The organism is Streptomyces sp. NPDC001220 (assembly GCF_053597895.1).
In genome coordinates this window covers 1-115,343 of the sequence record NZ_JBSFJE010000002.1, presented here as the reverse complement: position 1 = coordinate 115,343, position 115,343 = coordinate 1, and the positions used below count along the sequence as shown (strand labels likewise).

The following is a 115,343-nucleotide window of genomic DNA, read 5'->3' as shown; positions in this document are numbered from 1 at the left end:
ATCCGTGAGGCGGCCCTGGAGGGCGTCCGCGACGAACTGCCGCACTCCATCGCCGTCGTCGTCGAGGAGATGCTCCCCCGCCCGGACCGCCCCGCCGACAAGCCCCTCCTGGACATCCACGCCAACCTCTACATCGAGCGCCCCAGCCAGAAGGGCATCGTCATCGGCCCCAAGGGCACGCGCCTGAAGGAGGTCGGCATCAAGTCACGCAAGCAGATCGAGGCACTGCTCGGCACGCCGGTCTTCCTGGACCTGCACGTGAAGGTGGCGAAGGACTGGCAGCGGGATCCGAAGCAGTTGCGGCGGCTGGGGTTCTGAGGGCGGCGGGGGGCGGGCGCGGGAACCCCCGCGCCACGGACGGAGGCAGGGTCTCCGGGCCCGGTCACGCCTCCCAGAAAGGGGCGCCGACCCGGATCCGGATCTGCCGGTCGCGGTCCACGTGCATGGCCACGGTCCCCTCCACGGTCTCCCCGACCTCGGGGAGCGGCGCGGGCGGCGCCTCCGGGTCGTTGATCGTGCCGTCGGGGTTGTACGACAGGAGGTCGACGAATCCGTTGACCCCCGGGGCGTCGTCGAGTTCGAGGAACACCCCGAACGGGAACCGGTCCTTCACCCTGCCCCTGGCGGCACCCCCCAGGGGGTAACGCCGCTTCGCCGCTTCCCACATCTCTTCACCGCTCACCTGTGCCGCACCCTCGGATATTGATTCAGATCTTCGACGACGTTGTTCGGTATTTCCAGTTCCTTTTCCGGTCCGCCTTCGTAGTTCCGCTCGTACTTCTCGTACTTGGCGGCGTACTCGGATTTCGGAATCTTTATCTCTATGACGCCCTCACCGTAGGATTTCGCATATTTCTCGGCAACGTGCCGCTCCTTCGCGAAGTGCACCCTACCGTTGGGGTAGCTGTAGTCGGGGGCGTCCGGATCGCCGGGGAAGTCGGCCTCACGGTATCCGTATTTCTCCTGCTGCTCGCCCAGTTTCCGCCCTGGCGCCTTGAAGATGGACTGTGTGCATTCCTCCGGGGAGAGCCCCAGATGGTCGCTCCATGTGTCGGGGTTGGTGACGTAGGCCATCGGGTTGGGGGCCCGGATTCCGGGTCGAAGTACTGACCGGGAAAACGCAGCGGAGTGGTGCGTGTATGTCACCGTGCGGCCGTCGAAGTCCGTCTCCGACACGAGGCGGTCTGCCTGGTCGTAGGCATAACTCCATGTCATGCCGAGGGGGTTGACGACGCCGGTGAGGCGCAGCGAGGAGTCGTAGGCGAACTCGTGCCGGGTGCCGTCGGGAGCGATGCGTGCCGTGAGCAGGTCGAAGTGCGTGTACTCGAAACGGGAGAGGTGACCGGACCGGTCCGTGTGCGAGGTGCAGTTGCCCTCACCGTCGTAGGTCCAGGTCTCGGCCGCGCCGTCCGCCGCGGCCCGCCGGAGCAGCTTGCCTTCCGGGGACCAGGTGAAGCGGGTGGAGTGCCCCGCCTCGTCGACGATCTCCACGGGCCGTCCCACGACGTCGCGGGTCCAGACCACCTCGGCGCCGACGGCGTCCGTGATCCGCAGGGGCAGCCCCGCGGCATCGCACTCGACGGTGGTCGTGTGTCCGAGAGCGTCGACGACCGCGGCGAGATGTCCCGTCTGCGTGTAGACGGCCCGGTCGGCTGCGCCCGTCGGATCGATGATCGCCGTGCAGTTGCCCCGTTCGTCGTACGTGTAGCGCCACGAGGCGCCATCCGGCAGCTCGACGACCGTGGCCAGGTATCGGGTGGGTCAAGTGCGGCTCGGTGTCATGTCCTGCAGGCCCACCACCCGTAGCAGTTGCAGGCGTTCGTGGGAGTCCGTGCCCGGGCGGGCCGTGTGGATGACGAGTTGCTGGTGGGTGTCGGCGTTGAGGAGGACCTCGCAGTCCAGTTCCAGGAGGCCGACCGTGGGGTGCAGGAAGCGCTTGGTGGTCGCGCGCCGCACCGACACCTCGTGTTCGGCCCAGAGGCGGGCGAACTCGTCGCTGCCCGCGAGGAGTTCCGCGACGAGGGCGGCGGGGACCGGGTCGGCGGGGCGGCCCGCGGCCACCGCCCGGAGGCCCGCGACGTGGTCCCGGGTGTGTGCCGGGCGGTCCTCCGGCGGGAACAGGTCGCGGGCCGAAGGGTCCAGGAAGTAGCGGCGGAGCAGGTTGCGTTCGCGCGGCGGCCGGGCCAGGACGTCGCCGCTCAGCGCCCGCGACAGCGCGTTCTGGGCCAGGACCTCGCCGTAGTCGGTCGTCACCAGCGCCGGGGTGTCGTGCAGCCGGTCCAGGACCAGGAGGAGGCCGGGACGGACGTGGGTGCTCGTCGCCTCCCGGCGCGGCGGTTCTTCGCCGGCCAGGTGGAACAGGTGATCGCGTTCGTCCTCCGTCAGGCGCAGCGCGCGGGCCATCGCCGTCAGCATCTGGCGGGAGGGGCGCGGGCCCCGGGACTGTTCGAGGCGGGTGTAGTAGTCCGCCGACATGCCTGCCAGGGACGCCACCTCCTCGCGGCGCAGGCCGGGGGTGCGGCGGCGGGCGCCGGGGGCCAGGCCCACGTCGGCGGGGTCCAGGCGGGTGCGGGCGTGGCGCAGGAAGTCGGCCAGTTCGGGGCGGTTCACCCCTCCAGGGTGGCCCGGGGCGCCCGGCTTATCCAGGGAGTGCCGATCCCCTGATCGGGAGGTCTCTCCCGGCCGTCTCCGAGGAGGCCGAGGCTGGTGGCACCGGCGCGAAGGAAGCGCAGGAAGCGCTAGAGGCGAAGGAGAAGACCGTGATCACTCTTGTCACCGGTACGACGGGGCAGGTCGGACGGCGGTTCGTGCCGCGGCTGCTCACCCAGACCCGGCCCGGGGAGCAGGTGCGGGTGCTCGTGCGGGACGCGGCCCGTGGGGAGCCGTTCGCCGGGCTGGGCGCCGAGGTCGTCGTCGGGGACCTGCGGGACGAGGAGGCGCTCGGCAAGGCCGTCGCCGGGGTGGACGCCGTCGTGAACGTCGCGGCCTCCTTCCGCGGGGTGCCCGACGAGGAGGCCTGGGCCGTCAACCGGGACGCGGCGGTGGCCCTGGGGAGGGCCGCGGTCTCGGCCGGCGTACGACGGTTCGTGCAGGTCAGCACCGGGAACGTGTACGGCATCGGGCGCGGCCGTCCGCTCACCGAGGACGACGAGAGCCGGCCCGGCGGTGAGCTGTGGGGTGCGTACGCGGAGTCCAAGGCGGTCGCGGAGCGGGAACTGCTCGCGCTGGAGGGCGGGATGGAGGTGCGGATCGGGCGGCTGCCGTTCGTCTACGGCGAAGGAGACCCTCACCTCGTCGACGTCCTGCGCTGGGCCGCGAACTGGGCGCCCGCCCAGCGGCTCCAGATGGCCCACCACGCGGATGTCGGCCAGGGCCTGATGCGTCTGCTGTACGCCCCGGCGGTGAACGGCCCGCTCTACAACATCGCCGACGACGCCCCCGTCACGACCGTGGAGCTGTACCGGCTCAACGGCCTTGACGTGCCCGCGGACCTGCACACCCACACCGACCCCGATCCCTGGTTCGGGATCATGTCCAACCAGAAGATCCGCCGGGACCTCGGCTTCCGGCCGATCCACCCGACCGTCTGGACCGCCCGCGACGCCGGAGCCCTGTGAGCGGCCGAGCGGCTAGTCGACTCCCCGGATCCGCCCCACCAGGCCCGCCCCCGCCAGTCCGATCACCGCCGCCGCCAGGTAGAGCACCCGGTAGCCGCCCAGGTACGTCACGATCGGTGCGGCGAGGGCGGGTGCCGCCACCTGGGGCAGGGCGTTGGCCACGTTGATGACGCCGAGGTCCTTGCCGCGGTCCAGGGCCTTCGGCAGGACGTCCGTCATCAGGGCGAAGTCGACCGAGGTGAACACGCCGAAGCCGATGCCCAGGAAGGCCGCCGCGACGATCGCCCCCGGCCAGGTCTGCCATGCCGCCAGCAGCGCCGTCGCCGCCGCCATCAGCATCCCCGACCAGACCACGAACGGCTTGCGCCGCCCCACCCGGTCCGACCAGACCCCGCCGACCACGACCGTCGCCATCAGCGTCAGCCCGTTCACCGCCGTCAGGATCAGCACACCCTGGTCGGGGTCGGAGTAGTGGAGGCGGTCGCGGAGGTAGTAGAGCAGGTACAGCAGGACCAGGGCGTTGCTGAGGTTGATCAGGAACCGGGTCAGCCACGCCCAGCCCAGGTCGGGGTACCGGCGCGGGCTCAGCCAGAACCCGGCGAGAAAGGCCCGCCAGGACCAGGGCGGCCGGTCCTCCGGGGCCAGCCGCAGATCCTGGTACCGGAGCACGTAGGGCAGCACGCCGGCCGTCGTGAACACCGCGCACGCCACATAGCCCGCCCCGACGCCCCCGGCGGCCGTCGCCAGCCCCGTGCCGCCGACCACCCCGAGGATCTGGGCGGCTCCCAGCCAGCCGCCCACCGAACCCCGCTGGCTCCTCGGCACCCGGTCCGGCACGGCCGCCGTGACGGCCGCGAAGGCCGCGTTCAGCGTCAGCTGGACCAGGCACCAGCCCAGCATCATCGTCCCCATGCCGCCGGCGCCCGCGAGCAGCAGCAGCGACAGCGCCCCGCCCGCCGTGCCGGCGACGATCCACGGCGTACGGCGGCCCCAGCGGGACGCCGTACGGTCCGACAGCGCGCCGAAGACCGGGTTCGCAGCCAGCGACACCACCGCGCCCACGGCGGTCACCCACGCCAGCATCGTCTCCTTGGACATCCCGGAGCCGGGTGCGAAGTCCTTGGCCTGGGAGGCCAGGAGGATCTGCAGGGGGCCGTACCAGCCCACCCAGATCGCCCCGTTGGCGAGGGAGAGCGCCGACGTCCAGCCCCGGCCGACCTTCTCGGCCGGTTCCGCCAGCGCGGCCGGCGCCCCCGTCGTCGTCATCCCCGCGCCTGGGATCTCTGCGCCCGGGACCCCTGCGCCTGGCTCTTCTGTGCCCGGAGCAGGTCCCGGAACCAGCCGTACGACGACTTCGGCGTCCGTACCTGGGTGTCGTAGTCCACGTGGACCAGGCCGAAGCGGCGCGCGTACCCCTCCGCCCACTCGAAGTTGTCCAGCAGCGACCAGACGAAGTAGCCGCGCACGTCCACGCCGGCCTCCGCCGCCCGGTGCAGCGCCCGGATGTGACCGTCCAGGTAGGCGATACGCGCCTGGTCGTCGACGCCCTCGTAGGAGCAGCCGTTCTCGGTGATGACGATCGGCGGGAGCCGGTCGCCGTAGCGGTCCCGGAATCCGGTGAGGAGTTCCGTCAGGCCCTCCGGGACCACCGGCCAGCCGAAGTCCGTGACCGGCACGTCCTCGATGTCCTGGACGGAGAAGGGGAGTTCGGCGGGAAGGGTGAGTCCGCCGAACTCGATCTCGGTGCCCTGCGGGGCGCCCACCTTCGTCGGGGCGTAGTAGTTGACGCCGTACCAGTCGAGCGGCTCGGAGATCACCTTCAGGTCCGCGGCGACGTCGCCCGGCATCAGGTCGCCCATGCCCTCCGGGTACTCGCCCAGCAGAACGGGTTCCGCGAACAGGCGGTTGAGGAGGAGGTCGTAGAAGCCGGCCGCCTCCAGGTCCGGTTGCTCCCGGGAGGCCGGCCAGGTGGGGCCGTGGGAGTTGGCGATGCCGATGTCGGCGGCGCCCGCCGCGCGCAGCGCCCGTACGGCCAGGCCGTGGGCGAGGAGCTGGTGGTGGGCGACCGGGAGCGCGTCGAACATCAGCTGCTCGCCGGGGGCGTGGGCGCCCAGGGCGTGGCCGAACAGGGTGTGTTCGGCGGGCTCGTTGAGGGTGATCCACTTCTGCACCCGGTCCCCGAGCCGGTCCGCGACCGTGGAGACGTGGTCGGCGAACCGGGCGGCGGTGTCCCGCTCCAGCCAGCCGCCCGCCTCTTGCAGAGCTGTCGGCAGGTCCCAGTGGAAGAGGGTGGGGACCGGTCGTACGCCCGCCGCGCACAGCTCGTCCACGAGGCGGTCGTAGAAGTCCAGGCCGCCCGCCGAGCGCACCCGCGGCCAGGAGACCGAGAAGCGGTACGCGTCCACGCCGAGGCCGGCCAGCAGGACCACGTCCTCGCGGTGGCGGTGGTAGTGGTCGCAGGCCACCGCCGCCGTCGAGCCGTCCTTGATCCGGCCCGGCTCGGCCGAGAACACGTCCCACACGGAGGGCTCGCGCTCGTCGGCCGCGCCCTCGATCTGGTGGGCCGAGGTCGACACACCCCACAGGAAGTCGTCGGGGAAACCGGGGAAACGGGGTATCGGACGGTCCGCGTCAGTCGCCATGGCCGGGATCATCCTTACCAGCAGTAACAGAAGTCAACGTCCGGACGTGAACTACCCGTTACCGGTGCCGGTTAGGCGCCCTCCTTCAACACCCTTGAGATCAGCTCCCGTTGCTCGGAGGTCAGCCGCGGATCGGCCGCGTACACCGTCCGCCCGTCCACCGTGATCCGGTACGCGAACCCGTCCGGCACCCCGGGCGGCGGCGTGCCCTGGCCGGCCGCGAGCGCGTGCTCGGCCAGGGCCTGCCACTCATGGGCGTCGGGCCGCCCCGAGGTGTCCACCTCGGCCCGCCGCTCGATGCCCGCGAACCCACCCGTACGCCTCACCTGAATACGCATGGGTCCCTGTGTAGTACGGGATCAGCCGGTCTGCACACCCACCTGGGCCCACGCCTTGAGAACCGCCTCGGTCTCCTCGCCCTCCTCGAAGCGGGCCTTGGCCGCCGCCACGGTGAGCTTCGCGAAGTCCGTGAAGCGGGCGTCCGACCCCAGTTCGCCGCCGGTGAGCACGTCGTACCAGATCCACCCGGCCCGCTCCCAGGCGTTGCCGCCGAGGGCGGTGGCGAGCAGGTAGAAGGCGTGGTTGGGAATGCCGGAGTTGATGTGCACCCCGCCGTTGTCCCGGTTGGTCCTGACGTACCCCGCCATGGTCGCGGGCTGCGGGTCCTTGCCGAGGCGGGGGTCGTCGTACGCGGTACCCGGGGCCTTCATCGAGCGCAGGGCCACCCCGCGCACGCCCGGGGCGAGCAGGCCCTCGCCGATCAGCCAGTCCGCCTGGTCGGCGCTCTGGCCGAGGGAGTACTGCTTGATCAGCGAGCCGAAGACGTCCGAGACCGACTCGTTGAGGGCGCCGGACTGGCCGTAGTACTCCAGGTTGGCCGTGTACTGGGTGACGCCGTGCGTGAGCTCGTGGCCGATGACGTCGACGGAGCTGGTGAAGTCGGTGAAGATCTGGCCGTCGCCGTCGCCGAACACCATCTGCTCGCCGTTCCAGAAGGCGTTGTCGTAGTCGCGGTCGTAGTGCACGCTCGCGTCGAGCGCGAGTCCGTTGCCGTCGATGGAGTCGCGCTCGTACGCCTTCAGGTAGAGGTCGAAGGTGGCGCCGAGGCCGGCGTAGGCGCGGTTGACGCTGGCGTCCTGGCCGGGCTCGGAGCCCTCCTCGCGGACCTTGGTGCCGGGCAGGTCGGTGCCGTGCCCGGCGTCGTAGACGGTGCGGCGCGGCGCGCTGTCCGGGGCCGCCGGGGCGGCGACGGCGGTGAGGGTGCGCACGGCGGTGACCCGGCGGCGGGTGCGGGCCGCGGAGTCGTGCTGCAGGGTGCGCAGCGCGGAGTCGGCGAGCGCGCCGTCCTCGTGCTGGGCGAGCTGGTCGAGGATGTGCGGCGGCACGATCCCGCAGAAAACGGGCGTGCGGCGGATGACGGGCTCAGAGCCCCCGTTGGTCGTCATGCACCGCACCCTCGCACTGAGTCACTCGACTGTCACTACTCGCAACCATGATTGGTGAAATACCGCGACAATTGATGACCCTGTGTGAGGGGGAGTGGTATGGCGCACGTTTTGTCCTGTTCGTCCCCACGGTCCCGCATACTGATACGGCGCCCCGCGTTCGAAGGGGCTCGACTAGCATGCGGAGCATCATGCGTTTCGGGCTGCTTCTTCTTAGCTGCCGCGGCGAGGGCCTGTAGTCCAGGTCGACTCCCTCCCCGCGGAGCTTCGTGTTGCGTCGTCGGCCGTCCTTCCGGACATCCTGAGGAGCCCCGCGATCATGGCGAACCGCCAGCAGCCCACCACCATGCCGATCCACAAGTACGGCCGCTACGAGCAGGTCGACATCCCGGACCGCACCTGGCCCCAGCAGCGCATCACCGCCGCTCCCCGCTGGCTCTCCACCGACCTGCGCGACGGCAACCAGTCCCTGATCGACCCGATGTCGCCCGAGCGCAAGCGCCGGATGTTCGACCAGCTGGTGAAGATGGGCTACAAGGAGATCGAGGTCGGCTTCCCCGCCTCCGGCCAGACCGACTTCGACTTCGTACGCTCGATCATCGAGGAAGAGGGCGCGATCCCCGACGACGTCACGATCTCCGTGCTGACCCAGGCCCGCGAGGACCTGATCGAGCGGACCGTGGAGTCGCTGAAGGGCGCCCGGCGGGCCACCGTGCACCTGTACAACGCCACGGCGCCGGTCTTCCGGCGGGTGGTGTTCCGCGGCTCCAAGGACGACATCAGGCAGATCGCCGTCGACGGCACCCGCCTGGTGATGGAGTACGCCGAGAAGCTGCTGGGCCCGGAGACGGAGTTCGGCTACCAGTACTCCCCGGAGATCTTCACCGACACCGAGCTGGACTTCGCGCTGGAGGTCTGCGAGGCGGTCATGGACGTCTACCAGCCGGGTCCGGGCCGCGAGATCATCCTCAACCTGCCGGCCACCGTGGAGCGTTCGACGCCGTCGACGCACGCGGACCGCTTCGAGTGGATGCACCGCAACCTCTCCCGCCGTGAGCACGTCGTGCTGTCCGTCCACCCGCACAACGACCGCGGTACGGCCGTCGCCGCCGCCGAGCTGGCGCTGATGGCCGGCGCCGACCGGGTCGAGGGCTGCCTGTTCGGGCAGGGCGAGCGCACCGGCAACGTCGACCTGGTCACCCTGGGCATGAACCTGTTCTCGCAGGGCGTCGACCCGCAGATCGACTTCTCCGACATCGACGAGATCCGTCGTACGTGGGAGTACTGCAACCAGATGGAGGTCCACCCGCGCCACCCGTACGTGGGCGACCTGGTCTACACGTCCTTCTCCGGCTCCCACCAGGACGCCATCAAGAAGGGCTTCGACGCCATGGAGGCCGACGCGGCCGCGAAGGGCGTCACCGTCGACGACATCGAGTGGGCCGTGCCGTACCTGCCGATCGACCCGAAGGACGTCGGCCGCTCCTACGAGGCGGTCATCCGGGTCAACTCGCAGTCCGGCAAGGGCGGTGTCGCCTACGTCCTGAAGAACGACCACAAGCTGGACCTGCCGCGCCGGATGCAGATCGAGTTCTCCAAGCTCATCCAGGCGAAGACGGACGCCGAGGGCGGCGAGGTCACCGGCTCCGCCATCTGGGCGGTCTTCCAGGACGAGTACCTGCCGAACCCGGAGAACCCCTGGGGCCGTGTCCAGGTGAAGACGGGTCAGTCGACCACCGACACCGACGGGGTGGACACCCTCACCGTCGAGGCCACCGTCGACGGCGAGGACACCGTCCTGACCGGCTCGGGCAACGGCCCGATCTCCGCGTTCTTCGACGCGCTGCAGGGGCTGGGGATCGACGTGCGGCTCCTGGACTACCAGGAGCACACGATGAGCGAGGGTGCCTCCGCGCAGGCCGCCTCCTACATCGAGTGCGCGATCGGCGACAAGGTTCTGTGGGGGATCGGCATCGACGCGAACACGACGCGTGCGTCGCTGAAGGCGGTCGTGTCCGCCGTCAACCGAGCGACGCGATAACCGCTCTGACCGGCGGTTTAGGGGCCCTGATCGTGCAGTACGGCGATCAGGGTCCCGTCGTATACCGGCCATCCGGCCGTGGAGGTCACGGAAAGGTCTCGTACGGGGTACTGACTCCACCTCACCGATGTGGCTAACATCACGCCAGCGGTGGCGATGTTGCCACGGCGTTAAGGAGGTGCGACGTGCTGCCAGTACGGGGACGAGACGGCCGAACCGCCAGGCCTGCCCGCATTCTGGGCACCCGCACCGCATGGACGCCCGTCGGCGACGGCGAGTTCTTCTGCCCCGGCTGTGGAGGCGACCGCAACTACCAGCGGCTCACCGGCCGCCGCCGCTTCACCCTGCTCGGCGTGCCGGTGCTGCCGCGCGGCACCACCGGGCCGGTCGTGGAGTGCGCCGCCTGCCGTCACCACTTCGGCACCGACGTCCTCGACCACCCGACCACCTCACGCTTCTCGGCGATGCTCCGCGATGCCGTGCACACCGTCGCCCTCGCCGTCCTCGCGGCGGGCGGCGCCTGTGCCCGCGCGTCCCTGGAGGCGGCCGCGGCAGCGGTCCGCGCGGCCGGCTTCGAGGACGTCACGGAGGAGCAGCTGAGCGCGCTCGTCGACGCGCTCGCCGCCGACACCGGCCGGGTCTTCGAGCAGCCGGGCGGTGCGAGCCTCGCGATAGAACTGCACGAGGCCCTCGACCCGCTGGCCCCGCACCTCGCCCCGGCCGGCCGCGAGTCCCTGCTCCTCCAGGCCGCCCGGATCGCGCTCGCCGACGGCCCCTACACCAACGCCGAACGCGAGGTCCTCGGCACGGTCGGCGCGGCCCTGACCATCTGCGCCGACGACGTGACCCGCCTGCTGGCGGCGGCCCGCACCCCTTCCTGAGCCCCCGACCGCCCCACGGAAACTGACGGAGTGCCAATCCAGGTGACCCGTTTGGCCGTTGCGGGCGTGCGATGGGGGCGGCGGGGAGGAACATGGAAGGGTGAGCCATGTGTCTCCTGTGACCCGTGTGAGCCGGATCTCCCTCGCCGCCGCCCTGCTGCTGGGGGCGTTCACCGTCGAACCCAGGGCCTGGGCGGCGACCTGCGAGTCCGCCGTGCCGTATGTGTCCGGCGAGGGCGGCTACGCCCAGTACCGCATCCCGGCCGTCGTGCGCACCTGGCACGGCACCCTGCTCGCCTTCGCCGAGGGCCGGCACAGCACCACCGGCGACAGCGGTGACATCGACGTCGTGTTGCGGCGTTCCTCCGACGGCGGCTGCACCTGGAGCCCGCTCCAGGTGGTGGCCGACGGTAAGGGGAACACCCGGGGCAACCCGGCACCCGTGGTCGACCCGCGCACCGGCGACATCGTCCTGGTGACCTCCTACAACGACGGCTCGGTGAGCGAGGCGCAGATCATGCGCGGCCAGGTCACCAAGGAGCAGAGCCGCCGGGTGTTCGTGCAGCGCAGCCGGAGCGACGGCCGGTCCTTCACCGCCCCGCGGGAGATCACGGCGCAGGTGAAACCTTCGGGCTGGCGCTGGTACGCCACCGGTCCCGGCCATGCCGTCGCCGTCACCGAGGGACCGCACCGCGGCCGTCTGGTCGTCGCCGCCGACCACTCCGGAACGCCGCGTCCCGGCTCCTCCGACACCGGCCGGGAGGCCAGGTACTACGGCGGTCACGCGATCTACAGCGACGACGGCGGCCGCAGCTGGCACCTCGGCTTCGTCGACGGCTCCTACACCGGCCGCGACAACCCCAACGAGACCACCGCCGCCCAACTTCCCGACGGCCGCCTCTACTTCAACGCCCGCGACCAGAACGGCAGCAGCCCCGGCAACCGCCTCAACGCCTGGTCGAGCGACGGCGCGGAGACCCTGGACGCGCAGTACACCGTCCAGCCGACCCTGCGCCGGGTCCCGGTGGTCGAAGCCTCGGTCCTCCAACTCCAGGGCTTCGAAGCCCCGTTGCTCTTCTCCGCCCCCTCGATCCCGACGGCCCGCCAGGCCATGGCCCTGTGGACCAGCGCGGACGAGGGCATCAGCTTCGACAAGCTCCTCACCCTGTCCGGCCGGAAGGCGGCCTACTCGGACCTGGTGCAGGTGGACAGGAGCACGGTGGGCGTGCTGTACGAGACGGGGACGCGGACGGCGTACGACACGATCGAGTTCCGGCGGGTCGCGGCACCCCGGGAGTGAGCCGTGGCGGTGAACCGGCCGCCGCTGTGAACCGGTTGTTGCCATGAACGGGGCAACCGAATCCCCCCGGCCGGTGGTCTGGAGGGCGAGGGGGTGGCTGATGCAGGCCGAACTCGAGGCCCAGTTCCAGGAATTCGTCAGAGCACGGTGGTCCCATCTGGTGCGGACCGCCTATCTGCTCACCGGCGACCCGCACCACGCGGAGGACCTCACGCAGACCGCGCTGGCGAAGGCGTACCGGTCGTGGCGCCGGGTCTCCGGCACCGACCGTCCGGAGGCGTACGTCCGCCGCATGCTGGTCAGCTGCAACAGCGACCGGTTCCGCAAACGGCGGGTCACGGAGTCGCTGACCGCCGCGCCGCCCGAGCGCGCGGGGCACGACGACGCGGTCTCCCGGGCCGACGAGCGCGGCACGCTGCTCGCCGCCCTGGCGGAACTGCCGCCCAGGCAGCGCGCGGTGGTGGTGCTGCGGTACTGGGAGGACCTGTCCGAGGCGGAGGTCGCCGACGTGCTCGGCTGCTCCCCGGGCACGGTCAAGAGCCAGGCGTCCAAGGGCCTGGCGAAGTTGCGTACGTTTCCGGGTCTCGCGCAGACCATGAGCCACGCGGGATCCGGGCAGGGAGGCACCAGGTGAGCGGCGAGAAGCAGGGCACACAGGCCGAGCCGGACTTCGAGGAGCGGGTCCGGACGCTGCTGGCGGGGGACGCCTCGGCGCTGCGGCCGTCGCCGGTGCCGTATCCGGAGATCCGGCGGCGGGGGGTGCTGGAGCGACGGCGGCGGCGCCTCGGGGTGACCGGGGTGGCGCTGGCGACCCTGGCGGCGGTGCCGGTCGGCGCGTACGCGATGGGCGGCGGCAGCACCACGACGAGCCCGGCGGGCCCGAGTCCCACCGTGCGGTCCAGCCCGCGCCCGACAGCGACACCGTCGGCCACCCCGACAGGCCCGGCGCGGCCGGTTTCCGCGGGCCGGCTCCTGGACGGGATCACCTTCGAACAGGCCGCCGGCGGACTCGGCAAGTGCCTGGACTACAACAAGGCGCACCGGCTCCCCAAGGACCCGTCCTACATCGACCTCGGCCGACCCGCCGACTACCGGATCATCCTGGCGATGCGCAGCACCGGCGACTCGAACGCCCCCGGCGACGGCTACTTCGTGGTCGCGGTGCGCGAGAAGCCCACGCCGGCCCGGCTCATCTGCGACATCAAGGGCGGCGAGGTCTCCGGGCTGAACACCAGCACCGGGGACCCCTTCGGCGACTCGGCCATGCCGGTGATCCCGGACATCAACAGCGGCAAGCTGTACCAGCAGTCGTACCTCGACAAGGGCAACTGGAAGCTTCCGTTCCGCTGGGGGATCATCGGCAGCTACCGCAGCTCGGTGACCAGGATGACCGTGTCCTACGGCGACAGCACGGGCGAGGCGGTTCTCGACCACGGCTGGTTCGTCGCCGCCGGCACCCTGCACCAGCAGGTCACGAAGTCACCGCACCTCAAGGGGTACGACCGCACCGGCAAGCTCGTCTACGACTCCGACCAGGACGCCTCGTACGAGAAGACGCTGCCCTAGCCTTCGCGGATCGAGGCCAGGGCCTCCACGCCAGGGGGGCAACGGGGGAGGCCGCAGAGGGGGCCGCGGAGGGGGCCGCGGAGGCGGCGGCGGTCGGCGCCGGTCACCGGGGAGGTGACCGGCGCCGGGCGGGCCGTCGGGGAGCGGCCGGCTGGGCGGCCACCGTGGCGCCGTCCAGCCGCACGTATTGGTCCGACCTCTGATGGTTTACGCCATTCGTGTGCGGTGCCTTGACCGCCCCGAAACCCCCTCTTATGGTCGCGCTTACACATGACGTCCGACGTCTCCTCTTCCCCCACGCTGGAGGCACCGTGCGCGACGAGGCGACCCATGGCCGCAGGACGTTCCTGAAACACGCCGGCGCGCTGGGGGCGGCCGCCTCGCTGACGGCCTGCGGACCCAAGTCGACGATCGACCTCGGCGGCAGCGGCTCCGACCGCACCCTGACGGCCGTCATCGGCTACGGCAACGACGGCAGCTGGGACCCGACCCAGACCGCGTCCGCGTTCGCGATGGCCGCCAACAACCACATCTACGAGGGCCTCGCCGACACCGACCCCATCACCCGCGCCCCCTACCCGGCGCTGGCGACCCGGCTGCCCGCCGACCGGGACGCCACCACCTGGCGGTTCACCCTGCGCCCGGGCGCCACCTTCCACGACGGCAGGCCGGTCACCGCCGACGACGTGGTCTTCGTCTTCGACCGGATCCTCGACCCGGGCACCCAGACCCTCGCCAAGGGCTTCTTCGCGAGCTGGCTGAAGGAGGCCCGCAGGATCGACAGCCGGACCGTCGACCTGGTCCTGAGGTTCCCCTTCCCGGACGGGACCGCCCGTCTCACCCTCGCCAAGATCATGCCCAGGCACGTGTTCTCCCGGCCCGGCGCCTGGGACGACGCGATCAAGGGACTCGCGGTGGGCACGGGACCGTACCGGCAGACCGGGCACCACCCGAAGTCGAACACCACCTTCGCCGCGTACGACGGCTACAACGGCCCCCGCAGGGCCGCCTTCCGGCGGATGAACTGGCTGACGATCGTCGACGCGGCCTCACGGGTGGCCAGGATCTCCGGGGTCGGCGCGGGCGCACAGATCTCCGACAACATCCCCTACGCCAACATCCCCCGTCTCCAGCAGGGCGGACTGTCGGTCGGCGGCGGCGCCGGGATGAACAACCTGTTCCTGATGTTCAACACGCGGCACAAACCCTTCGACGACGTCCGGGTCCGCCAGGCCCTGCACTACGCCATCGACAAGGCGAAGATCGTCGAGGTCGCCCTCAAGGGCCACGGAAAACCGGCGAGTTCGTTCCTGAACGAGACCAACCCCGCCTACCGCAGGGCGAAGACGGTCTACGACCACGACCCCGAAAGGGCGAAGGCACTCCTCAGGGCGGCCGGCGTCAGCGGGCTCAGAATCGACATCCTCGCCGTCAACGTGAGCTGGATCGTCGACTGCCTGCCCACCATCAAGTCGTCCTGGGACGCGATCGGCGTCGCCACGACCCTGTCCCCGCAGGAGACCACGGCCGTGTTCACCAAGATGGACCAGAAACAGGACTACCAGGTCGTCGCCGCCGTCTCGAACCCCAACCAGTTCGGTCTCGACGCCGACCTGATCATGCACTACAACTACGGTCCCGAGAACCTCTGGATGGGCTACGCCCGCTGGTCCGACAACACGGTCGCGAAGCGGCTCTTCAGGGACATGGACGCGGCCACCCGCGAACCGGACCCCGAGAAGAAGAAGACGATGATCCAGGACTACGTCGACATCGTCGCCGAACAGGCCGTCCTCTACCCGGTCGTCCACAACGAGCTGATCACCGCCTGGGACCCGCGCAGGCTCACCGGCATAAGGGCCCAGCCCTACCCCGGCATCAACGTCCTGACGGCCAAGTGGGCCTGACGGCATGAACGCCGTCCTGCGCATCCTGCTGCGCCGAATCGTCCTGCTGGTGCCGCTGCTGCTCGGCATCGCCCTGTTCGTGTTCCTGGTGATGCGCTTCTCCGACGTCGACCCGGCGTCCGCGTTCTTCCAGGGCGCCAACCCCACCCCGCGACAGCTCCACGACTTCCGCGAACGCAACGGCCTCCTCGACCCCCTGCCCCTGCGCTACGTCCACTTCGTCGGCGGTCTGCTCCACGGCGACCTCGGCACCAGCGCCCTCACCCGCACCCCGGTCCTCGACCAGGTCGCCACCGCCCTGCCGCTCACCCTCCAGCTGACCTTCCTCGGCCTCGGCATCGCGGTCGTCCTGGCGCTGGCCGGCGGTGTCACCGCGGCCATCCACCGCGACCGCTGGCCGGACCAGGCCATCCGGGTGCTCTCGCTCGTCGGCGTCGCCGCCCCCGCCTTCTGGCTGGCCCTGTTGATGATCCAGTACCTGGCGGTCGACCGGGGCTGGTTCCCCTCCGGCGGCTACATCAACCCGGAGGACTCCGTCACCGGCTGGCTGAAGACCATGGCGCTGCCCGCCCTCGCGCTCTCCCTCCCGGTCGCCGCCCAGCTCACCCGGATCGTCCGCACCTCGGTGGTCGAGGAACTCGACCGGGACTACGTCCGCACGGCGATCGGCAGCGGCCTGCCACCCCATGTCGTGGTCGGCCGCAACGTCCTGCGCAACGCGCTGGTCAACCCCCTGACCGTGCTCGGTCTGCGGGTCGGCTACCTGCTCGGCGGCGCCGTCGTCATCGAGACCATCTTCGCCCTGCCCGGCATGGGCAAGCTGATGATCGACGCCGTGCAGAACGGCGACCCGGCCGTCGTCCAGGGCGTCGTCCTCACCACCGCGACCGGCTTCGTCGTCGTCAACCTCGTCATCGACGTCCTCTACCTGCTGGTCAACCCCCGTCTGAGGGAGGCGACATGACGACGTTCACCCGCGCGGCCCTCACCACCGCCCTGGCCCGTCCCGGCGTACGACTGCGCAGACTGTCCCCGCTGTCCAGGGCGGCCCTCGTCTTCCTGGCCGTGGTCGTCCTGGTGGCGGTGTGCGCGCCCCTGCTCGCCCCCGACGACCCCCTCGCCCAGCAGGCACCCGCCGACGGCACCGGGCACCCCTCCGCCGGCCACTGGATGGGCCAGGACAGCCTCGGCCGGGACATCCTCAGCCGGCTGATGTACGGCGCCCGCTGGTCCCTCGCCATCGGCCTCGGCGCGACCGGCCTCGCCCTGGTCGCCGGCGCGCTGCTCGGCGCGCTCGCGGCCACCTCCCGCAAAGGCGTCGACGAGACCCTGATGCGCTGCCTGGACGTGGTGATGGCGTTCCCGGGCATCGCCCTGGCCGCCGTCCTGGTCGCCGTCTTCGGCGGTGGCATCACGGTCCTGATCTGCGCGATCGCCTTCCTCTTCACCCCGCCCGTGGCCCGCGTGGTCCGGGCGAACGTCCTCGACCAGTACGGCGAGGACTACGTCACCGCGGAACGCGTGATCGGCGCCCGCACCCCGCACATCGTGCTGCGCCACGTGGCCGTCAACTGCGCCGCCCCCGTCCTGGTCTTCTGCACGGTCCAGGTCGCCGAGGCCATCGTCTTCGAGGCGTCCCTGTCCTTCATCGGCGCGGGCGTGCGGCCCCCGGACCCGTCCTGGGGCAGCGTCATCGCGGACGGCAGGAACATGGTGCTGACGGGCGGCTGGTGGGCGACCCTCTTCCCCGGCCTGCTGATCCTGCTCACCGTCCTCTCCCTGAACATCCTCTCCGAGGGCGTCTCGGACGCGTGGGCGTCACCGGCGCCGCGGGAGACGGAGCCGGCAGGGGCCGATCCGGTGGCGACCGTCGAGCGGGGCGAGGTCCTGGAGCTGCCCGGCCTGACGGAGGCGGGAGAGCGGCTCCGCGCCCGCGCCCGGCCCCCCGTTCCGGACGGCCGGCCGGTACTGGCCGTGGAGCGGCTGGCCATCGGCTTCCCCGACCGCCACCGGGGCGTGGACATCGTCGACGGCATCAGCTTCGAGGTGCGTCCGGGTGAGGTACTGGGCCTGGTGGGGGAGTCGGGCTGCGGAAAGTCCCTGACGGCGCTGACGATCATGGGCCTGCAGCCGAGGACGGCACGGGTGACGGGCGAGATTCTTTTCAACGCCGCCGCGTGGAGCGCCCCGTCAGGGGCGCGGGGCGGTATCGAAAATGCGGCTGCCGCCGCGCGGGCGCGACCGGCCCCCACAAACCCGCACCCGCCCATCGACCTCACCACCCCCCACCGCCGCCTCCTCGGCCACGAACTCGCGATGGTCTACCAGGACGCCCTGTCCTCCCTGAACCCCTCCATGACCGTCAACGCCCAGCTCAAGCAGCTCACCCGGCGCGGCGGCCACCGCACCCCCGCCGAACTTCTCGCCCTCGTCGGCCTCGACCCCGGTGGAACGCTCCGCAGCCATCCCCACGAACTCTCCGGCGGCCAACGCCAGCGCGTCCTGATCGCCATGGCCCTCTCCCGCGACCCCCGTCTGATCATCGCCGACGAACCGACCACCGCCCTCGACGTCACCGTCCAGGCCCAGGTGATGGAACTCCTCCTCCGCCTCCGCGAGGAACTCGGCTTCGCGCTGATCCTCGTCTCCCACGACCTGGCCCTCGTCGCGGACGTCACCGACCGGGTGGTGGTGATGTACGGCGGACAGGTCGTCGAGACCGGCGTCACCGCGGAGCTGGTCGCCGCCCCGGCCCACCACTACACGCGCGGCCTGCTCGGCAGCGTGCTGTCGCTGGAGTCCGGGGCCGAGCGGCTGACCCAGATCAGGGGCGTGGTGCCGTCCCCGGCCGACTTCCCGGCGGGCTGCCGCTTCGCGGACCGCTGCCCGGCGGCGAGCGAGGTCTGCCGTACGACGGCACCGGACCTGGCCGGCTCCCGTATCCACACCGCGGCCTGCCACCACCCGGCGGTCGACCTGGCGAGCACCGAGGCGGTGACATGAGCGCGGTGGAGCTGGCCGGCGTCCACGTGGTCCACCGGGCGCGCGGCGGAGGCGTCTTCGGCCGGGACCGGGTGTACGCGCTGACCGGCGCGGATCTCACCGTGGCGCCCGGCGAGACGGTCGGCGTGGTCGGCGAGTCGGGGTGCGGGAAGTCGACGCTGGCGAAGGTGCTGGTCGGCATCCAGCGGCCGACCGCCGGCACGGTATCCGTTCACGGCCGCGACCTGTGGGCGATGCCGGGGGCCGAACGCCGGTCGGCCGTCGGCGCCGGCACCGGCATGATCTTCCAGGACCCGTCGACGGCCCTCAACCGCCGGCTGCCGGTGCGCCGTATCCTCCGCGACCCGCTGGACGTCCACGAGCGCGGCACCCGGGCCGAACGGGAGGACCGGGTGCGGGAGTTGATGGGCCTGGTCGGTCTGCCCCGGGCCCTCGCCGAGGCGCTGCCCGGCCAGCTCTCCGGCGGACAGCGGCAGCGGGTGGCGATCGCCCGGGCGCTCGCCCTGGACCCCGGCCTGGTGGTGGCGGACGAACCGACCAGCGCGCTGGACGTCTCGGTCCGCGCCCAGATCCTCAACCTCCTCCTCGACCTGCGCGAGCGGCTCGGCCTCGCCATGGTCTTCGTCTCCCACGACATCCAGACGGTACGGCGGATGAGCGACCGGGTGATCACCATGTACCTGGGCCGGATCGTCGAGGAGACCCCGGCCGCCGAGATCACCGAGCACGCCCGGCACCCGTACACCAGGGCCCTGTTCTCGGCCGCTCCCGGCCTGCTCCGACCGATCGACCCCATCCCGCTCACCGGTCCGGTCCCCTCGGCCACCCGCCCGCCGTCCGGGTGCCCGTTCCGCACCCGCTGCTGGAAGGCGGACGACGAGTGTGCCGTCCGCATGCCTGACTTCACGGCCGCGTCACGCACCGCTCACCGCTACCGCTGTCACCATCCACTGGAGGAGGACCAGCCGAGCCACAGCCTGCCCAGGGAGCCCTGATGACCCTGCCCACCCCCCACACCCGTGAGCCGAAGGGGCGCGCTCCGGCTTCCAGCGCCCCGGAGGGGAACGGTCAAAAGATGGTGTCCGGTGTCGTACCGCCCGTCTGCACCCCCCTGACCCCGGACCGCGAGGTGGACGTCCCGTCCCTGCGCGGGCTCGTCGACCATCTGGTGGCGGCCGGGGTGGACGGCCTGTTCGTGCTGGGCTCGACGTCGGAGGCGGCGTACCTGACGGACCGCCGGCGCAGGCTGGTCACGGAGACCGTGGTGACGCACGCGGCCGGGCGGCTCCCGGTGCTGGCGGGCGTGATCGACATGACCACGCCCCGGGTCCTGGACCACGTCGAGTCCGTCACCTCCGCCGGCGCGGACGCGATCGTCGTCACCGCGCCCTTCTACACCCGCACCCACCCCGCCGAGATCGCCCGCCACTTCCGGCTGGTCGCCGACCGCTCGCCCGTCCCGGTGATCGCCTACGACATCCCGTCCGCCGTCCACACCAAGCTCCCCGCCGACCTGGTGCTGGAACTGGCCGCCGACGGGGTGCTGGCCGGGCTGAAGGACTCCAGCGGCGACCTGGCGGGCTTCCGCGAGGTCGTCATCGGCAGCCGGAGCCTGCCCCGCTTCAGCGCGCTGACCGGCTCCGAGCTGACCGTCGACTCGGCCCTCGCGCTGGGCGCCGACGGCGCGGTACCGGGACTCGCCAACGTCGACCCGGACGGCTACGTCCGTCTCCACCGGCTCTGCCGGGCCGGTGACTGGGAGCGGGCGCGGGCCGAACAGGAGCGGCTGTGCGCGCTGTTCGCGATGGTCCGGGTCGGCGACGGGCGCCGGATGGGCGGCAGCTCGGCGGCGCTGGGCGCGTTCAAGGCGGCACTGCATCTGCGCGGGGTCATCGCGTCCCCGGTCACCGCGGAGCCGCAGGTGCCGCTGTCGGAGGCGGAGATCGAGTGCGTGGGCAAGCACCTGGCGGCGGCGGGGCTGATGTGAGCCGGCGCCGCAGCGGCCGCGGCCGGACGGCTGTCACCGAGCGCACGGCAGGCGGTCCCGGAGACCCGGGCTCGGGCGGCCGTGCGGGACAGACTCCGGCCGAGTCTAGGCACCCAGCGCCACCCCGGGGATGCGAAGCGTGAAATTCCCGGAGGCGGGGGAGCCAGGTGAGGTGAACGCGAAGAACCTCCCCGTCGGCTCCTGCGCCGTCGACACCCGTACCGGACGGCTGGGCATCGTCATGGGGCACGAGGGCCCCTATGTGCAGCTGAGGCCGTACGGGGGAGGGCGTGAGTGGGACGCCCACCCGGACGCCGTACGGATCGCGACCCAGGCCGAACGGCTCAGCGCGGCCACCGCCCACGCCAACGCCCGCAGCCGCGGCGAGGTGCCTTGAAGGTTCCGGTCCGGACCGGTCCCCTGCCACGGCAGGGCAGAATGGGCCCATGAGCCTGTTCCGCGACGACGGCATCGTGCTGCGCACCCAGAAGCTGGGTGAGGCGGACCGGATCATCACGCTGCTCACCCGTGGACACGGCCGGGTGCGGGCCGTCGCGCGTGGGGTGCGGCGGACCAAGTCGAAGTTCGGGGCGCGGCTCGAGCCGTTCTCCCACGTCGACGTGCAGTTCTTCGCGCGGGGCAGCGAGCTGATCGGACGCGGGCTGCCGCTGTGCACCCAGAGCGAGACCATCGCGCCGTACGGCGGCGGGATCGTCACCGACTACGCCCGGTACACCGCCGGGACGGCCATGCTGGAGACCGCCGAGCGGTTCACGGATCACGAGGGCGAACCCGCGGTGCAGCAGTACCTGCTGCTGGTGGGGGCGCTCAGGACACTCGCCCGCGGCGAGCACGCGCCCCACCTCGTCCTCGACGCCTTCCTGCTGCGCTCCCTCGCCGTCAACGGCTACGCGCCCAGCTTCGACTCCTGCGCCAAGTGCGGGATGCCCGGCCCGAACCGTTTCTTCTCGGTCGCCTCCGGGGGCAGCGTCTGCGTCGACTGCCGGGTGCCCGGCAGCGTCGTACCCTCCCCGCAGACCCTGGTTCTGCTCGGCGCGCTGCTTACGGGAGACTGGGAGACGGCGGACGCGGCCGAGGCACGGCACGTCCGGGAGGGCGGCGGACTGGTGTCCGCCTATCTGCACTGGCACCTGGAGCGGGGGCTGCGCTCGCTCAGGTACGTAGAGAAGAGCTAGAGGGAGACGAGAAGCACATGGTCGTACGCGGGATCCTGGGGGGCCGGCGCCGCGAGTACCGGACGCCGGAGCCACACCCGTCCGGTGCCCGGCCGCCGAAGCTCCCGGGCGAGCTGGTCCCGGGCCATGTGGCCATCGTCATGGACGGCAACGGCCGCTGGGCGAAGGAGCGCGGGCTGCCGCGCACCGAGGGGCACAAGGTCGGCGCCGAGCGCGTCCTCGACGTGCTGCAGGGCTCCATCGAGATCGGTGTCCGGAACATCTCCCTCTACGCCTTCTCCACCGAGAACTGGAAGCGCTCGCCCGAAGAGGTCCGCTTCCTGATGAACTTCAACCGCGACTTCATCCGCAAGACCCGCGACCAGCTCGACGAGCTCGGCATCCGGGTGCGCTGGGCGGGCCGGATGCCCCGGCTGTGGAAGTCGGTCGCCAAGGAGCTCCAGATCGCCCAGGAGCAGACCAAGGGCAACGACCTGCTCACCCTGTACTTCTGCATGAACTACGGCGGCCGGGCCGAGATCGCCGACGCGGTGCAGGCGATCGCCGAGGAGGTCAGGGCGGGCCGGCTCGACCCGTCGAAGGTCTCCGAGAAGACCATCCAGAAGCACATGTACTACGGGGACATGCCGGACGTGGACATGTTCCTGCGGCCCAGCGGCGAGCAGCGCACCTCCAACTTCCTGCTCTGGCAGAGCGCCTACGCCGAGATGGTCTACCAGGACGTCCTGTGGCCCGACTTCGACCGCCGTGACCTGTGGCGCGCGTGCCTCGAATACGCCTCCCGGGACCGCCGGTTCGGCGGCGCCATCCCCAACGAGGAGCTGCTGGCCATGGAGGGCAACCAGCCCGGCGACTGACGGCCACCCGCCGTTCACGAGAGCCGTCCAGGATGCGGGAGATCATGCCAGGCCACCTCCCGGTCTCCCGCCTCTGGAACGGTCCCTCATGAAGCGTGTCACCCCTGTCCTCGCCCTGGGCGCCCTGCTCCTCACCGCGCTGCCCGCGCACGCCACGGACAACGGGCCCGCCCACCGCGACAGTTACGGCACCAAGGCCGTCTACACCCCCGGCCAGAACCCGCGCAGCTACCAGCACGCGCCCGCCGGGTACACCGCCGTGTTCACCGAGAACGTCTCCCGGCACGGTTCCCGCTCGGCCACCGACGGCGAGGACGGCGACACGGTCCTCGCGCTCTGGAACCAGGCCGAGGCCGATGGTCAACTCACCAAGCTGGGCGAGGAGTTCGGCCCGGACGTGCAGGCCCTCGAGGCGGCCATGAGCGCCATCGGGTACGGCAACCTCAGCGGCCGCGGCAAGGACGAACTCCGCGCCACCGCGGTGCGCCTGGAGAAGCGCCTGCCCTCCCTCTTCTCCTCGATCGCCGGGAACGGCGAGAAGATCGACGTCGTCAGCTCGGGCCAGGGCCGCGCGGTGGACAGCGGGACGGTCTTCGCCACCGCCCTCACCGACGCCGACCCGGCGCTCAAGGCCTCGCTCGGCACCGCCCGGGTCGACAAGGACCTGCTCTACTTCCACAAGTCCGCCGGCGGCGCCGACTACCAGAAGTGGCTGGCGAGCGACGAGCGGCTGGCCTCGACCCTGGCGGCGGTCACCGACCAGCCGGCCTCGCACCGGGCCGCCGCCCGGGTCCTCGGCAGGATCTTCGAGCCGGCGTTCGTGCGGCGCGTCGTCGACGGCGAGTTCTCCGCCACGGCCTCCGACATCACCGCCGCCCGGGCCGTCTACAACCTCTACGCCATCGCGCCCGCGATGAGCGAGGAGAGCCCGAACGGCCGGGGCTGGGACTTCGACCGCTACATCGCCCCGCGCGACGCGGCCTGGTTCGGCTACCTCAGCGACGCCGAGGACTTCTACGAGAAGGGTCCGAGCTTCTCGGACAGCGACATCACCTACAAGATGGCCGGTGTACTCCTCGACGACTTCTTCAAGCAGGCCGAGGCCAAGCGGGACGGCACCAGCACGCTGGGCGCCGAACTCCGCTTCACCCACGCCGAGGAGATCATCCCGCTGGCCGCGCTGATGCGGCTGCCGGGCAGCGAGAAGGCGGCGACGCCGGGCCGGACGTACACCTACGCCGACAACCCCTGGCGCGGCGCCGAGGTCGCCTCCCTGGCCTCCAACATCCAGTGGGACGTCTTCCGGAAGGGCGACGACTACCTGGTGCGGATGCTCTACAACGAGAAGGAGACCGCCTTCAAGGCGGGCTGTCACCCGATCAGGAAGAACAGCAAGTTCTACGACCTGAACGAACTGGAACGCTGCTTCGACAGGAGCTGACCGGGGGCGCCCTGCGGCACGCCTGCCCGCAGCTATGTGGCTGACGCGACTGCAGCGCCCCGTAAGGGGCGCGGGGCTGTATCCATTTGCGGCTCCGCCGCGTGGGCGCGAGCAACCCCCACCGGGCCGCGCCCGGACAACCGGCTCACCCCGCGGCGCACCCCGCGCAGTCCGCGCACGTCCCGAAGATCTCGACGGTGTGCGCCACATTCACGTACCCGTGCTCCGCCGCGATCGCCTCCGCCCACTTCTCCACCGCGGGCCCCTCCACCTCCACCGCCTTGCCGCACACGCGGCAGACCAGGTGGTGGTGGTGTTCGCCGGTGGAGCAGCGGCGGTACACCGACTCGCCGTCGGACGTGCGCAGGACGTCCACCTCGCCGGCGTCGGCGAGGTTCTGGAGGGTGCGGTACACCGTGGTGAGGCCCACCGAGTCGCCCTTGTGCTTGAGCATGTCGTGCAGTTCCTGCGCGCTGCGGAACTCCTCGACCTCGTCCAGGGCCGCCGCCACGGCTGCCCGCTGACGGGTCGAGCGGCCCTTCACGGGCGGTCCAGCGGTCGTCACCGGTTGCCTCCTCACATCACTGCTTCTGCCGGGCCATTGTGCCAGCCCGGAGTGTGCGCGGTCAGACGCCGACCTCGTCGGCGCCCTGCCGACCGGCCGGAATCGCGCACTCCGCCGGATCCCCGGCGGGCCGCCGCGAGGCCGCCGCACGGGCGCGTCGCCGGGCCAGCGGTGCGGCCAGCACGCTCAGCACGATGAACGCGGCGATCGTCAGCAGCACGATCGTCGCGCCCGGCGGAACGTACTGGTAGTACGACGTGATCGTGCCCCCGATCGTCACCGTCACCCCGATCGCGACGGCGATCGCGAAGGTGGCCGCGAAGCTCCGGCTCAGCTGCTGGGCCGCGGCCACCGGGACCACCATCAGCGCCGACACCAGCAGCAGCCCCACCACGCGCATCGCGACCGTGACCGTGACCGCCGCCGTGATCGCCGTCAGCAGGTTCAGCGCCCGCACCGGCAGGCCCGTCACCCGTGCGAACTCCTCGTCCTGGCTCACCGCGAACAGCTGCCGGCGCAGACCGAGGGTGACAAGGAGGACGAACGCGGCGAGCACGCAGATCGCGGTCACGTCCGACTCCGACACCGTCGACAGCGAGCCGAAGAGGTACGACATCAGGTTGGCGTTGGAGCCGCCAGGCGCGAGGTTGATCAGCATCACCCCGCCGGCCATCCCGCCGTAGAAGAGCATCGCGAGGGCGATGTCGCCGCGGGTCCTGCCGTACCAGCGGATCAGCTCCATCAGGATCGCGCCGAGGACGGAGACGGCCGTGGCCATCCACACCGGGGAGGTGGAGAGCAGGAAGCCCAGGCCGACGCCCGTCATCGCGACATGGCCGATGCCGTCGCCCATCAGGGCCTGGCGGCGCTGGACCAGGTAGATGCCGACGGCGGGCGCGGTGATGCCGACCAGGACGGCGGCGAGCAGGGCCCGCTGCATGAAGGCGTAGTTCAGGAAGTCCATCAGCTCAGCAGTCCCGTGCGGATCGGCGCGTGTTCGTGGGGGTGGACGTGGTCGTGGCCGGGGAGGGCGTGCTGGCCCACGGCCCGCGGGGGCGGCCCGTCGTGCAGGACGCAGCCGTCGCGCAGCACGACCGCGCGGTCGATCAGCGGCTCCAGCGGGCCCAGTTCGTGCAGGACCAGCAGGACCGTGGTGCCCTGCTCGACCTGCTCGCGCAGGGTCCGCGCGAGGATCTCCTGGCTGGCCAGGTCGACGCCGGCCATCGGCTCGTCCATGATCAGCAGTTCGGGCCGGGCCACCAGGGCGCGGGCGATCAGCACCCGCTGGTGCTGGCCGCCGGAGAGCGCCTCGACGTTGTCCTTGGCCCGGTCGGCCATCCCGACCAGGTCGAGCGCGTCCCGTACGGCCTGGTGGTCGGCCTTGCGGAAGAGGCCGAAGCGGGTGCGGGAGAGCAGACCGGCGGAGACGACCTCGGTGACGGTGGCGGGGACACCGCCCACGGCGGTGGTGCGCTGCGGGACGTAGCCGACCCGGGACCAGTCGCGGAAGGTGCCGCGCGGGGTGCCGAACAGCGTGATCTCGCCGCCGCTGGCCGGCACCTGGCCGATGATCGTACGGATCGCGGTCGACTTGCCGGAGCCGTTCGCGCCGAGCAGCGCGACGACCTCACCGCGGTGCACGCCGAGGTCGATGCCGCGCAGCACGGGGCGCGAGCCCAGCTCGGCGGTGACCCCGCGCAGGGATATGACGGGCTCGCCAGTCATCTTCTCTCCACTCACTTGGCGCCCAGGGCCGTCCGGAGGGCCTTGAGGTTGGCTTCCTGGACCGCGAAGTAGTCCTTGCCGCGGGACTTGCCGGTGATGCCCTCGATCGGGTCGAGGACGTCCGTCTTCAGTCCGGCGTCGGCGGCGATGGTCCTGGCGGTCTTGTCGCTGACGAGCGTCTCGTAGAACACGGTGCTGACGCCGTCGGCCTTGGCCATGGTCTCCAGGTCCTTCACGCGGGCCGCGCTCGGCTCCGACTCCGGGTCGAGGCCGTTGATGGCCTCCTCGGTCAGGCCGTAGCGCTCGGCGAGGTAGCCGAAGGCCGCGTGGGTGGTGATGAAGACCTTGGTCCTCGTGTTCGCCAGGCCGTCCTTGAACTGAGTGTCGAGGGCGTCCAGCTTCTCGACCAGGGCGGCGGTGTTCTTCCGGTAGTCGGCCGCGTGGTCCGGGTCGGCCTTCTCGAAGGCCTTGCCGACGCCTTCGGCGACCTGGGCGTAGCGCACCGGGTCCAGCCAGATGTGGGGGTCGAGCCCGGACAGCTCCTCGTTCTTCGAGGTGTCGTGCGTGGCCGCGTGGCCGCCGACCTCGTTGCCGTGCTGCTCCAGCGAGGTGAGGGAGGCCGCGTCGATCTTCGTCCTCACCGAGGACTGGGCGACGGCGTCGTCGACGGAGGGCTGGAGGTTCTTCAGGTAGAGGACCGCGTCGGACTTCTCGATCCCGATGATCTGCTTGGGGCTGATCTCCAGGTCGTGCGGTTCCTGGCCGGGCGATGTGAGACTGGTGACGTGGACGTGGTTCCCGCCGATCCGGTCGGCGAGGAAGGCCATCGGGTAGAACGACGCGACGACGTCGAACTTGCCGGTCTGGGCCGCCGTGGCGTCACCTCCGCAGGCGGTGAGGGTCGCTATGCCGAGTGCGGTGACGGTGGCCGCGGCGGCCGCGGGTATGAGGCGGCGTCGTACGTTCATGAGAGTCATTTTCAACAAACATGGAAACCGTTGTCAACAACCACCCGTAAGACCTCGGTAAGCCCTGGGCGGTCTGTCCGTCATGGGGGACCGATTTGGTCGAGGGGGAGCCCCCGCCGGTAACCTGAAGCATTCGCTCTGAAGCATCTCGCTTCGTCGCCCGTCGTCGTAATGAAGAGAGCACCGTGGCCGCCGACAAGATCGACACCATCGTCAGCCTGAGCAAGCGCCGTGGCTTCGTATTCCCGTGCAGTGAGATCTACGGCGGCCAGCGTGCCGCCTGGGACTACGGGCCGCTCGGTGTCGAGCTCAAGGAGAACCTGAAGCGCCAGTGGTGGCGCTACATGGTGACGTCGCGCGAGGACGTGGTCGGTCTCGACTCGTCCGTCATCCTGGCCCCGGAGGTCTGGGTGGCCTCCGGTCACGTCGCCACCTTCACGGACCCGCTGACCGAGTGCACCGCCTGCCACAAGCGGTTCCGCGCCGACCACCTGGAGGAGGCCTACGAGGCCAAGCACAACCGCCTCCCGGAGAACGGCCTGGCGGACGTGAACTGCCCGAACTGCGGCAACAAGGGCCAGTTCACCGAGCCCAAGCAGTTCTCGGGTCTGCTGTCGACGCACCTCGGCCCGACCCAGGACAGCGGCTCGGTCGCCTACCTGCGCCCCGAGACCGCGCAGGGCATCTTCACCAACTTCGCCCAGGTGCAGACCACCTCGCGCCGCAAGCCGCCGTTCGGCATCGCGCAGATGGGCAAGTCCTTCCGCAACGAGATCACGCCCGGCAACTTCATCTTCCGCACCCGCGAGTTCGAGCAGATGGAGATGGAGTTCTTCGTCAAGCCGGGCGAGGACGAGAAGTGGCAGGAGTACTGGATGGAGCAGCGCTGGAACTGGTACACCGGCCTGGGCCTGCGCGAGGAGAACATGCGGTGGTACGAGCACCCGAAGGAGAAGCTCTCCCACTACTCCAAGCGCACCGCCGACATCGAGTACCGCTTCCAGTTCGGCGGCAACGAGTGGGGTGAGCTGGAGGGCGTCGCCAACCGCACCGACTACGACCTCGGCGCCCACTCCAAGGCCTCCGGCCAGGACCTCTCCTACTTCGACCAGGAGGCCGGGGAGCGCTGGACGCCGTACGTCATCGAGCCGGCGGCCGGTGTCGGCCGCGCGATGCTCGCGTTCCTGCTCGACGCGTACGTCGAGGACGAGGCGCCGAACGCCAAGGGCAAGCTGGAGAAGCGCACGGTGCTGCGCCTCGACCACCGCCTGGCGCCGGTCAAGGTCGCGGTCCTGCCGCTGTCCCGCAACCCCGAGCTGTCCCCGAAGGCCAAGGGGCTGGCCGCCGCCCTGCGGCAGAACTGGAACATCGAGTTCGACGACGCCGGTGCCATCGGCCGCCGCTACCGCCGTCAGGACGAGATCGGTACGCCGTACTGCGTGACCGTCGACTTCGACACCCTCGAGGACAACGCGGTGACGGTCCGGGAGCGCGACTCGATGAAGCAGGAGCGGATCTCGCTGGACCAGATCGAGGGTTACCTCGCGGGGCGCCTCGTCGGGTGCTAGGAGTTTGAGTGGGCCGGCGTCTGCCCGGCTTGTGTGCGGTGCCGGCTGCGGGTCGTGCGTGGCTGGTCGCGCGGTTCCCCGCGCCCTTCGGGGCGCGGGGAACCGGCGTTTATGGGCTCAGCGGTTGGGCTCAGCGGTGCTGCAGTGCCTTCACGTTGTCGCCGAACGTCCAGTTCTTCGAGCCGTCCCAGTTGAGCGACCAGGTCATCAGGCCCTTGAGGGACGTGCCGTAGTGGTTCCAGGCCTGGGCGACCAGGCTCGGTGACATGTAGCCGCCGCCCGCTCCCGACTGCGCGGGCAGCCCCGGGACCTGCTTGTCGTACGGCACCTTGATCGTCGTACCCTGCACGACCAGGCCCTTGTCGAGGCAGTCGGTCTGGGCGGTGAAGCCGGCCACCGTGCCCGCCGAGTAGGAGTCGCCGGAGCACCCGTACATGCTGCCGTTGTAGTACTGCATGTTGAGCCACCACAGCCGGCCGTTGTCGGCGTACTTCTTGACGATCGGCAGATAGGCGCCCCAGATCGAGCCGTAGGTGATGCTGCCGCCGGTGACGTACGCCGTCTCCGGGGCCATCGTCAGGCCGAAGCCCGCCGGCATCTGGGCGAGGACGCCGTCGATGATGCGGACCAGGTTGGCCTGCGAGGTGGAGAGCTGGGTGATGGACCCGCTGCCCACCAGGCCGGTCTCGATGTCGATGTCGATGCCGTCGAAGTTGTACTTCTTCAGGATCGGGACGATCGTCGCGACGAACCTGTCGGCCACGGCGGACGAGCTCAGGTCGATGCCGGCCGCGGCGCCGCCGATCGACAGCAGGATGGTCTGGCCGGCCGCCTTCGCCGCGCACATCTCCGCGGGCGTCGCCACCTTCACGCCCGCGTCCATGCCGTCCTCCCACAGGGCCGTCCCGTCGGAACGGATCACCGGGAAGGCCGCGTTGATCACGTTGTAGCCGTGCGCGGCGATCCGGGAGTCGGTGATCGGGGTCCAGCCGAAGGGCGGGTGGACGCCGTTGGCGGAGCCGTCCCAGTTCTCCCAGTAGCCCTGCAGGACCTTTCCGGCGGGCCGCGACTTCACCGCGCAGGTGTCGGCGGCGGAGGCGGGAGCGGCGGCGGGGAGCTGGGTGAGCGCGGCGGTCGCCAGGGCGGCGGCGAGCAGGCTGAGGGCGCGGCGGAACATACGGATCCTCCCGGTGGGGGTGCGGCGAGGTGTCGTAGCCATGACAGTGCTCGTGGTCCAGACCTCTCGTCAATAGGTCTGGACCAGAAACGGGCGCACCTGGTACCGGGCGTGACCCGGTACCGGGCGTGAGGGTGGATGCGGGGGGTGGGTGTGACGGCGACCGCGGCGACGGGCGTGAGGGTGGGTGTGGTGACGGGCGTGAGGGCGGGTGCGGCTACGCGTGTGACGGCGACCGCCGCGACGGGTTGGTGACGAGTATGGAATGACAGATATTGAAATCTGTCAGCTGTCATGCCAAGGTGGAGTCATGACGATGCACACCCGTTCCCTCGGAACCACCGGCCCCCGCGTCTCCTCCCTCGGCCTCGGCTGCATGGGCATGTCCGCCCTCTACGGCGAGGCCGACCGCGCCGAGTCGATCGCCACCGTCCACGCCGCCCTCGACGCCGGCGTGACGCTCCTCGACACCGGCGACTTCTACGCCATGGGCCACAACGAGATGCTGGTCGGCGAGGCCCTGCGCACCGCCCCCGCGGCGCTCCGTGAAAAGGCCCTGACCAGCGTCAAGTTCGGCGCCCTGCGTGGCCCGGACGGCAGCTGGCTCGGCCACGACGGCCGCCCGGCCGCGGTGAAGAACTTCGCCGCCTACTCCCTCCAGCGCCTCGGCGTCGACCACATCGACGTCTACCGCATCGCCCGTGTCGACCCGGGCGTGCCGATCGAGGAGACCGTCGGCGCGATCGCCGAACTGGTCGAGCAGGGGTACGTCCGGCACATCGGCCTCAGTGAGGCGTCCGCGGACAACATCCGCCGGGCCGCCGCCACCGCGCCCATCTCCGACCTCCAGATCGAGTACGCGATCATCACCCGCGACATCGAGCGGGAGATCCTGCCCACCACCCGTGAGCTGGGCATCGGCATCACCGCGTACGGCGTGCTGTCCCGGGGGCTGATCTCCGGCCACTTCACCCGCGACCGGCAGCTCGGCGCGGGCGACTTCCGGGCCTTCTCACCCCGCTTCCAGGGCGAGAACCTCCAGCACAACCTCGACCTCGTCGACGCGCTGCGCAAGATCGCCGACGAGAAGGGCGTGACCGTCGCGCAGATCGCCATCGCCTGGGTGCTCTCCCGCGGCGACGACATCGTGCCGCTCGTCGGCGCCCGCACCCGCGAGCGGCTCGCCGAGTCGCTGGGCGCGCTGGACGTCACCCTGGACGCGGCCGACCTGGCGGCGATCGAGGAGGCCGTACCGGCGGACGCGGCGGCGGGCACCCGCTACCCGGCCGAGCAGATGAGCCATCTCGGCACCGAGCACTGACCGCGGCGCCGGGTACCGTCTAGGCCATGGCAGCGACGTCCCCGCCCCCGACCCCGGCCCTGACCGCCGAGCGCATCCTCGAGGCCACCGAGGAGGTGCTGCGCCGGCACGGCCCGGCCAAGGCCACCGTGGTGGACGTGGCCCGCGCGCTCGGCGTCAGCCACGGCAGCGTCTACCGGCACTTCCGGACCAAGGCGGCGCTGCGGGAGGCGGTGACCAAGCGGTGGCTGGACCGCACCTCGCGGGTGCTGTCCGTCATCGTCGCCGAGGACCGCGCTCCGGACGTGCGGCTGCGCGACTGGCTGTGGGCGCTCTTCGAAGCCAAGCGCCGCAAGGCCGGCGACGATCCGGAGCTGTTCGCCACCTACATGGTGCTGGTCGACGAGAACGGCCCGGCGGTCACCGGGCACATAGACGACCTGACCGGGCAGCTCGCCGAGATCCTCCGGGACGGGGTCGGCACGGGAGCCTTCACCGTGTCCGACCCCGCCGCGGCGGCCCGGGTCGTCTTCCAGGCCACCGGCCGCTTCCACGACCCGGGGTACGCGCGCGAGTGGGTGCGGCCGGAGGCCGAGGCGGACTTCGCCTCGTTGGTGGACCTGCTGCTGCGCGGCCTCAGCTCACCTTGACGGTGACCGTGGGGGAGTGGGTCTTGCCGGCCGCGATCCGCAGATGCTGGGTGCCCTTGGTGTTGATCTTCGCGGTCAGTGCGTAGGCGCTGCCGTTCTTGACCTTGACGCTCGCCCGGAGCGGGATCCACTTGCCGTTGTTCTCGTGCTGCAGCACCAGCGGCGTGCCGATCTTCAGGCCCTGGGTGCGACCCGTGAAGGTCACCCCGTCACCACCCTTGACCGAGGTCTTGTTCGCCTTGATCGTGATCGAGCCCATGGCGGACATGGACGGACTCGGCTTCGGCGTGGCGCTGCTGGGCGCGGGGCTCGGCTTGGCCCCCGCGGCGAAAGCGCCGGCGCCACCGGCGGACAGCAGCGCCAGCGAGAGGGCGCCGGCGGCGAGGGCCCGGGACACCGGGCGGTGGATGCGGTGCATGGCAGAGCTCCTGTCGATAGGACGGGGGGACTCCTCCAGGCTTGGCCGGGGCGCGCGCGACGGCGACCCGGGAGGGTGCACGAGCGGTGAGGGCCGCCCCTCGCTCCGGTAAAGTCCGCAGGTGGCGATATGTGCGCTGACCTCGCGATTCTTACCGATGATGTCACCCGAATGCAGTAATGGACGGGCTAGCCGGTGACCCGCCAGAAGTCCCGCATCAGCGAGTTCGGGGTCGGGCCCGTCATGGCCACCTGGGTCAGCAGGACCGTGACCGTGCCGGTGGTGGGGACCAGGTGCGCGGTGGTGCCGGTGCCGCCCACCCAGCCGTAGCGGCCGGGGACGTTCCAGGGGTCGGCCGGGGTGACGTCGACCTGGCCGCCGTAACCCCAGCCCTGACCCTCCAGGAAGAGGGTGGCGCGCTCGCGCTGGGCCGCCGTCAGGTGGTTGGTGGTCATCCGGCTGACCGAGGTCGCCGACAGGAGCCGGCGGCCGTCCGGGGCGACGCCCGCGTTCAGCAGCAGCCGGGCGAACGCCAGCCAGTCGTCGGCCGTGGAGACCAGGCCCCCGCCGCCCGAGGGGAAGCGCGGCAGGCGGCCGTAGTCGCCGTCCGGGGTGTCCGTCAGGCGCAGGGTGCCGTCCTCGGCCGGGGCGTAGGCCGAGGTGAACCGGTCCCGCTTCGAGGCCGGCACCTCGAACGCCGTGTCCCGCATGCCCAGCGGCTCGAAGATCCGCTCCGCCAGGAAGTCGGGGAAGGCACGGCCCGACACCCGGGCGACCAGGATGCCCTGCAGGGCGGACGAGGTGCCGTACAGCCAGGCCTCGCCCGGCTGGTGCAGCATCGGCACCTGGGCGAGCAGGCCCAGCCAGGTGTCCGGGTCCGGCCAGTCCCGGAAGGGGCGGCCGTGGTCCTGCACCGCGAACAGGGCCTGCGCGGCGGGCAGCGCGAAGTCGTCGGGAAGGCCCCAGCCGGCGCGGAAACTGAGCAGGTCCTCCACGGTGACCGGGCGGTCGGCCGGCACGACGTCGTCGACGGGGCTCGTGGGCGTGCGGACCACCGACGGCTTGGCCAGCTCGGGGAGCCACTCGGCCACCGGGTCGCCGAGCCCGATCCGGCCCTCGTCGACCAGCATCAGCACCGCGGCCGCGGTGACCGGCTTGGTGATCGACGCGATCCGGAAGATCGACTCCCGGGTCATCGGCGCGGACCCCTCGGCGTCCAGGTCCCCGACGGTCACGACCTCCACGTCGTCACCCCGGGCGACCAGCCCGACGGCGCCGGGAACCGTTCCGCCGTCGACATGGCGGCGCAGGGTGGCATGGAGCGGGGACACGGTCATCGGTCGTCCTTCCGTCGGGTGCGGTCGGACGTACGACTCCCACCCCGGCGGAAACTCATCGGGAGGGCTGGGCTCCCGCGGGGTCCACGGTGGCCTGGTGGGCCTCGGCCAGATGCTCCTCCGCCTTCAGCCAGGGCAGGAACTGCGCGCTCTGCCGCCAGCCGCAGGTGTCGCACCTGATCGTGCGCTGGATGCCGGTGCGCTGCACCCGCACCGTGTGTTCCCGACCGTGCTGGTCCCAGCGGCTGACCTTGCTCGAGTCGATCTGTGACATGACGCCTCCGAGTCGGTGCCCGATCTGCCGTTCGGCACGTGTCGACGGGAGGAGTGTGCAGCACGACCAACATCAACGGGGATTTCTTCACAGTGAGTTGGCCAAGCCGTGTCCGGGCGGCCGGCATTCCGTCGCTGGACAGGCCGTTCCCGGTGCGGGACCGGGCCACCGGACCAACCCTCGGACCACGAGCCGGACTTGGTGTACCGGCGGAAACCCTGGACACGGCATTGACCAAGGCTCAAGATGAGAGCGACCTTAGCTGAAGCGGCCACCGGCACGGAGAGGCGATGCTGCCGGATCCTCAACGTTTCCTGGCCGTCTCCGGCCGCCGGATCGCTCGCGCCGAGGGCGCGGCCCAGGTCGTCAGGGAGCTGTGCCTGTCGACCGTCCCGGACCTGGCTGACGGGGTGTTCGTCTACCTCGCCGAGCAACGGCAGGACCCGGACGGCCCGTTGCGCCTGCTCCTGGACGGACCGCCGGCCGAACTCGGCGGCCTGATGGGCGGCACGCCCCCGGCCGTCGCCCCGGTGCCCTCCGACGGAGTGCTGGCCGGGTTCCTGCGGTGCGGCAGGGCACGCGGCAGAGGTCCGGACGACATCGAGGAGGCGCTGCGTGAGCTGCTCGGGAGCGCTCCCCGTCTCCCGCAGGGGAACAGGGTCCTGCTCGCCCCGCTGCGCGCGCCCGACGCCGTCGTGGGCGTCGCGGTGTTCCTGCGGCGCATGGACCGGGAGGACTTCGTGGCGGACGACATCGCCCTGGCCGACGCGCTGGCGGCACAGGCCGCGCTCGGCGTGAGCGAGGACACCGACGCCCCGCAGGTCCGGCCCGCCGCCCCCAGGGCCCCGGACGAGGACCGGCTGCGCTACGTCGGCGCCGCCACCCGCCGGATCGCCCGCGGCTTCGACACCGACGAGATCGTGCTCGGCCTGTGCCGGGCCGCCGTACCGACGTACTCGGACGCGGCCCTCGTCTATCTGCGCGACCCGCTGCCGGTCGGCGACGAACGCCCGGCCGGCCCCGCCGTGCTGCGGCTGCGCCGCACCGACCGGATCAAGGGCCCCGGCGCCGAGGGCCTGGTCTGGCCGGCCGAGACCGTCGACGACGAGCAGGACGACCTGGACGCGTCCGACTGGAGCGAGGTGGTGCCCGGCGGCGCGCTCGCCGAGGTGCTGCGCGGGGTCCGGCCGGTGTTCGCCGATGAATCGGCGACCCGGGCCGCGCTGAGCGAACTCGTCGGCGAGGACAGCGCGTTGAACGGCTGGGCCGGTACGCACGCGATCCTCGCCCCGCTGCGCGGCCGCCGCCGGGTCACCGGCGCGGTGGTCTTCCTGCGCCGCCCGGAGCGCCCGGCGTTCGAGCCCGCCGACCTCCTGGTCGCCGCCCAGCTGGCCACCCACACCGCGCTCGGCGTCGACAAGGCCGTGCTGTACAGCCGCGAGGCCTTCATCGCCGACCGGCTGCAGCGCGCGATGCTGCCGCACTCCCTGCCCCGGCCCACCGGCGTCCGGCTGGCCGTCCGCTATCTCCCCGCCGCCGAGACCGCCCGCGTCGGCGGCGACTGGTACGACGCGATCCCGCTGCCCGGCAGCCGGGTGGCCCTCGTCGTCGGCGACGTCATGGGGCACTCCATGACCTCGGCCGCCGTGATGGGCCAGCTGCGCACCACCGCGCTGACCCTGGCCGGCCTCGACCTGCCGCCGCAGGAGGTGCTCCACCACCTCGACGAGCAGGCCCAGCGCCTCGGCACGGACCGCATGGCGACCTGCCTGTACGTCGTCTACGACCCGGTCTCGCACCGCATCACCGTCGCCAACGCCGGCCATCCGCCGCCGATCCTGCTGCACCCCGGCGGCAAGACGGAGGTCCTCGCGGTGCCGCCCGGCGCCCCGATCGGCGTCGGCGGCATCGACTTCGAGGCGGTCGAGCTGGACGCGCCCGCCGGGGCGACCCTGCTCCTCTACACCGACGGCCTGGTCGAGTCCCGGCTGCGCGACGTGTGGACCGGCATCGAGCAGCTGCGCGAACGGCTCGCCGCCACCGCCCAGTTGACCGGCCCCGACCGGCCGCCCCCGCTGGAGGCGCTGTGCGACGAGGTCCTCGACATGCTCGGGCCCGGCGACCGGGACGACGACATCGCGCTGCTCGCCGCCCGCTTCGACGGCATCGCGCCGAGCGACGTGGCCTACTGGACCCTCGAACCGGAGGACAGCAGCCCCGGCCGGGCGCGCCGGCTCACCCGGCAGGCCCTGGCCGGCTGGGGCCTCGACGAACTCACCGACACGGCCGAGCTGCTGGTCAGCGAGATCGTCACCAACGCCGCACGGCACGCCTCCCGGCCGATCAGCCTGCGGCTGCTCCGTACCGACGTGCTGCGCTGCGAGGTCGGCGACGACGTGCCGCAACTGCCCAGACTGCGCCGGGCGTCACCCGAGGAGGAGCACGGCCGGGGCCTGTTCCTGGTGAACCGCCTGGCCCGCCGCTGGGGCACCACCCGACTGGGCACCGGCAAGATCGTCTGGTTCGAACTGGGCGGCACCGGAGCCTGACCGCCCCGAAGGCGCGAGCGGAACCGCACGACCGGCTACCCTGAAGACCTACGAGAACCTCCGCGACCGGCCGCCCTGAAGGTCCACGAGAAACTCCGCGACCGGTCGCCCTGAAGGGGCGCGGGGAACTGCGCGACCGGCCACGACGTCGCTGCAGCCGAACGACGGCGTTTCACGGTGTCCGCCTCCGCCGAAGGTCGCGAGGAACTCCGCGACCGGCCGCCCTGAAGGGGCGCGGGGAACTGCGCGACCGGCCACGACGGCGCCGCGGCCGAACGACGGCGTTTGACGGTGTCCGCGTCCACCGAAGGTTCACGAGAGACTCCGCGACTGGTCGCCCTGAGGGGGCGCGGGGAACTGCGCGACCGGCCACGACGGCGCCGCGGCCGAACGACTAGCCGAACGACGGGCACCTCACGGCGTCCGTGTCCACGTCCGAGGCGCGGTCAGCGCACCGTGCGGGGCAGCCGCAGGCTGAGCAGGCCGGTCAGGACCACCAGGCCCAGTTGCACCAGCAGGGTGACCACCAGGGCGTCCCGGGTGCCCTGGTGCGGGACCAGGGAGAGGAACAGGGTGCCCAGCGTGGCCACACCCAGGGCCAGGGCGGACTGCTGGGTGGTGACCATCACCCCGCTGCCGACGCCGGCCCGCGCGGGCGGCACCTCCGACATGACCAGCCGCAGCACGTTGGGGAGTTGGAGGGCCTGACCGGCCCCGGCGACCGCGACCCCGGGGAGCAGCCCGGTGAAGTCCAGGTGCGGCCAGTCCCGCCAGGCGGCCAGCGCGATCAGGACGATGCCGATCCCCTGGATCACCGAGCCGGCCGACACCACCCGGCTGCCGTACCGCGTGATCAGCCGCGGCCCGGCCAGTGACACGAACAGGAAGACGACGGCCATCGGCGCGAGCGCAAGCCCCGCCGGGACCGGGTCCATCCGCTCCCCGCTCTGCAGGGCCACGGCGATCACGAACATGAACCCGCTGAAGCCGATGGAGAACGGCACCATCAGCACCAGCCCCCGGCGCAGCGAGGTGAGTGCCAACAGGCTCGGCGGGACCAGCGGGGTACGGCCGGCCCGGTCGGCGCGGCGCTCCACGGCGTAGAAGGCGGCGGCCACCCCGGGGAACGCGGCCAGCGACAGCCAGGTCCACAGCGGCCAGCCCGCCGCCCGGCCCTCGGTGAGCGGGGCGAGCAGGGTGAGCAGGGAGAGGGCGAGCAGGACGGTGCCGGGTCCGTCGACGGGTTCGGGCCGCTGCGACCGAGTCTCCGGCACGAACCGCGCACCCAGCACCAGCCCGACGAGCACGACCGGCACGTTGACGAGGAACACGGAGCGCCAGCCGGTGCCGGCGATGTCCGCGGCGACCAGCACCCCGCCGAGGATCTGTCCGGCGACCATGGAGAGGCCGGCGGTGGCGCCGTACAGGCTCATGGCCTTGGCGCGGCGGCCGCCGCTGGTGGCGGTCTGGATGGTGGCGAGGACCTGCGGGAGCATCGCGGCGGCCGCGGCGCCCTGGGCGACCCGCGCGGCCACCAGCGACCAGGCGCCGGGCGCCAGTCCGCAGGCCAGCGAGGTCAGCCCGAAGGCGGCCATGCCGGCGAGGAAGAGGCGGCGGCGCCCGAACAGGTCGCCGAGCCGGCCGCCGAGCACCAGCAGCACGGCGTAGGCGACGCCGTACCCGGCGACGACGAGTTCCAGGACCGCCTCGCTCGCGTGCAGGTCGGTTCCGATGGTGGGCAGGGCGACGTTGACGATGAAGAAGTCGACGAGGGGCAGGGCCGCGGCCAGCAGGACGGTGAACAGCCCGGGCCCGCCGAGCGCGGCGGCCCCGGACGGGGACCGTACGGCCGGAGTGGTGACGGTTTCGGTCATGGTCCTGAGCCTGCGCCGGTGCTCAGCCGGGTACCAGAGTCTTCTTATCCTGGTAGCAGAAGTACCTGGCAACAGGATCGGCGGGGCGGCAGGCTGGAGCCATGACGACCTCGGCCCATGAGACGGTTCGTACGACGACGGCGACGACGTCGAGGGTGACGGCGGCGACGGTGGGGGTGACGGCGGCGACGTCGAGGGTGACGGCGGCGACGGCGGGGGCGGCCGCGCCCGCTCCGGCGCCCCGCAGCGCCGTCGGTATCCGGCGCAGCGAACTGGCCGTGTTCCTGCGCAGCCGACGAGAGCGGATCACCCCGGAGCAGGTGGGGCTGCCGCACGGCGCCCGCCGCCGCACGCCCGGCCTGCGCCGCGAGGAGGTCGCGCACCTCTCCGCGGTCGGCGTCACCTGGTACACGTGGCTGGAGCAGGCCCGGGACATCCAGGTCTCCGTGCAGGTCCTGGACGCCCTCGCGCGCACCCTGCTGCTCGACGGCAGCGAGCGCGCCCACCTCTTCCAGCTGGCCGGTGCCGTCGACCCGACCCCGGCCGCGAGCTGCTCAGGCGTCACCCCGGCACTGCACCAGATGCTGCGCGCCCTGGAACCCCTCCCGGCCTGCATCCAGAACAGCCGCTACGACATCCTTGCCTACAACCGCACCTACGCCCGCCTGATGGGCGACCTGGAGGCGGTCCCGCCCGAGGACCGCAACTGCATGATCCTCGTCTACACCGACCCCGAGTGGCGCCGCTCGATCGTGCACCTGGAGGAGACCCGCCGTGTGATGGCGGCCAAACTCCGTGCCTCGATGGCCGGTCATCTCGGTGAGCCCGCCTGGAAGATGCTGGTCAAGCGGCTGACCGCGGAGTCCCCGGAGTTCCGTGCGAACTGGGAGCGCTACGAGGTGATGGACCTGCGCACCCGGACCAAGCAGTTCCTCAACCCGTACGTCGGCTTCCTGTCCCTGGACCACACGGACCTGTGGCTGACCCGCGAGACCGGGGCACGCCTGGTGACCTACACCCCGACGGACGACGAGTCCCGGGAACGGCTGGAGGAGCTGTACACGCTGGCTGTCTCCGCCGGGCAGGAGCGGGGCTGAGTACGGGTACTCAGGACAGCACGCCGCCGTCGGCAGACCATCAGGGAGGAAGAGCAACCGACGACCGGCCCCGGGGGGATCGACCGATGACAACCGGCCCTGCGCGCACCCTTGTCCGACTGACGCTCGCCAACCGTGTCTCGGTGGCCTATCTCGCCGTGGTCGCCGTCGTCGTCGTCAAGGCCGCGGCGGACTCCCTCGCCGCCGCCGACGGTCCCGCCCAGGACTTCGCCTGGCTCTGGCCGCCCCTGGTCACCTTCCCCGCGTTCCCGCTCGTCGCGGCACTGGGCCGGACGGCATCGGGTACGGCGGAGCTGCCGGCCTGGTCCTTCGCCGCCGTGCTCGTCGTATCGGCGTTACTGCAGTCCCTGGCCCTGGGCACCCTGGGGCAGGCGATACGGACCCGCCACCAGCGGATGCTCGGCTCCTGCTGACCGCCGCCCGTCCTGCCGACGCCGGCGGGGCGGGGGCGGGGGCCGGGGTCACACCCGCTCGCCGGCCCCCACCACCTGGCGTATCTCCGCCGACTCCAGGCGCTGCGCGGCGCGTTCGGCCGTCGCCCGGGCCCAGCGGCCGTTCGTCAGGGCGCCGATGGTGAGGACCGCGAGCCCGCAGGCGGCGAGGATCCACCAGCCGGGGCGGGCGGCGGTCACGAAGGTCTGGCGGTACGGCGACGAGCCGATCCCCGACGCGAGGACCGCGCCGATGACCGCCACGCCCAGGGTCTGGCCCAGCTGCCTGCTGGTGGAGGCGACCGCGGCGGCCACACCCGCCTGGGACCGCGGCATGCCGGAGACCGCCGTGTTGGTGATCGGCGCGTTCACGAAGCCGAAGCCGATACCGAACAGGACGTAGCCGAGGAAGAGGGTGGTGTCGGAGGTCTCCGCCTCGAAGGCCGCGAACAGCACCGCGCTCGCGGTCATCGCGACCCCGGCGATCACCAGCGGCAGCCGTGGACCCCGGCTGCCGACCAGGCGGCCGGCGAGCGGGGCGCACAGGAACATCGGGACGGCCATCGGCAGCATCCACAGGCCGGCGTGCAGGGCGTCAAGACCGCGCACGTTCTGCAGGTACAGGGTGGACAGGAACAGGAAGCCGCCCAGCGACGCGAACGCGCTGATCGCGGTCACGGTGGCCCCGCTGAACGGCGCCGAACGGAAGAACCGCAGGTCGATGAGGGGTTCGGTGCGCCTCGGCTCGTACCAGAGGAGGCCGGCGAGGGCGGCGAGGGCCACCACCGCGAAGGGCACCACCGCGGCCGCGCTCGCCGTCGGCGCCTCGATGATCGAGTACGTCAGCGCGCCGAACAGCGCGATGACCAGCACCTGGCCGACCGGGTCGGGCCGGCGGGCCTTCGGCGCCCGGGACTCCGGCACGAAACGCAGCGTCAGCAGCAGCGCGGCGAGACCGACCGGGAGGTTGACCCAGAAGATCGCGCGCCAGCCGACCGACTCCACCAGCAGGCCGCCGACCAGCGGTCCGGCGGCCATGGATATGCCGACCACCGCACCCCACACGCCGATCGCACGGGCCCGCTCACGGGGGTCGGTGAAGGTGTTGGTGATGATCGACATGGCCACCGGGTTGAGCATCGAGCCGCCCACCGCCTGGAGCATGCGGAACGCGATCAGCGATTCGAGGTTCGGCGCCAGCGAGCAGAGCAGCGAGCCCAGCGAGAAGACGACCAGGCCCGTCATGAAGACCTTCTTGCGGCCGACCCGGTCGCCGGTCGACCCCGCGAGCATCAGCAGCGAGGCCAGGACCAGCGTGTAGGCGTCGATGGTCCACTGCAGGCCGGCCGTCGAGGCGTGCAGTTCACGCTGCATGGACGGCAGGCCGACATTGAGGGCGGTCGTGTCGAGACTCACGATCAGCAGGCTCATGCAGCAGATCGCGAGCACGAGCATGCGTCGGCGGGGGCTCAGCTCGGGCATGCGTTCCATCGTACGCCCGTTTCGATAGTGCGTCTAACTAATGAGTGTTACATGATCATGACGGAGGGTGTCGGATCCGCGGTTGTCCACAGGCCGGCCGAGCACCGCGCGCAGTACGCGACAATGGGGGAATGCCCGAGCCCATGACCCCGCTCCAGATCGGCCCGCACACCGTCCGGCCGCCGGTCGTCCTGGCCCCCATGGCCGGGATCACCAACGCACCCTTCCGGACCCTGTGCAGGCAATTCGCCGGAGGCGGAGGCTTCGCCGGAGGCGAGGCGAAGGACGCGGCCGGCGGGGGCAAGGGGCTGTTCGTCAGCGAGATGATCACGACCCGGGCGCTGGTCGAGCGCAACGAGAAGACCATGCAGTTGATCCGCTTCGACGCGACCGAGAAGCCGCGCTCGATCCAGCTGTACGGCGTCGACCCGGCCACCGTCGGCAAGGCCGTCCGCATGATCGCGGAGGAGGGCCTGGCCGATCACATCGACCTGAACTTCGGCTGCCCGGTCCCGAAGGTCACCCGCAAGGGCGGCGGCTCGGCCCTCCCCTACAAGCGCAACCTGCTCCGCGCGATCCTGCGCGAGGCGGTCAGCGGCGCGGGCGACCTCCCGGTCACCATGAAGATGCGCAAGGGCATCGACGACGACCACATCACCTACCTCGACGCCGGCCGGATCGCGGTCGAGGAGGGTGTCACCTCGATCGCGCTGCACGGCCGTACCGCCGCCCAGCACTACGGCGGCACCGCCGACTGGGAGGCCATCGCCCGCCTCAAGGAGCACGTCCCGGAGATCCCGGTCCTCGGCAACGGCGACATCTGGTCGGCCGAGGACGCGCTCAGGATGGTCCGGGAGACGGGCTGCGACGGAGTGGTCGTCGGACGCGGCTGCCTGGGCCGGCCGTGGCTGTTCGCGGACCTGGTCGCCGCGTTCGAGGGCCGTCACGACGACATCGCGCGTCCGTCCCTGCGCCAGGTCGCCGACGTCATGGTCCGGCACGCCACGCTGCTCGGCGAGTGGCTCGGGGACGAGTCCAGGGGAGTCGTCGACTTCCGCAAGCACGTCGCCTGGTACCTCAAGGGCTTCGCGGTCGGCAGCGAGATGCGCAAGCGCCTCGCCATCACCTCCTCGCTGGCCGAACTCCGCGCGGGCCTGGACGAACTGGACCTCGACCAGCCCTGGCCCACGGGCGCCGACGGCCCCCGCGGCCGTACGTCCGGCAACAACCGGGTGGTGCTGCCGGACGGCTGGCTCAAGGACCCCTACGACTGCGCGGGCATCGGTGAGGACGCGGAGCTGGACACCTCCGGCGGCTGAGGCCGAAGGCGTCCCGTGCGCGTCAGTTCGTCTTCGGGTGCGGCGTGGAGCCGTAGGCCGTCAGGAACCGGTCGCGGAAGGAGCTCATCTTCCACACCGGGGCGTCGTGCGCCGGACGCAGACCGTCGGTCCAGTTCCAGGAGTCGATCGCGTCAAGCACCTTCGGGTCCTTGGCGACGATCGAGATCGGCACGTCACGGCTGGCGTGGTTGCCGCTGACCCGGGCGATCGGCTGGTGGTCGCCGAGGAAGACGAGCACCGTGTCGTCGTTGCCGTAGCGCTCCAGCCACTGGGTGAGCGCGGTCACCGAGTACTGGACCGACTTGCCGTACTCCTGGCGCGACTTGGTGGTGTCGGCGATGACGTCCGACGCCTTGTTGCCGGCCTTCTGGATGGCGTCGAAGACCGAACCGTCGCCCAACTGGTCCCACGGCACCATCTTCGGGATCGGCGCCCACGGCTGGTGGCTGGAGGTCAGGATCAGGAACGACATCCGTGACTTGCCGTCGGCCGGCTGCTTGCTGTGCACCCGGTCCTGGAACTGCTGGAGCGCGTACTGGTCGGGCATCGTCGACCAGCTGAACTTGGGCCCCTTGTACCCGAGCTGGAAGGCGTTGTAGACCTTGTCGAGGCCGTAGTAGCTCTGCTCCGGCCAGCCCTTCTGGATGCCCGGCATCACACCGACCGTGTCGAAGTCACCGGTCTTCTGGAAGGCCTTGGTGATGCTGAGGTGGTCGCTGGCCATGACGGTCCGGTAGCGCTGCTGGTTGCTCACCCACAGCCCCGACATCGTCGTGGAGTGCCCGAGCCAGCTGCTGCCGCCGTAGGTCGCCGACGTCAGCCACCCGCTCTTGGCGGCGAAGCCGGCCTTGGCGAGAGCCTGGGTCTGGGCGTCGAGCGTCTTGTCGACACCGGGCGCCATGATCGGGTCCTCGATGGCGCTCCGGCCGTAGCTCTCGATGAACGTGAAGATCATGTCCTTGCCGCGCAGGTCCGGCACCAGCTGGGCGGCCGGGGTGTTCCCGAAGGCGTCCACCTTGGCGACCTTCCGGAACTCCGCCTCGTCGTGCAGGGTGTCCCGCACCTGACGGGCCTTGATCTCCAGTGCGGTCGCGGTGCGGTCGGAGGCCAGCGGCACGCCGCCGGCGATCTGGAGACCGAAGGAGGAACAGGTGATCCAGACGACACCCGCGATCAGCGTCCCGCGGGTGGCCCGCCCCGGATGCCGGGCCAGCAGATTGCTCAGCCGCACCGTCGCCAGGGCGAGCAGCACGAACAGCAGCAGCACGAGGACGACGGCACCGACGCTGACGGCGACGGTGGCCGTCCTGCCCAGGGTGTCCTCCAGGTACGACTCCGCGTCGCCGAGCAGGCTCCAGTCCAGGATGGCGTTGAAGCTCCGGCCGAGGTACTCGGTGAACCCCATGTCGAGGAAGTTGATCAGGGTCAGCGCACCGAGCACGACGCCGAACACCGCGGCCAGCACGATGCGGGGCCGCCGGGGCAGCGCCAGCGCGACGGCGGCCGCGATGATCCCCTCGGACGGTATCCGCAGGAACTTCACCGGCCCGAGCCCGACGACGGTGTTCGGCATCACCAGGGCGGCGATCACCAGCGCGGCGCACAGCACGGTGACGCCGATGGACAGGGCGGAGGCGGCGCCGGGATGAGCCTCCCGCCAGGCCTCCCGCCGCGCCCGCACCCGCCCACTCCAGGCCGCCCAGCCGCGACGGCGGGGGCCGGCGGAGTCGGGCACGGGGGTATCGCCGACGTCAGGGACATCCGGACCGTCCGAACCGTCCGAACTGCCCGGAACAGAGGCACCGACGGCCTCCCGCTCACCTCCGCCACCGTCCCCGGCTTCGACTTCGGGACCGGCGACGGACTCGGACGCGGCGGCTTCGGAGTCGGACTCGGCGGACCTCGACTCGGGCGCGGCGTCAGTGGATTCGGTGGCGGACGCCGGCTGCTCGGCCGTTCCGGCGGACGCCGGTTCGGATTCGGCCGCGGCGGCGGGTTCCGGCCTGGGATCCGGGGATTCGGCCTCCGGGACGGTGCTCTGCGCGGCCGTCTCCCCGGGCTCCGCGGGCAACGCGTCAGCAGTCGCCTCGGCGGCGGCCCCGGATATCTCGGGAGCCGTTTCCCGCTCGGACGTCAGGGCCTCGGACTCCTCCGGTGCGCCCTCGCGTTCGGACGGCCCCGAGGGCGTGTCCGATGACTGGCGAATGCTCGTGTGCTGAGGCAACCCGGAGGTCCTTCCGTGCGAGACCCGTGAAACGGAGAACGGCGGGCCAATGCCGGGGAGGTCCCGGCCCGCCATCCTCCCGTACGGCTCACCCAAGCCCCCTGTTCAGGGCCAACGGCAAACACCGGGCAAACGCATATCAACCCGCGCCCCAAGCCGGCGCCGCGAAGGGGTGCGCGGCTGCGTCGACACGCGGCTCCGCCGCGTGGGCGTGACAGGCCCCCGCCTTGTCGCGCCCGGCACCCGACCCTACGCCCCGCCCACGGCAGTGAGCAGCGCCAGCGGCGCCGCCGCCGACCGGGACTCCCGCACACACGCGTGCGGATACGGCACCGGTTCCGGATGCGTGTCCCTCCCGTACCCGGCCAGCACCTCCGGCAGCCGGTGCCCGCCCGCCGTCGCCGCGTCCACCAGCCCGTGCGCCACGGCCCGCGCCTCGTCGTGCAGCCCGTACCGTGCCAGGCCCAACGCGATCAGCGCGTTGTCGTGCGGCCACACCGACCCCCGGTGGTACGACAACGGGTGGTACGCCGCCTGCCCCGCGGCCAGCGTCCGTACCCCCCACCCCGAGAAGAAGTCCGGCTCCAGCAACCGCCGCCCGACCTCCTCCCCGTACTCCTTGTCGAGCAGCCCGGACCACAGCAGATGCCCGGCGTCCGAGGCGAGCGCGTCGACCTGCCGGCCCTCCCCGTCCAGGGCCAGCGCGGGGAACCCCGCCCTGTGCATCCAGAAGTCCCGCTGGAACCGGTCCCGCAGATCGGCGGCGGCCTGTTCGAGGAGCGCCGCGTAGGTCTCGTCGGCCCACACCGTCCGCGCCACCCACGCCGTCCGGCGCAGCGCGTCGTACGCGTATCCCTGTGCCCCCGCCGCCATCACGGTCCCCACCGGCCGGCTGCCGTCGGCGGAGCAGATCGCGCCGGGGGAGTCCTTCCAGTTCTGGTTGGCGAGGCCGCCCTTGTCGGCGCGGTAGACGAGATAACCGCGTGAGGTCAGCCCGCCGTGGTCGAGCATCCAGCCGATGGCCGCCCGGGCGTTGCGTTCCAGGCGCCGGGCCATGCCGGTGTCCCCGGTCTGCTCCACATACGCGCCCAGCAGGATCAGGAAGAGCGGGGTGGCGTCGACGGAGCCGTAGTAACGGCCGTACGGCACCTGCCCGAAGTGCGCCAGCTCCCCGTGCCGTACCTCGTGGACGATCTTCCCGGGCTGGGCCACGGAGTGCGCGCCGGCCTCGGTGGCCTGGGTGGCGGCGAGGGCCGGGAGGGTGGCGGCGGCCAGCCGGGGCCGGTAGGGAAGGGCGAAGAGGGAGGTGATCAGGGCGTCGCGGCCGAGCAGGGTGAGGAACCAGGGGGCGCCCGCGGCGGGGACCTTGAGCTCCTCGCCGTCCGGGCCGGTGGCCGGCACCTGGAGCGCGGCGAGGTCGGAGAGGCCGCGGGCGCAGGCCGCCGCCAGCTCGGGCCAGCCGGTCGGGAAGGCCACGCCCTCGACGAACTCACCCTCCAGCGTGAGGAGTTGTTCGTTCAGGGCGGCCGGGTCGCGGGGCACGCGCAGCGCCCGCCGGTCGCCGTGCGGGCGCCCGATGACCCGGACGACCAGCTCGGTGGTGCCGTGCGGCGCGAGGTCCAGCGTCCACACCATCCGCCGGGCGCCGGTCCCGGTCTCCTCGACGCCGTCCGGCGCCGGTTCGGCGGTGATCGTCGTACAGGACCGCCACTCGCCCCGGCGGTAGCCGAACTCCACTCCGTCGTCGAGGACCTGGCGGGAGCGTACGGCGCCGGACTTGGTGTAGGTGCGGTGGTCGGCGCGGAGCTCGAACTGGTCGGTGAAGTCGGCGTCCGCGGTGATCGCGAGCCGGATCGTGGTCGGCACCGCGCGGTTGCTGGTGACCCGCAGGGACTCGGCGAACGAGCCGTCACCGACGGCCTGTTCACGGAAGAGGGTGTGCGCGGGCGGTTCCTGGCGGCCACCGCGCGGGACCAGCACACACCGGGTGCCGTCCCCGCCGGAGACCGGGGTGAGCACCTCGGGCAGCGCCCCGTCGACCGTCAGCTGCCAGCGGCTGAGGTGCCGGGCGTCCCGTACGAATAACCCGTCCGGGGAGCCGCCGCCCCGGACGCCGCTGATGTCTCCGCGGTCGTCCACGGCGGCGAACGTCGCGCCGTGCACGAGCAGATGATGCCGGTCCGTCATCCCCGGTCCCCTCCTTTGTTCCCCAGGTCGAACGTGCGGTGTCCGTGGAAGACACCTCGTTTTGTCAGCTCTTGTCCGCATCTTGACGATTCCGGAGTCCGTGGTGCGGCGCGTGCCGCCGGTGGTGCAGATCGAGCGCGAGCGCCGCCGTCCAGCTGAACCCGGTCGCGCCGCACGCCTCGCCCGTGTACGGGTCGACGTACTCGGCGAACCCGGTCGCGCCGGCCGTCCGTACGACCGCCGCGCCGAGCGCGTCCGCCCGCTCCCGCTCGCCGTGTTCGCGCAGCCCCCGCTCCAGCAGCCAGCCGGTGTTGGCCCAGGCCGGGCCGCGCCAGTACCGGTGCGGGTCGAAGGCCGCGCCGAGCAGGTCGTAGCTGGGGACCAGACGGGTGCCGGTGCCGAAGTGCGGGCCGCTCAGCGTCCGGACGAGCGCGGCGGCGATCTCGCGCGGCAGCTCCGGGAGGATCAGCGGGATCAGGCCCGAGACCCCGCGCTCGGGGATCAGGCCGCCTCGCAGGTCCCGGCAGAGGAAGATCTCCCGCTCCGGGTCCCACAGCCGGTCCACCAGCGCCGCCGTCAACCGCTCCGCGCGCGCGTGCCGCGCCGTCCCGGTGGCCCCCAACTCCTGCGCGATGCGCGCGAGGGCGTGCTCGGAGGCGATGAGCAGGGCGTTGAACGCCGGGTCCTCGACGGCGAACTCGCGCTGCCGGTCCGCGTATTCGGCGTCCCGGTAGTCCGTCGCCAGCCGCACGTACCGCCCGTAGTCCAGATCCGTCGGCCGGTCCTCGGCGGCCCCGTGGTCCAGGTCGGCGCGGTGGAAGGAGCGCGCCGGAGCGGGCGCGACACGGGCCAGCGGGGCGTCCCAGCAGGGGCTGTTGTCCATACCCTGTTCCCAGGGGTGCACGACGGACGCGAGACCGCCGCCGCCGAGGTCCCGCCGGTGCAGCAGATAGCGGTGCCAGGCGGCGAGCCGAGGGTAGGCGGTCGCCAGGAAGCCGCGCGCCCGGGACAGGCCGGGATCGGCGAGGTGCACCAGCCAGGCCGCGAGCGCGTGCACCGGTGGCTGCACGATTCCGGAGGTCTGTACGGTGCGCGGGGCGCCCGCGGCGCGCCCCGCGGTCGAGGAACGCCAGAAGTCGGGGCTCGGGAAGTACGCGTCGAGGGGCACGGAGGGGTTGAACACGATGTGCGGGATCCGCCCGTCGGCCCACTGGGCGGCCAGCAGCGTCTCCAGCTCGGTCTGCGCGCGCAGCGGCGACAGGTGCCTGAGGCCGATCGCGACGAACGCCGAGTCCCAGGACCACTGGTGCGGGTACAGGCTCCGGGACGGCACGGTCGAACTGCCGGTCCAGTTGTCGGTGAGCACACGTGCGGCCCTGACGTGCAGGGACGCCGGGCCGGTGGTGCCGGGGGCGCGCGTGGAGGGTGGATCGTATGCGATCTCGGAAGCGAGCGCATGGGCTGTGAGCTGGGCAGTGCGATCCACTCGGGGCTCCCCGAAGACGTCCGGCCGACCGGGTTCGGCAGTGGCTACCGTAGGGTTACGTCTATTTAACACGCAAAACTCAATATGTAATGCAAGCTTGAGAAACACAAGGGGGTGCGCATGACCGGACGTTCCGGCAGGACGGGCAAGGGCGGCGGACAGGCCAGCTCGGGCGAACTGCTGGAGCTGGTGCGCAGCGGGCGGGCCGTGACGCGCGGCGCCCTCCAGCAGGCCACCGGACTCTCCCGCGCGACCGTCGGCCTGCGCCTGGACCGGCTGTTCCGTGCCGGCTGGCTGCGCGAGGGCGCCGGCGGCCCGGTGGACTCCCCGCTCGGCGGCCGTCCCGCCATCACCCTCGAGTTCGACGACTCGCACGCCGTGGTCCTCGCCGCCGACCTGGAGACCCGCCATGCCAGGGCCGCCGTCCTCTCCCTGACCGGCGAGATCCTGGCCGAACACTCCGGCACGCTGGTCATCCAGGACGGACCGGACGCCGTGCTCACCGAACTCGGCCGCTGGTTCGCCGAGTTGCTGGAGAAGGCCGGCCACCTGGCGACGGAGGTGTGCGGGATCGGCCTCGCGGTACCGGGTCCCGTGGACACCGAGACCGGCCGGGTCGTCCAGCCGCCGATCATGCCCGGCTGGGACGGCTACGACATACGCGGCCGTATGGCCAGGGCGTTCAGCGAGCACACGGGCGCGCCGCCGGGGGTCCCGGTCCTGGTGGACAACGACGCGAACCTGATGGCGTACGGCGAACAGCGCACGACCTGCCCGGACTGCTCGGCGTTCGTGCTGGTGAAGGTCTCGACGGGTATCGGCGCCGGGGTGGTGGTCGACGGCTCGATCTACCGGGGCATCGACGGCGGTGCCGGGGACATCGGCCACATCCGGGTGGGCGCCGAGGCGCAGTGCCGCTGTGGTTCGTACGGCTGTCTCGCCGCCGTCGCGAGCGGTGGCGCGGTGGCCCGGCGGCTGGTGGAGGCCGGGGTTCCGGCGGCCTCCGGCTCAGATGTGCGCGATCTGCTGGCCTCGGGTCATCCGGAGGCGGCGGCACTGGCCAGGGAGGCCGGGCGCCGGGTCGGGGACGTACTGGCGACGGTCGTGACCCTGCTGAACCCGGGCGTGCTGATGATCGCGGGGGATCTGGCGGGCACCTCGTTCCTCACCGGTGTGCGGGAGTTGCTGTACCAGCGGGCGCTGCCCCGTTCCACCGCCCACCTGGACGTCGTCACCTCACGGCTGGGGGACCGGGCCGGGGTGATCGGCGCCGGGGCACTGGTCGTGGAGCACCTGTACGCGCCGGAGCGGGTCGAGGAGCGGTTGCTGGCGCTCGGAATGTGAGGCGGCCGCCGCTGTCGCTGTCCGTGCCGAGACGGCCCGGATGACGCGGTTGTTTCCGTCCGTTTTCCGCGTCCGTTCCATGTCCGCATGGTGAAATCCCGGCGTCTGTGGCAGCGTGATTCTCGCCACCCTTGATAAGGGTTGCGCTCAGATGAGCGGATCATGGGCGACTGCACTTCTCCAAGGGGTGGCACTCGGTGCCACCCCTTGATCGTTCATCGATCGAAATCAGACGTGCAGTCACTCCGCTCATCTGAGCGAAATAGTGCGTCCCTGAGTGGTCTTGCGTTCAAGAAGTGAAAACATCCGCCCGTCTCCGCTTGCCAAGCTTTGACTTTCGATCCGGTGGCGGACGATCGGTTACGGGCGCATGACACGCGAGTAGACGTACCCAGGCGCCTTCGATCTGGGTATGTTCCTCGCCGTCAGGGCAGCCACCGCGTCCTTCAGGGAGTCGAGACCCGTGTCGGAAAACAAAGAACCCCACGTAGCGAAGTTCGTTTACGACTTCACCGAGGGAAACAAGGACCTCAAGGACCTCCTGGGTGGCAAGGGCGCGAACCTCGCCGAGATGACCAACCTCGGGCTCCCCGTCCCCCCGGGCTTCACGATCACGACGGAAGCCTGCAAGGTCTACCTCGACAGCGGCGAGGAACCGGTGGCACTGCGTGACGAGGTGAGTGCGCACCTCGACGCGCTGGAGCAGCGGATGGGCAAGAAGCTCGGCCAGGCCGACAACCCGCTCCTGGTCTCGGTCCGCTCCGGCGCGAAGTTCTCCATGCCCGGCATGATGGACACGGTCCTGAACATCGGCCTCTCCGACAAGTCCGTCCAGGGCCTGGCCAAGCAGGCCGGCGACGACCGCTTCGCGTGGGACTCCTACCGCCGCCTCATCCAGATGTTCGGCAAGACGGTCCTCGGCGTCGACGGCGACCTCTTCGAGGAGGCCCTCGACGCGGCGAAGGACGCCAAGAAGGTCACCGTCGACACGGAGCTGGAGGCGGCCGACCTCAAGAAGCTCGTCACCAAGTTCAAGAAGATCGTCAAGGCGGAGGCCGGCCGGGACTTCCCGCAGGACCCGCGCGAGCAGATGGACCTCGCGATCCGCGCGGTCTTCGACTCCTGGAACACCGACCGCGCCAAGCTCTACCGCCGTCAGGAGCGCATCCCCGGCGACCTCGGCACCGCGGTCAACGTCTGCTCGATGGTCTTCGGCAACCTCGGCCCGGACTCCGGCACCGGCGTCGCCTTCACCCGCGACCCCGCCTCGGGCCACCAGGGCGTCTACGGCGACTACCTCCAGAACGCCCAGGGCGAGGACGTGGTCGCGGGCATCCGCAACACGGTCCCCCTGGCCGAGCTGGAGTCCATCGACAAGAAGTCGTACGACCAGCTGATGCAGATCATGGAGACGCTGGAGAACCACTACAAGGACCTCTGCGACATCGAGTTCACCATCGAGCGCGGTCAGCTGTGGATGCTCCAGACGCGCGTCGGCAAGCGCACCGCCGGCGCCGCCTTCCGGATCGCGACCCAGCTCGTCGACCAGGGCCTGATCGACGAGACGGAGGCGCTCCAGCGCGTCAACGGCGCCCAGCTCGCGCAGCTGATGTTCCCCCGCTTCGACGAGCAGGCCAAGGCGCAGCAGGTCGGCCGGGGCATCGCGGCGTCGCCGGGCGCGGCGGTCGGCAAGGCGGTCTTCGACTCGTACACGGCGGTCAAGTGGTCCCGCTCCGGTGAGAAGGTCATCCTGGTCCGCCGCGAGACCAACCCCGACGACCTCGACGGCATGATCGCGGCGGAGGGCATCCTGACCTCCCGGGGCGGCAAGACCTCCCACGCGGCCGTGGTGGCCCGGGGCATGGGCAAGACATGTGTGTGCGGCGCGGAGGAGCTGGAGGTCGACACCAAGCGCCGGCGGATGACGGTCCCCGGCGGCCACGTGGTCGAGGAGGGCGACGTCATCTCCATCGACGGCTCCTCCGGCAAGGTCTACCTGGGCGAGGTCCCGGTCGTGCCCTCCCCGGTCGTCGAGTACTTCGAGGGCCGCATGCACGCGGGCGCCCACGACGCCGGCGAACTGGTCGAGGCGGTCCACCGCATCATGGCGTTCGCGGACCGCAAGCGCCGGCTGCGGGTGCGCGCCAACGCCGACAACGCCGAGGACGCGCTGCGGGCCCGCCGCTTCGGCGCCCAGGGCATCGGCCTGTGCCGCACCGAGCACATGTTCCTCGGCGACCGCCGTGAGCTGGTGGAACGCCTGATCCTGGCGGACACCGAGGAGGACCGCGAGGAGGCGCTGAGCGCCCTGCTCCCGCTCCAGAAGAAGGACTTCGTCGAACTCCTCTCGGCGATGGACGGCCTCCCGGTGACGGTCCGTCTCCTGGACCCGCCGCTGCACGAGTTCCTCCCGGACATCACGGAACTCTCGGTCCGGGTGGCCCTCGCCGAGTCCCGCCAGGAGCCGCACGAGAACGAACTCCGCCTCCTCCAGGCGGTCCACCGCCTGCACGAGCAGAACCCGATGCTCGGCCTGCGCGGCGTACGCCTGGGCCTGGTCATCCCCGGCCTGTTCACGATGCAGGTCCGCGCCATCGCCGAGGCGGCCGCGGAACGCAAGAACGCCAAGGGCGACCCCCGTGCGGAGATCATGATCCCGCTGGTCGGCACGGTCCAGGAGCTGGAGATCGTCCGCGAGGAGGCCGACCAGGTCATCGCGGAGGTGGAAGCGGCGACGGGCACCAGCCTCAAGCTCTCGATCGGCACGATGATCGAGCTCCCGCGCGCCGCCCTGACGGCGGGCCAGATCGCGGAGGCCGCGGAGTTCTTCTCCTTCGGCACCAACGACCTGACGCAGACGGTCTGGGGCTTCAGCCGGGACGACGTGGAGGCGAGCTTCTTCACCGCCTACCTGGAGAAGGGCATCTTCGGCGTCTCCCCCTTCGAGACGATCGACCGGGACGGCGTCGGCTCCCTGGTGGCGGCGGCGGCCCAGGCCGGCCGCGCGACCCGCCCGGACCTGAAACTGGGCGTCTGCGGCGAGCACGGCGGTGACCCGGAGTCCGTCCACTTCTTCCACGAGGTGGGCCTGGACTACGTCTCCTGCTCCCCGTTCCGGATCCCGGTGGCCCGCCTGGAGGCGGGCCGGGCGGCGACGCAGTCGGAGGGCAGCGACCACCGCTGAGGCCGGCACCGGCCTCCTGCGAACCCCGGGTCCGCCGTCCGTCCCCGACCCTCAAGACCGATGGACGGCGGCCCCGGCACGCAAGAGAGGGGCGGCACCCTGTGCGGGGGTGCCGCCCCTTTGTGCGTCAACTGCGGGGACTGCCAAGCTACGTCGCTGGCCAGGCCAAATGGCGTTGGCCGGCGTTGGGTGCCGTTGAACTCGGCTGAGGCCGTTGTGCCCTCCGTGTGCCCTCTGGGTGCCGCTGGTTGCGATCACGGTTACTCTCACGGTGAGGAGGCGCCAGAACGGGGAGCGGATGGTGCACGAACCGGAGCAATACCCACCGCGAGCACGGCAGCAGAACATTGTCCTCCTGGACGCCATGTTCCAGGCTCACGACCAGGCGTCCTTCGACGCGGCCGGTGGCCAGGTCGTGGAGCGGTTCCATCGCAGCGTGCTGTCGGAGTTCGACTGGATCACGCAGCGGACACCCGTGGACCAGCGGGATACGATCCTCACGCTTGGCGACCACCTAGACGCCCTGGTCGCGGAGCACCATCGCGCGACGCCCAGGACAGCCGACCGGCTCGCGACCATCGTTGAAGCGCTGACGCAGACCGTCCGGTTGGCTCGCGATGCAGTCACCCTCCTGCGCTTCGTCGGCATGCACCTGACCGACGCCCTGCTCGTGCTGCTCGACGACCCGACCACCCGGCGAGCCGCTCGGCGTTTCGCGCAGCGCTGGCGTGCGCTCGGCGGGGAGGCGTATCTACTTGAGATCCGGCGCCCGCTGGCAGAGGAGAGCCCGCCCGGCGACGACTGGACCGGTGGGCTGACCCAGGTCCGGAACCTGGCCCTCAACGAAGAGCTCGAGCCACTGGTGCGGCTCACGGACCACGCGTTGGCGCTGCTCGCGTCGCGAGATCTCAACGCATTGGACGAGTACGAGGGTGACTGGGTGACGGGGGTCGGTCCCTGTGCCAGGTGCGCCATGAGTTTCGCGTCGCGAGTCGTGGCCTGCGTCGACGAGTCCTGCGACTTCGTTGGCAACTTCGGCGCCAAGATGGTATTCGTGCGTGCGGGGCTGAACACGGCGTCCTGCCTCTTCTGTGGCCATCGCGCGAGCCTGGATTCACCGGCGCTGTTCTATTCACCGTCGAGGACCCAGGTCGTCTACTTTGTGCCGAGGCGGGGCGCCATGACCGAAGACGACGCGCTCGCCACTTTCGGGCCGCTCGTCACGACGTCGCGGGAGGGCTACCTCGCTCGGCTGTCGGCCGAGGACGCCAAGCGGTTCGAGGCGGCCGGCGAGCTGATCGCGTGGAGTTGGTCGGAGTTCCTCTATGCCATCCACTTCGGCGAGACCATCGCCGAAGACCACGTGTTCAACCTTGTCCGGTTCAACGCTACGGGCGGCGGACTCCTCATCGACACCGCCAAGGGGTTTATGCGTGAGCTCGGACCGGAAGAGGTAGTCGCCTATCAGACCCTGCCGCACGTGGAAACGGGGCCCTTACTGGCCGAGGGGCTGCGGCAGAGCATGGAGTGGCTGAACGGCCCTGATGCCGTGTCGACTGACAGCATGGACGTCGACGTCCACAGAGCCATGGTCCGGATCCTGCTGGAGTACAGCGAAGCCCTGGGCGGCGAGAACGAAATCGGACAGAGGATGATCGTCCGTGGCTGACGTGCTCGACTTCCTTACGAGCAAGACGGGTGTCGTCCCTGCGCTGGTCGTCCTCGTCGGACTCGTGGCGGCCGTCGTGGGCGCCGTCCGACCCTCCCTGACTGATCGCCGGACCCGCCGCGAGTCGCGGGCTGCGCTCGTGTTCTCCGAGCCGTGGCTCACCGACGTGGCGACGTGGTCGCGATCCTGCGAGCTCCGGTTCATGGTTTCCAACAGTGGCAAGAACACGGTCATTCTCCGGGCTATCCGGCTTGTGGTGCTCAACTGTGAACCGAGCCGGACGCTGCGGCAGACCGAGCCGGCCGCGCCGGTAGTCGTGCACAAGTATCGCGTCGAGCTGCGCCCTGACCGGGACGAGTACGACATCCGCTCCCGCATGTTCGGCCTCTCCGCACAACCGCTGTCCTACGCTCAGGGGGAGACCGAGGCGTTCGTCGTCAAGCTGGTGTCGAGGGAGCCCTACCGGTACGAGCTCCGCCTCGACTTGGAGTGGTTCGACGCCACGACGCCGGCGCGGACTCAAACAGCGTCGTCCGATCCCCTGACCGTGGACTTTCCTGCGGATGAACGAGATCGGACCGCCAACTAGTACTGCAGCCGCGGACTCTGGACGGTTGTGTACAGCGATGAACGAGACGTAAGCGTGCTCGTCTGGAGGCTGCTCAGCAATGCTGCGGGCTCGATCGGTTCGCGGCGAGTTGGTGTGTGGTTCGAGAGGGCGACGCGGATGTGCCCGAGGGCGTGACAGTCTTTCGCGCCCTCGTGCGTGCCTGTTGGCTCATCGCCACTCACACCTGGCCGGCCTCGCTCACGCCCAGGAGAGGGGGGTGCTGTCTTCGATACTGGAACTGGCGCTGCCCCGTCTTATGTAATCGCCTGTGTGACACCTATCGGGCTTCGGCTCAGCAGCACGAACATCACACCCCATGAGGCAACGTCTAAGTGATCGTTTGATTCTCATATCGGGCGGATTAGGGTGATCTCTGGACGCCGGACGCGGACATGAACCCAAGCGATCCGCCCGAAAGATGGCTTCTATGACATTCCCCACCCACACCGATCAGCCGCCATGACCCAACTCGCCGCTATCAACCTCATGACCCGCCGACTCACCCACGAAGCCACCACCAACTGGCACGACACCTAAGCCAAATGAAACAGACAACCGAGAATCAAACGCTCACTAAGCGCAGCAAGGCTCGTTGGGTTTCGGTGCGGCCGTCGTGGAGCGAGGCCCAGACCTCGTCCGAGGCGCCCGGGTCGAGTGCCCGTGAGATCGTGCGCAGTGCGATGGCGAGCCATCTCGCCATGACCGCCTGCTACCGACGGCTGTAGCCACACTGCGGCCCCGCTCTCCTTCGGGGAATTCCAGGGGCCGCTTCCCACATGTCCGTGGCTGGTCACGCCCCAATGGCCTCCAGCGCATGGGCGGTGTCCGACAGATCGTCCAGTACGGTGCTGGCGCCTGCGGCGAGCAGGTCGGCCGCTGGGGTCCGGCCCGTTGCCACGGCGACCACTCGGACGCCGGCCGAGCGTCCGCCGGCGACGTCGGCCAGGGTGTCGCCGAGGAACACTGCGCTGCCGGCTTCCACTCCGGTGCGATCGAGGGCGGTGCGCAGCAGCTCGGGGCGTCCGTCGCCGTCCTCGGCATAGGCGCCGTCGTCCAGGCTGAGGTAGGAGTCGAGGCCGAACACGGCGACCTTTACTTCGGCGGCCGCGCGGACGTTGCCGGTCACGACGGACTGGCGGATGCCACGGTCCGTGAGGGCGGTGAGGATGCTGGCTGCGCCGGGCAGCGCGTGCCCGTACTCGCGCAGTTCGGCTGCCTGCTGGACGTGTTGGGTGCCGAGGGCCTCAGCAAACCGGGTGAACAACTCGTCGCTGTAGGGGATGTCGTGCAGGCGGGCGGTCTCCCGCAGGATCACCCGTTCCGTGGACCCGGTCACGTCGGCCCGCTTCCGCAACGCCACACCTGTCACCTGCTCGAAGGCGGCCGCCCACAGCCGGCCGCCGAGGCCCCCAGTGGCCATCAGCGTATGGTCGATGTCCCACAGCACCAGCTCCGGCACCGACAGCTCCTCTCTGCGAATCCCGCGTCCCTGCCCGTCAGGAACCCTACGCTCGAAGCACATCGGCGAGGAGTGGGCGCATGGTTGCAGCAGACCTCCCCATCGGGGACCGGATCAGGCACTACCGCGGAGGGCGCCGCCAGGACGCAGTGGCCGGCCTCGTCGGGATCGCGCCTGACTACCTGTCCCAGATCGAACGCGGCATCAAGGTCCCCTCCCTGCCGATCCTCTACGCGCTCGCACAGGAGCTGGGGGTACCGGCTGCGGCCCTGCTGTCCGAGCGGGCTCCGGTCGAGGAGGAGACGGCCGATACCGCGGAGGCTGCGGTAGGCCGGGCCCTCCTCGGGTACGGGCCCGCGCGCAGCGCCGAGCCGGTGGCCGCGGCCGTGCTGCGGGACCGGGTGGAGGCGGCGTGGCAGAGCTGGCAGACCACCGGGGACCGGTTCACCCAGGCCGCCGACGTCCTGCCCGTCCTCGTCGCAGATGTCGAGCACGCCGCCCGGGCCACTCGTAGCGGATCGGATGCTGCCGAGCGGCGGGCCGTCCTCCGGGCAGCAGCAGATCTGTACTGCCTGCTCCGCTCGTACCTGCGGCGCACCGGCCGCGTCGACCTTGCCACCCTCGCTGCTGACCGGGCCATGCGCGCCGCCGAGGACGCCGATGACCCGCTCCGCATCGCAGCCGCCCAGTGGAACCTCGGGCACGTACTCCTTGCCGCCGGCCAGCCTGCCGAAGCCGAGGAACTGGCGCTGCGCGCCGCCGAGCAGGTGTCCGCCGCGCAGATCCCGGAGATGGAGAAGGCAGCGATGGGCGGCGCGCTCCAACTCGTCGCGGTCGTCGGGGAAACCCGGCGCCGACGATGGTGGGACGCACGCGAGCGGCTACGGGAGCACGCGGCGCCGGCCGCCCGCAAGGTACCGGACGGCACCAACGTGGCGTGGACGGTGTTCGGGCCCACCAACGTGGCGCTTCACGCCCTGAGTATCGACATGGAGGCCGGTGATACCAGGGAAGCCCTGCACACCGCGGACGCCATCGAGACCAGCCCGCTGCCGTCACTGGAGCGGGAGTTCACGTTCGGCCTGGAAGTCGCCGCCTGCCACAGCCAGCGCCGCGACGACGCTGCCGTTCTGCTGGCGCTGCTGGGGCTGGAGGCCATTGCGGCTGAGGACCTTGCCCGGACACCGCTCGCCCGGCAGTTGGTACTCACCGTCATCCGCCGGGCCCGGGCCATGCACGCCCGCCAGGCGGAACAGCTCGCGGAACGCATCGGGCTCGTCTGACCGAGCGCGTAGGTCACCCGAGCTGACAGTTCGGGTGAGAGTGGTGAGACCTCCCTACGGTCACGTGTATGAGACGGATCACCGTGACCGTAGAGGGGAGACCCATGCCGAGCGACCCTGCGACTAGCGCCGACGCTGGGACGGCAGAGGCGGGCAGCCGCCCCCTGAGCATCCCAGCGATGCGTGCCGGCACCCTGCTTTTGCTCGCCGCCGAGCGGCCCGAGGACCACTTCGAGGGCGCTGAGCTGGAGAGGATCGCGGGCGAGTTCCGTGAGCACATCCGGGCCCTCATCCCCACGGTCCGGGCCAGGGCCTGCGTTCTCCCTCAGACCTTTGCCGACCGCACCGCAGCGCTGGCATGCATCGACGAGGCGCAAGGCCACCTGCACATGGGGGACGGCGACAGCGACGCCGTGCGCGGCGCCGTCGCCGCCCGGCTCGCCCGCTCTGTGAAATCTCTGTGCTGGCACTACGACCGGATGGCCCCGCGATGACGGCCTCGGCTCCCGAGGAGCCCAAGAGCCTGGCCACGCGAGAGGCGGAAGCCGCCAAGTCCGGGGCCCGCGCCGCCGGCTACTGCGCACTGGTCCACCCTGACGGCGGAGCGTCCTGCACCAGGCGGCCGCACGACGACCATCGGCACATGGACTACTACAACGGCCGGAAGAAGCTCGGCGACGCCCACGGCATCGAGTGGGTCGAGTAGGCGTCCGGCCCCGGCGCAGCCGACGTGCCGGGGCCGGAAGAGCGGCCGCACCGACGCCCGGTACCGGGTGGCCGCTCGGTCCGCTGCCGGGTCCTCCCCCGTACCCGGTGGCGGACCGGCGGCAACTGCCGCCAGGCGCGGCCTGAGGTGGCGACGACGATGATCGCGGCCAGGACCGCACGGTCTCACATCGCTGCCGGCCTCCGCCCTGGGCGCGTACCGGCAGCTACGGCGCCACATCCTGGAAGATCTCCCTCAGCCTGTCCGGCACCAGCTGCTCAACTATGTCCATGCCCGGAGACGAGCTACCACCGATCAAGGCGCCGTCTACGCGGGCTGCTTGGGCCCGTGCTTGCCAGGCGAATCGGAATCTGCCGGCGTTCGTTTCACAGCCAGCCGCGTCGGGTGGCGGTGAGGCCCGCCTGGAAGCGGGTGGAGGCGCCGAGCTGGCACATGAGTTGGTGGACGCGACGCTGTGTGGTCCGCTCGCTCCAGCCCTGGGCACGTGCGATGGCCGTGTCGCTGAGGCCGGAGGCGAGCAGGGCGAGCAGGGAACGGGTCTCCTCGGTGGGCTCCGCGTCCTCGGATTCGGCCGTGGTGGTGGCGTCGCCGGGTGGCACGGGGGCGTCCGACAGCGGCATCGCGCGCTCCCACTGCGCCTCGAAGAGCGACTCCAGGGCTACCAGCACGGGCGAGCGGTGGACCAGGTAGGCGACCGACTGGCCCCCGGGTCCGAGGCTGAAGGGGAGGACGGCCGCCCGGTCGTCGCTGATGACGAGCTTGAGGGGCAGCTCGGCGTGGACCCGTGCCTGCTCGCCCGCCTTCATGCTGGGCACGATGTCGTTGTTCAGCCTGCCGGGCCAGGCCACCGCTTCGCGGTCGTAGATCACCCGGTGGATCACACCGCGCCGTTGCTGCTGGAGCTGGCGGTCGAGGTTGCTGCCGGGGCCGTCGACATAGGGCGGGCGGTCGAACGCACGCACCTGGTGGCGGGCGTCGACAGTCAGCCGGTGCACGGCGGCGCTGATGTGCTCACGGCTGGTGAGCAGTTCGACGGCCATGTCGGGATGGCTTATCCGGGCCGCCTCCCGGTGAGTCTCGGCCAACCGCTGTACCAGGGCCCGTGCTTCCTTGAGCTGGTGCTCGCGCCGGTCGATCAGCGCGGTGACGGCGACATCCGGGGGAGTGGCGGTGAACCGTGGCGGGCGTCCGGTGTCCTGCACGGCGAGCCCGCCCTTGACGAGTTTGGACAGCAGCCTTCCCACGGTGGTCGCGGGCATGCCGCAGACGTCGGCCAACTCCGAAGAGGTGCAGCGGGGCTGCCGGACCAGTGCCACGTAGACGTGTTCTGTTTCCTCCGCAAGCCCGAGCACGTCAAATTCCATACCGTCCGCCGATTTCCGTGGCGGCTTCCGCCACCTGGCAGGGATCCGCCAGCCTCGTAACCTTGTCTTCCGTCAGTCGCGGTTGACATCTTTCACGCTGAAGTCGGCGCTGCCCTGTGCATGTTCGAGGGGGCAGAGCCTTCCGGTGTGGATCCGTGCTCGCGGATTCGCTCCCTGAGAAAGGTGTCCCATGACGTATGCCCACACGCGCGGCAGACGGCTTGGTGCCGTCGGTGTCGCGCTCGTGGCCATCACCGCGGCCGTAACGATACCCGCGGCCGCGCTTCCCTCGAGCTTCTCCGGGTCCGGCTCCGCGGCCACCGATTCCGGCCGGTCGCCGGCCGTCAAGGCCCCGCTCGGCAGCGGCTCATCAGCGGCACAGCCCGGTGCGGGGGCCGCGCTGCCCTCCCCGCCCGGATCCTCGGCGCTCGGTCCGTGGCGCTCGTTCCTGAAGCCCACGCCCGCGCGGTCGGCGCAGAACGGCCCTCACCAGGTCCTTGTGGTGCTCGGCTCGGCCACCGAGGTGACGGGCACGTCGCTGGGCAAGCAGCGCAGTCTGCGGGTCCGTACCCCGCTGACCTCGGACACCGCGGTCAACACCGCGCTCCGGCGGGCCCACGCGGTCTCCCTGCGGCCCCTGGTGCCGGAACTGTCGGCCACCCAGGCCCAGCAGTTGCGCTCGGCCGCCCGGGCGAAGCTGGGCTCCGGGGCGATCGACCTGTCCAAGGTCCAGGTCGTCCAGCTCGCCGGTGGCGACACCTCGGCGGCTGCCCGGGCGCTGGCCGCCACCCCCGGCGTCGTCTACGCGGAGCCCGACCAGACCGTCTCCCCCATGAACACCGGCCCCCTGCCGCTGCCGTCCTCGGTGAGCGCCGCGGCGGGGAAGGCCGGCTCGTCGGAGACAGGGCCGCAAGGCGGTGCGACCGGCTCCGACGGCGTGCCCGGCAACGCGGCCCTCGGCACCTCGGCGCAGAGCTTCCTCAACGCCGGCGGCGTCGACGCGACGGGCGCCTTCAGTGTGCTGAAGCAGAAGTTCGGCCAGCTGCCGGGCACCGGTGAGACCATCACCAACGTCTCGGTCGGCGACCTCACCGACGCGGGGACGCCCGGCCTCGCCCCGAGCGGGCCGACGACCGTCGTCCGCAACGGCCGGCGGTACCTGGACATCCCCACGATGCCCTTGATCCCCACCTACACCGCGGATCCGACCGGCGCGCTCGACCCGGCCGGATCCACCCAGGGGCAGGACCCCGCACTGGGCGAGGTGCTGCTGGACTTCTCCGTGATGGCGCCGCTTCCGCACGAGCTGCAGCGGCCGGGCATGCAGGGCAGCGGGTCCTCCGACCTGCTGGGCATCGCCCCGGGCGCCGACTACCGGCTCGTCGTCCCACAGCAGCCGACGTTCAGCCAGATCGCGGTGGCGCTGCTGGCCGCGGCCCGGCAGCAGCCGCGACCCGACGTCATCACCGCCAGCCTCGGCTACGGCACCGACGCCCAGGGGTTCCCCGGCCGCTACCTGGAGGACGACCCGGTCCAGCAGGCCGTCATCGCGTCGATCGTGCAGCAGTACGGCATCACCGTGGTGGTCTCGTCGAACGACGGGACCCGGCTGTTCACCAACGCGGCCGTAGGGCCCGACGGCGGCAGCACCGCGACCGACGTCACGCGCAAGGCCGCCGGCACCACCGGGATCGACGACGACCAGCTGTCGTCCACGCCGAGCCGGGTGCTGGACTCCGGCGCGATCGCCGCGGGCGGCACCACGACCGACGACACGCTGTCCGTCCCTCCGCAGAACGGCGGCGCCGCGTCGGCCAACGGCACCTGGGCGACCACCAGGCTCAACGGTTCCGAGGTCTTCTCCTCGGGATTCGGCACGCGCGTGAACGTCTCGGCACCCAGCGACGGCATCCCCGCCTTCGAACACCAGGGCCAGACCGCGCAGTCGGTCACGGAGGTCCTCAACGGCGGCACTTCGGCGTCCGCGCCCGAGATCGCGGCCGCCGCCGCGGTCGTCCTGCAGGCCTCCCGGCTGACCGGACAGCACCCGTCACCCGACGACGTCCGTTCGCTGCTGGAGCACACCGGCCGGGCCGTGCCCACCCCGCCGCAGATCGACCAGCCGCTGCACGTGGGCCCGCAACTCGACGTCACCGCCGCGCTGCAAGCGGCCCTGGCCAAGGCACACGGCGGCCATGCCCGCACCGGCACGCCCCGCATCGTCCGGCTCTCCGTGGCGCATCGCCGGACCACGGGTGGACTCGGCGGCGCGTACACCGAGGGCACCGACCCCGGCCACATCGACCTGGCCGGACCGGGCACGGGCGCCGGCGCCACCGGGGAGGGCCTGGTGGGACCGGTGACCATCGGCGCCGACGTGACCGGCCTGCCCGACCGGCAGGGCGTCGGCTACGCGCTGCGCATCGGGAAGCACGAGTTCACCTCCGACGTACCGGCGATCCGGCTGACCCCCACGCAGATGCTGACCGCGGCCGGACTGCCGGTCGTCTCCACGACGGACCGCCAGGTCGCGCTCACCTTCGAGGTGCGCCACGGCCACCACGTGCTGGCCTCGGCCACCCACGAGCTGACCTTCGGCCCCACCGACGGCGGCTACGCCGAGTCGCTCGCCCCGGTGGTCCGGCCCGTCGCCGGCGCGGGACACTCCGTACGGGTGCGCTACGACCTCACCGGAGTGCGCAACGTCAGCTCGCCGAAGCTGGTCGTGTCGGGAGTCGGCCACTGGAACCCCGCGGCGGCGCCCATCTTCTCCGCCTCCTACACCGCCCCGCTGACGGCACTGCGCGGCACGGTCACCGTCCCGGCCAAGGCCTTCTCCGCCGGCGGCGGCATCTACGGGATCGGTATCCTCCAGAACCCCACGGCCGGCGCCAAGGGCGGCCCGGCGTACGGCGAGTTCGCCTCGATCCGGATCGACGGCGGTGACCCCTCGCAACGTCCGGCAGCGCCGACCCTGGCCGCGAAGACATCCGGAGACTCCGGTCACCTGCTGGAGATCGACCGGACCGCACCACGGTTCTCGGTGCACTACGACGTATCGGGCGTCAAGGGCGCCACCGGCACACTGCTGGAGTTCTCCGCGCCCGGACCGAACATGTACAACTCGTACAACCTGGTCAGCAACCAGAACGGCACCACCCGCGACCGCAACGGGGTGGACAACCCGGCCACCTTCGACCGCTCGCTGAAGGGCACGCGGGGCACGGCGGCACTCGACGCCCTCGCGCTCAAGCTGCCCTCGTCGATCGCCTACGACCTGCGCGTGTTCGCCGTCGACCGGCACGGCAGGATCGTCGGGCAGGCCTCGCCGACGTCGCTGCTGGCATACGACGACGGACCGGCACCCGAGGGCACCAACCTGACCGACTTCGCGATCGTCCCCGGCGGCACGTCCGTCGCGGCGGTCGAAAGCCCCACCGGTGAGGGCTCGGTGTACGACTACGACGCCGCCACCGGAACCTACGGGCGCAAGTTGACGAGCGACCCCGCGTACGGCTCCATTTACGAGGTGTTCGGCGTCGACTCCGGCCACCACGCGCTGGTCCTGCACAAGCAGACCACGACCGGTGAGCAGTGGCTCGAGACCTACGACACGAGCAGCGGCGACGCGGTCGGCAGCCCCGTCCGGATCGACGACCAGTACGTCGTGACGGGCGGGCGGGTGGACGCCGAGCGGCACCGTGCGGCGGTGCTCGCCTACCGTTCGGGCGACCGTGCGGGCTTCGTCCTGCCCGTGGACACGGCGACCGGCACTCAGGGGACACCGCTCCAGCTCGAGCCCACCCCGAACGGCAGAACCTCGTACGGCCTGCTGGACGTGGACGAGTCGACCGGCGTCTTCACCGCGCAGAAGTCCGGGTCCACCATCAACTGCCTGGCCTCGGCCGGATCCGGCACCACGGCCACGATCGACCTGGACAGCGCGACGGTCACCAACAGCCAGGGGGGAACCCCGTGCGCCACGGACCTCGCCTCCGACCAGAAGGGCAACCTCTACGAGACCTGGTACCACTCGCTCAGCGTCAACTTCGCCGGCACCGGGTACTTCGCGCAGTTGCCCGCCGGGGCCCAGGTGAGTCTCGGCATGGCGCAAGCGCCCCTCGCGCTCGCCGTCGACGGTGAGCACCACCTGGCGCTGTTCGCCTTCCGGCTGCCGGACCTGAAGCCGACGGGCGGCTTTCAGCAGTACGGCTTCGGCGACAACAACGCCACCGGCCGCATCGCCGTCGTCGACCTGAAGACGGGCCGGACGGTGCGCACCGTGACCGGCGTCGAGTACCCGCTGTTCGGGTCCTACAACGGCCGGCTCGAAACCCACCGCGAGCGCGTCATGCAGCTCGACCCGGCAACCCGGACCGGCTGGACGTACGCAGGCGACGGCAGCCAGATCCAGCAGTTCTCCTACTGACCCGACCCGCTGCTCGACCACCCGGGTCCGCGGACGCCACGGCGCCCGCGGACCCGCGGTGTTTGCGCAGGACCGGGGATGACGTGTCGTCAGAGCAGACCGAGGTCGCCGAGTTCCTTGTACAGGTCGGAGCGCGGCTGCGCGGCGTCGCCGGTCACCGCCCGGGGGGTTCCCTCTCCGGTGCCGGCCCGCGGGCGCCGGTCGCGGAAGAGCCAGGCGCCCAGCAGGCCCCCGAGCAGCCCGCCGAGGTGTCCGAGCCAGCTCACCCCCGGCGTGCCGGGCACGGCCACGGTGAGGAGGTACGCGAAGGAGGCGCCCATGACGATCCCGATCAGTGTGTCGATCAGGTGCCGGTCGAAGAGTCCGCGGACGACGACGTAACCGAAGTACCCGAAGATCAGGCCGCTGGCGCCGACCGTCGCCACGTCGCCCTTCTCGAAGAACCAGACCACGACACCGCTGCTCACCGCGATCAGCAGGGTCAGCGCGAGGAACCGCAGCACTCCGCGGTAGGCGGCGAGGAAGCCGAACACGAACAGCGGGCCGGAGTTGCTCTCGATGTGCGCCCAGCTCCAGTGCAGCAGCGGCGCGACCAGAACGTCGGGCAGCGTGCCGACGTCGCCGGAGACCACGGCGTAGTCCCGGGAGAGGGCGTAGTGGTCGGCGAAGTTGGCGAGTTGCACCAGCCAGACGACGGCGAGCAGCGCGAACATCACGAAGAACGCCTTCCGCGCCTCCGCGATCATCTCGTCGGGACTCATCGGCGCCGGATCGGCCCGGTTTCTGTTCGCCGCACCCATGGCAGGCTCCCCCTCCAACGACTCAGCGTCCCCACCACGCCGCACTCTACGACAGCCCACCCCACGGCCGCCGCGCCCCGGGGCGCCGGGGAACGACCGCCGGTCCGCCGTCGACCGGCCGCGGAACACCCGGTGCGGCGCGTACGGGATCTCCCGGTGAACAACAGGCGTACAGCGCGCCGCGAGTTCGCAGGCGCTGCCTGCCACCAGCACCTGACCTGCTATTTTACGCGCGACACGGTAACGGGCCACGGGCCCATGGACGTCGGGTGGTACGCATGAACCGAGCAGGGATAGCCGTTCCAGTGGTCCTGCTTGCGTTGGCCGGCTGCACCCATACGACGTCGACCGACGGGCGGGCGCCCGCGAGTGGGACGCCGGCCGGGACGGCCTCGTCCAGCGTGCCCTCCGTCACCGCTTCGGCCACCGGGGACCCTCGCGTTCCGCCCCAGCTTTCCGACGCGCAGAAGACGTTCGTCAAAACAGGCGGAAAGACCGGGCCGCACTCGTTTCCGGTGATCCCGGAGATCCGGAAGGGAACCCTGGAGGTCGCGGTGATCTGCTCGGGTTCCGGGACCGTCGACGTCAAAGTCGGCTCTCTCGCGAGCTCCACCTCCGTGTGCGCCGACGGCGACCCTGGCCAGTACAACGAAGTCGTTCTCGATCGTGACTACAAGAACGTAGTCGTGTCGGTCACTTCCAGGACGGCTGGAGCCTGGGGCCTGTCGGTGGGGTGGACCAAGGTCGTCAACCCTCCCTCCTGACACCGGTCGTCTCCGTTCACAGCGTCGGCTCCGCCCACAGGTCCGCCGGTACGACGCCGGTGGAGCGGCCGTAGGGGTCCAGAAGGCGGCCGAGGAGTTTGTCGTGGCGCAGGGTGACGACCCGGTCGGCGATGTCCAGGGTCGGGTGGGCCGTGGCCAGTTGGGTCTCCAGGCGGAGGATGTCGGCCAGTGAGTGGAGCGTGGCCTGGAGGACGAGGTTCTGCGGGCCGCTGATCGCCGCGCAGTTGCGGGTCTCGGGGAGGCGGATGAGGGACTGGCCGATGTGCGGGAGGTCGGCGGGCGGCACCTTGGCCCAGAAGGTCACCGCGACCGGCCAGCCGCCCAGCGGGCGGGCGAAGTCGCAGCGGAAGCGGAGCAGACCGCGGCGGGTGAGGTGTTCGATCCGGCGTTTGGCGGTGGAGAGGCTGACGCCCAGGTGCCGGGCCAGGGTCTGGTAGGAGATACGGCCGTCGTGGGCGAGGTGGGTGACCAGGGCGCGGTCGACGGGAGTGGCGCCGGCGGTGAGGGCGGCGGGGGCGGGGGGTGCCGGCGGGGGTGTCAGCCGGGCGCGCTGGGCGGGGGCGAGGGCCGCGATTCGCCAGCGACCGCCCTCGGTGAACATGTGGGTGACGATCCGGGATCGCACGGCTGTGATGCCGGGCAGGTGGGGGAGCCGGTCGAGGGTGTAGCGGGACAGGGCCGGCAGGTCGCGGGTGGCGACCGTGGTGAGGAGGTCGTGGCCGGTGGCCGTGCGTTCGATGGTGACCATGTGGGGGTGGGCGCCGAGGGCCTCGGCGACCCGGGCGGTCGCTCCCGGGGCGCAGTCGATCACGACGTACGCCACGCAGATCTGTTCGAGGAGGCGCGGGCCGGGGGAGAAGCCGACCCAGGCGGTGCCCTGCTCGGAGAGGCGGTGGTAGCGGCGGGCCACGGTGACCGGGTCGACGTCCAGGACCCGCCCGAGTTCGGTCCAGGAGGCGCGCGGGCGCAGCTGCAGGGCGTTGATCAGCGCCAGCTCGTCCTCGCTCAGCAGCGCGGGGACAGCATCCTGCGGCTCGGCGTCCGTGGAGCCAGAATCCTGCGTTTCAGCGCTTTCCCGCGTCACTCTCTCATTGTGGACCCGAGGACCCGCAACCGGCGGGGGAGGCGTGAAGGAGATCTGGACCATGGCTTTCGCCGACTACCAGAACGAGATCTACCTCGACGGGCTGAGCGGGGTGATGCCGCGGTTCCCGATGACGTACGACGACCTGGAACCGTTGGCCCAGGCCGCGATGCCCACCTCGGTGCGGTCGTATGTCGCGGGCGGCGCGGGCGACGAGCGGACCCAGCGGGCCAACGTCAGCGCGTTCGAGGGCTGGGGGCTGGTGCCGCGCATGCTGGTGGGGGCCAGTGAACGGGATCTGTCCGTCGAACTGTTCGGGATGCGACTGGCCGCGCCGCTGTTCATGGCGCCGGTCGGGGTGATCGGGCTGTGCGCGCAGGACGGCCACGGTGATCTCGCCGTCGCGCGGGCCGCCGCCCGTACCGGCGTACCGATGGTCGCCTCCACGCTGACCGTCGACCCGCTGGAGCAGGTCGCCGCGGAGTTCGGCGACACCCCGGGCTTCTTCCAGCTCTACACCCCCACCGACCGGGAGCTGGCCGAGAGTCTGGTGCACCGGGCCGAGCGGGCCGGGTTCAAGGGGATCGTGGTCACCCTGGACACCTGGATCACCGGCTGGCGGCCCCGGGACCTGAGCACCAGCAACTTCCCCCAGCTGCGCGGGAACTGCCTGGCCAACTACACCAGTGACCCCGTCTTCCGCTCCCTGCTCGGCGGCCGGAGTCCCGAGGACGATCCGCAGGCCGCGGTCGCCCTGTGGGCCGGCATCTTCGGCAACCCGCTCACCTGGGACGACCTGCCCTGGCTGCGGTCGATCACCGATCTGCCGCTGATCCTCAAGGGTGTCTGCCACCCCGAGGACGTCCGCCGGGCCAAGGACGCCGGTGTGGACGGCATCTACTGCTCCAACCACGGCGGCCGGCAGGCCAACGGGGGCCTGCCCGCCCTCGACGCGCTGCCCGGCGTGGTCGAGGCCGCCGACGGCCTGCCCGTCCTGTTCGACTCCGGGGTGCGCACGGGAGCCGACATCATCAAGGCCGTGGCCCTCGGCGCGACCGCCGTGGGCGTCGGCCGCCCTTACGCGTACGGTCTCGCCCACGGCGGTGAAGCCGGCCTCGTCCATGTACTGCGGGCCCTGCTGGCCGAGGCCGACCTGATCATGGCCGTCGACGGCTATCCGACGCTCGCCGATCTCACGCCGGAGGCCCTGCGACGCGTCGCCTGACCCGCCCGGCCCGGGGAGTGGTCGCCGGTCGGTGGCGCGACCTCGGCCTTGCCCCTGGGGACGGTCGTCGGTCGGTGGTGCGATCTCGACCTTTGCCCCCGATACGGCCGTCGGCCGGTGGCGCGACCTCGGCCCTCGCCCTCGGGACGGTCGTCAGTCGGTGGCGGCCGTGACCGACTCCCAGCGAGCGTACTCGTCCAGCAGCTCGGCGAAGTGGCCGCGCACCATCTCCAGGCCGGCGGTGGCCACCGCGAGGTGCACCGGGGGCTCCTCGGCGCCGGTGATGTCGGCCACGGCCGCCATGGACCTGGTGAGATCGCCCCGCACCGCCTGCTTGTCGAACTCGGCCATGGTGGCGTAGGAGCCCGCGTAGTCCGGGACGGACCTGGCCGGAAGCCTGGAGCTGGTCCCGAAGTTGGTGTCGAAGCCGGCCGGCTCGACCAGCGTGACGCGGATGCCCAGCGGGGCGAGTTCCCTGGCCAGTCCCTCGGTCAGGTTCTGCACGGCGCTCTTGGAGGCGCAGTACACGGCCATGGTGGGCAGGCTGACGTGGCCGCCCATGGAGCCGATGTTGAGGATGTGGCCGGATCCGCGTTCCCGCATGTGCGGGAGGACGGCCTGGACCACCTGGACTATGCCCACCACGTTGGTCTCGAACTGGTCGCGCACCTGGGCGGGGCTGACCTCCTCGATCGCGCCGACCTGTCCGTAGCCGGCGGCGTTGACGACCGCGTCGACGGCGCCGAAGCGCTCGACGGTCTCCCGCACGGCCTGTTCGACGCTCGCGGCTTCGGTGACGTCGAGGCGCGTGACCAGGACGTTGTCGAGGCCGGCGAAGGCCGGGTTGGCCTTGGCGGGGTCGCGCATGGTGGCGGCGACGTTCCAGCCGCGTGCGACGTACTCGAAGGTGAGGGCCTCGCCCATGCCGGTCGAAGCGCCGGTGATCAGAACGGTCTTGCTCATGATGCTCTCTCTCGATGCTCTCTCGTGTGCCGCGGTCCCCCCGCTTGCGCCTCCACGCTGCTAAACAGAATCGACAAAACATGTATAGCACGCCCAGTCGGTATGGTGTGCATATGACCGCGACCCGAGGGGATCTCCAGCGCCGTGAGCAGGTGCTCGCGGCGGCGCTGAGCGTTTTCGCCACGTTCGGCTTCCGCAAGACGTCGATGGACGCGGTGGCCCGGGCCGCGGACATCTCCCGCCCGGGCCTGTACTTCCTCTTCTCCGGCAAGGAGGAGCTGTTCCGCGAGACCATGCGGCAGGAGCTGGACCGGGCGCTGGGTGATGTCCTTACGGCGCTGGCCGCGCCCGGCACCGATCTCGACGCGCGTCTCGTGGCCGCGCTCGACGCGCACCTGGGCCGGTACGTCGGCACGCACCTCAACGAGGGTGTCGACGAGCTGCTTGAGCACGGCACCGCCCAGCTGCACGGCATGTACGACGACTACCGGGACGCCTTCCGCGACGCGCTCGCCGGGGCGATCGCCGACTCCGGCCGGGAGACCGGGGGCGTCACGCCCCGGCAGATCGCGGAGGTCCTGCAGGCGGCCGGCGAGGGGTGGAAGCACCGGGTCGCGGACCGGGGGGAGTTCGCGGAGAGACTCCGTGTGGCGGTGGCTGTGGTGTCGCGGCCGTAGCGGCTGGGGCGGCCGGGGGCCGGGCCGGGGCTGTGCGGGTGCGGTGGTGTGGTGGCCGGGTGGCCCGCGCCGCGGTCAGAGCGAGGTTCGGGCCGTCGGCGTGGTCGTGACCAGGTCGACGGAGAGCTGCCAGAGGCGGGTCGCGTGCTCGGGGTCCAGGGCGTGGGCGGCCACTCCGCGGCGGATGCCGGGCCGGTGCGGGCCCGCCTCGTTGACGTCCTCGAAGTAGCGTCCGGTCACGCCCTCGACCAGCGGGGAGGCGGCGAGCAGGACCGAGGTCGCGGCACCCTGCTCGATGTTCTTCCAGGACACGTCCGTGCTGGTGGGGTCGAAGGAGGACGGGCTGTTGGAGATGTCGCCGATGTGCCGGCCGAGCCGGGTGCTGGTGATACGGCCGGGGTTGAGGGCGTTGACGGCGATCAGGTCGGCGGCCCAGCGACAGGCGGCTTCGACGGTGAACAGGACATTGGCCGTCTTGGACTGGCTGTAGGCCGCCCACGGGTCGTAGGGGTGCCGCTCGAAGTGGGGGTCGTCGAAGAGGACGTCCCCGTTGACGTGTCCGACCGAGCTCACCGCGACCACGCGCGCGCCCCGGGCCGCCGTGAGGGCGTCGTGCAGGCCGGTCGCGAGGGCGAAATGGCCGAGGTGGTTGGTGGCGAACTGCATCTCCCAGCCCTCCTGCGTCCGCTGGAGCGGGGTGGCCATCACGCCGGCGTTGAGGACGAGGATGTGCAGGGGGCCGTGCCAGGCGTCCACGAAGGCGCGTACGGAGGACTGGTCGGCGAGGTCGAGCAGGGCCGCGCGGACCGTGCCGGGACCGTCGGCCGGGGTGATCTCCTCGGCGGCCTGTGCGCCTGCCGCCAGGTCGCGGACGCCGATGACGACCTCGGCGCCGGCGGCGGCCAGGGCGCGGGCGGTCTCCCGCCCGATGCCGGAGGCTCCGCCGGTGACGACGGCACGCCTGCCGCCGAGGTCGAGACCGAGGAGCACCTCGGCGGCGGTGGTCTGCGCTCCGAAGGGAGTGGTGACGAGGCTGTGGGACATGGCGCTCTCCAGGGAGTGAGGATCGAATCGACCGGGCCGGTACGGGAAAGCCCGGCGGACGGCACGGCATCACCGGCGGTGACATGAATGGCGGGCATGGCACGGCATGGCATGGCGTGGCGGCAGGGGGCGTCGTACGCTCTTATCCGGAACTGGTTCCGTTTCGCTTCTCGAAGGTAAGCGGAACTGGTTCCGCTTGCAAGTGGTGTGGGTGAAGGGAAGCCGAGGGTGACCGGAATCGACGGAGGCGGGGCGACCTCCCGCAAGCCGTTGCGCGCGGATGCGCAGCGCAATGAGGACCGGCTGCTGGAGGCGGCGGCCGAGGCGTTCGCCCGCGAAGGCTCGGGCGCCTCGGTCAAGGACATCGCCCGGCAGGCGGGCGTCGGCGTGGGTACGCTCTACCGCCGGTTCCCCTCCAAGGAACTGCTGATCGAGGCGGTGTACCGGCACGAGGTGCAGCGTCTGTGCGCGGCGGCGGAGGAACTGGCGGCGACGCTGCCGGCGGTGGAGGCGCTGCGGACGTGGATGGAGCGGTTCATCGACTTCATGGCGGCGAAGCAGGGGATGGCCGACGCGCTGCGCGTGATCCTGACGGACGACAGCGAGAAGCTGCACACCCGGACACTGCTGGTCGACGCCATCGCCTGGCTGCTGGACGCCGGGGAGGGGGCGTCGCCGGTGGCGCGACCGGGCGTCGACGCGCGCGATGTGCTGATGGCGCTCGGAGGGATCAGCCTGATGGCGGCGAGCGAGGAACAGCGCGAACTGGCGAGCCGGCTCATCGACTTGCTGCTGTGCGGGGTCGTGCGGAGCTGACGGCACCGCGCGACCCGACAGCGACCTTCTCCGACCGAACCCGCCCGCACCGCTTCGATGCGTTTCGACCGCTGTCCTGTCATGGATCACCTGATGCGGTGGTGATGTCGGCGACTTAAGGTTTCGCCTGGTGATCGAGGCGCTACCTTCTGTAACTCCGGTGGTTGATGGGGCCGTCGGAGTCATGGGAGAGGTGGCATGTGAAGAAGGCACTGGCGAGCGTGGTGGCGGCGGGGATCTTTCTCGGGGGAGCGGGAACGGCGTTCGCCTCGTCCTGGCACAAGTTGCCCGACCTGAAGACCCGGGGTACAGCCTTCGAGCAGGGCTTCTACCGGTTCAACCCCGCTGAGCGGAACCATGGTTCGTTCGAATGGAGCGGCTACCTGATCGACACCGATCCCGCTGACAACCACAACGGGTACGTGCAGGTCCGCGTAGAAGGGCACGACTGGACCCGCTACTACGGAAAGCAGAAGCAGCGGGTCCGTCTGCACCACTCCAACTGGGACGGTGCCCAGAGGTACGCGGACGACGCGTACTTCCGTGTCTGTCTCGACAAGGGCACACTCCGGCCGGACAACTGCTCGTCCGCGCGGCACTACCAATCGCGCCAGGGCTGAGCGGGTTCAACCGTGTCCGAAGTCCTTACGGCCCGGGGAATCGACCTCACCTACGGCTCGTCTCGTGCTGTCCGGGGCGCGAACATCGCTCTCCGTCGGGGGGAGATCGCGGCCATCTCCGGTCCCAGCGGATCGGGGAAGTCGTCCCTTCTGTACTGCCTGGCGGGCGTGCTGCCTGTCTGTGGCGGCGAAGTCCGGTTCGAGGGGCGCCCTTTGGGCGGCCTCGGCGACAGCGAGCTCAGCGCACTGCGCCGCGACCGGTTCGGTTTCGTGTTCCAGTACGGTGAGCTCCTTCCGGAACTCACCGTGGAGGAGAACGCCGCACTGCCCCTGCGGCTGGCCGGGCAGCGCAAGGCGCAGGCGCTGGCGGCCGCCGGGGAGGTCCTCGGCCGACTGGGACTCGAGGAACTTCGGGAACGGCGCCCCTCCCAGGTGTCGGGCGGGCAGAGCCAGCGCGTCGCGGTCGCGCGTGCCCTCGTGCACCGGCCGGCGGTGATCTTCGCCGACGAGCCGACCGGTTCGCTCGACAGCGTCAACGCGCAGGCCGTACTGGAAGAGTTCCTCACGCTGGCACGCTCGCAGGGAGCCGCCGTCGTACTCGTCACGCACGACGCGGACGTCGCGGCGCGAGCGGACACCCGGTACACCATGATCGACGGGGTACTCACCCTTCAGGGGCGGGCGGCCCGGTGAACGAACTCCTCCTGGGGCTGCGGCTGCTCTTCGGCAGCGGGCGCGGCAACCGTGCACGGTTCGCGCTCATGACGGTCGGGGGTTCGATCGGGGTCTGCTGTCTGGCCATCGTGCTCACGATTCCCGGAATCCTCGCCGCACAGGACGGTCGTGTCGGGGGCCGCCAGCCGGTTCCGCCCAGCCGTTCCGCCGCTGGTACAAGCGGGCTGCCGCTGTGGCTGGAGCGGACCGACCCGTACGGTTCGAGGCCTCTCGTCCGGATCTTCCTGGCTCGGGGTGCCCAAGCCGTAGCCCCTCCGCCGGGGCTGAAGGCCATTCCGGATCGCGGCGAGGTCTTCGTCTCCCCGCACCTGCATGAACTGTTGCGTACCGAGTCCGGATTGGCGCAGCGCCTGCCGGGGCGGGAGAAGGGACTGATCGGGTCCGAAGGGCTCGCCCGCCCGGAGGAACTCGTCGCCTATGTCGGCATGAGCCGCGCCGGCCTTCCCGACGGTATGCCGGTGACCCGGTTCGGGAAGGGGGAGGCGCCGATCCCCACGGTGGACCCGTCGACGCTCGACATCCTGCGGTTCACCATGGTCGGCGTCGTCCTGCTGCCCTTGGCGGTGTTCCTCTCGGTGTGCGCCCGTCTCTCTGCCGCGGAGCGGGCCCGCAGACTGGCCGCGCTGCGGCTGCTGGGGATGAGCGTCAAGGAGGTGCAGCGGGTGAACGCCGCTGAGACCGTCGCAGCGGCCGGTCTGGGCGCGCTTCTCGGTCTGGGCGAGTACTGGATCCTGAATCAACTCTTCTCACGGGCCGGACTCCCCGGATTCACGTGGTACCCGGGTGACGGCACGCCGAGTGGTACGACGCTCGTCGTATGTCTCGTGGGATGCCCGGCGCTCGCCTGGTCCGTCGGCCGGGCAGGCGCTCGCAAGGCGGCCGCCAACCCGCTCGCCGTCCGCCGGGCGGCGGTGCAGAAACCCCCGTCGTCCTGGGGGTTCCTGCCACTGATCGCGGGATCGGGTATCGCCGCCGGCTACTGCGCCGCCGGGGTCACCGGCCATGCGCCGCACAGCACGTTCCTGCCCTCGCTGCTCATCCCGTCGGCGATCACTCTGATCGGCGTGGGTCTCGTGACGACCCTCGCACCCCTGTGCCGGATGCTCGCCCAGCGGGTGGCACGGTCCACCCGGTCCCTGGCGCTCGGCCTCGCCATGCGCCGTAACGAGGCCGAACCGGGCGGCACGCTCCGGGTGGCCGCCGGCCTCGTCCTGCTGGTCTTCGCGGCGTCCCTCGCCCAGGGAGTGCTGATCCAACTGGATCAGGCCACCAGGAACCCCTCCCGGATCCAGAGCTACGACATCCCCTACGGGCAGCTCACCCCGACCCAGCGGCAGTCCCTCGAACGACTGCCGGGCACGCATGGCCATGTCGTCGGCATGCAGTCGTCGCTCGTCGGGGCTACCGAGACGGCCTGGTCTCCTCATGTCGTCGTGGCCACCTGCGATCAGCTCCGCGCGGCGGTGTCGTGGACCGGGCGGTGCGTCGACGGACAGCCCATGCGGTTGCGGGGGGTCGGAGGGACCCTGGGCGACGTGCCTCAGCCCGGTGTGAAGTTCACTGTCCGGCTGGAAGGCAGACGGCACATGTTGCCGCTCACGGTGCCGCGATCCACGCTCTCCTATCGCGAGTTCGCGGGGAGCCTGATCATCGACCCGGATTCGGTTCTTCTCCCGCCGTCCGTGGTGCCGCCGGGCAGCCGGCCGGCGAACGCCACGCTCACGCTCGTCAGCGAGTCCGGTCCGGACGTCGTCCGTCGAGTCCTCGACGGCATCGGCCATGTCGCTCCGACCGCCGATGTGCTTCCGCAGGGACTGGACATCACAGGCCTCCAGCAGATCACCGTCATCAAGACGCTCCTCGCCGTCGGCATGGTGCTGGGTCTTGTCATCGGCATCGGTGCGTACCTTGTCGCCGCCACCGATCGAGCCGTCGAACGCCGGTCCCAGGTAACCGCCCTGGCCCTGCTCGGCGCCCGTCCCCGAACCCTGAGGGCTGTTCAGGTCGCCCAGGTCGTACTGCCGTTGGGCGTTGGCCTCCTGCTGGCCGTCGTCGTCGGCAAGACGGCCGAGTCCGGCTATCTGGTCACCGGGGGCGGGGCGATCTTCTGGGACGGCGCCGGGCTGCCCGTCCTGCTGGTCGGCACGCTGGGCGTGATGGTCGTCGCCGCGCTGGGCGCGTTGCCGCTCGTCGGACGGCGGATCGACCCGGAGCTGATCCGGCGGGACTGAAGGACGCCCCCGGCCGCCCGGTCCGTGTGGCGCGACCCCGGCTGCGGCGACCGCCGTTCTCGGCGTAGCCACCCCCGTCGCGGGCACCCGGGGAATCCTGTTGAGATGGCGTGCCGGGGTGCGGGAGGGTCCTCGGACATGGAGTTCTTCTGTTATCACCGTGATCGGGCCGGTGCCCTGGCGTTGCGCCGGGAGCTGGTGGAGGAGCACTGGTCCTACATGGACCGGTACGAGGCGGAGCTGATCGCCCGCGGGCCGGCCTTCGGTGCCGACGGCGAGACGCTCACCGGCAGTGTGCACATCGTCGAGCTGCCGGATCCGGCCGCCGCCCGCGCGTTCGCCTTCGACGAGCCCAACCACCAGGCCGGCGTCTACCGGGACGTGCTGCTGCGCCGGTGGCGCAACCTGCTGGGTCGCACCATGTGGCAGTTCCCCGGCGGCCGGACCGGCGGCAACCGGTACCTGGTGCTCGGCCTGGGCCCGCAGCGGGCCGGCACCGACGCCGATGGCGACGCAGGCACCGCCCCCGGACCCGGCCTGCCGCCCGGTGTCGATCGCGACGAGTTGATCGCCTTCGGCCCGTTGCTGTCCGACGACGCGACCACCTGGCTGGGTACGGCGGCACTGGTCCGGGCGCCGGACCCGGAGCGGGCACGGGCCGTCCTGGCTCCGCACCGGTACGCGGAGACAGAGGTGTACGGGTGGGAGTTCGGCGGCCGACGGTGACGAGCCGGGGTGCCCCCTAAGCGGCGAGCAACTCCGCCAATACGTCGGCGAATTGTGTGATGCGATCGAGTTGGGGGCCGCCGCGTGCGATACGGAAACCGTGCCGGCGGCCCCAGAACGCCGCCTGTACGGCGTGCAACTGCGCCCAGCGTCCGACGCGTTCGCGGTCGAGTTCGGCCGCCTCGGCGAAGACGTCGAGGAGGCGGTGGACCGTCTTGGCCAGGTCGTCGGCCCGCATGAGGGACAGGGCGCGGGACTTGAGCAGCGTGCCGCCGTCGTACGCCGGGTCTCCCGCGTAGCCCTTGGGGTCGACGGCCAGCCACGGTTCCCGGTCCGCCCGCAGAATGTTCCTCGCGTGCAGGTCGCCGTGGACGAGGGTGTCCGGCTGGGCGTGGCCCAGTTCACGCGTGGTGGCGACGGCCGCGTCCACCACGCGGGGCGGCAGCGCGTTCGTCAGTTCCGTCGCGTCCCTGCGCAGCTCCGTCTCCCAGGCGCCGGCCTGGTCCCTCAGCCGGGGCAGCCCCGCCGGCGCCGGGACGGCCAGGCGGTGGTTCAGGCGGCCCGCTACGGTCACCACCGTCTCGTCGTCGGACCGGAGGGCCGCCAGCGTCGACATGCGGGCCCGTTCCAGCAGGAGGGCGAAACGGGCGTCGTCCCGCCGGTGCAGGAGGACCGCTCCCCGTCCCTCCCACGCCTCGAACGCGTCCGGCTCGTGGACGTTGCCGGGGTGCGGGAAGGACACCTTCAGGACGAACCGGCCGCCGGTGGACCGCTGCCGTACCGGGACGATCACCCCTACGCCCCCGTGCGTCACCGCACCGTCGGGTAGGCACTCCCACCGCTCCAGCAGGTCCTCGACGATCGCGGGGAGCCCGGCGATCCAGGCGGCACCGCGGTCACCCTCACGGTCGATCGTGCCGCGCGCCAGCCCCTCCGGAATGCCGATCACCCTGGCACCCTACGCGCCACCGCGCGGTTCGCACGGCGAAAGGCGTGTCCGGCGTACGGCGGTGTGTGGCGTGCGGCGGTGTCCGGCGCGCGCCGTGTCCGGCGTACGGCCTTGTCCGGCGTACGGCCGTGTCCCGTGTCCCGTCGTGGTCCCTCCTCGTAGGCTGGCCGCGACACAGACCCCCACCTGTGGAGGGCGTTCTCATGCGCAGCGGCTGGAGCAGCGGCGACATCCCGGACCTCACCGGCCGTGTCGCCGTCGTCACCGGGGCCAACAGCGGGCTCGGGTACGTCACCGCGCGCGAGCTGGCCCGCAAGGGGGCCCGGGTCGTGCTCGCCTGCCGGAGCGAGGCGCGGGGGCACGAGGCCGGGGACCGGATGGCCGCCGAAGTGCCCGACGCGCACATTGAGTTCGGGCGGCTCGACCTCGCAGACCTGGCCTCGGTGCGGGACTTCGCCGACTCGTTCCCGTACGGCCGGCTCGATCTCCTCGTCAACAACGCCGGGGTGATGGCACCGCCGTACGGGACCACCGCGGACGGGTTCGAGACGCAGTTCGGGGTCAACCACCTCGGGCACTTCGCCCTCACCGGGCTGCTCATGCCCGTGCTGCTGGGCACCCCCGCCGCCCGGGTCGTCACCGTCTCCAGCATGATGCACGTCATCGCCAACGTCGACCTCGACGACGTCAACAGCGCGCGAGGATACCGGCGTTGGGTCGCCTACGGCCGGTCCAAGAGCGCCAACCTGCTCTTCGTCCACGAGCTGGCCCGGCGCGTCGACGCCCACGGCGGCGACCTCGTCGCGGCCGCCGCCCACCCCGGGTACGCGGCCACCAACCTGCAGACCGCCGGGCCCCGTGCCGAAGGGCGGCGCGGGGCCGAGCGGGTGATGGCGGCCGCGAACGTCGTCTTCGCACAGCCCGCCGAGGCCGGCGCGCTGCCCACGCTGTACGCGGCCACCGCCCCCGGCGTACGGCCCGACTCCTTCACCGGGCCCGCGATCGCGATGTGGCGCGGCGCCCCGGCCCCCTCCCGGCGCGCCCCCTGGACCCGCGACGACACCATGGCGCAACGCCTCTGGGACGCCTCGGAGCGGCTCACCGGGGTCTCCTGCGCGGCGGTCCTGAAGGAGATCTGAGGAGCCGACGCACTCGGAGGAATCCGGTGAAATCCCGAGGAGTTCAGAGGAGTTCAGAGGAATTCAGAGGACTTCAGAGGAATTCGGAGGAGCGGGGTGAGGCCCGGGAAACTCCGAGGGGGCCTTCAGCGGCTCGGGGTGTCCTGGGCGCTACCGCGAGCCGCCGCTGTCCACGGCCCGTACCGTGTAGGCGGCCACCCGTACCGTCTCGTCGTCCAGGCACTGGCCGGTCGCCAGGTCGAAGCGCTGCTTCAGCAGGGGGGAGGCGACGAACGGGCGGTCCCCGTGGGTGCCGGTCAGGCCGCGGGAGAGGACCGCCGCGCCGCCGAAGGGGTCGCGGTTGTCGATCGCGTACAGACGGTCGGCGCGGTCCCGGAAGACGGCGACCTGGCGGCCGTCCGGCAGCAGTGCGGCCACCCCCCGCCCCGGGGTCAGCCGGCTCAGGTCGCAGACCGTGAACCAGCCTTCGTCCAGCTGGAGTTGGATCATCAGCTCGGTGGTCTCGGGTGCCAGGGTCATCGCTGGGCGCTTCCTTCCAGAACATCCTCGGCGGGGCGCAGGCCGATCGACAGCAGGGGCAGGTCGGGCTTCATCTGGTCGCGCTCGGGCACGAAGCCGACGACCGGGTCGGGGGTGTCGGGGGCGTTGACGAAGGACACGAACCGGGCGAGCTTGTCGGGGTCGGCGACGGTCGACGCCCACTCGTCGGCGTAGTGGGCCACGTGCGCCGCCATCAGGGACTCCAGCTCCTCGCAGATGCCGAGGGAGTCCTCGACCACCACGTCACGCACGTGGTCCAGGCCGCCCGGGATGCGCTCCAGCCAGGTCGACGTGCGTTCCAGGCGGTCCGCCGTACGGATGTAGAACATCAGGAAGCGGTCGATCAGCCGGACCAGTCCGGCGTCGGTCAGGTCCTGGGCGAGCAGATCCGCGTGGCGCGGAGTGGCTCCGCCGTTGCCGCCGACGTACAGGTTCCAGCCGGTGGCCGTGGCGATGACACCGAAGTCCTTCGACTGGGCCTCGGCGCACTCGCGGGCGCACCCGGAGACCGCCGACTTGAGCTTGTGCGGAGACCGCAGGCCCCGGTAGCGCAGCTCCAGTCCGATCGCCATCCGGACCGAGTCCTGGACGCCGTAACGGCACCAGGTCTGTCCGACGCACGACTTCACCGTCCGCAGCGCCTTGCCGTACGCATGGCCGGACTCGAAACCGGCGTCCACCAACCGTGTCCAGATCAGCGGGAGTTGCTCCACCCGCGCGCCGAACATGTCGATCCGCTGACCGCCGGTGATCTTCGTGTAGAGGCCGAAGTCCCGGGCGATCTCGCCGATCACGATCAGGCCCTCCGGGGTGATCTCACCGCCCGGGATGCGCGGGACGACCGAATACGAGCCGTTCTTCTGGAGGTTGGCGAGGAAGTGGTCGTTGCTGTCCTGGAGCGCCGCCTGTTCGCCGTCCAGGACATAGCCGCTCGCGCCGATCGTCGGGGCGAGGGACGCGATGATCGACGCCACCGCCGGCTTGCAGACCTCGCAGCCGTCGCCGCCCCGGGCGCCGGCCCGGCCGAATCGGTCGAGCAGCTCCTGGTGGGTGTTGACGCGCAGGGCGAGGACGATCTCGTACAGCTCCTCGCGGGTCCGCGCGAAGCAGCCGCACAGCCCCTTGTCGACCTCGACGCCGGACGCCTCCAGCTCGGCCGTGACCAGCTGACCGAGGACCTTGACGCAACTGCCGCAGCCGGTACCGGCCTTGGTGCACTTCTTCACCTCCGGCACGGTGGTGCAGGAGTGCTCGCCCACCGCGCCGCGGATCGTGCCCTTGCTGACGTTGTGGCAGGAGCAGACGACCGCGTCGTCCGGGAGCGCGGACGGGCCGAGCTGGGCGCCGCCGCTCGCGCCCGCCGGCAGGACCAGCGACTCGGGTGAGACCGGCGGCACCGAACCGGTGAAGGCCTTCAGCGTGCCGTACGCGTCCGCGTCGCCGACCAGGATGCCGCCGAGCAGCGTGCCGTCCCGGCCGACGACCAGTTTCTTGTACAGGCCGGAGCGGGCGTCGGAGTAGACGACGTCCAGACAGCCCTCGGCCGTCCCGTGCGCGTCGCCGAAGGAGGCCACGTCGACGCCGAGCAGTTTGAGCTTGGTGGACAGGTCGGCGCCGGTGAAGGCGGAGTCGTCCCGCGCGACGGCGGCCGCGGCCGTCGCCGCCTGCTCGTACCCCGGTGCCACCAGGCCGTACACCCGGCCGTCCGCCGCCAGCGCGCACTCGCCGATCGCGAACACACGGGGGTCGTCCACCGTACGGCACTGTTCGTCGACGGCGATGCCACCGCGCGCGCCGACGGAAAGGCCGCAGTCCCGGGCGAGTTGGTCCCGCGGGCGGACGCCGGCACTGAACACCACCATGTCGGTGGCGAGTTCGGAGCCGTCGGACAGCTTCATGCCGACGACGGCGCCCGCGTCGTCCGTCACGATCTCCTGGGTGCCCACGCCCGTGTGCACGCTCAGGCCCATCTCCTCGATGGTGCGCAGCAGGGCCGCGCCACCGCCCGCGTCCACCTGCACCGGCATCAGCCGGGGCGCGAACTCCACGATGTGCGCGGTGAGTCCGAGCCCCTTCAGCGCGCCCGCCGCCTCGAGCCCGAGCAGGCCGCCGCCGACCACGGCACCCACGGTCGCCCCCGACTTCGCGTAGGCCTCGATCGCCAGGAGGTCCTCGATCGTGCGGTAGACGAAACAGCCGGTGGCGTCCTTGTTGGGCACCGGCGGCACGAACGGGTACGAGCCGGTGGCCAGCACGAGCGTGTCGTAGCCGAAGACCCTGCCGGACCTGGCCGTCACCGTCCGCGCCGCGCGGTCGACCGTCTCCGCCGGGTCGCCGACGTGCAGCTCGATGCCGTGGGCTTCGATGAACTCCATGTCGGTCACCGAGAGTTCGGCGGGCGTCCGGCCCGAGAAGTACGAGGTGAGGGCGACCCGGTCGTAGGCGGGCCGCGGCTCCTCGCACAGCACGACCACGCGGTGCGTGGTGGTCAGGCCGCGCTCGGCCAGCGCTTCGAGGAAGCGCTGGCCGACCATGCCGTGACCGACGAGCACGATCGTGGGGGCGGACCCCTGGGTGGCGGTCATCAGGAGCCTCCATCGTGGGTGCACGTGCCCGGGGCGGCGACGGCGAGCGGTACGGCGTCGCGGCCGGTGCGTACCTCGGCGTAGGCGCCGATCACCACCACAGGCGTGTTCAAGGTCATGCCCTGGAGCGTGCGGCGCCGACGTTACCCGGCCGCATCCCCCCTGTTTCCCGCGCGGAACGCTGCCCTCTTCGGGAGCGGTCGTGGGGTGTGAGGGGTCTGAAGGCGAGACGGCGGGGGCTGTGAGGTGGGGAAACGCGGGAGCGGCGGTGCAGGGCGCGGGGTGTGTGGGTGCTCGCGGGGGGGGGAGGAGGAGGGCTCGCCGTGGACGGGAGGACCCGCCAACCCCCCCCCGTGGGCGCTCGGGCCGGCACGAGGCCGCGGGTCGTGTTCGGTCAGCGGCTTGCCGTCAGGTGGGCGAAGACGACGACGTTCCCCTGGTAGCCGGTGGCCCGGGAGTAGCCGCCGCCGCAGGTGATGACCCTGAGCTCGGGGCGTCGCGCGGCTCCGTACACCTTCTCGTCGGGGAAGTTCCGGGCCTGGTAGACCTCCACCGCGTCGACCGTGAAGACGGCGACGGTCTTGTCCTGCCGGTCCACCTCGATGGTCGCGCCGCGCTTGAGGGCGCCGAGGTCGTAGAAGACGGCGGGACCCTCGGTGTTGTCCACGTGGCCGGCGACGATCGCGGTGCCGGTCTCGCCGGGTGCGGTGCCCGACTCGTACCAGCCGGCGAGGTTCTTGTTGCCGGCCGGCGGGACGTCGAGGCTGCCGGTGGAGGTGAGGGCGAGACCCATGAGGGGGGCGTTCACACGGATCGCGGGGATGCGGATGCGGGTGGGCGGGGAGGGGGGCAGCGCGGGGGCTTCGAGGCGTTCCTCACCGGGGTCGGGGCGGCCCTCGGCTGCGGACGGCTGGGGTGGCGCGGTGTGCGGGCCGGAGCCGGGGCCGAGCAGCCAGACGCCCGAGCCGAGTGCTATCACGGTTACGGCGGCTATCGCGGTGTCCCCGACCTTGCGCATGCGAACCCCTTTTTCGGAGGCTGGAACTTCTAACGCGGGGGAGAGGGGCTAGCGGTGGCACCCGGGTGCAGCAAGAGCGCTACCTCTAACGAAAGCTGGAGGTCTCACGAAGGTGACAGCCTCTAACAAACCTGACCCCCTACCCCCTCCGGGCCGCGAGGGGCGTCGGACCCGGAGGGGGTGGGGTGTGCGGTACCGGCGGACGGACAGCGGAGGGTGTCCGTCAGATCCCGTCGCCTCTCGCCCGGCGATGCAGGAGCCAGGTACCGCCCGCGGCGGCGACGGCCAGAGCCGTCACACCTGCCGCGGTCTGCACGGGGTCGGTGCCCAGGGCACCACCGACCCCCGTCTTCACACTGCCGTGGGGCTGTACCTGCCCGCCGGCGGCCGGCATCAGTGCCACCACCAGGTCGCCGGTCACCTGCCGGGTCCCGTCGGCGCACTTCGCGACGATCTCGTACGTCCCCGGTTGCGCGCTGGCCGGCACCTGGAACTGTCCGATCGCCTCGCCCTCATGGGTGCTGGGCGCGAGCGTGAACGTCCCGGCGCCGACCGAGCTGGCGTCGCCGAGCGCCGAGGACTGCTCCCCGCAGGCCGCCGTGTTCACGGAGACCTGGGCGCCCGGCGTCGTGGTCGACGGGTAGACGTCCAGGCCGCCGGTACTGCCGCCGTACGCCGGCGCGGCGGCGAGACCGGCCGCGGCCACGGCGAGCGCGGCCCCGGTCAGTGGACGGACAGTGCGTCGCATGGTGCTCCCTCGTCGAGCTCGTCCCACTCCCTTGCTCTTCCGAGGTAAAAGCCAACGGGCCGGGCCCGCTCCCTGAGATTCCGTCAGGTGTGGGATGAATGGGTGTCACGGAGAGGGGTCGGGACAGCGGTTGCGGAGGAGTTCCGGCAGGTCAAAGGGGATACGAAGGGTCCAGTATGAAAAACACACGAACGGCGGGCCCCCGTGGGGAGTGAACGGGTGACGACCGCCACGACGGCCTTCCGGGGCCGGGGGAGCCGCGGCGGCCGGCCGGCCGGGATCGCCGTCGGCACGCGCCGGACCCGGCCTCCCGGCCGGCGGCCGGGCGTGCCCTCCGCCGCCGCGACGGCTCGGGCCGGGACCACGGCGGCGCGGCGAGCACGACCCAGGGCTGACCGGAACTCCGCCGGAAAAGGAGCCGGAATTCACCGCCGGCTCCACCGCGCCCCGGCTCCACGGGCCGTGCCCTCCCTCTCGGGGCCGGCGGCGATTGCGGGAACCTCTCGCCCGACGAGCCGGCCGGAGTACCGGTCTCGCCGCGGGGCCGGCGTCGAAGGAGCCGGCCGTCAACTGCCCTCCGGCGTCATCCGGATCGCCGCGATGTCGAACTGCAGCCGTACCGTCTCGCTCACCATCGCGCCGCCCTCCGCCAGGCGGGAGTTGTACGACAGACCCCAGTCCATGCGGTTGATGGTGGTCGTGCCGTCGAAGCCGACCCGCTGGTAGCCGAAGGGGTCCGTGACGTTGCCGATGTAGGTGAGTTCGAGGTCGACCGGGCGCGTCGTGTCCCTGATGGTGAGGCCGCCGGCCATGACGTAGACGTCGGGGGCCTTGAGGCGGACCGCCGTGCTGGCGAAGCGCATGCGAGGGTAGGCCGCCGCGTCCAGGAAGTCGCGGCCGGTCAGATGGGCGTCGCGTTGTTCCACGCCCGTGTCGACGCTCGGCGTGGAGATGATCAGTTCCGCCTGGGAGCGGGACGGGTCGCGGCCGTCGAAGTAGAGGCGGCTCTTGTACTCGGTGAAGGCTCCGCGGACCGTCGTGACCATCGCGTGCCGGACCGAGAAACCGATTCTGCTGTGCGCGGGGTCGATGATCCATTCGCCGGTGAGGGCGGCGAGGGCGGGGTCGAGGAGGACGGGCGCCGAGGTGGGGGAGGCCGGCGCCGCCGTGGGGCGTGGGGGGACCGTGGGGGTGCGGCGGGACATGTGGGGGCGGCTGAACAAGTTCATGATTTATCTAGTTAGTCCACTCGGGGAATTGCCGCAAGTAGTCGTCCGGACAGCGGAGTTCGGGAATTCCGTAGGCGGTCACCGAAACTGCACATCATCGCCATCGGATCCACTCAGAAAGCGCTCGGTATTCCCGGACTCCGCGTTTCCGTGAATTGCGCTGTTCCCCTTTGGGTATTCCCCTTTGCCCGGTGTGTATGTGGCGGCCGCCCCGGTTCGTTCGCCGGGGCGGCCGCCGTCACCCGCCCGCGCGGCGGGTCAGTTCACGTTCACCGCGCTCCAGGCCGCGGCCACCGCGTTGTACTCGGTGCTGCCCGCCCCGTACAGGTCCTTCGCCGCGTTCAGGGTCGCCGTCCGCGCGCCCGCGTAGTTCGTCGAGGACGTCATGTAGACCGTCAGGGCGCGGTACCAGATGGCCCCCAGCTTGTCCCTCCCGATCCCCGTCACCGTCGAGCCGTTGTACGTGGGGGAGTTGTAGCTCACGCCGTTGATGGTCTTGGCGCCGCTGCCCTCCGCCAGCAGATAGGCGAAGTGGTTGGCGACACCCGACGAGTAGTGCACGTCCAGGTTCCCCACCGACGAACTCCAGTAGTCCGCCGAACTCCCGTCCTTCGAGGGCTGGTCCATGAACCGCAGTGCCGCCTTGCCGAAGCCGGAGCGGACGATCTCCTCGCCGATCAGGTAGTCGCCGGGGTCGGAGGAGTTGTTCGCGTACCACTCGACCAGCGTGCCGAGGATGTCCGAGGTCGCCTCGTTCAGGCCGCCGGACTCGCCCGAGTACGTCAGTGCCGCGGTCTTGGAGGTGACGCCGTGGGTCATCTCGTGGCCCGCCACGTCCAGCGCCACCAGCGGGCCGAAGGTGGTCCCGTCACCGTCGCCGTACGTCATGCAGAAGCAGCTGTCGTCCCAGAAGGCGTTGTTGTAGCTGTTGCCGTAGTGGACGCGGTTGTACGAGCCCTTGCCGTCGCCGGCGATGCCGGTGCGGCCGTGGACGTTCTTGTAGTAGTCCCAGGTCTCGTTGGTGCCGTACTGGGCGTCGACGGCCGCCGAGGAACGGTCCGAAGTCGCCCCGGTGCCCCAGTGGTTGTCGGCGTCCGTGAACACCGTCGACGGCGCCCGGACGATGCAGATCCCGAAGATGCACAGGTCCGTCTTGTTGGCCGCGTCGCCCGTGTAGGTGTTGCCGCGCGTCGGGTCGGTGAGGTTGTACGTCGATCCGGACTGCGTCGTCTGCAGCGGAACCGTGCCGCTGTACAGCGACTTGCCGTCGCCGGTCGCCGTCTCGATGCTGTCCCAGGCGTCGATCTGGGCGCCGGTGCGGGCGTCCGTCAGCACCGTGCGGGCGACCGGATTGCCGAGCGAGTCCTTGCCGACCGCGTTGGTGCGCCAGGCCAGCTTCGGGGTGCCGTGCAGCGCGTCGACGACCAGCTCCGGACTGGCCTTCACCTGCTTCAGCGCGTCGCCGAGGTTCGCCGCCCGCAGCGCGTTCACGGCGAGGTCGGCGGCCTTCGGGGCGGATATGTCCGGGACGATCGAGGCGAGGGATATCCTGCTCCGGGTCGCCCGGTCGGCACTCCGGTAGGCGCCGTCCGACTTGAGGTGGACGACGAAGTCGCCACCCAGCACGGGGAGCTGACGGTAGGTGCGGTCGTAACGGACGTGCTGGGCGCCGTTCTTGTCGACGATCACGTCGCGGACCTTGGTGCCCTCGGTGGCGGTGAGTCCGAGGGTGCCGGCGTACTGGACGAGCGCCTGCGCCGCGTTCTCGATCGCGGTGGCCCGGGTCGGTCTCGCGTCGGCGTGGGCGGCGGGGGAGAGCGCGGCGGCCAGCAGGGTCGCGGTGGTGGCGGCGACGCCGGCCGTGGCGAGACGGGAAACTCGGGTGTTCCGTGTCCGGCTCATCGATCTCCTTGGAGATGCGCCTCAGAGGCGTGGGGGTGGCGCTGATGACGAGAGCGATTTAAGAGGCCATGACAATCCATGTCCATAGCGCCTCCATGGAGATGTGTGTGGGGGTGAAGGGGGTGGAGAATCCTTTCTGTGACCACCGGGAACCGCCGCCACCTCCCCTTCTTCGTCTACGGCACGCTCCGCCCCGGCGAGCCCAACCACGACCTGTTCCTGCGGGGCCGGACGCGGGCCGAGGAGCCGGGATGCCTGCTGGGCGCGGTGCTGTACGACGGGCCCGGCTACCCCTACGCGGTCGAGGAGCCCGGCGGGGAAGTCAGCGGCGAACTGGTCACCGCCCGCCCGGAGTCGTACGACCGACTCCTCCTGGAGCTCGACGAGTTGGAGGAGTGCGTGCCGGGGGACCCGCGCAGTCTGTACGTACGCGTGGAGCGGGACGTCGTACGACGGCGGGACGGGGCCGCCGTCCGGGCCTGGGTGTACCTCGCGGGGGCCGCCGTCGCCGCGGAACTGCGGGCGGACGGCCGTCGTATCGAGGGCGGTGACTGGCCGGCCCGCGGGCTGCCCGGCCCGACCGCGTCGTAGCGGTGGCTCGGGCGCACCTCGTACGGCCCATGTGGCTTGTTCCGTCCCGGGGTTGGCCGAGCGGCCACCGTTGAGACTTCAAGGGGCCGGACTACAGTCGTGCACCTGTTCGTGAAGCTCCAGGCACCACGCACCAGGCACCACGCACCGCCCCGTACGACGTTCGGCATCCCGTCGTTCCGCTCCACGGCCCGGTCCGGGCCCCCGCCGCACCCGGACCCGGCCTCCCCCCACGTACACGCATGCAGCCAGGAGGTCTCCGAGCCATGCCTCTGCGTCACCTCACCCCCCGCGACCAGCACCTCTTCTGGCAGTACGGCCGCGGCGCCGGCACACCCGTCCACGAACCGCTCGTCCACCGTGCCGTCGAACGGCACGCGATCGCCCACCCCCACGCCGTCGCCGCCGAACACCACGGCGCGACCCTCACCTACGGCGAACTCGACCGCTACGCCGGTGCCCTCGCCGCCCACCTGGTCCGCGAGGGCGTCCGCCCCGGCGACCATGTCGGCCTGTTCGCCCGCCGGTCCATCCCGACGCTGGTCGGCCTGCTCGCCGTCCTCAAGGCGGGCGCCGCCTACGTCCCCCAGGACATCGGCCACACCTCCCCGGACCGGCTCCGGCACGTCGTGCGCACCGCCCGCACCCGGGTGATCCTCACCCAGAAGGAACACGCCCCGCGTGTCCCGCTCCCCGACGGCCACCGGCTGATCGCCCTCGACGACCCCGTGCCGTACCAGCGGGCCACCCCGATCGTGCTCCCGCACCCCGACGACGGCTGCCATGTGCTCTTCGCCGCCGGCCGCGCCGAAGCCGTGAAGGTCACCCACCGCAACGTCACCAACCTGCTGCTCACCGAACCCGGCGGCCTCGGCATCCGCCCCGGCGACCGGGTGGCCCAACTCCTCGACCTCGCCTCCGGCATGGCCGCCTGGGAGATCCTCGGCTGCCTCACCCGGGGCGCCACCCTGGTCATCCGCGGCGCGGACGCCGCCGCCGCGGCCGGCACCGCGACCGTCCTGATCGCCACCACGGCCGTGCTGTCCGGCATCGACCCCGCCGGCTGCCCGCGCCTGCGCACGGTCGCCGTCGCCGGGGAGTCCGGTCCGCCGCGCCCGCTCGCCGACCTCTGGTCGCGGCACGCCGCCCTCTTCGACTGCCGGGGTCCGGCCGGGGCGGGCGTCGTCACCACCATGGCCCGCCACGACCCGGCCGCCGGGCGGCCGGCCGTCGGCCGCCCCGTCCCCAACACCACGGTGTACGTCCTCGACGCGGATCGCCGGCCGCTGCCCGTCGGCGAGACCGGCGAGGTGTGGGCGGGCGGCGACTGCGTCCCGGCGGGTCACCTCGGCGACGGCGCGCGGAACGCCGGGCGGTACGCACCCGATCCGTTCCTCGGCGCGGGCCGCACCATGTTCCGCACCGGCGCGCTGGGCCGCTGGACCTCCGACGGCGGCCTCGAACACCTCGGCCGCGCCGCCGACGACCGGGCCGGGACGCCCGCGTTCCGCCCGCGCACCGGCAGTGGCCGCCCACCCCACCCGGCGACGCCCTCAGGCACGGCTGCGACCACGGCGACGACCGCGACGACCGCGACCTCGGCCATGGCCACGACCGCGACCACCGCGACCTCGGCCACGGCGACGACCTCGGCCGCGACCGCGTACGCCGATACCGTCCAGTGCTCCTGACCGGTCGGCGGGACCAGCCCGTCCGGCCGGTGTGACCGACGGGCTCAACCAGTCCGGCGGGCCTGACGGGCCGCCGCGGCCAGGGCCTTCGAGACCCCCGGTTCCTTCTTGCCGAGGAACTGGGGGTTCGGCTCGAAGACCACGTCCAGGGCCGCCTTGCCGGCCGCGAGAACCTCCCGCGTCCCGCCGTAGTACCAGGTCGCGTCGTGCCTGTCGTCGACCCCGACGCCGTACGACACCACCCCCGCCGCCTCGCACAGCGCCACCGCGCGCCGGATGTGGAAGCCCTGGCTGATCAGTACCGCCCGGTCCACGCCGAAGATCTTCTTGGCGCGGACGCAGGAGTCCCAGGTGTCGAAGCCGGCGTAGTCGCTGACGATGCGCTCGGCCGGTACCCCGTGCCCGGTGAGGTACGTGCGCATGGCGTCCGGCTCGTCGTAGTCCTTCCGGCTGTTGTCGCCGGTGACGAGGACGACCTCGACACGGCCCTCCCGGTACAGCTTCGCCGCCGCGTCGAGGCGGTGGGCGAGGTAGGGCGACGGCTCGCCGTCCCACAGGCCCGCGCCGAAGACGACCGCGACGCCGGCGCGGGGTACGTCCGCCACCGTGTACAGCCGGCCGGCCGTCGACACGTACAGCCAGGTGGCCGGCAGCAGCGCCAGCACGCAGCCCGCCATCACGCCCTGCACCAGGCGCCGTCTGCCGGTACGGGTGCGCGGCAGACGCGGTCGGCGGATCTTCATACGGTTGTTCCCCCTCGACCTCTCCTCGGCCTCCCGGTGGCTTCCCGGTGGCCTCCCCCTGGCGGCTCCGACCTTGGAGGACGCGTGCCGAGGCGTTCCGGTTCGCTCACAGCGGCCGGATTCGTGCCGTGAAGCGTACGAAAACTCTCGTGACGGTCAGGCAACGGGGGTGCAATCCCGCCCGGCGAGGATCGCTGCATGACCGTGTCCGACCTTCCCCCGCGGCCCGGCCCGCCCGCCCTGGTCCTGGTGGCCCACGGCAGCCGTGACCCGCGCGCGCTCAGCACCGTGCGGGCGCTCATGGACCGGGTGCGCGCGCTGCGCCCCGGTCTCCCCGTGCACCTCGGTCACATCGAGCTGAACGAACCGCTGCTCCCGGACACCCTCGCGGCCCTCGGCTCCACCCCGGCCGTCCTGGTCCCGCTGCTCCTCAGCCGTGGCCACCACGTCAAGCGGGACATCCCGGAGGCGGCGGCCGCGGCGCAGGCGCCGACGCGCGTCGCCGGCCCGCTGGGCCCGCACCCCCTGCTCGTCGACACCCTGCACGACCGGCTCCTGGAGGCGGGCTGGCGCCCCCGGCCCGCGAGCGCCGTGGTCCTGGCGGCGGCCGGCTCCCGCGACCCCGACTCCAAGGCCGACACCCATCGCACGGCCCGGCTCCTCGCGGCCCGCCTGGGCGTCCCGGTCGTCCCGGCCTACGCCTCGGCGGCGGCTCCGACGGTCCAGGAGGCGATCACCGCTCTGCGGGCGAAGGGCCGCCACCGCATCGCCGTCGCCTCCTGCTTCACGGCCCCGGGCCGCTTCGCCACGGAGTGCGCGGGCCGGGCCCCATGGCTGGCGTCGGCCCCACTGGGAGCCCACGACGCGATGGCCGCCCTGGTCCTGCACCGGTACGGACAGGTACGGGAAACGCCGGTGACAGCAGCGGCCTAGAGGGGCGCTGGGGGTCCCCCCGGCCGAAGGCTGGGGGGAGGAACTGCGCGGCCGGCCCCCGCACACCCGCACCCGCACCCGCACCCGCGGACGGAACCCACCTCGGCAGGCCAGCAGGCGCACCAAACACCCGTTTGTCACCATCGCCCCGTACTGTCGAACCATGGCAGTCCCCGCACCCGCACCCACCTCGGCCTACGACCCGGCGTCAGCCGACCGCTGGGCCCCCGAACCCGACAAGCGCCCCGGCCGCACCGCCTTCCAGCGGGACCGCGCCCGCGTCCTGCACAGCGGGGCGCTCCGCAGGCTCGCCGGCAAGACCCAGGTCGTCACCCCCGGCAACCCCAGCCAGATGTGGGACGCCAGCCCCCGCACCCGCCTCACCCACTCCCTCGAATGCGCCCAGGTCGGCCGGGAACTGGGCGCCGCCCTCGGCTGCGACCCCGACCTCGTCGAGGCCGCCTGTCTCTCGCACGACCTCGGCCACCCGCCCTTCGGTCACAACGGCGAACAGGCGTTGAACGAGTTCGCGGACGACTGCGGCGGTTTCGAGGGCAACGCCCAGTCCCTGCGCCTCCTCACCCGCATCGAACCCAAACGGTTCACTCCCGAGGGCTCCGTCGGCCTCAACCTCACCCGTGCCGCCCTGGACGCGGCCACCAAGTACCCGTGGCCGCGCGGCGCGCACCCCACCGACCCGGCGTCCCCGAAGTTCGGCGTGTACGAGGACGACCGCCCGGTCTTCGACTGGGTCCGCAAGGAGGCCCCCGGCACCCGCACCTGCTTCGAGGCGCAGGTCATGGACTGGTCCGACGACGTCGCCTACTCCGTGCACGACGTCGAGGACGGTCTGCACGCCGGCCACATCGACCCCAACTGCCTGCACGCCGAACCGGAACGGCGGGAGGTGTACGCGGTCGCCGTCGGCAGATACGTGCCGGCCGGCACCGATCCCGCCGAACTCGCCGCCGCCCTCGACCGGCTCCAGGACGAGGAGTGGTGGCCGCACGGCTACGACGGCACCGCGGTCGCCCAGGCCCGCCTCAAGGACGCCACCAGCCAGCTCATCGGCCGCTTCTGCCTGGCCGCGGAGGCCGCCACCCGTGAGAGGTACGGCAGCGGCCGGCTCACCCGCTACGGCGCCGAACTCGCCGTACCGCGCGAGGCCCGGATGGAGTGCGCGGTGCTCAAGGCGATCGCACACCGTTACGTCATGCAGCGTGCCGAACAGGAGCGGATCCGCGCCGAGCAGCGGGTCGTCGTCGCCGAACTGGCCGAGGCCCTGACCCGCCGGGCTCCGGACGGTCTCGACCCGCAGTTCCGGGCGCTGTTCGACACGGCGGGCGACGACCACGCCCGCAAGCGCGTGATCGTCGATCAGATCGCCTCGCTCACCGACGCCTCCGCGCGGTCGTTGCATGGGAGGCTGACGGGGCGTAAGTGAACATTTTGTGACCCTCTGTGACTCCCGGTGGCCTGATCGAGTCATGATCGTGTCAGCGGGGGGCACTCCCTCTTCCCGCATCACGCTGCGTGCGGGAGGCTCACAGTTGCGGCGCATGTGGGTGGCATATGTGGCGGCACCCTTACGAGGAGGCATCAAGTGGTCGACGCGGACCAGACATTCGTCATCGTCGGTGGCGGACTCGCCGGCGCGAAGGCGGCCGAGACGCTCCGGGCCGAGGGCTTCACCGGCCGGGTGATACTGATCTGCGACGAACGCGACCACCCGTACGAGCGGCCGCCGCTCTCCAAGGGCTACCTGCTCGGCAAGGAGGAGCGCGACAGCGTCTTCGTGCACGAGCCCGCCTGGTACGCGCGGAACGACATCGAGCTGCACCTCGGCCAGACCGTGGACCGGATCGACCGCGCCGCCAGGACCGTCCGCTTCGGCGACGACGGCACGATCGTCCGCTACGACAAGCTGCTGCTCGTCACCGGCGCCGAGCCCCGCCGCCTCGACATCCCCGGCACCGACCTGGCCGGCGTCCACCACCTGCGCCGCCTCGCGCACGCGGAGCGCCTCAAGGGCGTCCTCGCCGCCCTCGGCCGGGACAACGGGCACCTCGTCATCGCGGGCGCCGGCTGGATCGGCCTGGAGATCGCGGCCGCGGCCCGGACGTACGGCGCCGAGGTCACCGTCATCGAGCACGGGCCGACCCCGCTGCACGGCGTGCTCGGGCCCGAGCTGGGCAACGTCTTCGCCCAGCTGCACCAGGAACACGGGGTCCGCTTCCGCTTCGGCGTACAGCTCACCGAGATCGTCGGCCAGGACGGCATGGTGCTCGCCGCCCGCACCGACGACGGCGAGGAGCACCCGGCGCACGACGTCCTCGCGGCGATCGGCGCGGCGCCGCGGGTCGGGCTCGCCGAGGCGGCCGGGCTGGAGATCGCCGACCGGGCGCACGGCGGCGGCATCGTCGTCGACGAACGGCTGCGCACGTCCGACCCCGACATCTACGCGGCCGGCGACGTGGCCTCCTTCCCGCACGCCCTGTTCGGCACCCGGCTGCGGGTGGAGCACTGGGCCAACGCGCTGAACGGCGGTCCGGCGGCGGCGCGCTCGATGCTGGGCCGGGACGTGCCCTACGACCGGGTGCCCTACTTCTTCTCCGACCAGTACGACCTCGGGATGGAGTACAGCGGGTGGGCGCCGGCCGGGTCGTACGACGAGGTCGTCATCCGGGGGGACGCGGGGAAGCGGGAGTTCATCGCGTTCTGGCTGAAGGAGGGGCGGCTGCTGGCCGGGATGAACGTGAACGTGTGGGATGTCACAGAGCCGATCCAGAAGCTGATCGTTTCGGGGGCCGTGGTGGACACCGACGCGCTGGCGAATCCTCATGTGCCGTTGGAGCAGTTGAGCGCCTAGCCGTCTGCCCTCGTCCGCTGTTTCGCGGGTGCGGGCGGGTGGGGGCCGGTCGCGCAGTTCCGCGCGCCCCTGCGGGGCGCTTCAGTGACCGTAGAATTCATCCGTGGCAGGACGGATCAATGATGAGGACGTGAAGGCGGTACGGGACGCGGTCCCGATCGACGCCGTCGTGTCCGAGTACCTCCAGCTGCGCAACGCGGGCGGCGGGAACCTCAAGGGACTCTGCCCGTTCCACGACGAGAAGTCGCCGTCCTTCCAGGTCAGCCCGAGCAAGGGACTCTTCCACTGCTTCGGCTGCCAGGAGGGCGGCGACACCATCACGTTCGTGATGAAGGTCGACCACCTCTCCTTCTCGGAGTCGGTCGAGCGGCTGGCCGGACTGGCCGGCATCACCCTGCGGTACGAGGAGGGCGGGTACAACCCCTCCCACCAGCGCGGAGAGCGGATCCGGCTGGTCGAGGCGCACAAGATCGCCGCCGTCTGGTACGCGGAACAGCTCGCCACCAGCCCCGAGGCCGAGACCGGCCGGGTCTTCCTCGCCGAGCGTGGCTTCGACCAGGCCGCCGCCGTCCACTTCGGCGTCGGCTACAGCCCCCAGGGCTGGGACCACCTCACCCGCTACCTGCGCGGTCAGGGCTTCACCGACAAGGAGCTGCTGCTGTCGGGGCTGTCGCAGGAGGGGCGGCGCGGGCCCATCGACCGGTTCCGGGGGCGGCTGATGTGGCCGATCCGGGACATCGGCGGCGAGGTCGTCGGCTTCGGCGCCCGCAAGCTGTACGAGGCGGACAACGGCCCCAAGTACCTCAACACGCCCGACACCGCGATCTACAAGAAGTCCCAGGTCCTGTACGGCATCGACCTCGCCAAGCAGAGCATCGCCAAGTCCAGCCGCGCCGTCGTGGTCGAGGGTTACACGGACGTCATGGCCTGCCACCTGGCCGGGGTGACGACCGCGATCGCGACCTGCGGTACGGCCTTCGGCGGCGACCACATCAAGATCCTCCGCCGGCTGCTGATGGACAACGGCTCGGCCCGGGTGATCTTCACCTTCGACGGCGACGCGGCCGGTCAGAAGGCCGCCCTGCGCGCCTTCGAGGACGACCAGAAGTTCGCCGCCGAGACGTACATCGCCATCGCGCCGGACGGCATGGACCCCTGCGAGCTGCGGCTCGCCAAGGGCGACGAGGCGGTCGCCGACCTGGCCGAACCCCGCACCCCGCTCTTCGAGTTCGCGCTCCGCCAGATCGTGGCCCGCTACGACCTGGACACCCCGGCGGGCCGCGCGGCCGCCCTGGACGAGGCCGCGCCGATCGTCGCCCGGATCAAGAACAGCGGCGCCCAGCACGAGGTCGCCGTCGAACTGGCCGGCATGCTCGGCATCCTGGACACCCAGTTCGTCGTCAAGAGGGTGGCCCAGCTGGCCCGTTGGGCACGGGACAAGGGCGGCAGGGGGCCCTCCCCGGCGCGCGGCCCGCAGCAGCCGTCGTACGACACCGGCGCCCAGCGTCCGGCCGTCTCGGGACCCGCCCTCAATCTGCGCAATGCCGTCTACGCCACCGAGCGCGAGCTGCTGAAGCTCGCCCTCCAGCGGCCCGAGCTGGTCTCCCCGGCGTTCGACGCCTACGGCATCGACGAGTTCACCGCCGCTCCGTACGCGGCCGTACGCCAGACCATCATGGAGGCGGGCGGCTCCGAGTGGGGCGTGCAGGATCCGCAGGAGTACCTGGTCCGGGTGCGTGAGTCGGCCCCCGACGACACGGTCCGCGCGATGGTCACGGAGCTCGCCGTCGAGGCGATCATGCGCCGCACGGTGGACGAGAACTACGCGGGCGAGCAACTCGTGACCGTCCGCCGCCGGGCCGTGGACCGTCGTATCCACGAGATCCAGATCACCCTCACCCGCCTCGGCAGCGGGAGCGACCCGGCTCAACTCGCGGCCGTGCAGAACGAGTTGTGGGTGCTCCAGCAGTACGGGCAGGCGCTGCGCGAGCGCGGCGTCGCCGCCCTGTGAGCTTCGAGCGGCCGACAGGATAACCACGCGGTCACGGACCGGACGCAAAAAGTCACCGCACGCCCCTCGTGGCGGCGATGTGTCTTACCCCACACTGGGGGGCGGTGCCTGAGTCCTCGGAGCGCGGCCGGCCCGTCCCTGACGGGTCCCACACCCCCGCCGTTCCACTCATCGCGTACGGGACGGACAGCGGCGAGGCCGTCGTCTCCGTCCCCGAAGTACCGCTGCCGTACCCCCTGGCAGCGATCATCCTGGAGGTCGCCCCCGTGCAGACCCAGACCCTGACCCAGACCGACAGCACGCTCACGGACGAACCGGAGGCCGACGCCGACATCTACCCCGGCGTACCACCGCAGAGCCGGGTGGCGCTGCACCCCGAGACGGAGACCGAGCTGCCCGCGGAGGCGGAGGGCCCTGCCGTGGCGGAACTCGCGGCCGACGCCCCGGAGACCGAGCCCGAGACCGAGCCGGAGCCCGAGCCGGCCGCCGTCGCCCGCGTGGACAACGGCAGCCCCTCCTCCGACCTGTTCCGGCAGTACCTGCGCGAGATCGGCCGTATCCCGCTGCTCACCGCCGCCGAGGAGGTCGAACTCGCCCGCCGCGTCGAGGCCGGCCTGTTCGCCGAGGAGAAGCTGGGCGGCGCCCCGGACCTCGACAGCGAACTGGCCCTCGACCTCGACCGGCTGGTCGTCATGGGCCGGATGGCCAAGCGCCGCCTCATCGAGGCCAACCTGCGCCTGGTCGTGTCGGTGGCCAAGCGGTACGTCGGCCGCGGCCTGACCATGCTGGACCTCGTCCAGGAGGGAAACCTGGGCCTGATCCGCGCCGTCGAGAAGTTCGACTACGCCCGCGGCTACAAGTTCTCGACCTACGCGACCTGGTGGATCCGCCAGGCCATGTCCCGCGCCCTGGCCGACCAGGCCCGCACCATCCGCGTCCCGGTGCATGTCGTGGAACTCATCAACCGGGTGGTGCGCGTCCAGCGCCGGATGCTCCAGGAACGGGGCTACGAGCCGACACCCGAGGAGGTCGCCGCGCACCTGGATCTGGCGCCGGAACGGGTGGGCGAAGTACTGCGCCTGGCGCAGGAGCCGGTGTCCTTGCACGCGCCGGTCGGCGAGGAGGACGACGTCGCCCTCGGCGACCTCATCGAGGACGGCGACGCCGCGAGCCCCGTGGAGTCGGCGGCGTTCCTGCTGCTGCGCCAGCACCTGGAGGCGGTGCTGTCGACGCTGGGGGAGCGGGAGCGCAAGGTCGTGCAACTGCGGTACGGCCTGGCCGACGGGCGGCCTCGGACCCTGGAGGAGATAGGGCGCATCTTCGGCGTGACACGGGAACGGATCCGGCAGATCGAGTCGAAGACGCTCAACAAGCTCCGGGACCACGCCTTCGCGGACCAGCTACGGGGCTATCTGGACTGACGCCGGGTGCGGGTGCGTGGGGGTTGCTCGCGCCCACGCGGCGGCAGCCGCACATCGATACCGCCCCGCGCGCCCTACGGGGCGCTTCACCACTACGCAGCTGCGGGCAGGCGTGCCGCAGGGTGGCACGGGTGGCACGGGTGGGCGCAGCGGCACCCTGCAAGCGCCGGTAAGCGTCCCCACCCGTGCCCAGCCCCGTCAGTCCACCTCGGCCACCGCCTGCGCGAACTGCGCCTTGTACAGCCGCGCGTACGCCCCGTCGGCCGCCAGCAGCTCGGTGTGCGCGCCCTGTTCGACGATCGAGCCGTTCTCCATCACCAGAATGGTGTCGGCGTCGCGGATCGTCGACAGCCGGTGGGCGATGACGAACGACGTGCGCCCGTGGGCCAGCTTGGCCATCGCCTTCTGGATCAGCACCTCGGTGCGGGTGTCGACCGAGGAGGTCGCCTCGTCGAGGACCAGGATCGTCGGGTCGGACAGGAACGCCCGCGCGATGGTGATGAGCTGCTTCTCACCCGCGCTGACACCCGTGCCCTCGTCGTCGATCACCGTGTCGTAGCCCTCGGGGAGGGTACGGACGAACCGGTCGGCGTGGGCCGCCCGCGCCGCCTCCTCGATCTCGCCCCGGGTGACCTCGCGGGAGGCGCCGTACGCGATGTTCTCCGCGATGGAGCCGCCGAACAGCCAGGTGTCCTGGAGCACCATGCCGATCCCGGCCCGGAGTTCGTCCCGGGACATCCGCGTGATGTCGACGCCGTCCAGGGTGATCCGGCCGCCCGAGACGTCGTAGAACCGCATCAGCAGGTTCACCAGGGTGGTCTTGCCGGCGCCGGTCGGTCCGACGATCGCCACCGTGTGGCCCGGTTCCACCGTCAGCGAGAGGTCCTCGATGAGCGGCTTCTCCGGGTCGTACCGGAACGACACGTGCTCCAGGGCCACCCGCCCGCGCAGCTCCGCCGGACGCTCGCCCGGTACCGGGTCGGCCTCCTGCTCCTCCGCGTCGAGGAGCTCGAAGATCCGCTCGGCCGAGGCGACGCCCGACTGCACCAGGTTGGCCATCGAGGCGACCTGGGTCAGCGGCATCGAGAACTGCCGGGAGTACTGGATGAACGCCTGCACGTCACCGATCGACAGCGCGCCGGAGGCCACCCGCAGCCCGCCGACGACCGCCACCAGCACGTAGTTCAGGTTCGACACGAACATCATCAGCGGCTGCATCACACCGCTGTTGAACTGCGCCTTGAACCCGGCCTCGTACAGCGCCTCGTTCTGCTCGGCGAACTGCTGCGCCGACTCGTGCTGCCGGCCGAAGACCTTCACCAGGGTGTGCCCGGTGTACATCTCCTCGACATGCGCGTTGAGCTTGCCGGTGGTGCGCCACTGCTGCACGAAGTGCGGCTGCGAGCGCTTGCCGATGCGGGTGGCGATCAGGAACGACAGCGGCACGGTGGCCAGGGCCACCAGCGCCAGGATCCAGGACACCCAGAACATCACCGCGAGCACGCCGATGATGGTGAGCAGCGAGTTGATGAGCTGGCCCATCGACTGCTGGAGCGTCTGGCCGATGTTGTCGATGTCGTTGGTCGCCCGGGAGAGCACCTCGCCGCGCTGCCGCTTGTCGAAGTACGACAGCGGGAGGCGGGACAGCTTCCCCTGGACGTCCTCGCGCAGCCGGTACATCGTGCGGTTGACGGACCGGTTGACCAGCCGGGTCGCCACCGCCATCAGCAGGCCGGCGACGACGTAGGTGCAGAGCGCGAACAGCAGGACGTCGCCGACCTGGCCGAAGTCGATGCCCTTGCCCGGGGTGAAGTCGGTGCTCCCCAGCATGTCGGCGACGGTGCCCTGGCCGCGCTCGTGCATGCCCTGCAGGACCTGCTCCTTGGTGGCCCCGGCCGGCATCTGCTTGCCGATGACACCGGCGAACACCAGGTCGGTGGCGCGGCCGAGGATCTTGGGGCCGATCACGCTGAGGGTGACGCTCGCGACCACGCAGAACAGCAGCGTGTAGATCGTGAACTGTTCGGGTTTGAACCGGGCGAGAAGCCGTTTGCCCGAGTTCTTGAAGTCCATCGAGCGCTGGTCGGGGCCGCCCCCGGCCATCATGCGTCCCATGGGCCCGGCCATCAGGCGGCCTCCGCTTCCGTCAGCTGGGAGAGCACGATCTCCCGGTAGGTCTCGTTGCCTGCCATGAGTTCGTGGTGGCGGCCGGTGCCGACCACCCGTCCCTCGTCGAGGACGACGATCCGGTCGGCCTCCCTGATGGTCGCCACCCGCTGGGCGACGATGACGACGGTCGCCTCGGCCGTCTCCTCCGCGAGCGCGGCGCGCAGGGCCGCGTCGGTCGCGTAGTCGAGGGCGGAGAAGGAGTCGTCGAAGAGGTAGATCTCCGGGCGCTGCACGAGCGTGCGGGCGATGGCGAGACGCTGGCGCTGGCCGCCGGAGACGTTGGTGCCGCCCTGGGCGATGGGCGCGTTCAGCCCGCCTTCCAGCTTCGTCACGAAGCCCTTGGCCTGCGCCACCTCCAGCGCGTGCCACAGCTCCTCGTCGGTGGCGTCCGGGTTGCCGTACCGCAGGTTGGTCGCGACCGTCCCCGCGAACAGGTACGGCTTCTGCGGCACCAGGCCCACCGTCTTGGCGAGCAGTTCCGGATCGAGACCCGAGACGTCCTCCCCGTCCACGAGGACCTGACCGTCCGTGGCGTCGAAGAGCCGCGGCACCAGGCCGAGCAGGGTGGACTTGCCGCTGCCGGTGGAGCCGATCACGGCGGTCACCTCGCCGGGCCGGGCCACCAGGTCGACGGCCTTGAGCACCGGCTCCTCGGCACCCGGATAGCGGAAGCCCGCGCCCCGGATCTCCAGGTGCCCGTGCCGGCGCAGCGCGACGACCGGCGCGACCGGCGGCACGACGCTGGACTCGGTGTCCAGGACCTCCTCGATGCGCTCGGCGCAGACCTCCGCGCGCGGCACCATCATGAACATGAAGGTGGCCATCATCACGGACATCACGATCTGCATCAGGTAGGCGAGGAACGCCGTCAGATCGCCGATCGCCATGTCACCGCTGTCGATGCGGTGGGCGCCGAACCACACCACCGCGATCGAGGAGACGTTCACCGTCGTCATGACGATGGGGAACATCAGCGCGAGCATGTTGCCGGTGGCCAGCTGCATGTCGGTCAGGTCCTTGTTGGCCTTCCCGAACCGGCCCTGCTCGTACTCGTCGCGGACGAACGCGCGGATCACCCGGTTGCCGGTGATCTGCTCGCGCAGCACCCGGTTCACCGCGTCGAGGCGCACCTGCATGGCCCGGAACAGCGGACGCAGCCGGCGCACGATCAGGGTCACGGAGACGGCCAGCACCGGGACGACGGCGACCAGTACCCCGGACAGCGGAACGTCCAGGCCGAGGGCGAGCACGATGCCGCCGACACACATGATGGGCGCCGACACCATCAGCGTGAACGTCATCAGGACCAGCATCTGGACCTGCTGTACGTCGTTGGTCGTACGGGTGATGAGAGAGGGTGCGCCGAAGTGACCCACCTCACGTGACGAGAAGGACTGCACCCGGTCGAAGACGGCGGCCCGCACGTCCCGGCCGAGCGCCGACGCGGTCCGGGCGCCGTAGTACACCGCACCGATGTTGCACACCACCTGTGCGAGCGAGATGCCGATCATCAGGGCGCCGAAGGACAGAATGTAGTCCGTGTCACCCTTCACGACGCCGTTGTCGATGATGTGTGCGTTGAGCGTGGGCAGGTAGAGGGTGGCGCAGGTCTGCAGGAACTGCAGCAGCACCAGGATGGAGATGGGTTTCCTGTAGGGCCTGAGATAGGTCCGCAGAAGTCGTATGAGCACGCTACGTCTCTCGGAGTCGGCGGTGGGGGCGGGGTCGCTTGCCCGAAAGGCGGGATCGCTTGCCCTAGGCCCCTATCGTCCGACACTCCACCCGCGTTACCTCAACCGATTAACCCGACAGCGGATGTCCTGAGGCACTGAGGGCGCGCGATTACGACCGAAACGCCCCCGGATGCGTCTGTTCGCGCACCGACACGAACTGCTGCCGCACCGCCTGCCCGACGGCCAGCTCGTCCCCGGGATCCAGCACCTGCGCCGCCGCACCCTGCCAGACGGGCGGGGTGCGCGGATCCAGGGTCCCCTGCGAGACCCCGAGCGCCCAGGCCGCCTGCCGGGCCGCCCCGATCGCCGCGTAGTCCGCCGGCTGCGGTACGACGACCTGCGCGCCGAACAGCATCGGCGCCGCCGCCTGTACGGCCGACAACTCGGCTGCCTGGCCCAGCAGGAAGATCCGCCGCACCTCCACACCCCGGCCGCGCAGCACGTCCAGCGCGTCGGCGAGTCCGCACAGCATGCCCTCGAAGGCGGCCCGCGCGAGGTGCTCGGCCTTCATGGACTCCCGGCGCAGCCCGGCCAGCGTCCCGGCGGTGTGCGGCAGGTTCGGCGTCCGCTCGCCCTCCAGGTACGGCAGCATGACCAGCCCGTGGGAGCCGGGCGTCGACTTCATCGCCAGGTCGGAGAGGCTCTCCAGGTCCGAAAGACCGAGCAGCTCGGCGGTCCCGCGCAGGGTCCGTACGGCGTTCAGGGTGGTCACGACCGGCAGGTGCATCCCGGTGGCGTCGGCGAGCGAGGTGATCATCCCGGAGGTGTCGGCGAGCGCCTCCGGGTGCACAGCCATCACGGACCCGGACGCGCCCAGGGACACCACGGCGTCCCCGAAGCCCAGGCCCAGCCCGAAGGCGGCGGCCATGGTCTCGCCGGTGCCCGCGGAGATCAGCAGCCCCTCCGGAGTCGTACCGGCGGCGTCCGAGGGGCCGATCACCTCGGGCAGCATGGCCTGATGCCCCAGGGCGAGTTCGACGAGATCGGACCGGTAGCCGCCGGTCGCGGCCGACCAGTACCCGGTTCCGGAGGCACCCCCGCGGTCGGTGGTCCGCCGGACCGGCCGCCCGAGCAACTGCCACACCAGCCAGTCATGGGCCTGCAGCAGCGCGGCGGTCCGCCGGGCGTTCTCCGGCTCGGCCTTCGCCAGCCAGCGCAGCTTGGTCACCGGCTGCGCGGCCTGCGGCACGCACCCCACCGCCTGCGCCCAGGCCTCCCGGCCGCCGAGCGCGTCGATGAGATCGGCCGCCGCGACCTGGGCGCGCCGGTCGCCGCCGACGATCGCCGGGCGCACGGTGTTGCCCTGGGCGTCCAGCGGGATCAGCGCGTTCTGCTGCGCGGAGACGCCGATGGCCTGCACGCCCTCCAGGAGCCCGCCGCCGGCCGCCTCGCCGAGGGAGAGCAGCCAGGCCTGCGGGTCGACGTCGCTGGGGCGCGCCGCGCCGTCCGGCGTGTCGACCGGGTGCGGTGCGTATCCCTGGCGGAGCACCGCACCCGTGTCCGTGTCGCAGACCACGATGCGAGTGAAATCCGGTGAGCTGTCCAACCCGGCGACTATCCCCATACCCGAAATTCTGCCGCACGCGCCGCCGTGGTTTGGCCGAGGGCGCCGTAGGGGTTCGCGTGGGTCCGCGGGCGCGGGCGTGGCGGGGCCGGTCGCGCCCCCGCGGCGGAGCCGCACATGGCACAGCCCCGCGCCTCCGGGAGGTGCGGGGAAGCCGTGCTGACGGGCGGGCGTTACGTGTTGCTGGTGCCCCAGTCGTCCTCGGCCGCGCCGTTCGTGTTGCGCTCGCGCAGGGAGCGGACCCGGGCGGCCACCGAGTCGGGCATCCGGTCGCCGACCTTTGCGCCGACCGAGTGGAATGCCCTGCCGGCGTAGACCCGGCCCTGCTGGGCGGCGGTCTCGGCGGTGTTGCGGACCGCGGGGTTCTGGGCGACCTGGCGGACGGACTTCTTCAGCTGCTCGTATCGCTCGCGTCCGGCCCTGGTACCCAGCACGTAGCCCAGAGCCAGCCCGGCGACGAACGTGAGCTTGTAGCGCATGGCGGCCACCCTTCCCTCGGGGGGAGTCTTGTCGGGGAGTACCGATTGGCGGAGCACCCCCCTGCTTGCGCTAATGTATGTGTCGCAGCGAGCGGGCGCCCCCTGGCGAATACCCAGGTAGGTACGTTCGATGCAACGAGGCATTCCTCCGTAGCTCAATTGGCAGAGCAGCCGGCTGTTAACCGGCAGGTTACTGGTTCGAGTCCAGTCGGGGGAGCTCGGTCCTCCGTAGCTCAATTGGCAGAGCAGCCGGCTGTTAACCGGCAGGTTACTGGTTCGAGTCCAGTCGGGGGAGCATGCTGAACGAGGACCCCTGCGGGGGTCCTTTTTCATGTCCGTTCCGTGTCCGCGGGAACCGCTGGGCCTGCGCCGATGTCCTCAAGGTCGTGAACGTCCGCAGAAGCCGACCATCCGAAGCAGGAGATCGTATGAGCGGCTATGCTGCGGCAGACGGCGCGCACACTTGTACGCGACACGCCGCTATGGGGCGGTAGCTCAGCCGGTTAGAGCAGCGGACTCATAATCCGTCGGCCGTGGGTTCGAGTCCCACCCGCCCCACCATGCAGGCCTGTGACCTGCGGAAACGCCTCATCTGGCGTGCGGATGCAGGACTTTGGGCTGCGGGGCTGAATCCGCTGCTCGTGAGTTCAACTCTGTGGCCGTCAGTCTGCGTTGGGATCGCTTTGACCTGTGCAGACGTATCGGCCTGCGGCTCGAGGGCGGCGTCGTGGGTGGGCTCGGCGAGCGCCTGGACGTCGAATTCCGGACGCCGGCTGGACGCGGGGATTCGGAAGTTGCTTGGTGACCTTGGGTGTCGGGAGACGGCCCGGGCCCCTGAGTGACCGCCAGACGGCCGGGTCGGTCAGAAGCTCGGTGCTCGTCGGTGCCGCGCGAGCTCTACTGCCTGAGGTCGATCGTGCGGGCCGGCTGCCCTGTCGTGCGGGCGATGGTTTCGAAGTCGCGGTCGTAGTGGAGCAGAGTGAGTCCCGCCTCTTCCGCGGCTGCGGCCACCAGGAGGTCCACCGGGCCCGCACTGCGGTGTTCTCCCTTGGCGGTCAACTGTTCCTGGACGACGCGGGAGCGGCGGTAGACACCGTCGGGCATGGGGCACCAGGCGTAGTGGCCGTCGAGTGCCGACTTCAGGCGGGCGCGGTCCGCGGCCGAACGGGCCGAGTAGAGGACTTCCAGTTCGGTGATGTCGCAGATCGCGACGAGGCCGGCGCCGATCCTGTCGTCCCATTCGCCGGTGTTCTGGCGGAGCAGGACGCGGGCGAGGGCGGAGGTGTCGATGAGGTAGTCGGCGACTGTCACTCGTGCGCTCCGGTGTCGCGGTCGTCGTCCGCCGCGCCCGCGCCCGCGCTCGTGGGGCGGTACGCGCTCTTGTCCAGCAGGAGGTCGATGTCCAGAGCGCCCTCGGTCACCAGCTCGCGGGCCTCGTCGAGTGCTCGCAGACGTCGGTAGCGGGCCGTGACTTCCCGCAGCGCGGTGTTGATGGTGTCGCGTTTGGTAGAGGTGCCGAGCTCTCTGGCAGCTGCTTCCAAAGCCTCGTCGTCGAGATCGATGACCGTCCGACTCATGGTGGCCTCCCCCACTTGAATGTATCAAGTGCAGTGTATCAAGATACAAGATCTTTTGTATACTCCAGGGCGCGGGGCCGTAACCGTTCGTGTGCGCCAGGGGCTGGCCGATCGGCGGGGAGTGGGCACCGGACAGGGCCTGGGCGGATGTCGTGGTGGTTGCGCCTCTGGGGCGGCGGGGCGTCCTGGCCGACCCCGGGTATCCGTCCCTGCCATATCTGGCCGGGCAGCACGGCGCCTGAAAGGGCACCGGCCGGGAGGCGTTGTACCCTCCCGGCCGGTCGGCGCGATCTGGTCTCACACCGCCGCGGAGGTGCTCTCGACCTCGGGTGCGGCTGCGCTGCCCAGCAGGCGCAGAGCCGCCTCGGAAGGTGAGCCCGGTTCGGCCGTGTAGGCGATCAGGCGCTGGCCGGCCGAGCCGGGGATGACGAGGTTCTCGAAGCTCAGGTCCATCGTGCCGACCAAGGGGTGACGCAGCTGCTTCACTCCCGAGGTACAGGTGCGCACCGGATGGCGGGCCCAGAGGGAGGCGAACGCATCGCACCGCACGGCGAGTTGGCCGACCAGCTCGGTCAGCCGGCGGTCATCGGGGTGGCGGCCGGCGATCAGCCGCAGCGAGGCGACCGCGAGCTGCGCCTCGTCGTGCCAGTCGGTGTACAGCGCGCGTTAGCGGTCATCCAGAAACAGCATCCGCGTCACATTGGGCCGGGTACCCGGCGTCTCGGGGCTGTCCGCGGGCAGATGCGCGGCGAGCAGTGGCCGGGGCGGCGAGGTTTCGGCGCTTCTTCGCGGGCTACTCGTCGGACGTGTCCAGAGGCTACGGCGGCAACCCCACGGGGACGGCATCCTCCGCATCGCGGGCATCACGGAACCATGCTGCAGAGATGCCCGCCCCGGAGCTTCCGGCAGCGGCCTGGGCACACACATGACTGGTGGACATGCCTGCTTTGCCGGGCGCTGCCCCTGGGAGGGGTCATGAAGCTGGCCGACTGGCTGCTCGCGCCCGGCGAGCGAGGTAACCCCGCGACCCGTCTGGAGAGCCGCCGGCCCGGAGGAACGGCGTGGTCGACGGGTAACCAGGTACGTCCCCTCGTCCACGGCGCGGTGTACTTCGGTGAACTGCTCAAGGCCGTCCGCGCCCAACAGCCGGGCGACCTGCTGCTGTTCACCGACTGGCGCGGCGACCCCGACGAACGGCTCGACGGCCCCGGCAGCGAGATCGGACAGGTGCTGTGTGCGGCGGCCGAGCGCGGTGTCATCGTCAAAGGGCTGATCTGGCGTTCCCATCTGGACCGCTTCCAGTTCAGCGAACGCGAGAACCGTCACCTCGGTGAGGAGATCAGAGCGGCCGGCGGAGAGTGTCTGCTCGACATGCGGGTGCGCCCCGGCGGCTCGCACCACCAGAAGTTCGTCGTACTGCGCCACCCGGGACGGCCCGAGCGGGACGTCGCCTTCGTCGGCGGAATCGACCTGTGCCACAGCCGCCGCGACGACACCGCTCATCAGGGCGACCCGCTCAGCCAGCCGTTCGCCGCCGCCTACGGGTCGCGTCCGCCCTGGCACGACGTCCAGCTCGCGATCCACGGCCCCGCCGTCGGCGATGTCGAAGCCCACTTCCGCGAACGCTGGGAGGACCCGGCTCCGCTCAGCCGCAGCCCGCTGGGGCGGCTGCGAGAACTCCTGCACCATGAGGACACCACAGCGGACACGCTGCCCCCGCAGCTGGACGACCCGGAGCCCCGCGGAACGCACACCGTGCAACTACTGCGCACCTATCCGGCCCGTGTCCGCGGCTACGACTTCGCCCCGCACGGCGAGCGCAGCATTGCCCGCGGCTATCAAAAGGTCATGCGCCGGGCCCGCTCGCTGGTCTACCTGGAGGACCAGTACCTGTGGTCCGCCCAGGTCGTCAGGTGCTTCGCCGAGGCACTGGCCGCCCACCCCGAGCTGCGCCTCATCGCGGTCGTTCCCGCCCATCCCGACGAGGACGGACGGGTGACGCAGGCGATGAACCTCGTCGGGCGGATCAGCGCCCTGAAGGTGCTGCGCCGCGCGGGCGGCGACCGTGTCGCCGTCTACGCACTGGAGAACCACGCCGGGACTCCCGTGTACGTCCACGCGAAGGTCTGCGTCATTGACGACGTGTGGTCCTCGGTCGGATCGGACAACGTCAACCGCCGTTCCTGGACGCACGATTCCGAGTTGAGCTGCGCCGTTGTGGACGAGGCGATCGATCCCCGTGAGCCACGCGACCCCGGAGGTCTCGGCGACGGCGCCCGCGTCTACCCCCGCGACCTGCGACTCGAACTGGCCTGCGAGCACCTGGACCGCGCCGACCCGCAGGGGCTGTGCGACCCGGTGAAGGCCTTCCGCGCCTTCGCGGAGTCCGCCGCGGCGTTGGACGCGTGGTACGACGGCGGGCGCCAGGGACCCCGGCCTCCCGGCCGCCTGCGGACCTACCGCACCCCGCGTCTGTCGCCCACTACGACCGCCCTGGTCACCCCGCTCTACCGACTGCTCGCCGATCCCGACGGCCGCCCTCTGGCCCTCCGCCGCACCAACGCGTACTGAAGCTCCCTGGGCGGACTCTTTCCGACCAGCCGAGGCACACGGCGGTGGCCGCCGACCGCCAGGGGGCGGGCGGCAGCAGCCACGACGTGACCGGTCCGGCGATCAGCGCCCCTGTCCGGCGTCCACCCGGACCAGGGCACGCCGGCCTCGTACGGCGAGTGCGAACACCCCGCCGTCCTGGGGAGAACCAGGCCTGCTTGGTGAAGACCCGACCGCTCATTCCGGGCGTGTTCACACATGCGCCGTTTCCGGTACACAGGGCGGGCCTCTGATGGGCCCGGCACCCGCAGCCCGCCCCGAACACCCCGGAGAGACCAGATGTCCAGACGCCACGTCAGGCCCGCAGCCGTCCTCGCCGCCGCCGGAGTTCTGACCGGGGTGACCGCCGCCCAGCCCGCCGCGTTCGCCGCCTCTCCGCACCGGGCAGCCGCCAGGCATGTCCTGCTGGTCTCCGTCGACGGACTGCACCAGTCGGACCTGGCCTGGTACATCGCCAGGCACCCGCACTCCGCGCTGGCCCGGCTGGCCGGCGGCGGTGTGGAGTACACCCACGCCAGCACCACCACGCCGTCCGACTCCTTCCCCGGCATGGTCGCCCAGGCGACCGGCGGCAGCCCCGGCACCACGGGCATCTACTACGACGACACCTACAACGCCGCGCTCCTCCCGGCGGGAACCACCAGTTGCAAGGGCGTGAAGCCCGGAGTCGAGGTGGACCTCACGGAGGACCTGGACAGGAACCAGACCTCCATCGACGCCGGCCAGGGCCTCGCGGGCCTGCCGGACAGCGTCCTGTCGATGACCGGCCGCCCGGCGAGCCTGATCAACGCGTCGAAGCTGCCGGTCGACCCGAAGACCTGCAAGCCGGTGTACCCGCACTCGTATCTCAAGGTGAACACGGTCTTCGAGGTGGCCCGCCAGGCGGGTCTGCGTACCGCCTGGTCGGACAAGCACGCCGCCTACGAGATCCTCAACGGCCCCTCGGGCACCGGCGTCCAGGACCTGTTCACCCCGGAGATCAACAGCGACGCCCCCGGCTACGCCGCCGGCAACGACTGGACCACGGACAACAAGGCCACCGAGCAGTACGACGGCTACAAGGTGAAGGCCGTCCTCAACGAGATCGACGGCTACGACCACAGCCGCACCCACAGGGTCGGCACCCCGGCGATCTTCGGCCTCAACTTCCAGTCGGTGTCCACCGCGCAGAAGCTGCCCGCCTCGGACGGCCTCACCGGCGGCTACACGGCCAAGAACGTCCCCGGCCCGCTGCTGGTGAAGAACCTGGACTTCGTCGACAACGAGATCGGCGCCCTGACCGCCGAGATCGGCAAGCGGCACCTCTCCGGCAGTACCACCGTCATCCTCTCCGCCAAGCACGGCCAGTCGCCCACCGACCCCGCCGCGCTCACCCGCGTGGACGACGGCCCGCTCCTTGACGGACTCAACGCCGCCTGGAAGAAGCTCCACCCCGGCGCCGCCGACCTGGTGACGCACGCGGTGGACGACGACGCCATGCTGCTCTGGCTCTCCGACCGCTCCGCGGCCGCCACCGCCTTCGCCAAGAAGTACCTGCTCGCGCAGAACGGCACCGGCACCGACATCGACGCCAGGCCCAAGGCCTACACCCGCAGCGGGCTCAGCAAGGTCTACGCCGGCCAGGCCGCCGCCGACCACTTCCACGTCGAGGCCGGCGATGCCCGGGTCCCGGACCTCTTCGGTGTCGCGCAGTACGGCGTCGTCTACACCGGCGGCACCAAGAAGATCGCCGAGCACGGCGGCAGCCACTCCGACGACCTCGCCGTACCCCTCGTCGTGTCCGGCGCCTCCGTTCCGGACGGCGTGCGCGACTCCGCGAGCGTGCAGACCAAGCAGATCGCACCGACGATCCTGCGCCTGCTCGGTCTCGACCCCCGCTCCCTGAAGGCCGTACGCGAGGAACACACCGCCGTGCTGCCGGTCCGCTGAACCGGGCGCCCGCAGCCGGGCGACGAGGCCGCCCGGGTGCCGGGCGGCCTCCTGGGTGGCACGGGCTCAGCCGTTCGGGCCGGCCGGGGTCGTGGTCGTCTTGAAGCCCTCGGTCCTGTTGGCCTGGACGGCGAAGTCATTGGTGAACGTCTTGCCGAGGTCCACCGACCCCTTCACGTTGCCGACCAGCTTCTCCGTCGCCAGAGAGGTCTTGGGACCGCCGGCCGGCATGAGACCGTCCGGGAGGAACTGACCCTTGTCCTCGTTCAGGGCCGAGATGTAGTCGGCCTTGGTCACCAGTTGGTTCGACACGAACGACGCCGGCAGTTTGTTCGCGATGTCGGCCGCGCTGTGGGCGTTGATCCAGTGCATGGTGGCGACGAGCGCGTCGACGACCTTCTGCACCGTGGCCTTGTGCGAGTCCACCCAGTCGGTACGGGCGAGCACACTGGCAGCGGGATAGGCACCGCCCATCGCCGCCGTGGCGCCGTCCGTGGTGGCCAGGTCGATCGCGGACGCACCGACGCCCTTCTTCTGGATCGCGGCCACCGTCGGCTGCGTCGTCATCACGCAATCGACCTTGCCGTTCTGCAGCGCGGCGATGGCGGTGGAGCCCGCCCCCACCCCGATCCGGTGGAACTGGCTGGTCTTCACGCCCTTCTTGGCGGCCAGGAACTGGGTGAGGGTGTCCGTGCCCGACCCCAGGTCGGTGACGCCGAGGGTCTTCCCATCGAAGTCTGCGGCCGAGTGGACCCCCGACTTGACGGTGCACATCTCACGCTCGCCCGGCGCGCCGGAGAGCTGCACGACGTCCTCGACAGCCTTGCCCTTCGCCTGGAACTCGATCGTGTGGTTGTACCAGGCGCCCGCCATGTCCACCTGGCCCGAGGCCATGGCTTCCTCGGCGCCCACGCCGCCGTCCTGCTCGGTGCTCAACTGCACGTTGACGCCGTACTTCTTGTAGAAGCCGAGCTGCTGGGCGAGCTGGTAGGGCAGGTAGATCTGCTTGTCGATGCCTCCGACCATGAGCTTGACGGTCGGCGTGGAGCCCGAACCGCCGGTCGATGCCGAGGAGTTGCCCGAACAGGCACTGGTGGCACCGAGGGCGAGAACGGTGAGGACGGACGCGGCGACGGCGACGGGTCGTCTGGACATGACTGATCACATTCCTTTGCCGAGGGTGTTGAGAAGAAGGGGGGTAAGCGCGGTGCTGTCAGAGGGAGTTCGCCTCGGACGGGGCCGGCGGGCGCCAGGACAGCAGCCGGTGTTCGAGCTTGCCGATCAGCCACTCGGCGCCGAGCACGATGACCGAGATGACGAGCATCGTGGCGAACACGCCGTTGGGGTCGAAGTTGTTCTGCGCGGTCTTGATGACCAGGCCGAGGCCGCTCTGCGCGCCGAGCACCTCGCCGACCAGCGCGCCGACGATGGCGAAGCCGAAGGCGCTGTGCAGGCTGGCGATGATCCAGGTGAGTGCGGAGGGCACGGTGACGTGCCGGATGATCTGCAACTGCGAGGCCCCGAGGACCTTCGTGTTGGCGAGGATGTTGCGGTCGACCTCGCGGACGCCCTGGAAGGCGTTGAAGAAGACGATGAAGAACACCAGCACCGCGGCGAGCAGGATCTTCGGCAGCACGCCGATGCCGAACGCGACGATGAAGATCGAGCCGAGGACGATACGCGGGATCGCGTTGACCATCTTGATGTAGGGGCCGAGCACGTCGGCGAGGAAGCGGCTCTGGCCGAGCGCGACGCCGAAGAGCACGCCGGTGACGGCTCCTAGGGCGAAGCCGACGAGCGCCTCCTGGATCGTGGTCCAGATGTTGGCGTAGAAGGACCCGAACTCGGTGCCGTGCCGGAAGAGGTCGAACAGCCGTTGGGCGATGCCGGACGGCTGCCCGAAGAAGAACTTGTCGACGATCCCCCAGGTGGTGAAGGCCTGCCAGCCGCCGAGGACGAGGACTGCAAGCCCGATGCGACCCGCCCACACCAGCAGGGTGCGCCGCCGGACGGCGCGCTTGGCGGCGGCCCTGGCGGAGACCTGTGAGCCGTCCTCGACCGGGGCGGTGGGAACGGTGGACGTCGTACTCATGCCGTACCTCCTGCGGTGCGTGCGTAGGCGCGCTCCACCTCCTCGCGCAGGCAGTCCCAGATCTGGTGCTGGAGTTCGATGAAGCGGGGCTGGAAGCGGATCTCCTGGACCGCGCCGCGTGGGCGCGGCAGGTCGATGTCGAAGACCGCTTTGACCGAGCCGGGGCTGGACGTCATGACGACGACCCGGTCGGCGAGCGCCACGGCCTCGTCGAGGTCGTGGGTGATGAAGATGACCGACGGACGGATCTGCTCCCACAGGCCGAGCAGTTCGGTCGACATGATCGCCTTGGTCTGCACGTCCAGGGCTCCGAACGGCTCGTCCATGATCAGGATCTTGGGTTCGTTGATCAGCGCCGCGGCCATCGCCACGCGCTTGCGCATGCCGCCGGAGAGCTGGTGCGGATAGCGGTCCTCGAACCCCGTCAGGCCCACCCGGCGCAGCCAGTCGCGTGCCGAGGCCTGGGCCTGCTGCTTGGGCACCTTGCGGAAGACGGGGCCCATCAGGACGTTGCCGAGAACCGTCTTCCAGGGCAGCAGCGCGTCGGTCTGGAACATGAAGCTGACGCCGTCGGTGACGCCCCCCACCTCGCGGCCGCCGACCCTGACCGAGCCCTCACTGGGCCGGTCGAGCCCGGACACCATGCTCAGCGTCGTCGACTTGCCGCAGCCGGTCGGGCCCACCACCGCGCAGAACTGGCCCGGCTCCACGGTGAACGAAACGTCCTGCAGTGCCGTGAACACCTCACCCGCAGGAGTCAGGAATCGTTTGGTGAGTCCTGAGATCTCGACTCGCGCGCTGTCCCGGCCGATCTTCTCGGCACCCGGGCTCGTCGCGACATCGTTTCGCGAAGCCATCTGAGGCCGTCTCCCTTCCTAACCTCGGAGGTCGAGGAAGGCAGACGCTAAAGGCCTCGTGGTGTCACGTCGCTGTTTCAGACGTATCCCGCGTTAGTAGTGTTGACAAGGGTTCTGCGCATTCTGCTCAGCGGTTCGGGGGGTGGGCAGAAGGTCGGTGGTGGGACACAATCACGCCACCACGGGTACGGCGAAGGGGCCGGGCCCGGCAGCACGACAAGGGCAAAGACACCTGTGACGCCCATCCGTATCCGGATCGGCCGCGGCGGGACGGGGAGGCTCTCCGCGCGGATCCTGGCCAACCAACTGGCCATCCTGGCCCTCACCGGAGCCATCGGCTTCGTACTGTTCGCGTTCGCCCAGCGGGCCGAGATCGACCGTGCCTACGAGCAGCGGGCACTGGACATCGCGCAGACCACGGCCGCCGATCCGCAGATCCGGCAGGCCATGGCGCACGGAGGCGGCGACGGTGTCGTACAGACCGTCGCCGAACGGATACGGAGGGCGTCGGGGGCGTCGTACGTGGTCGTGATCGATCTGCGCGGCGTACGCCACTCGCATCCCGATCCGGCGCTGATCGGCGAACCGGTGGGCGATCCGATCGTGGTCCTGGACGGCCGTCCCCACGTCGGCTCCGACCAGGGTGCGACCGGGCGGTCCGCCAACGGCAAGGCTCCGTTGCACGGGCCCACGGGAACCCTGGTCGGCGAGGTCTCGGCCGGCATCCCGGAACGCGATGTGCTCGGCGAGCTGTGGCGGGAGCTGCCCACCTTCGGCCTGTACAGCGCGATCGCCGTCGCCCTCGGCTCGGCTGCCGCGTTCTTGCTGGCCAGGCGGCTGAAGCGGTCGACTTTCGGGCTGGAACTGGAGGAGATCGCCGGACTGTTCCAGGATCGCGAGGCGATGCTCCACGGCATCCGGGAGGGCGTGATCGCCTTCGCTCCCGACGGCCGGATCACCGTGGTCAACGACGAGGCCCGCACTCTGCTCGGCCTCGGTACGGCGCTCGGCAGCCGACTCGACGAGGTGTTGCCCGACGGGCGGCTGCGCCGTGCGCTGGACGGCACCCTGAGCGGCACCGACCTCAGCGTGCTGACCGACGACCACTGCCTGGTGGTCAACCGGATGCCGGTGACGCTGCACGGCCGTGAACTGGGCGCGGTGGTCACCGTACGCGACCGCACCGAGCTGATCGGGCTGCTGCGCGAACTGGACTCGGTGCGCGGGCTGACCGACGCCCTGCGCGCCCAGCAGCACGAGTTCACCAACCGCATGCACACCGTGGCCGGGCTGCTGGACATCGGCGACCACGACGCCGCCTTCGAGTACGCCGTCGAGTCGGCCGGCGCCGACCAGGCCCTGACCGAGTCCGTACGTGAACGGATCGGCAACGCGCTGCTCGTGGGACTGATCGTCGCCAAGACCACGGTGGCCGCGGAACGCGGGGTACGGATGGTGCTCAGCGACGACTCCGCGCTCGGCGAGTACCCGCCGCATCTGCGCCGGTTGCTGACCATCGTCGGCAACCTCCTGGACAACGCGATCGACGCGGCGTCCGGCGGACCGCCCCCGGCGGGCGGCCGGGAGGTGCTGCTTTCGCTGGTCGAGGCCGTCGACCTGGTGATGGTGCGGGTCGCGGACAGCGGCCCGGGGATTCCGCCGGGCGCCGCCGAGTCGATCTTCGAGGACGGCTGGTCGACCCGGCCCGACCGGGGCACCGCCCGGCGCGGGCTGGGGCTGGCCCTCGTCCACCGGCTGGCCCAGCGGCACGGCGGGACGATCACGGTCAGTGAGGGGCCGGGCGCGGTCTTCACCGTTGTACTGCCGCTGCCGGACGGCACCGCTGTACCACGCGACGCACAGTTCACGACGGCCTCGCCGACCGGAGGTGACCGCGGATGATCCGGACCCTGGTGGTGGACGACGACTTCCGCGTCAGCCACATCCACGGCGACTACGCGTCCCGCGTCGAGGACTTCGAGGTGGTCGGCCGGGCGGCGACGGTGGCCGAGACGCTGGAGGCGGTGCGCACCCTCCACCCCGACCTGCTGCTGCTCGACGTCTTCCTGCCGGACGGCAGCGGACTCGACGTGCTGCGACGGCTCAGCTCGGACGAGGGCGGCGCCCGCCCCGACGTCATCATGATCACCGCGGACCGGGACATCACCTCGGTACGGACCGCCATGAAGCTCGGCGCAGTGGGCTACCTGGTCAAGCCGTTCGGCTCCGCCGACCTCGCCGAGCGGCTCACCGCCTACCGCGAACTCCAGCACCGCGTAGCCGCGTTGGGCCTCGCCCCGCGGACCGACCAGGCCGACGTGGACGCCCTCTTCAGCGCCGCCCGGCCACCGGCCGTACCCCGAGTCCCGGCCAAGGGGCACTCCGCACCGACCCTCGCCCTGCTGCACCAGGTCCTGCGCACCGCCCACGACGCCCTGTCCGCGGCCCAGGCCGCCGAACTCACCGGCGTCTCCCGCGCAACGGCCCAGCGGTACCTCTCGTACCTCGTACGGGAGGGCATGGTCCGGCTCGAACTCCGCTACGGGGCCACCGGCCGCCCCGAACACCGCTACCGGATCGCCCGATGAGCCGGGTGCCGAGCCCCACCCGACAGCAGCTCGCCGGCCCGCGGAGAGCAGTTCAGCAACTGGGTGAACGCCAGAGATGAGTGTTGATCGGCAGGGGTCGCCAAGATCCTCAACTGACTCATGATCCGTCGGCGCTGTGTGGGCGTCTGGACGCCGGCCGGACGCGAGGATCCGGAAGTGGTGTCGCCCGGTGACCCCTGGGTGTCGGGAGACGGCCCAGGCCACAGCGGACTGACCGCCAGGCGGCCGGGTGGGTCACAAGCCCGGTGCCCGTCGGCGCCGCGCGAGCGGGATCACGGCGCAGCCGCCGACCTCGGGGCGGCGAGAAACGGCCGCCACCGGCGAGGTTCCCGTGTCCTGGGCCCCGTATGCACCGGGCACGCTCCGAGCGGGGGTGCCCCGTACAGCCGGCACGCTTCGGTACCTGGGGTAGGGCAGGGGGTGGTCCTCCAGCAGGCGTGATCCGCGCACGCGGCGCGGGGCGGCACGGGAACGCCGTGACCTCGTGGTGCGAGCTGTGACCACCTGCTCGTATCGTGAGAAGACGGGAAGCGGCGCGGTGAGCGGGAAGATCATGGCAGAACCGGCGGTCGACTACGCGGCGGTGTTCCAGGCTCTTCCTGGGGCGGCGGCGCTGGTGACTCCGCAGCTGATCTTCGTGGACGCCAACGCGGAGTTCCTGCGTCTGCGGGGCCTTCCCCGCGAGCAACTGGTCGGCCGCTTCCTGCCCGAGGACCGCCCCGAGAAGGACCCCGCCGAGCCTCTCCTGCTCAGAGTTCTGGCGTCCCTGCGGCGGGCGGCGGACACCGGTGAGCGCAGCATCGTGGCGCTGCAGCGCTTCGACATGAAGGATCCCGACCGGCCCGGGGTGTGGCACGAGCGGTATCTGAACATGACCAACATTCCGGTGTTCGGAGCCGGCGGGCGGGTGACGCTGCTGCTGCACCGGGTGGAGGACGTCACCGAACTCATCCGCGCCCGTGAAGTCGCGCTGACCCTGCAAGAGGCCATGCTGCCCACCCCTCGCCTGGACGGGCGGCACCCG

96 protein-coding genes, 3 tRNA genes and 1 pseudogene (1 of these 100 running past the window's edge) are annotated in these 115,343 nt (G+C 71.2%); 56 read left to right on the top strand and 44 right to left on the bottom strand.

All coding sequences use genetic code 11. From position 1 onward, the window contains the following. Positions 1–318, top strand: the 3' portion of a protein-coding gene (era, locus tag ACWDGI_RS05115; protein WP_450755496.1) for a GTPase Era. The gene continues 651 nt to the left of window position 1, outside the view; 318 of the gene's 969 nt are visible here — the last part of the coding sequence; its start codon lies beyond the left edge, outside the window; the stop codon is at positions 316–318. A gap of 64 nt (positions 319–382) precedes the next feature. Here era and ACWDGI_RS05110 read toward each other — a convergent pair whose 3' ends face one another. From ACWDGI_RS05110 to ACWDGI_RS05100, 3 genes are all read right to left on the bottom strand, one after another. Further along, the gene (locus ACWDGI_RS05110; protein ID WP_450755494.1) at positions 383–682 is read right to left on the bottom strand and encodes a hypothetical protein; all 300 of its coding nucleotides are present in this window, start codon (positions 680–682) and stop codon (positions 383–385) included. Continuing rightward, a complete protein-coding gene (locus ACWDGI_RS05105; RefSeq protein ID WP_450755493.1) occupies positions 679–1,491 on the bottom strand; it encodes a hypothetical protein in 813 nt (270 codons plus the stop codon). The genes ACWDGI_RS05110 and ACWDGI_RS05105 overlap by 4 nt, the downstream gene beginning before the upstream one ends. Positions 1,492–1,761: 270 nt before the next feature. Continuing rightward, positions 1,762–2,610, bottom strand: a complete 849-nt coding sequence (locus ACWDGI_RS05100) for a helix-turn-helix transcriptional regulator (RefSeq protein WP_450755491.1) — start codon at positions 2,608–2,610, stop codon at positions 1,762–1,764. A gap of 149 nt (positions 2,611–2,759) precedes the next feature. Between ACWDGI_RS05100 and ACWDGI_RS05095 the strand changes: the two genes are divergently transcribed. Continuing rightward, positions 2,760–3,617 carry an NAD-dependent epimerase/dehydratase family protein gene (locus tag ACWDGI_RS05095; RefSeq protein ID WP_450755489.1) on the top strand — a complete coding sequence of 286 codons (858 nt, stop codon included), beginning with the start codon at positions 2,760–2,762 and terminating at the stop codon, positions 3,615–3,617. Positions 3,618–3,629: 12 nt separating this feature from the next. On the opposite strand, the gene ACWDGI_RS05090 is transcribed toward ACWDGI_RS05095, so the two are convergent. Genes ACWDGI_RS05090 through ACWDGI_RS05075 form a run of 4 tightly spaced genes read right to left on the bottom strand, consistent with a single transcriptional unit; the run spans position 3,630 to position 7,704 of the window. Next, complete coding sequence (locus tag ACWDGI_RS05090) at positions 3,630–4,883, bottom strand: MFS transporter (protein ID WP_450755487.1); 1,254 nt, start codon at positions 4,881–4,883, stop codon at positions 3,630–3,632. After that, the gene (locus tag ACWDGI_RS05085; protein WP_450755485.1) at positions 4,880–6,271 is read right to left on the bottom strand and encodes a GH1 family beta-glucosidase; all 1,392 of its coding nucleotides are present in this window, start codon (positions 6,269–6,271) and stop codon (positions 4,880–4,882) included. The genes ACWDGI_RS05090 and ACWDGI_RS05085 overlap by 4 nt, the downstream gene beginning before the upstream one ends. 59 nt (positions 6,272–6,330) lie before the next feature. Further along, positions 6,331–6,597 (bottom strand): protealysin inhibitor emfourin, encoded by a 267-nt coding sequence (locus ACWDGI_RS05080; RefSeq protein ID WP_450755483.1) that lies wholly within the window; start codon positions 6,595–6,597, stop codon positions 6,331–6,333. Between the two features lie 21 nt (positions 6,598–6,618). Beyond that, entirely contained in the window at positions 6,619–7,704 is a 1,086-nt protein-coding gene (locus ACWDGI_RS05075) for a M4 family metallopeptidase (RefSeq protein ID WP_450755481.1), read from the bottom strand. A gap of 319 nt (positions 7,705–8,023) precedes the next feature. On the opposite strand from ACWDGI_RS05075, the gene leuA reads away from it, so the two are divergent. The 14 genes from leuA (at position 8,024) to ACWDGI_RS05005 (ending at position 23,883) form a co-directional block, all read left to right on the top strand. Continuing rightward, positions 8,024–9,745, top strand: a complete 1,722-nt coding sequence (gene leuA / locus ACWDGI_RS05070; RefSeq protein WP_450755479.1) for a 2-isopropylmalate synthase — start codon at positions 8,024–8,026, stop codon at positions 9,743–9,745. Positions 9,746–9,930: 185 nt separating this feature from the next. Further along, a complete protein-coding gene (locus tag ACWDGI_RS05065; protein ID WP_450755477.1) occupies positions 9,931–10,626 on the top strand; it encodes a TerB family tellurite resistance protein in 696 nt (231 codons plus the stop codon). Positions 10,627–10,744: 118 nt separating this feature from the next. Beyond that, on the top strand, positions 10,745–11,926 hold the full coding sequence (locus ACWDGI_RS05060; protein WP_450755475.1) for a sialidase family protein: 1,182 nt from the start codon (positions 10,745–10,747) through the stop codon (positions 11,924–11,926). Positions 11,927–12,026: 100 nt separating this feature from the next. After that, a complete protein-coding gene (locus ACWDGI_RS05055; protein ID WP_450755473.1) occupies positions 12,027–12,560 on the top strand; it encodes a SigE family RNA polymerase sigma factor in 534 nt (177 codons plus the stop codon). Next, positions 12,557–13,492 (top strand): hypothetical protein, encoded by a 936-nt coding sequence (locus ACWDGI_RS05050; protein WP_450755471.1) that lies wholly within the window; start codon positions 12,557–12,559, stop codon positions 13,490–13,492. The genes ACWDGI_RS05055 and ACWDGI_RS05050 overlap by 4 nt, the downstream gene beginning before the upstream one ends. Positions 13,493–13,803: 311 nt before the next feature. Beyond that, positions 13,804–15,399: an ABC transporter substrate-binding protein gene (locus ACWDGI_RS05045; protein WP_450755469.1), complete on the top strand. Its 1,596-nt coding sequence runs from the start codon at positions 13,804–13,806 to the stop codon at positions 15,397–15,399. A 4-nt stretch (positions 15,400–15,403) separates the two neighbouring features. Beyond that, a complete protein-coding gene (locus ACWDGI_RS05040) occupies positions 15,404–16,363 on the top strand; it encodes an ABC transporter permease (protein ID WP_450755467.1) in 960 nt (319 codons plus the stop codon). Beyond that, on the top strand, positions 16,360–18,402 hold the full coding sequence (locus ACWDGI_RS05035; RefSeq protein WP_450755465.1) for a dipeptide/oligopeptide/nickel ABC transporter permease/ATP-binding protein: 2,043 nt from the start codon (positions 16,360–16,362) through the stop codon (positions 18,400–18,402). Before ACWDGI_RS05040 ends, ACWDGI_RS05035 begins: the two co-directional genes overlap by 4 nt. Beyond that, on the top strand, positions 18,399–19,397 hold the full coding sequence (locus ACWDGI_RS05030; RefSeq protein ID WP_450755463.1) for an oligopeptide/dipeptide ABC transporter ATP-binding protein: 999 nt from the start codon (positions 18,399–18,401) through the stop codon (positions 19,395–19,397). The genes ACWDGI_RS05035 and ACWDGI_RS05030 overlap by 4 nt, the downstream gene beginning before the upstream one ends. 80 nt (positions 19,398–19,477) lie before the next feature. After that, the gene (locus ACWDGI_RS05025) at positions 19,478–20,389 is read left to right on the top strand and encodes a dihydrodipicolinate synthase family protein (RefSeq protein WP_450756471.1); all 912 of its coding nucleotides are present in this window, start codon (positions 19,478–19,480) and stop codon (positions 20,387–20,389) included. 172 nt (positions 20,390–20,561) lie between these two features. Then, positions 20,562–20,786, top strand: coding sequence for a hypothetical protein (locus ACWDGI_RS05020; RefSeq protein WP_360484394.1), 225 nt, complete (start codon positions 20,562–20,564; stop codon positions 20,784–20,786). A gap of 49 nt (positions 20,787–20,835) precedes the next feature. After that, entirely contained in the window at positions 20,836–21,585 is a 750-nt protein-coding gene (gene recO, locus ACWDGI_RS05015; protein ID WP_351691460.1) for a DNA repair protein RecO, read from the top strand. 17 nt (positions 21,586–21,602) lie between these two features. Next, positions 21,603–22,442, top strand: a complete 840-nt coding sequence (locus ACWDGI_RS05010; protein ID WP_450755461.1) for an isoprenyl transferase — start codon at positions 21,603–21,605, stop codon at positions 22,440–22,442. An 88-nt stretch (positions 22,443–22,530) separates the two neighbouring features. Further along, positions 22,531–23,883 (top strand): histidine-type phosphatase, encoded by a 1,353-nt coding sequence (locus tag ACWDGI_RS05005; RefSeq protein WP_450755459.1) that lies wholly within the window; start codon positions 22,531–22,533, stop codon positions 23,881–23,883. A gap of 145 nt (positions 23,884–24,028) precedes the next feature. On the opposite strand, the gene ACWDGI_RS05000 is transcribed toward ACWDGI_RS05005, so the two are convergent. The 4 genes from ACWDGI_RS05000 to ACWDGI_RS04985 all read right to left on the bottom strand — a co-directional run bounded on the left by ACWDGI_RS05000 (position 24,029) and on the right by ACWDGI_RS04985 (position 27,141). After that, the gene (locus ACWDGI_RS05000; protein ID WP_351691469.1) at positions 24,029–24,448 is read right to left on the bottom strand and encodes a Fur family transcriptional regulator; all 420 of its coding nucleotides are present in this window, start codon (positions 24,446–24,448) and stop codon (positions 24,029–24,031) included. A gap of 61 nt (positions 24,449–24,509) precedes the next feature. Beyond that, complete coding sequence (locus ACWDGI_RS04995) at positions 24,510–25,412, bottom strand: metal ABC transporter permease (RefSeq protein ID WP_450755457.1); 903 nt, start codon at positions 25,410–25,412, stop codon at positions 24,510–24,512. After that, complete coding sequence (locus tag ACWDGI_RS04990; protein ID WP_450755455.1) at positions 25,412–26,173, bottom strand: metal ABC transporter ATP-binding protein; 762 nt, start codon at positions 26,171–26,173, stop codon at positions 25,412–25,414. The genes ACWDGI_RS04995 and ACWDGI_RS04990 overlap by 1 nt, the downstream gene beginning before the upstream one ends. 11 nt (positions 26,174–26,184) lie before the next feature. After that, the gene (locus ACWDGI_RS04985; protein WP_450755453.1) at positions 26,185–27,141 is read right to left on the bottom strand and encodes a metal ABC transporter substrate-binding protein; all 957 of its coding nucleotides are present in this window, start codon (positions 27,139–27,141) and stop codon (positions 26,185–26,187) included. 185 nt (positions 27,142–27,326) lie between these two features. On the opposite strand from ACWDGI_RS04985, the gene ACWDGI_RS04980 reads away from it, so the two are divergent. Then, complete coding sequence (locus ACWDGI_RS04980; protein ID WP_450755451.1) at positions 27,327–28,709, top strand: glycine--tRNA ligase; 1,383 nt, start codon at positions 27,327–27,329, stop codon at positions 28,707–28,709. A 130-nt stretch (positions 28,710–28,839) separates the two neighbouring features. Here ACWDGI_RS04980 and ACWDGI_RS04975 read toward each other — a convergent pair whose 3' ends face one another. Beyond that, positions 28,840–29,886: a chitinase gene (locus ACWDGI_RS04975; RefSeq protein WP_450756469.1), complete on the bottom strand. Its 1,047-nt coding sequence runs from the start codon at positions 29,884–29,886 to the stop codon at positions 28,840–28,842. Positions 29,887–30,196: 310 nt separating this feature from the next. Here ACWDGI_RS04975 and ACWDGI_RS04970 point away from each other — a divergent pair, with 310 nt between their 5' ends. Then, positions 30,197–31,207: an aldo/keto reductase gene (locus ACWDGI_RS04970; protein WP_450755449.1), complete on the top strand. Its 1,011-nt coding sequence runs from the start codon at positions 30,197–30,199 to the stop codon at positions 31,205–31,207. Positions 31,208–31,233: 26 nt separating this feature from the next. Next, complete coding sequence (locus ACWDGI_RS04965) at positions 31,234–31,836, top strand: TetR family transcriptional regulator (RefSeq protein ID WP_450755447.1); 603 nt, start codon at positions 31,234–31,236, stop codon at positions 31,834–31,836. On the opposite strand, the gene ACWDGI_RS04960 is transcribed toward ACWDGI_RS04965, so the two are convergent. The 3 genes from ACWDGI_RS04960 to ACWDGI_RS04950 all read right to left on the bottom strand — a co-directional run bounded on the left by ACWDGI_RS04960 (position 31,823) and on the right by ACWDGI_RS04950 (position 33,865). After that, positions 31,823–32,254 carry a hypothetical protein gene (locus ACWDGI_RS04960; protein WP_450755445.1) on the bottom strand — a complete coding sequence of 144 codons (432 nt, stop codon included), beginning with the start codon at positions 32,252–32,254 and terminating at the stop codon, positions 31,823–31,825. The two genes, ACWDGI_RS04965 and ACWDGI_RS04960, sit on opposite strands and share 14 nt — an antisense overlap. A 188-nt stretch (positions 32,255–32,442) precedes the next feature. Continuing rightward, complete coding sequence (locus ACWDGI_RS04955) at positions 32,443–33,585, bottom strand: serine hydrolase domain-containing protein (protein ID WP_450756467.1); 1,143 nt, start codon at positions 33,583–33,585, stop codon at positions 32,443–32,445. 61 nt (positions 33,586–33,646) lie between these two features. Next, positions 33,647–33,865, bottom strand: a complete 219-nt coding sequence (locus ACWDGI_RS04950) for a hypothetical protein (RefSeq protein WP_450755443.1) — start codon at positions 33,863–33,865, stop codon at positions 33,647–33,649. A gap of 290 nt (positions 33,866–34,155) precedes the next feature. Here ACWDGI_RS04950 and ACWDGI_RS04945 point away from each other — a divergent pair, with 290 nt between their 5' ends. Beyond that, positions 34,156–36,414, top strand: coding sequence for an ATP-binding SpoIIE family protein phosphatase (locus tag ACWDGI_RS04945; RefSeq protein WP_450755441.1), 2,259 nt, complete (start codon positions 34,156–34,158; stop codon positions 36,412–36,414). A gap of 446 nt (positions 36,415–36,860) precedes the next feature. Here the strand turns inward: ACWDGI_RS04945 and ACWDGI_RS04940 are convergent, their stop codons facing one another. Beyond that, positions 36,861–38,288, bottom strand: a complete 1,428-nt coding sequence (locus ACWDGI_RS04940) for an MFS transporter (protein WP_450755439.1) — start codon at positions 38,286–38,288, stop codon at positions 36,861–36,863. A gap of 101 nt (positions 38,289–38,389) precedes the next feature. Here ACWDGI_RS04940 and ACWDGI_RS04935 point away from each other — a divergent pair, with 101 nt between their 5' ends. After that, positions 38,390–39,385, top strand: a complete 996-nt coding sequence (locus ACWDGI_RS04935; protein ID WP_450755437.1) for a helix-turn-helix transcriptional regulator — start codon at positions 38,390–38,392, stop codon at positions 39,383–39,385. Between the two features lie 86 nt (positions 39,386–39,471). After that, positions 39,472–39,819 carry an SCO4225 family membrane protein gene (locus ACWDGI_RS04930; protein ID WP_450755435.1) on the top strand — a complete coding sequence of 116 codons (348 nt, stop codon included), beginning with the start codon at positions 39,472–39,474 and terminating at the stop codon, positions 39,817–39,819. Between the two features lie 48 nt (positions 39,820–39,867). Here the strand turns inward: ACWDGI_RS04930 and ACWDGI_RS04925 are convergent, their stop codons facing one another. Continuing rightward, positions 39,868–41,319: an MFS transporter gene (locus ACWDGI_RS04925; protein WP_450755433.1), complete on the bottom strand. Its 1,452-nt coding sequence runs from the start codon at positions 41,317–41,319 to the stop codon at positions 39,868–39,870. 131 nt (positions 41,320–41,450) lie between these two features. Between ACWDGI_RS04925 and dusB the strand changes: the two genes are divergently transcribed. Next, on the top strand, positions 41,451–42,638 hold the full coding sequence (gene dusB, locus ACWDGI_RS04920; protein WP_450755431.1) for a tRNA dihydrouridine synthase DusB: 1,188 nt from the start codon (positions 41,451–41,453) through the stop codon (positions 42,636–42,638). A gap of 22 nt (positions 42,639–42,660) precedes the next feature. Here dusB and ACWDGI_RS04915 read toward each other — a convergent pair whose 3' ends face one another. The 3 genes from ACWDGI_RS04915 to ACWDGI_RS04905 form a co-directional block, all read right to left on the bottom strand. Continuing rightward, positions 42,661–44,232, bottom strand: a complete 1,572-nt coding sequence (locus ACWDGI_RS04915) for a sulfatase-like hydrolase/transferase (RefSeq protein WP_450756465.1) — start codon at positions 44,230–44,232, stop codon at positions 42,661–42,663. A gap of 900 nt (positions 44,233–45,132) precedes the next feature. Continuing rightward, on the bottom strand, positions 45,133–47,070 hold the full coding sequence (locus ACWDGI_RS04910; RefSeq protein ID WP_450755429.1) for an amylo-alpha-1,6-glucosidase: 1,938 nt from the start codon (positions 47,068–47,070) through the stop codon (positions 45,133–45,135). Between the two features lie 64 nt (positions 47,071–47,134). Then, positions 47,135–48,556 (bottom strand): MGH1-like glycoside hydrolase domain-containing protein, encoded by a 1,422-nt coding sequence (locus ACWDGI_RS04905; RefSeq protein WP_450755427.1) that lies wholly within the window; start codon positions 48,554–48,556, stop codon positions 47,135–47,137. A 120-nt stretch (positions 48,557–48,676) separates the two neighbouring features. Between ACWDGI_RS04905 and ACWDGI_RS04900 the strand changes: the two genes are divergently transcribed. The 5 genes and pseudogenes from ACWDGI_RS04900 to ACWDGI_RS04880 all read left to right on the top strand — a co-directional run. Further along, positions 48,677–49,900, top strand: coding sequence for an ROK family protein (locus tag ACWDGI_RS04900; protein WP_450755426.1), 1,224 nt, complete (start codon positions 48,677–48,679; stop codon positions 49,898–49,900). 463 nt (positions 49,901–50,363) lie between these two features. After that, positions 50,364–53,084: a pyruvate, phosphate dikinase gene (gene ppdK, locus ACWDGI_RS04895; protein ID WP_450755424.1), complete on the top strand. Its 2,721-nt coding sequence runs from the start codon at positions 50,364–50,366 to the stop codon at positions 53,082–53,084. Positions 53,085–53,382: 298 nt separating this feature from the next. Next, positions 53,383–54,753, top strand: a complete 1,371-nt coding sequence (locus tag ACWDGI_RS04890) for a hypothetical protein (protein WP_450755422.1) — start codon at positions 53,383–53,385, stop codon at positions 54,751–54,753. Beyond that, positions 54,746–55,342 (top strand): hypothetical protein, encoded by a 597-nt coding sequence (locus tag ACWDGI_RS04885; protein WP_450755420.1) that lies wholly within the window; start codon positions 54,746–54,748, stop codon positions 55,340–55,342. The genes ACWDGI_RS04890 and ACWDGI_RS04885 overlap by 8 nt, the downstream gene beginning before the upstream one ends. Before the next feature lie 459 nt (positions 55,343–55,801). Further along, positions 55,802–55,900 (top strand): annotated as a pseudogene (locus tag ACWDGI_RS04880) (IS5 family transposase); the annotation flags it as partial. Between the two features lie 253 nt (positions 55,901–56,153). Here ACWDGI_RS04880 and ACWDGI_RS04875 read toward each other — a convergent pair. Beyond that, positions 56,154–56,822 (bottom strand): HAD family hydrolase, encoded by a 669-nt coding sequence (locus ACWDGI_RS04875; RefSeq protein WP_450755418.1) that lies wholly within the window; start codon positions 56,820–56,822, stop codon positions 56,154–56,156. Between the two features lie 80 nt (positions 56,823–56,902). Between ACWDGI_RS04875 and ACWDGI_RS04870 the strand changes: the two genes are divergently transcribed. From ACWDGI_RS04870 to ACWDGI_RS04860, 3 genes are all read left to right on the top strand, one after another. Further along, on the top strand, positions 56,903–58,105 hold the full coding sequence (locus ACWDGI_RS04870) for a helix-turn-helix domain-containing protein (protein WP_450755416.1): 1,203 nt from the start codon (positions 56,903–56,905) through the stop codon (positions 58,103–58,105). A gap of 179 nt (positions 58,106–58,284) precedes the next feature. Continuing rightward, positions 58,285–58,599: a DUF6415 family natural product biosynthesis protein gene (locus tag ACWDGI_RS04865; RefSeq protein ID WP_450755414.1), complete on the top strand. Its 315-nt coding sequence runs from the start codon at positions 58,285–58,287 to the stop codon at positions 58,597–58,599. Further along, complete coding sequence (locus ACWDGI_RS04860; protein ID WP_450755412.1) at positions 58,596–58,811, top strand: hypothetical protein; 216 nt, start codon at positions 58,596–58,598, stop codon at positions 58,809–58,811. The genes ACWDGI_RS04865 and ACWDGI_RS04860 overlap by 4 nt, the downstream gene beginning before the upstream one ends. Before the next feature lie 386 nt (positions 58,812–59,197). Here the strand turns inward: ACWDGI_RS04860 and ACWDGI_RS04855 are convergent, their stop codons facing one another. Further along, positions 59,198–60,184: a TrmB family transcriptional regulator gene (locus ACWDGI_RS04855; protein WP_450755410.1), complete on the bottom strand. Its 987-nt coding sequence runs from the start codon at positions 60,182–60,184 to the stop codon at positions 59,198–59,200. 202 nt (positions 60,185–60,386) lie between these two features. Here ACWDGI_RS04855 and ACWDGI_RS04850 point away from each other — a divergent pair, with 202 nt between their 5' ends. Beyond that, positions 60,387–64,625 carry a S8 family serine peptidase gene (locus ACWDGI_RS04850; protein WP_450755408.1) on the top strand — a complete coding sequence of 1,413 codons (4,239 nt, stop codon included), beginning with the start codon at positions 60,387–60,389 and terminating at the stop codon, positions 64,623–64,625. A gap of 89 nt (positions 64,626–64,714) precedes the next feature. Here the strand turns inward: ACWDGI_RS04850 and ACWDGI_RS04845 are convergent, their stop codons facing one another. Then, a complete protein-coding gene (locus tag ACWDGI_RS04845; protein WP_450755406.1) occupies positions 64,715–65,425 on the bottom strand; it encodes a rhomboid family intramembrane serine protease in 711 nt (236 codons plus the stop codon). A 305-nt stretch (positions 65,426–65,730) separates the two neighbouring features. Here ACWDGI_RS04845 and ACWDGI_RS04840 point away from each other — a divergent pair, with 305 nt between their 5' ends. Beyond that, positions 65,731–66,189: a hypothetical protein gene (locus tag ACWDGI_RS04840; protein WP_450755404.1), complete on the top strand. Its 459-nt coding sequence runs from the start codon at positions 65,731–65,733 to the stop codon at positions 66,187–66,189. 16 nt (positions 66,190–66,205) lie between these two features. Here ACWDGI_RS04840 and ACWDGI_RS04835 read toward each other — a convergent pair whose 3' ends face one another. Beyond that, entirely contained in the window at positions 66,206–67,294 is a 1,089-nt protein-coding gene (locus tag ACWDGI_RS04835) for an Lrp/AsnC family transcriptional regulator (protein ID WP_450755402.1), read from the bottom strand. Between the two features lie 61 nt (positions 67,295–67,355). On the opposite strand from ACWDGI_RS04835, the gene ACWDGI_RS04830 reads away from it, so the two are divergent. Next, entirely contained in the window at positions 67,356–68,519 is a 1,164-nt protein-coding gene (locus ACWDGI_RS04830; RefSeq protein ID WP_450755400.1) for a lactate 2-monooxygenase, read from the top strand. A 153-nt stretch (positions 68,520–68,672) separates the two neighbouring features. Here the strand turns inward: ACWDGI_RS04830 and ACWDGI_RS04825 are convergent, their stop codons facing one another. Beyond that, positions 68,673–69,482, bottom strand: a complete 810-nt coding sequence (locus ACWDGI_RS04825; protein ID WP_450755398.1) for an SDR family NAD(P)-dependent oxidoreductase — start codon at positions 69,480–69,482, stop codon at positions 68,673–68,675. A gap of 113 nt (positions 69,483–69,595) precedes the next feature. Between ACWDGI_RS04825 and ACWDGI_RS04820 the strand changes: the two genes are divergently transcribed. Next, positions 69,596–70,159: a TetR/AcrR family transcriptional regulator gene (locus ACWDGI_RS04820; RefSeq protein WP_450755396.1), complete on the top strand. Its 564-nt coding sequence runs from the start codon at positions 69,596–69,598 to the stop codon at positions 70,157–70,159. Positions 70,160–70,234: 75 nt separating this feature from the next. Here ACWDGI_RS04820 and ACWDGI_RS04815 read toward each other — a convergent pair whose 3' ends face one another. Then, complete coding sequence (locus tag ACWDGI_RS04815; RefSeq protein WP_450755394.1) at positions 70,235–71,203, bottom strand: SDR family NAD(P)-dependent oxidoreductase; 969 nt, start codon at positions 71,201–71,203, stop codon at positions 70,235–70,237. A 228-nt stretch (positions 71,204–71,431) separates the two neighbouring features. Here ACWDGI_RS04815 and ACWDGI_RS04810 point away from each other — a divergent pair, with 228 nt between their 5' ends. From ACWDGI_RS04810 to ACWDGI_RS04790, 5 genes are all read left to right on the top strand, one after another. Next, positions 71,432–72,019: a TetR/AcrR family transcriptional regulator gene (locus tag ACWDGI_RS04810; RefSeq protein ID WP_450755392.1), complete on the top strand. Its 588-nt coding sequence runs from the start codon at positions 71,432–71,434 to the stop codon at positions 72,017–72,019. A 200-nt stretch (positions 72,020–72,219) separates the two neighbouring features. After that, the gene (locus ACWDGI_RS04805) at positions 72,220–72,639 is read left to right on the top strand and encodes a hypothetical protein (protein WP_450755390.1); all 420 of its coding nucleotides are present in this window, start codon (positions 72,220–72,222) and stop codon (positions 72,637–72,639) included. Between the two features lie 12 nt (positions 72,640–72,651). Further along, the gene (locus ACWDGI_RS04800) at positions 72,652–73,332 is read left to right on the top strand and encodes an ABC transporter ATP-binding protein (RefSeq protein ID WP_450755388.1); all 681 of its coding nucleotides are present in this window, start codon (positions 72,652–72,654) and stop codon (positions 73,330–73,332) included. Beyond that, entirely contained in the window at positions 73,329–75,605 is a 2,277-nt protein-coding gene (locus ACWDGI_RS04795; protein WP_450755386.1) for an FtsX-like permease family protein, read from the top strand. The genes ACWDGI_RS04800 and ACWDGI_RS04795 overlap by 4 nt, the downstream gene beginning before the upstream one ends. 138 nt (positions 75,606–75,743) lie before the next feature. Next, on the top strand, positions 75,744–76,331 hold the full coding sequence (locus tag ACWDGI_RS04790) for a YciI family protein (RefSeq protein WP_450755384.1): 588 nt from the start codon (positions 75,744–75,746) through the stop codon (positions 76,329–76,331). 16 nt (positions 76,332–76,347) lie between these two features. Here ACWDGI_RS04790 and ACWDGI_RS04785 read toward each other — a convergent pair whose 3' ends face one another. Then, entirely contained in the window at positions 76,348–77,280 is a 933-nt protein-coding gene (locus ACWDGI_RS04785) for an aminoglycoside phosphotransferase family protein (protein ID WP_450755382.1), read from the bottom strand. Between the two features lie 203 nt (positions 77,281–77,483). Between ACWDGI_RS04785 and ACWDGI_RS04780 the strand changes: the two genes are divergently transcribed. Further along, positions 77,484–78,419: an oxidoreductase gene (locus tag ACWDGI_RS04780; protein WP_450755380.1), complete on the top strand. Its 936-nt coding sequence runs from the start codon at positions 77,484–77,486 to the stop codon at positions 78,417–78,419. A gap of 150 nt (positions 78,420–78,569) precedes the next feature. On the opposite strand, the gene nirD is transcribed toward ACWDGI_RS04780, so the two are convergent. The 6 genes from nirD to ACWDGI_RS04750 all read right to left on the bottom strand — a co-directional run bounded on the left by nirD (position 78,570) and on the right by ACWDGI_RS04750 (position 86,441). Further along, positions 78,570–78,938 (bottom strand): nitrite reductase small subunit NirD, encoded by a 369-nt coding sequence (gene nirD, locus ACWDGI_RS04775; protein ID WP_450755378.1) that lies wholly within the window; start codon positions 78,936–78,938, stop codon positions 78,570–78,572. Continuing rightward, positions 78,935–81,544, bottom strand: coding sequence for a nitrite reductase large subunit NirB (gene nirB / locus ACWDGI_RS04770; RefSeq protein ID WP_450755376.1), 2,610 nt, complete (start codon positions 81,542–81,544; stop codon positions 78,935–78,937). Before nirB ends, nirD begins: the two co-directional genes overlap by 4 nt. A gap of 394 nt (positions 81,545–81,938) precedes the next feature. After that, entirely contained in the window at positions 81,939–82,562 is a 624-nt protein-coding gene (locus tag ACWDGI_RS04765; protein WP_450755374.1) for a class F sortase, read from the bottom strand. A gap of 223 nt (positions 82,563–82,785) precedes the next feature. Continuing rightward, positions 82,786–83,310, bottom strand: coding sequence for a hypothetical protein (locus tag ACWDGI_RS04760; protein ID WP_450755372.1), 525 nt, complete (start codon positions 83,308–83,310; stop codon positions 82,786–82,788). Between the two features lie 566 nt (positions 83,311–83,876). After that, positions 83,877–84,539: a YceI family protein gene (locus tag ACWDGI_RS04755; RefSeq protein ID WP_450755370.1), complete on the bottom strand. Its 663-nt coding sequence runs from the start codon at positions 84,537–84,539 to the stop codon at positions 83,877–83,879. 258 nt (positions 84,540–84,797) lie between these two features. Next, complete coding sequence (locus tag ACWDGI_RS04750) at positions 84,798–86,441, bottom strand: M4 family metallopeptidase (protein WP_450755368.1); 1,644 nt, start codon at positions 86,439–86,441, stop codon at positions 84,798–84,800. A gap of 138 nt (positions 86,442–86,579) precedes the next feature. Between ACWDGI_RS04750 and ACWDGI_RS04745 the strand changes: the two genes are divergently transcribed. Continuing rightward, entirely contained in the window at positions 86,580–87,032 is a 453-nt protein-coding gene (locus ACWDGI_RS04745; RefSeq protein WP_450755366.1) for a gamma-glutamylcyclotransferase family protein, read from the top strand. A gap of 266 nt (positions 87,033–87,298) precedes the next feature. Next, entirely contained in the window at positions 87,299–88,723 is a 1,425-nt protein-coding gene (locus ACWDGI_RS04740) for an AMP-binding protein (protein WP_450755364.1), read from the top strand. 44 nt (positions 88,724–88,767) lie between these two features. Here ACWDGI_RS04740 and ACWDGI_RS04735 read toward each other — a convergent pair whose 3' ends face one another. Next, positions 88,768–89,466 (bottom strand): SanA/YdcF family protein, encoded by a 699-nt coding sequence (locus ACWDGI_RS04735; protein ID WP_450755362.1) that lies wholly within the window; start codon positions 89,464–89,466, stop codon positions 88,768–88,770. A 198-nt stretch (positions 89,467–89,664) separates the two neighbouring features. Here ACWDGI_RS04735 and ACWDGI_RS04730 point away from each other — a divergent pair, with 198 nt between their 5' ends. The 5 genes from ACWDGI_RS04730 (at position 89,665) to ACWDGI_RS04710 (ending at position 96,700) form a co-directional block, all read left to right on the top strand. Then, on the top strand, positions 89,665–90,399 hold the full coding sequence (locus ACWDGI_RS04730; protein ID WP_450755360.1) for a sirohydrochlorin chelatase: 735 nt from the start codon (positions 89,665–89,667) through the stop codon (positions 90,397–90,399). A 163-nt stretch (positions 90,400–90,562) separates the two neighbouring features. Then, positions 90,563–91,843, top strand: coding sequence for a deoxyguanosinetriphosphate triphosphohydrolase (locus ACWDGI_RS04725; protein WP_450755358.1), 1,281 nt, complete (start codon positions 90,563–90,565; stop codon positions 91,841–91,843). A gap of 159 nt (positions 91,844–92,002) precedes the next feature. Then, complete coding sequence (locus tag ACWDGI_RS04720; protein ID WP_450755356.1) at positions 92,003–93,268, top strand: NAD(P)/FAD-dependent oxidoreductase; 1,266 nt, start codon at positions 92,003–92,005, stop codon at positions 93,266–93,268. 103 nt (positions 93,269–93,371) lie between these two features. Further along, positions 93,372–95,279 (top strand): DNA primase, encoded by a 1,908-nt coding sequence (dnaG, locus tag ACWDGI_RS04715; protein ID WP_450755354.1) that lies wholly within the window; start codon positions 93,372–93,374, stop codon positions 95,277–95,279. 104 nt (positions 95,280–95,383) lie between these two features. Then, positions 95,384–96,700, top strand: a complete 1,317-nt coding sequence (locus ACWDGI_RS04710) for an RNA polymerase sigma factor (RefSeq protein ID WP_450755352.1) — start codon at positions 95,384–95,386, stop codon at positions 96,698–96,700. A 198-nt stretch (positions 96,701–96,898) separates the two neighbouring features. Here ACWDGI_RS04710 and ACWDGI_RS04705 read toward each other — a convergent pair whose 3' ends face one another. The 4 genes from ACWDGI_RS04705 to ACWDGI_RS04690 form a co-directional block, all read right to left on the bottom strand. Further along, the gene (locus ACWDGI_RS04705; RefSeq protein ID WP_450755350.1) at positions 96,899–98,827 is read right to left on the bottom strand and encodes an ABC transporter ATP-binding protein; all 1,929 of its coding nucleotides are present in this window, start codon (positions 98,825–98,827) and stop codon (positions 96,899–96,901) included. Further along, entirely contained in the window at positions 98,827–100,560 is a 1,734-nt protein-coding gene (locus tag ACWDGI_RS04700; protein WP_450755348.1) for an ABC transporter ATP-binding protein, read from the bottom strand. The genes ACWDGI_RS04705 and ACWDGI_RS04700 overlap by 1 nt, the downstream gene beginning before the upstream one ends. A 151-nt stretch (positions 100,561–100,711) precedes the next feature. Next, a complete protein-coding gene (locus ACWDGI_RS04695) occupies positions 100,712–102,166 on the bottom strand; it encodes a xylulokinase (RefSeq protein ID WP_450755346.1) in 1,455 nt (484 codons plus the stop codon). Positions 102,167–102,339: 173 nt separating this feature from the next. Beyond that, a complete protein-coding gene (locus ACWDGI_RS04690) occupies positions 102,340–102,645 on the bottom strand; it encodes a YtxH domain-containing protein (RefSeq protein ID WP_450755344.1) in 306 nt (101 codons plus the stop codon). Positions 102,646–102,789: 144 nt separating this feature from the next. On the opposite strand from ACWDGI_RS04690, the gene ACWDGI_RS04685 reads away from it, so the two are divergent. The 3 genes from ACWDGI_RS04685 to ACWDGI_RS04675 all read left to right on the top strand — a co-directional run bounded on the left by ACWDGI_RS04685 (position 102,790) and on the right by ACWDGI_RS04675 (position 103,206). After that, positions 102,790–102,862: transfer RNA gene (locus tag ACWDGI_RS04685), tRNA-Asn, on the top strand. Between the two features lie 5 nt (positions 102,863–102,867). Further along, positions 102,868–102,940, top strand: a tRNA-Asn gene (locus tag ACWDGI_RS04680). Between the two features lie 189 nt (positions 102,941–103,129). Further along, a tRNA-Ile gene (locus ACWDGI_RS04675) sits at positions 103,130–103,206 on the top strand. A gap of 336 nt (positions 103,207–103,542) precedes the next feature. On the opposite strand, the gene ACWDGI_RS04670 is transcribed toward ACWDGI_RS04675, so the two are convergent. The 3 genes from ACWDGI_RS04670 to ACWDGI_RS04660 all read right to left on the bottom strand — a co-directional run bounded on the left by ACWDGI_RS04670 (position 103,543) and on the right by ACWDGI_RS04660 (position 104,882). Next, complete coding sequence (locus tag ACWDGI_RS04670) at positions 103,543–103,956, bottom strand: PIN domain-containing protein (protein ID WP_450755342.1); 414 nt, start codon at positions 103,954–103,956, stop codon at positions 103,543–103,545. After that, entirely contained in the window at positions 103,953–104,222 is a 270-nt protein-coding gene (locus ACWDGI_RS04665; RefSeq protein WP_450755340.1) for a type II toxin-antitoxin system VapB family antitoxin, read from the bottom strand. The genes ACWDGI_RS04670 and ACWDGI_RS04665 overlap by 4 nt, the downstream gene beginning before the upstream one ends. Positions 104,223–104,519: 297 nt before the next feature. Further along, positions 104,520–104,882, bottom strand: coding sequence for an MmyB family transcriptional regulator (locus ACWDGI_RS04660; RefSeq protein WP_450756463.1), 363 nt, complete (start codon positions 104,880–104,882; stop codon positions 104,520–104,522). 315 nt (positions 104,883–105,197) lie between these two features. On the opposite strand from ACWDGI_RS04660, the gene ACWDGI_RS04655 reads away from it, so the two are divergent. Together ACWDGI_RS04655 and ACWDGI_RS04650 are read left to right on the top strand one after the other, a co-directional pair. Next, positions 105,198–106,793, top strand: coding sequence for a phospholipase D family protein (locus ACWDGI_RS04655; RefSeq protein ID WP_450755338.1), 1,596 nt, complete (start codon positions 105,198–105,200; stop codon positions 106,791–106,793). A gap of 318 nt (positions 106,794–107,111) precedes the next feature. Next, a complete protein-coding gene (locus tag ACWDGI_RS04650; protein ID WP_450755336.1) occupies positions 107,112–108,761 on the top strand; it encodes an alkaline phosphatase family protein in 1,650 nt (549 codons plus the stop codon). A 66-nt stretch (positions 108,762–108,827) separates the two neighbouring features. Here ACWDGI_RS04650 and ACWDGI_RS04645 read toward each other — a convergent pair whose 3' ends face one another. The 3 genes from ACWDGI_RS04645 to ACWDGI_RS04635 are packed head-to-tail and all read right to left on the bottom strand — an operon-like array spanning position 108,828 to position 111,710. Next, positions 108,828–109,916, bottom strand: a complete 1,089-nt coding sequence (locus ACWDGI_RS04645) for an ABC transporter substrate-binding protein (RefSeq protein WP_450755334.1) — start codon at positions 109,914–109,916, stop codon at positions 108,828–108,830. A 58-nt stretch (positions 109,917–109,974) separates the two neighbouring features. After that, positions 109,975–110,853 (bottom strand): ABC transporter permease, encoded by an 879-nt coding sequence (locus ACWDGI_RS04640; RefSeq protein ID WP_450755332.1) that lies wholly within the window; start codon positions 110,851–110,853, stop codon positions 109,975–109,977. Next, positions 110,850–111,710: an ABC transporter ATP-binding protein gene (locus ACWDGI_RS04635; protein ID WP_450755330.1), complete on the bottom strand. Its 861-nt coding sequence runs from the start codon at positions 111,708–111,710 to the stop codon at positions 110,850–110,852. Before ACWDGI_RS04635 ends, ACWDGI_RS04640 begins: the two co-directional genes overlap by 4 nt. 234 nt (positions 111,711–111,944) lie before the next feature. On the opposite strand from ACWDGI_RS04635, the gene ACWDGI_RS04630 reads away from it, so the two are divergent. From ACWDGI_RS04630 to ACWDGI_RS04620, 3 genes are all read left to right on the top strand, one after another. Beyond that, on the top strand, positions 111,945–113,612 hold the full coding sequence (locus ACWDGI_RS04630) for an ATP-binding protein (RefSeq protein ID WP_450755328.1): 1,668 nt from the start codon (positions 111,945–111,947) through the stop codon (positions 113,610–113,612). Beyond that, positions 113,609–114,298: a response regulator gene (locus tag ACWDGI_RS04625; protein ID WP_450755326.1), complete on the top strand. Its 690-nt coding sequence runs from the start codon at positions 113,609–113,611 to the stop codon at positions 114,296–114,298. Before ACWDGI_RS04630 ends, ACWDGI_RS04625 begins: the two co-directional genes overlap by 4 nt. A 574-nt stretch (positions 114,299–114,872) precedes the next feature. Beyond that, a partial coding sequence (locus tag ACWDGI_RS04620) for a PAS domain-containing protein (protein ID WP_450755324.1) occupies positions 114,873–115,343 on the top strand: 471 nt, incomplete at its 3' end.

Coding starts and splice junctions, on each gene's coding strand:
- ACWDGI_RS04695 (WP_450755346.1), bottom strand. CDS start 102,166: ATGGGGATAGTCGCCGGGTTGGACAGCTCACCGGATTTCACTCGCATC.
- leuA (WP_450755479.1), top strand. CDS start 8,024: ATGGCGAACCGCCAGCAGCCCACCACCATGCCGATCCACAAGTACGGC.
- ACWDGI_RS05010 (WP_450755461.1), top strand. CDS start 21,603: ATGGTCGTACGCGGGATCCTGGGGGGCCGGCGCCGCGAGTACCGGACG.
- ACWDGI_RS04690 (WP_450755344.1), bottom strand. CDS start 102,645: ATGCGCTACAAGCTCACGTTCGTCGCCGGGCTGGCTCTGGGCTACGTG.
- ACWDGI_RS04755 (WP_450755370.1), bottom strand. CDS start 84,539: ATGAACTTGTTCAGCCGCCCCCACATGTCCCGCCGCACCCCCACGGTC.
- ACWDGI_RS04890 (WP_450755422.1), top strand. CDS start 53,383: ATGGTGCACGAACCGGAGCAATACCCACCGCGAGCACGGCAGCAGAAC.
- ACWDGI_RS04990 (WP_450755455.1), bottom strand. CDS start 26,173: ATGACTGGCGAGCCCGTCATATCCCTGCGCGGGGTCACCGCCGAGCTG.
- ACWDGI_RS04985 (WP_450755453.1), bottom strand. CDS start 27,141: ATGAACGTACGACGCCGCCTCATACCCGCGGCCGCCGCGGCCACCGTC.
- ACWDGI_RS04865 (WP_450755414.1), top strand. CDS start 58,285: ATGCGTGCCGGCACCCTGCTTTTGCTCGCCGCCGAGCGGCCCGAGGAC.
- ACWDGI_RS05040 (WP_450755467.1), top strand. CDS start 15,404: ATGAACGCCGTCCTGCGCATCCTGCTGCGCCGAATCGTCCTGCTGGTG.
- ACWDGI_RS04925 (WP_450755433.1), bottom strand. CDS start 41,319: ATGCCCGAGCTGAGCCCCCGCCGACGCATGCTCGTGCTCGCGATCTGC.
- ACWDGI_RS04970 (WP_450755449.1), top strand. CDS start 30,197: ATGACGATGCACACCCGTTCCCTCGGAACCACCGGCCCCCGCGTCTCC.
- ACWDGI_RS05085 (WP_450755485.1), bottom strand. CDS start 6,271: ATGATCCCGGCCATGGCGACTGACGCGGACCGTCCGATACCCCGTTTC.
- dusB (WP_450755431.1), top strand. CDS start 41,451: ATGCCCGAGCCCATGACCCCGCTCCAGATCGGCCCGCACACCGTCCGG.
- recO (WP_351691460.1), top strand. CDS start 20,836: ATGAGCCTGTTCCGCGACGACGGCATCGTGCTGCGCACCCAGAAGCTG.
- ACWDGI_RS04765 (WP_450755374.1), bottom strand. CDS start 82,562: ATGCGCAAGGTCGGGGACACCGCGATAGCCGCCGTAACCGTGATAGCA.
- ACWDGI_RS04860 (WP_450755412.1), top strand. CDS start 58,596: ATGACGGCCTCGGCTCCCGAGGAGCCCAAGAGCCTGGCCACGCGAGAG.
- ACWDGI_RS04725 (WP_450755358.1), top strand. CDS start 90,563: ATGGCAGTCCCCGCACCCGCACCCACCTCGGCCTACGACCCGGCGTCA.
- ACWDGI_RS04705 (WP_450755350.1), bottom strand. CDS start 98,827: ATGGCCGGGCCCATGGGACGCATGATGGCCGGGGGCGGCCCCGACCAG.
- ACWDGI_RS04665 (WP_450755340.1), bottom strand. CDS start 104,222: ATGAGTCGGACGGTCATCGATCTCGACGACGAGGCTTTGGAAGCAGCT.
- nirD (WP_450755378.1), bottom strand. CDS start 78,938: ATGACCCTGGCACCCGAGACCACCGAGCTGATGATCCAACTCCAGCTG.
- ACWDGI_RS04845 (WP_450755406.1), bottom strand. CDS start 65,425: ATGGGTGCGGCGAACAGAAACCGGGCCGATCCGGCGCCGATGAGTCCC.
- ACWDGI_RS04640 (WP_450755332.1), bottom strand. CDS start 110,853: ATGAGTACGACGTCCACCGTTCCCACCGCCCCGGTCGAGGACGGCTCA.
- ACWDGI_RS04930 (WP_450755435.1), top strand. CDS start 39,472: ATGACAACCGGCCCTGCGCGCACCCTTGTCCGACTGACGCTCGCCAAC.
- ACWDGI_RS04655 (WP_450755338.1), top strand. CDS start 105,198: ATGAAGCTGGCCGACTGGCTGCTCGCGCCCGGCGAGCGAGGTAACCCC.
- ACWDGI_RS04870 (WP_450755416.1), top strand. CDS start 56,903: ATGGTTGCAGCAGACCTCCCCATCGGGGACCGGATCAGGCACTACCGC.
- ACWDGI_RS05035 (WP_450755465.1), top strand. CDS start 16,360: ATGACGACGTTCACCCGCGCGGCCCTCACCACCGCCCTGGCCCGTCCC.
- ACWDGI_RS04735 (WP_450755362.1), bottom strand. CDS start 89,466: ATGAAGATCCGCCGACCGCGTCTGCCGCGCACCCGTACCGGCAGACGG.
- ACWDGI_RS04950 (WP_450755443.1), bottom strand. CDS start 33,865: ATGTCACAGATCGACTCGAGCAAGGTCAGCCGCTGGGACCAGCACGGT.
- ACWDGI_RS05080 (WP_450755483.1), bottom strand. CDS start 6,597: ATGCGTATTCAGGTGAGGCGTACGGGTGGGTTCGCGGGCATCGAGCGG.
- ACWDGI_RS04960 (WP_450755445.1), bottom strand. CDS start 32,254: ATGCACCGCATCCACCGCCCGGTGTCCCGGGCCCTCGCCGCCGGCGCC.
- ACWDGI_RS04625 (WP_450755326.1), top strand. CDS start 113,609: ATGATCCGGACCCTGGTGGTGGACGACGACTTCCGCGTCAGCCACATC.
- ACWDGI_RS04940 (WP_450755439.1), bottom strand. CDS start 38,288: ATGACCGAAACCGTCACCACTCCGGCCGTACGGTCCCCGTCCGGGGCC.
- ACWDGI_RS04830 (WP_450755400.1), top strand. CDS start 67,356: ATGGCTTTCGCCGACTACCAGAACGAGATCTACCTCGACGGGCTGAGC.
- ACWDGI_RS04945 (WP_450755441.1), top strand. CDS start 34,156: ATGCTGCCGGATCCTCAACGTTTCCTGGCCGTCTCCGGCCGCCGGATC.
- ACWDGI_RS04730 (WP_450755360.1), top strand. CDS start 89,665: ATGACCGTGTCCGACCTTCCCCCGCGGCCCGGCCCGCCCGCCCTGGTC.
- ACWDGI_RS04915 (WP_450756465.1), bottom strand. CDS start 44,232: ATGCCGAACACCGTCGTCGGGCTCGGGCCGGTGAAGTTCCTGCGGATA.
- ACWDGI_RS05005 (WP_450755459.1), top strand. CDS start 22,531: ATGAAGCGTGTCACCCCTGTCCTCGCCCTGGGCGCCCTGCTCCTCACC.
- ACWDGI_RS04995 (WP_450755457.1), bottom strand. CDS start 25,412: ATGGACTTCCTGAACTACGCCTTCATGCAGCGGGCCCTGCTCGCCGCC.
- ACWDGI_RS04815 (WP_450755394.1), bottom strand. CDS start 71,203: ATGTCCCACAGCCTCGTCACCACTCCCTTCGGAGCGCAGACCACCGCC.
- ACWDGI_RS04635 (WP_450755330.1), bottom strand. CDS start 111,710: ATGGCTTCGCGAAACGATGTCGCGACGAGCCCGGGTGCCGAGAAGATC.
- ACWDGI_RS04820 (WP_450755396.1), top strand. CDS start 69,596: ATGACCGCGACCCGAGGGGATCTCCAGCGCCGTGAGCAGGTGCTCGCG.
- ACWDGI_RS05075 (WP_450755481.1), bottom strand. CDS start 7,704: ATGACGACCAACGGGGGCTCTGAGCCCGTCATCCGCCGCACGCCCGTT.
- nirB (WP_450755376.1), bottom strand. CDS start 81,544: ATGACCGCCACCCAGGGGTCCGCCCCCACGATCGTGCTCGTCGGTCAC.
- ACWDGI_RS05030 (WP_450755463.1), top strand. CDS start 18,399: ATGAGCGCGGTGGAGCTGGCCGGCGTCCACGTGGTCCACCGGGCGCGC.
- ACWDGI_RS05090 (WP_450755487.1), bottom strand. CDS start 4,883: ATGACGACGACGGGGGCGCCGGCCGCGCTGGCGGAACCGGCCGAGAAG.
- ACWDGI_RS04740 (WP_450755364.1), top strand. CDS start 87,299: ATGCCTCTGCGTCACCTCACCCCCCGCGACCAGCACCTCTTCTGGCAG.
- ACWDGI_RS04650 (WP_450755336.1), top strand. CDS start 107,112: ATGTCCAGACGCCACGTCAGGCCCGCAGCCGTCCTCGCCGCCGCCGGA.
- ACWDGI_RS04645 (WP_450755334.1), bottom strand. CDS start 109,916: ATGTCCAGACGACCCGTCGCCGTCGCCGCGTCCGTCCTCACCGTTCTC.
- ACWDGI_RS04760 (WP_450755372.1), bottom strand. CDS start 83,310: ATGCGACGCACTGTCCGTCCACTGACCGGGGCCGCGCTCGCCGTGGCC.
- ACWDGI_RS04850 (WP_450755408.1), top strand. CDS start 60,387: ATGACGTATGCCCACACGCGCGGCAGACGGCTTGGTGCCGTCGGTGTC.
- ACWDGI_RS04935 (WP_450755437.1), top strand. CDS start 38,390: ATGACGACCTCGGCCCATGAGACGGTTCGTACGACGACGGCGACGACG.
- ACWDGI_RS04825 (WP_450755398.1), bottom strand. CDS start 69,482: ATGAGCAAGACCGTTCTGATCACCGGCGCTTCGACCGGCATGGGCGAG.
- ACWDGI_RS04965 (WP_450755447.1), top strand. CDS start 31,234: ATGGCAGCGACGTCCCCGCCCCCGACCCCGGCCCTGACCGCCGAGCGC.
- ACWDGI_RS04790 (WP_450755384.1), top strand. CDS start 75,744: ATGGAGTTCTTCTGTTATCACCGTGATCGGGCCGGTGCCCTGGCGTTG.
- ACWDGI_RS04900 (WP_450755426.1), top strand. CDS start 48,677: ATGACCGGACGTTCCGGCAGGACGGGCAAGGGCGGCGGACAGGCCAGC.
- ACWDGI_RS05025 (WP_450756471.1), top strand. CDS start 19,478: ATGGTGTCCGGTGTCGTACCGCCCGTCTGCACCCCCCTGACCCCGGAC.
- ACWDGI_RS05055 (WP_450755473.1), top strand. CDS start 12,027: ATGCAGGCCGAACTCGAGGCCCAGTTCCAGGAATTCGTCAGAGCACGG.
- ACWDGI_RS04750 (WP_450755368.1), bottom strand. CDS start 86,441: ATGAGCCGGACACGGAACACCCGAGTTTCCCGTCTCGCCACGGCCGGC.
- ACWDGI_RS04975 (WP_450756469.1), bottom strand. CDS start 29,886: ATGTTCCGCCGCGCCCTCAGCCTGCTCGCCGCCGCCCTGGCGACCGCC.
- ACWDGI_RS04910 (WP_450755429.1), bottom strand. CDS start 47,070: ATGACGGACCGGCATCATCTGCTCGTGCACGGCGCGACGTTCGCCGCC.
- ACWDGI_RS04780 (WP_450755380.1), top strand. CDS start 77,484: ATGCGCAGCGGCTGGAGCAGCGGCGACATCCCGGACCTCACCGGCCGT.